Origin of the sequence: Novosphingobium sp. fls2-241-R2A-195, from assembly GCF_030209485.1 — a bacterium.
GTDB lineage: Bacteria > Pseudomonadota > Alphaproteobacteria > Sphingomonadales > Sphingomonadaceae > Novosphingobium > Novosphingobium resinovorum.
Map to the genome: position 1 here is coordinate 1 of NZ_JARVRY010000019.1, position 113,413 is coordinate 113,413.

Consider the following 113,413-nt stretch of genomic DNA (forward strand, 5'->3'; position numbering starts at 1 on the left):
CATCGGACGCAATCTACCCGTCGCCGAAACGAACATCGCATTGTTCACGGCCGACTAGCTATGGCAGACGACAAGCGCACACAAAGACCGACTCCGACCCCCACCCCTCAGCCCCGCCCGGACTATGCCCAGGACAGCACTCGGAAGGATTCGGGGAATTTTGTGTCATTTGACCGCCCAGTGCCTCCGTCGAAGCCAGGCAAGTAATCAAGAGTGATTACGCGAGACGAAATGCTCTTCTCCGCTGAACTTTCAGTGCGGTATCATCGTCGTCGAGCCTCTTTTTTAGACCTTGTTGGCTCATTGGCATCGCTTGTCACAGTGATCGGCGGTGCCGGAGCCTTTCTTACACTTTTAGGCGGCGAAAGCACAACAGTCGCCAAGATCGCCACGCTGGCCTTGACGATAGTTGGCACCATTCAGTTGGTTTTTAAGACCGATACGGCTGCAGCGGCTCATAAGCAGTGGCTTAAGCAATGGTCAAAAATGCTTCACGAAATCCGGACGACCGACAATCCCGGTCCACAACTAATCTCGGAATGGGTGAAAGAGCGATATTCAATTGAAGCGGACTGCGTAACTGAGCTTCGTGCGCTTGAAGTTGACTGCTTCAATCGTGCTATGAAAGCGCTGGACCTAGAGGGCACTGCCATACCGCTTCGATGGTGGCATCGTACGTTTATACAGGTGTGGTCATTTGAAGCTCATTTCTCGTAATGACATCTGAAACGCTCGAACGGTGTTGACTCTTCCGCTTCGGCGAAGATCGAACATTGGTTTGCCAGCCCCAAATTCGCAGCAACCCGCGCGGTTCGTCGCAACCACCCTTCCCTGCGCCCGATCCACTCCCTAGGTTGGCAGTGCGACGCCTAACAGAAGCCGCTGCCAATGCCCTCCACTACCACGACAATTTCCAGCGCGCTCACCGCGCTGGCACTCGCTTGCCTTGCTTCCGCGCCTGCCGCCGCCGCAGGCTCGGCCTACGGCCCCACCGGAAGCGAAGTTCCCATCGACCTTGATGATACGGACGTGCTTACCGCCCATGTCGGCCTGCCCGATCCGAAAGGCGGGCCGATAGACGATGCCTGCCGCGACGCAGCCCGCGCCAGCAATGGCGGCAATGACGGCACCATCGTCGTGTGCTCTCACGGGGGAGACGGCACCAGTGAGCGGGTTCCGACCTCGAAGTCCGTGGACGAAAGCACGCGCAACGGGGCGCTGCACCCGCCGGACCTCTGGAACTTGCCCGGCTGCCTTGGCCCGTGCATCACGATCCCCTTCGGCCGGGTACCAGAACCCGTCTATTACATCGACCTGAAGTCCATCCCCGAAGCGCCCAAGGGCTCGGATGCATGGAAGATCGCACAGGGCGATCTGCGGCAGCCCTGAGCCGTACCGTCTGAACGCCCTCCCCTTCCGTCATTGCGAGCATAGCGAAGCAATCCAGGGCAGTGCTGCACCGCCCTGGATTGCTTCGCTATGCTCGCAATGACGAGACCAAGCATCCCATAAACGCGAAAAGCCCGGCGCCTCTTTCGAGACGCCGGGCCAATCACTTCAGCCGTAGTTGGCCGATCGACGAATTACTTCGTGATCGAGGCAACGACGCCCGAGCCGACGGTGCGGCCGCCTTCGCGGATTGCGAAGCGCAGACCTTCGTCCATGGCGATCGGGGCGATCAGCTTGACCGACAGCGAGACGTTGTCGCCCGGCATGACCATCTCGGTGCCCTCGGGGAGGATCACTTCGCCGGTCACGTCGGTGGTGCGGAAGTAGAACTGCGGACGGTAGTTCGCGAAGAACGGGGTGTGACGGCCGCCTTCGTCCTTCGACAGAACGTAGACTTCTGCCGAGAACTCGGTGTGCGGGGTCACGGTGCCCGGCTTGGCCAGAACCTGGCCGCGCTCGACGTCTTCACGCTTCAGACCGCGAACCAGTGCACCGATGTTGTCGCCGGCTTCACCCTGGTCGAGCAGCTTGCGGAACATTTCGACGCCGGTGACGGTGGTCTTCTGGGTGTTGCGGATGCCGACGACTTCGACTTCCTCACCAACCTTGACGATGCCGGTCTCGACGCGGCCGGTCACAACCGTACCACGGCCCGAGATCGAGAACACGTCTTCGACGGGCATCAGGAAGGGCTTGTCGGTCGGGCGGGGCGGCTGCGGGATGAAGTCGTCGACAGCCTTCATCAGCTCAAGGATCGATTCCTTGCCGATGTTGTCGTCGCGGCCTTCGAGAGCGGCCAGAGCCGAACCCTTGACGACGGGGATGTTGTCGCCGTCGAAGTCGTACGACGAGAGCAGTTCGCGAACTTCGAGTTCGACCAGCTCAAGCAGTTCTTCGTCGTCGACCTGGTCGACCTTGTTCATGTACACGACCAGCTGCGGCACGCCGACCTGGCGGGCGAGCAGGATGTGCTCGCGGGTCTGCGGCATCGGGCCGTCAGCAGCGTTCACGACGAGGATCGCGCCGTCCATCTGGGCGGCACCGGTGATCATGTTCTTGACGTAGTCAGCGTGACCCGGGCAGTCGACGTGCGCGTAGTGGCGGGCGTCGGTCTCGTACTCGACGTGTGCGGTCGAGATGGTGATGCCGCGCTCGCGCTCTTCGGGAGCCTTGTCGATGTTCGCGAAGTCAACGGCGGTGCCGCCGAACGCTTCAGCCATCACCTTGGTGATCGCGGCGGTCAGCGTGGTCTTGCCGTGGTCGACGTGACCGATGGTGCCGATGTTGCAGTGCGGCTTGTTCCGCTCAAATTTAGCCTTGGCCATCTTTCAAACCTTCTTTCGTCTTGATTTCGAATCTGCGGGGTATCGGAGCGGAGCCCGCGGATGCAGGCGCCGCCCCTATAACCAATCCTGCCGTCAGGCAAGAGTATGCTTGATCCCGCCCGCCCTTAGGCGAGCTTCTCCTTGACTTCGGCCGCGACGTTCGCCGGGACTTCGTCATAGTGGGAGAAGATCATCGAGTAGTTCGCGCGGCCCTGGGTGAAGGAGCGCAGCGAGTTCACGTAGCCGAACATGTTCGCGAGCGGCGTGTTCGCCTCCACGACCTGTGCGTTACCACGGCTGTCGGTGCCCTGGATCTGGCCACGACGCGAGTTGAGGTCGCCGATGACGTCGCCCATGAACTCTTCCGGGGTCACGACCTCGACCTTCATGATCGGTTCGAGCAGCTTGATGCCGGCCTTCTGGGCGACTTCACGCATGGCACCGCGACCGGCGATTTCGAACGCCAGGGCGCTCGAGTCGACGTCGTGGTACGAACCGTCGTAGAGGACGATTTCGAAGTCGATGATCGGGAAGCCGACCAGCGAGCCCGAGGCAGCGGTTTCGCGCATGCCCTTTTCGATCGCGGGGATATATTCCTTCGGAATGTTACCACCCTTGATCTCGTCCTTGAAGGTGATACCCGCACCGCGCTCGCCCGGCGTGACCTTGACCTTCACGCGGCCGAACTGACCCGTACCGCCCGACTGCTTCTTGTGGGTGTAGTCCACATCGACAGCCTTGCCGAGGTATTCGCGGTAAGCCACCTGCGGCGCACCGACGTTGGCTTCGACCTTGAACTCGCGGCGCATGCGGTCGACGATGATGTCCAGGTGAAGTTCGCCCATGCCCTTGATGATGGTCTGGCCCGACTCGTGGTCGGTCGAGACGCGGAACGAGGGATCCTCGGCCGAGAGACGGTTGAGCGCGATGCCCATCTTCTCCTGGTCGGCCTTGGTCTTGGGCTCCACCGACAGCTCGATGACCGGCTCGGGGAATTCCATACGTTCGAGAACGATCGGCGCGCGTTCGGCGCAGAGCGTGTCGCCCGTGGTGGTTTCCTTCATGCCGGCAAGAGCAACGATGTCGCCCGCGAAGGCCTCGTCGATGTCCTTACGCTCGTTGGCGTGCATCTCGAGGATGCGGCCGACCTTTTCCTTCTTCTGCTTCACCGAGTTCAGGTACGTGCCCTTCGAGAGCGTACCCGAATAGATGCGAGCGAAGGTGAGCGAGCCCACGAACGGGTCGTTCATGACCTTGAACGCGAGAGCCGAGAACGGCGCGTCGTCGGCCGGCGGGCGGCTGTCAGGCTCGTCGCTGTCCACCTTGACGCCCTGGACGTCTTCGATGTCGAGCGGCGAAGGCAGGTAATCGACGACGGCGTCGAGCAGGGGCTGAACGCCCTTGTTCTTGAACGCCGAACCGCAGACGACCGGCACGAACGCATGGCCCAGCGTACCCTTGCGGATCAGCTTCTTGAGCGTCGCGACGTCGGGCTCGTTGCCTTCGAGATACGCTTCCATCGCCTCGTCGTCCTGCTCGACGGCGAGTTCGATGAGCTTCATGCGGTACTCGGCGGCTTCGTCAGCCAGCTCGGCCGGGATCTCTTCGTAGAAGAATTCGGCACCAAGCGACTCGTCCTTCCAGACGATCGCGCGGTTGTGCACCAAGTCAACGAGACCCTTGAGGTCGGCTTCCAGACCAATAGGAATGTAAAGCACAGCCGGAGTAGCACCAAGACGATCGATGATCGACTGGACGCAATACTTGAAATTCGCGCCGGTACGGTCCAGCTTATTGATGAAGCACATGCGGGGGACGCCGTACTTGTCGGCCTGGCGCCATACGGTTTCCGACTGCGGCTCCACGCCGGCAACGCCGTCGAAGCATGCCACCGCACCGTCGAGCACGCGCAGCGAGCGTTCGACTTCGATGGTGAAGTCGACGTGGCCCGGGGTGTCGATGATGTTGATGCGGTATTCCTGGCCCTCTGCGGTCCAGAAGCAGGTGGTGGCAGCCGAGGTGATCGTGATGCCGCGTTCCTGCTCCTGCTCCATCCAGTCCATGGTCGCAGCGCCGTCGTGGACTTCGCCGATCTTGTAGGACTTGCCGGTGTAGTAGAGGATGCGCTCGGTCGTCGTGGTCTTGCCAGCGTCGATGTGCGCCATGATACCGATGTTACGGTACATATTCAGCGGATGGCTGCGTGCCATGGGAGAATCCTTGAGCGAGGGTTTCGGGAGCGAGAGCGGCCTTCAGATAGACCCTCGCCCCCTGAAATAAAAGTGTGACGCCCGAATGACCAACTCATCCGGGCGCACACTCAGCACATTACCAGCGGTAGTGCGAGAAGGCGCGGTTCGCGTCCGCCATGCGGTGCGTGTCTTCGCGCTTCTTGACCGCGTTGCCGCGGTTGTTCGAGGCGTCCAGCAGCTCGCCCGAGAGGCGTGCCGACATGGTGGTCTCGGGACGGTTGCGCGCGGCGGTGATCAGCCAGCGGATGGCGAGAGCCTGCGCACGCTCGGGACGAACCTCGACGGGGACCTGGTAGGTCGCACCACCGACGCGGCGCGAACGCACTTCGATCTGCGGCGCGACGTTGTTGAGGGCGTCGTGGAACAGCTGGATCGGGTCCGACTTGGCGCGGGTTTCCATGGTTTCCATGGCACCGTAGACGATCGCTTCGGCGACCGACTTCTTGCCGTCGTACATGAGGTTGTTCATGAACTTGGACAGGATGAGATCCCCGAACTTGGGATCAGGCAGGATTTCCCGCTTCTCGGGACGACGACGACGTGACATTTTTTAAACTCCAAATGGTCCGGAGCGTAGCGGAGGTCTTCAGCCGTCATCCCGGACTTGATCCGGGACCGCTGGCCTCACTGGGCGCTCGGTAAGTGTTAGTACTTCAAGGCCGCTTCTAGGCTGCCAGCGGTCCCAGCCTGCGCTGGGATGACGGGTGCCCCGCCGCGAGCCTTGTGAGTGGCTTACTTCGGACGCTTGGCGCCGTACTTCGAGCGGCTCTGCTTGCGATCCTTGACGCCCTGGGTGTCGAGCACGCCGCGCAGGATGTGGTAGCGAACGCCGGGAAGATCGCGGACACGGCCGCCGCGGATGAGCACGACCGAGTGCTCCTGCAGGTTGTGGCCTTCACCCGGGATGTACGAGATGACTTCGCGGCTGTTGGTCAGACGCACCTTGGCGACCTTGCGAAGTGCCGAGTTCGGCTTCTTCGGGGTGGTCGTGTAGACGCGGGTGCAGACGCCGCGCTTCTGCGGGTTCTGCTCCATCGCAGGAACCTTGGACTTGGCCTTCTGCGGTTCGCGGCCCTTGCGGACCAGCTGGTTGATAGTGGGCATCTATACTCTTCTTTCAAATGGGAGTGCGATGGATCGACACCGAAACCATCGGTATCGACCCGTCGCACCCCGGTGGTCACCGGGCCGGGAGGGCTGCATCTGGCGATGACGGGAGAAGAGTAGACGATCACGCGATGCAGGAAGGAAACCGCGAGGCCGTCATCCCAGCGCCAAGAAAACTTGGAGGACTGGGACCGCCATCGGTTTGCCCTGCCCCCTCGTTCAAACGAGGAAGGCCGCACCCGTGAGCCGAAAAACACTCCACCCGGCCGCCGATGAGCGCTGCCGGATTACTTTGCCGCCCGCCCGAGGGATGCGCCCTCACCCGATTCGGATGAAGGAAGCGATCCGTGTTTCCCCACCCTGCCGAGGCCCGAAAGCCACGGAAAAGCTGCGAGAAACGCGCCGGAACGGCAATGTTCAGCTCTGTATATCCACCGCGAGCAAGCCCGCGAGGGATGCGCGCCTTTAGGGGATTGGGGGGATGGGGTCAAGGCACTCATGTAGAGCCACCCACTTCGATTACTCAAATCAAATAGCGGATTTGCGAAGGATTATGAGGATCAGGCACCCGTCCAGCATATAGAGAAAGAAAATTGGCCTTACTTTCTAATGCAAACCCTAATCTATCATTGTGATAAAGAGCACAAAACAAAGCCACTGACCTCGCCTGGCAATTTATTGAGCGCTCTGGATTAAATTCAATGTCAGTAAAACCATCATGATCAGTCACCGCGGAAGCGACGTCAGGATTTTTTAATAGAGCATTTATATACAACCAATCATAGAAGGCAGTCTTAGGCTCTAAATCCCAATCCACATTGAAGAATTTGAACTTCAAAAGCGGCCCACTGGAAGTCAGCCTTTCATCCCTCTTTGCATCCTTCGGAGACTTACCAAATATATCAATGTAAGGCCCTCCATCGGAAAACACCTTACTACCTTGAAATGCAGCCTCAACCGTAAGCCGTCTACCTTTTGCAGTAGTGAATTTCAGATTAAATGACGATAAAGATACACCAAGAGGCGACTCCGACTTAGATGATACCTCTAGCGGGTTTTTGACACCATATTCCCGGAGAGCAACTTCATGAAGATCACGAATACTCTTCTGCTTTTGAGATTTCGCAAAACCAGAGTGCCAAACGAAATCGACATAGCGCTCCAATACGTAACGCTTTCCATCCAAAATCGGAACAAATATGGGACGCTTTGCCATATTATATCTTAAAATAATCCAATGTGACTCGATCAGGTATTAAGATTTCACTCTTCTTTGCAAGAAGAAGTCTTTCTTTTATTTTACCATCTTTCCAGTCAGTTCTTGTATAAATGACCTCCAGATCAACCTGCTCGATCATATCCTCTGCGGGACCATACTCCGCATCCGCCTTATTGGACACATCTTTGGCTATAAGCGCCCCGGGGATGCGCAAAATCGAAGGGTCGATCCGTAAAAATTTCGATTCGCCAATACGCCCGTCTTTTTTCGCGACATACTCCATTGGATGTGACGAAAAAAAGCAAAGATGGACGAATTTATCCATCCCTTTCGCCTTATCCGCATCCAAGCTCCACTGATTACCGCCAGTAACAGGGCTTATCCCCATAGATCTAATTTCACGCATCGAGAGAATTCCATGCTCTTCGATACTTTTTAAATTTTTAACATCGGTAAAAGTGGTAAAATTTCCAGCGATGCTTTTCACAAATATTAATAAACTGCTCAACTTTGGACATGCTGCCTCCAAGTCCATCGAGACATTAAATAACTATGGTCTTTGAGAGCAGATTGGACTGAAATTTCGGAGTTCGGCAACCCCTTTCCGGGCCTCCAAAAACCATTTTCCTACACACCCCGGCCCGCGATACATAGGTCCGCCATGAGGGGCATCCACTCCAACACCCCATGGAGTTCCACGCCTTATGACGGACCGATCCTCCACGCCCCCGGCACATCCCGAGCGCCGGCGCGGCGGCAAATCCTTTGCGGCTTCGCGGCTTCGCGTGAAACCTTCTGACGATACCGCGTCCGGCGGTGACGTTCGGCGATCTCGCGCGTGCCCCTCCACCACCGACTGCGTCGGCGGTCCCCCTCCCCGAGACAAGCTCGGGGAGGAACGGGTGGGGTGCCGCTCGGTGCGGCCTTCGCGGCGCACTTCGGCCATGGCGTTCTTCGAGGACTTGCCCGAGGCGGACGACCCGCTGCTCGGCTTCGCGCCCTATCTGCACAGCCGTCCGCGCCGCAACTCGATCACGCCCGACCGGCAGCGCATGTTCATCGCCGCGCTCGCCGCCAGCGGGATCGTCACGCAGGCGGCCCGCGCGATCGGGGCGAGCCTCGAGGCGCTCTACAAGCTGCGGCTGATGAAGGGCGCCGAAGGGTTCTCGGCCGCGTGGGACAAGGCGGTCGACCGGGGCATGCTGCGGCTGCAGGACTGCGCGCTCGAACGCGCGATCCTGGGCGAGGAACGCCCGGTGGCGAGCCAGGGCAAGGTGGTCGCCACGTATACCCGCCACGACACCGCGCTCATGCTGTTCCTGCTGCGCCAGCGCATGCCGGAGCGCTACGCCGCGCCGCCTACGCAGGACGCGCGGCCGGGCTCGCCGCTCTACGAGCGGGTGCGGCGCGACATCGAGGCGCAGATGCCCACCGTGGCTGAGACGCGCGCGGTGATCGACGCCAAGCTGGAGCAGCTGCGCCGTACCATCGAGGCACGGCGCACGCGGGAAGAGGACGGCTGAGCCGCCTCAGCGGCGGCCGCGGCCCGGTCGGCGGCCGTCGCCGCGCCCGCCGCCATCATGATCGCCGCCGCCGCGCCACATCGGCATCTTCATGCCCTGCTGCGGGCGCATCTCGCCCCGGAACGGCTGGTAGTTGTGCTGGCCCTGCGGGCGCGCGCGCATGATGTGGTTGCGGTCGCCCCGGCGGTAGCGGTGGTCGCGGTCGTTGTTGCGGTAGTAGAAGTAGTCGTCGCTGCCCCAGTAGCCGTCGTGGATCGGGCCGTAGTACCCGTCGTAATAGCCGTCATAGGCATAAGGCGTGCCCCAGCCGACCGAGCTGTAGCCATAGCCGCCGCCATAGCCGTCCGTGGCGCAGGCGCTGAGCGCCACGGTGGAACCGGCAAGGGCCAGGGCGAGGATCTTCGTGTTCATGGACGAGCCTTTCGAGGAGGCGCGTCAAAAATGGACGGCGCGCCCGTTAACCCTCGTAAAACTCCCGAGTATGCAGCTCAGTTCCGGGGCCAGACGTCCAGCTTGGTCGGAGCCCCTCGCCCGCCCATGAAGTTCGCCAGATTGCGGTGGAGGTTGATGACCTTCTGCTCCTGGTGCGGGTTGGGCAAGGGTCCGCGAAAGCCGCTGGACTTCATGCCCTTCTGCACGAACTGCATGTTGGAGAAGTCCTGCGCCAGCACCGATCCCCAGTTCTCGCCGATGGGGTCGGCATAGGTCCACTCGGTCTGCGGCGCCTCGCCATCGGGGAAGCGTTCGAGGGCGTAGCTTTCGAACACGCACTTGTCCGGATCGTCCTTGTAGGGGCGCACGCGGTAGCACAGCGCGAAGGTCTCGCCGTGGAGGATGTTCTGGTTGGGGAACAGGCCCCAGGCGAGGCCGCCTTCCTTCTTGATCTCGGGCGGAACCTCGGGCCAGATCACCCCGCGCGCGGCGTCGTCGGCCTTGGCGGATTTCAGCCAGTGGGCGATGCATTCCTGCGGGGTGGCGTCCTCCGGAAGCTCGATCTGGAGGCGAGCGGCGGCGTTCACCAGCGTCTCGGTGGAGGCGGAATAGTTCACCGTCTCGTAGTTCTCGCGGATCAGCTCGTAGGTGGAAACGCGCGGATCGTCGCCCTTGCCGGCGCGGGTGGTGCCGGCGCTCTCGCTCATCTCGAACTTGGCATCGCGCGTGTCGTAGCTGGAGACCGAGTGCAGCCCGTACTGGCGGCTCAGCGCGTAGTAATCGCCATAGGCCAGCAGCTGCGTATGCGTGCCCGCGACGTGATAGGGTTCAAGGAACGCCTCGATCGCGGTCTTCCAGTTGCAGTCGTAGATCGCCCACTGGCGCCACTTGTAGTGCATCTTCTCCAGCTGGAAGTGCGAGAGGATTTCCCCCGCGCGGCCCATCCACTCCTGCAGCGGCACGGCGTCGGGGTCCATCGTGATGTAGATGTAGCCGCCCCAGGTATCGACCTGGACTTCGGACAGGCAGGTCATCTCTGCCGTCAGCTTGTTCTGCCAGTCCTGCGGATCGAGGATGTAGGTGTTCTGCCCCTCCAGATCGAAGGTCCAGCCATGGAAGCCGCAGATGAAGTTGCGCCGGTTCGAGCCCCGGACATCATGGACCTTTCCCGGCAGCATGTCCGGCACCGAGACGAGCTGGCGTCCCCGGTGCGGGCAGACGTTGTGGAAGGCTTTGAGCGAACCGTCGTCCTTGCGCAGCACGATCACGGATTCGTCGGCGACGTCGTAAGTCAGCCAGTCGCCGGGGTTCGGCAGGTCGCTCTCGCGCTCGACCATCTGCCAGACCTTGGGCCACAGCAGCGTCTTCTCCGCCGCGAGGTAGTCCTTCGAGAGAAACGCCTCGGTCGGATAAGTGGCGAGCACTTCGGCGTCCATGTCCGCTGCGGTCAGACGGCTGGGCTCGTAGGCCTCCGGTTCGGTCACGCGGTCTCTCCCATGCGCGCTATTCAACAGGATTGTCTATTAGGCCAGCTCGCCTCGCGTTTCCAGAGCCGCCCGCGCGCAACGCCCCGGCGATGGAGCGGCAACAAATCGCGCAGCTCGCTTAACCTTTCGATTTTGATCGCCCTGCCCGATCACTCTCATCGACGAAGCGCACTAACGATCCCGTCCCTCGGGGCGTACCCTCTGGCCGCCCTTGCAAGGGCCAAAGCAACAGGAGGAGAGAGGCCATGAACACCCCTGGAAACCGCATGCTCGCGCTGATGTTCGGCGCCGCGTGCTGCGCGCTCGCAGCGCCCGCGTCGGCCGCCGAACAGGCCAAGCCGAACAAGGCCGCGACCGAGGCGGAGACGGTCACCGAACAGCCCGCCCCTCCCGCCGGCACCAAGCCCGGCGGCATGTCCAACAAGGACTGGTGGCCCAGCACCCTCGACCTCGCCGCGCTGCGCCAGCACGAGGCGCAGTCCAACCCCTACGGCGCCGATTACGACTATGCGAAGGAGTTCGCCACGCTCGACCTCGACGCGGTCAAGGCGGACATCCGCAAGGTGCTGACCACCTCGCAATCGTGGTGGCCCGCCGACTACGGACACTACGGCCCGTTCTTCATCCGCATGGCCTGGCACAGCGCGGGCACTTACCGCGTCGGCGACGGGCGCGGCGGTTCGGACGGCGGCGAACAACGCTTCGAGCCGCTGAATTCGTGGCCCGACAACGTCAGTCTCGACAAGGCCCGCCGCCTCGTCTGGCCGATCAAGCAGAAGTACGGCCGCAAGCTGTCATGGGGCGACCTCATGGTGCTGACCGGCAATGTCGCGCTGGAGGACATGGGCTTCAAGACCATCGGCTTCGCGGGCGGCCGCATCGACGCATGGCAGCCGGACCTTGTGTTCTGGGGGCCGGAAACCAAGATGATGACCGACAAGCGCCGCGACGCGAAGGGCAACCTCAAGGGTCCGCTCGCCGCGACGCAGATGGGCCTCATCTACGTCAACCCGGAAGGCCCGAACGGCAACCACGATCCGATCTCCGCCGCCGCCGACATCCGCCGCGCCTTCGGCAACATGGCGATGAACGACGAGGAGACGCTGGCGCTGATCGCGGGCGGCCACACCTTCGGCAAGGCGCACGGCGCGCATGATCCGGGCAAGTGCATGGGCGCCGATCCCTCCTCCGCCGGGACCGAGAAGCAGGGCCTGGGCTGGGAGAACACGTGCGGCAAGGGTAATGCCGAAGATGCCATCACCAGCGGCCTGGAAGGGGCATGGTCGGCGAACCCGATCAAGTTCACCTCGCAGTACCTCGACAACCTGCTCGGCATGGAGTGGGTGAAGACCAAGAGCCCGGCGGGCGCGACGCAGTGGATTCCCACCGACCCGGCGGCCGCCAACATGGTCCCCGACGCGCACATCAAGGGCAAGACCCACGCGCCGATCATGTTCACCACCGACATCGCGATCAAGCAGGACCCCGAATTCCTCAAGATCGCGCAGCGCTGGCACGAGAACCCCGAGGAATTCGCGCAGGCCTTCGCCCGCGCGTGGTTCAAGCTGACCCACCGCGACCTTGGCCCGCAGGCGCGCTATCTGGGCAAGGACGTTCCGAACCAGACGTTCTCGTGGCAGGACCCGCTGCCGCAGGCGAGTTTCGCACCCCTGGGCGAGGCGGACCAGAGCGCGCTGAAAGCCAAGGTGCTCGCCTCCGGCCTGACGACGCCCGAACTGGTGCGCACGGCATGGGCTTCGGCCTCGACCTTCCGGGGCACCGACATGCGCGGCGGCGCCAATGGCGGGCGGCTGCGGCTGGACCCGCAGCGCGGCTGGTCGGTGAACGATCCGGCGGAACTGGCCAAGGTGCTGGCGAAACTGACGGCGGTGCAGGCCGACTTCGCGAAGTCCGGAAAAGCGGTGTCGATGGCCGACCTCATCGTGCTGGCGGGCAATGCCGGTGTCGAACAGGCGGCGAGCAAGGCGGGGTATCCGGTAACGGTGCCCTTCACGCCGGGCCGCGTCGATGCGGCGCAGGACCAGACCGACGTGGCCTCCTTCGCGTACCTCGAACCCAAGGCCGACGGTTTCCGCAACTTCTACACGGCCGACTACCGGCTCGACCCGGCCGCCGCGCTGGTCGACAAGGCCGACGCGCTGAACCTGACGGTGCCGGAGATGACGGTGCTGGTGGGCGGCATGCGCGCGCTGGGCGCCAATGCGGGCAAGTCGAGCGCGGGGGTCTTCACCGCGACGCCGGGCAGTCTCGACAATGCCTTCTTCGTCAATCTGCTGTCGATGGACACGGTCTGGTCGAAGAGCGCGGCGCCGGGGCTCTATGACGGCAAGGACCGCAAGACCGGCAAGCTGCGCTGGACCGCGAGCCCGGTGGATCTGGCGTTCGGGTCGAACTCCGAACTGCGCGCGGTGTCGGAGGTCTACGCCTCGGACGATGCGAAGCAGAAGTTCGTGGACGACTTCGTGGCGGCGTGGGCGAAAGTGATGAACGCCGACCGGTTCTGACCCTAAATCCTCCCTGTCGCGAAGCGATGGGGAGGTGGCAGTCGCGCCGCGACTGACGGAGGGGGAACCCGCGCGCCTTCGCCCCCTCCACCACCGCTTCGCGGCGGTCCCCCTCCCCATTGCTGCGCAACGGGGAGGATTCCGCACAAACGCCAAGGGAGGAGGCGCCCATCGGCGCCCCCTCCCCTGCATTCTCCCTCAGGGCATTCTCCCCGAGGGCAGCTTCGATCAGAGACCGATCACGCCACCGTCGTTCTTGGTGATCGCGATCAGCGCCGAACGCGGACGCACGCTGGCGGCCGGCGTGCTGCCGTCCTGCGAGTACGGCCAGTGGCTGGTCGGCGCCGAGTAGGAGCCGCCCTCGCCAGGGTGCTGGATGCCCACGAACAGGGTGCGGCCGTCCGGCGTCTGGTCGATGCCGGTGATCTCGCACTCGACCGGGCCGACGAGGAAGCGGCGCAGGTTGGCCGCGGTCGCCTTGGCGCCGACAAAGGTGTTCTGCGTGTTGCCCGCGTTGTTCACCGTGTAGGCGCCGCCGTCACCGACGTGACCGGGGATCGCGGCGAGCAGCATGCAGTTGGTGCGGTCGGTCAGCGCGCCGTCGTCGGTCTCGATCCACATCAGCGGATTGATCTGGCCCGAGGGGTTGGTCGAACGCGAGAAGTACGCGCCGTCCGGGCTCGAGAAATCGTTCGCGGTGGTGAGGCCCGAGATGTTGACGTTGGTGGGGTCAGCATCGGTGGAGTCGGCACCGAAGAGGTAGATGTCCCACTTGAACGTCGTGGCGCTGGTGGTGTCGCCGTCTTCGCGCAGACGCACGATGTGGCCGTTCGGGTTGCCGGTCTGTGCCGAGTTCGACGGACCCTTGGGGTCGTTGTACGAGCGCGGGTTGGCAGCGTTGGTGCCGGTGACCGGGCGGAACGAATTGTTCGAGTTGGTCAGCGTCAGGTAGATTTCACCGGTGACCGGGTTGCCCACGGTCCATTCCGGGCGGTCCATCGGCGTCGCGCCTACCGCGTCGGCGGCGAAGCGGGTGTTGACGCAGATGTCGGCCTGGCTGGTGAAGGTGTACTCGGGGTAGGTGCCGCTTGCCGGACGCTTCGGGAAGGTCGGGCTGTAGACCAGCGGCAGCCAGGTGCCGGTGCCGTCCGCGTTGAAGCGGGCGACGTAGAGCGTACCGGCGTCGAGGTACTTGTCACCCACCGCAAGGCGGTCGGTGGCGTCGGCATCGGCAGCGGCCCAGGTCTCGTTCGAGACGAACTTGTAGAGGTATTCGCCGCGCGAATCGTCGCCCATGTAGGCGCCCAGCTTCTGCCCGGCGGCGATACGCACGAAAGCGCCTTCGTGGCCGAAGCGGCCCAGCGCGGTGCGCTTGCGCGGGGTCGAGGTGGGGTTGTACGGGTCGATCTCGACCACCCAGCCGTACTGGTTCGGCTCGTAGCGGAAGTCGTCGGTTGCGGCGGCCCCGGTGATCGTCGCGTTCCAGCGGGTGAAGCGCGTGTCGGTGCTCGACGCGGTCGACCAGCTGTAGTTGCCCGAGCGGCTGGTGATGCCGTTGCGCCGCAGCGAGGCCAGTTCGGCCGGGGTGCGCTTGGCGTCGTCAGCCGCATCGCGGCGGAAATAGCCCGCGTAGTTCTCTTCGCAGGTGAGGTTGGTGTTCCAGCCGGTAACGCCGTTGGCGCAGTTGTTGATAGTGCCGCGACCGGCGGTGCCATCCTTCGAGTAGGCGGTGACGAGGAACGCCGAACCCGCCGCCGGGCCGTGGAACGACATCGGCGTGTTGGGGGTGATGCGGCGGTTGAAGGTGCTGTCCTGCTTGTAGGTCCACTTGCGGTTGCCGCCATCGACATACTCGACGACCGAGACGCCGTGGCACTCGATCTCCTTGAGCGCTTCGGCCAGCGGGCGCGGCGCGGCGCTGGGACCGGCCGGGTGGAGGTAGGTTTCGGTGATGTTCTCGTGGTTCTGGACCATCAGGCCGCGCGTCGAGCTGTTGCGGTCGGGCGCGCCTGCGGCCGAGAGGCCGAAGTAGTGCAGCGCGTCGTGGTGGTCGCCGATGCGCTTGTCGAAGTCGGCGTCGCTGCCGTCGTTGGCATAAGCCGAGACACCGGCGGCGATCGGGTCGCCGAGGCGGGTCATGATCGTGACCGAGTAGCCTTCCGGAACCATCGCGACGTCGCTCAGCGAGTGGGCGACGGCGGTGAAGCCGAGCACCGCGGGCGAGACGCGCACGGTGGTGGTCGCGGTCACGGCGTCGCCGATCAGCGGCTTGGCGCTGAACTGGAAGACGAGATCGGTGGCGGCCGCAACGGCAGGCGCGATGAAGGTCACGGTCGCGCCGCTGCCCATCAGCGCGACTTCGGGTCCGGTGCGCTGGTTCCAGCCCGCATCCTGGCCGTTGCCGGAGACGGTGCCGGTCAGCGTGACGACGCGGCCCGCGCTGGTGGCGACGCTGCTGCCCGCCGAGACGGAAACGGCGCCGCCGATGCTGCCGCCTTCGCCGTCGTCACCGCAAGCGGCGAGAAGGCTGGTGCCCATGAAGGCCATCGTGGTGGCACCGGCGCCGCGGAACATCGCCGAGCGGCGCGAATAGCGCTCCGCCGCCATGCTCTCCAGCGAGCGCTGCGTGGATTCATTGGTATCGACGTCACCGTCCGTATAGGCGGTGACCGGATTCATCTCGGTCATGGATATTGCCCCCTTATTGGTCGCGAGGGCGAGTGCTAGGGGCCATTCATGACGTGAAAGTGCCAGTTCGATGGCATATCGATGGCGTTATCCTGACCGTATTGCGACGATGACCCGAAACGGCCCGTCGCGACGGGGTTCAACCCTCCTTGGGATAGACGTCCCCGAGCACGCGGCGGAAATGCGCCTCGACCTGGTCGTTGCAGGCACAGGCGCGGTTCTTCAGCCCCTCGCGGTCGAGCACCTCGATGCCGCCGCGACGGGTGCGCACCATGCCGTCGCGCTTGAAACGCTGCAGCACCCGGCTGGCGTAGCTGCGGCCGATGCCCATCATCGAGGCGAGCTGCTCCTGCGTCATCGTCACGTCGTTGCGCCCGATCCGGTCGACTGCCGCCGAGAGCCACTTCGCCGCGCGCTGCTCGATCGTGTGGACGGCATTGCAGGCGATCGACTGGAACACCTGCGCCATCACGCAATCGGCATAGCGCGCGAAAAGATGCGCGATCGCGGGCGAGCGCTCCTTGGCTGCCTCGATATCGCGCGAGGCGATGCGCAGGAACACCCCGTCGTGCAGCACGTTGGCCCGCGCATAGGCCGGGAGCGAACCGTGGCTGACGATCCCGCCCAGCGCCCCTTCGCGGCCCACGAGGATGGTTTCGACCGCCGTGCCGTCCTCCATCTCGACGAAGTAGGAACACATCGCGCCCCCGGTCGGAAAATAGCAGTAATCGACGCTGTCGCCGGGCTGGTAGATGATTTCGCCCGACTTCAACCGGCACTCGCCCAGCTTCGATTCGATCAGCAAGAGGTCGTCCTGCCGCAGCGCCGTGAGCAGGTCGCTGCCGGCGATCGCGGCGGCGGAAACCGGGCTTGTCTGCGGGATCGTGCTCATTTTTGCTCCTTGGGCGGCTCGGCGTGACGCATCGGCGTGACGACCGGAAGGGCCGACGCAAAGTGTCGCGATCCTGCGCCGTCCGGAAACGACAACCCGGCCAAGGCACTACGGTTCCAAGATGCGGTCATAAGTGAACAGACCGGAGGTTTCCGACATGGTATGTGTTACTCAGGAACATTCACCGGGATCATGTGTTCCCGGTCCCAGGCGCGCTTTGTCGGCTCGCTTGCAAACGCCCCCCGGGGCCCTATTCGGATAATCATGCAAGACGCCCTCGGATCGCCCGTAATGCCCGACATGCTGACCGTGCTGCGCGAAGCGACCGGCCCCTCTCACGAGCGGCTGGACGCATCCTTCGGCGCGCTGGACCTGATGACCCGCGACGGGCTCGGGCGCTTCCTTGCCGCGCACGCCGCCGGGCTGGAGCCGATGTTCCCCGCGTTCCGGGGCTTTCTGGAGAGCGAACTCGGCCTCGAATGCCCGGACTATCCGGCCATGCTGCGCGCCGATCTCGATGCTCTCGGCGTCGATGCCGTGCCATCTATCGAGACGCCTGCCGGGCTCGATGCGGCAGGCGGCGAGGCAGGCATCGCCTATGTCGTCTCCGGCTCGCGCCTCGGCCTCGTGGTCATCCGCCAGCGCGGCTACTGGGGCGAGTCGAAGGGCTTCCGCTCCGCCTACATGAGCGACGGGCGCGGCCACGACGCGTGGAAGGCGCTCGTCCCGGTCCTGCGGACCCGCGCGTATGCGCCCGATCAGGCGGAGGCGCTGCGCACCGCCGCCCTCGCCGCGTTCGAGACGTTCGCGCGCGCGTTCGCCGCCAGTGCCGGCCTCGCGGCGCGTGTCGATGGCTGACGCGATGCACCAGGTAGACCTGTCCACCTGCGACCTCGAGCCGATCCACATCATCGGCCGCATCCAGAGCTTCGGCTGGCTGCTGTCGTTCTCCAGCGACTGGATCATCAACCACGTCTCGGTGAACTGCACCGACCTGTTCGGCCGCGAGGCGCAGGACCTCGTCGGCCTTTCCGCCACCGAGTTCCTGTCGCAGGAAGCCCTGCACGACATCCGCACGCGCCTGCAGATCCTCGGCAGCGCGGGCACCGTCGAGCGCATGTTCGAGCTGGACCTGATCGGCGACGGCCGCGTCTTCGACGTCGCCGTGCACAATTCCGGCCGCTCTTTCATATTGGAAATCGAGCCCCACGAAGGCGGCAAGCGCCGCGACTTCGTTTCCTACGTGCGCCCGATGATCGAGCGGCTCCGCCAGTCACCCTCCATCGAGCAGTTGTGCTCCAGCGCCGCGCGCCATCTGCGCGGCCTCACCGGCTTCGACCGGGTGATGGTCTACCGCTTCGAGGGCGACGGCGCGGGCGAAGTCATCGCCGAAAGCCTGAACGGCATGGTCGACAGCTTCAAGGGGCAGCACTTCCCCTCGTCCGACATTCCGGCGCAGGCGCGCAAGCTCTACACCCGCAACCTGCTGCGCATCATCAGCGACGTCGACGACCCGACGGTGCCGATCATCCCCGCGACCAATCCCAACGGCGATCCGCTCGACCTGTCGATGTCGGGCCTGCGCGCGGTGTCGCCGATCCACATCGAATACTTGCGCAACATGGGCGTGAAGGCGTCGATGTCGGTCTCGATCATGCGGCGCGGCAAGCTGTGGGGGCTGATGGCCTGCCACCACTATTCGCCGCTGACGCTGTCCTATTCGGTACGCACCGCGAGCGAGCTGTTCGGCGAATTCTTCTCCTACCTGCTGGAGCAGAAGGAGACCGATTTCTCGACCGAGAAGCGCGCGGAATCGATGCGCCTCCACGACGAGATCATGGCCCGTGTCGCCGGCGGCGGATCGCTGCTGGAGGCCTTCGACGACTTCACCGATTCGATCCGGCAGGTGATCCCCTTCGACGGCGTCGTCGGCTGGGTGGACGGCCGCTTCATCGGCCACGGCGCGGTGCCCGATCAGACGCAGTTCGCCACCCTCGCGCGGTTCCTCAACACCGCCGGAGCCAGCACGGTCTGGGCATCGGACAACATTTCCGCAGTCTACCCGCCTGCGGCGGAATGGACGGACAAGGCATCGGGTCTCCTCGCCCTGCCGGTCAGCCGGTCCCCGCGCGACTACATCGTGCTGTTCCGGGGCGAGGCGGTGCGTGAGGTGAAGTGGGCGGGCAACCCCGAAAAGGCCATCGAACTCGGCCCTAACGGCGCGCGCCTGACCCCGCGCAAGAGCTTCGAGATCTGGCGCGAGGAGCGGCGCGGCTATTCGCGTCCCTGGACCGACGAGGAAGTCTCTTCCGCCGAAGCGCTGCGCATCACCCTGCTCGAAGTCGTGCTGCGCCTATCGGATGCCGCCAACGTCGAGCGCGAGCAGGCCAGCCAGCAACAGGACATGCTGATCGCGGAACTGAACCACCGCGTTCGCAACATCCTCAACCTGATCCGCGGCCTCGTTGCCCAGAGCAAGGAAGGCGCGCGCACGATCGACGAATTCGCCGAGATCGTCGGCAGCCGGATCCACGCCCTCGCCCGCGCGCACGATCAGGTGACGCGCAAGGACTGGTCGCCCTCCTCGCTCTACGACCTGATCCGCACCGAGACCGACGCCTATGCCAGCCACTCGCTGGACCGGGTGGTGATCGACGGGCCGGACGCGCTGATCGCCCCCGCCGCCTTCACCACCCTGGCGCTGGTGATCCATGAACTGATGACCAATTCGTGCAAGTACGGCGCGCTGTCGGATTCGCACGGGCAAGTCACCGTGACGCTGAACCGCAGCGACGACGGCGCACTGGAGATCGACTGGCGCGAGGAAGGCGGTCCGCCGGTCCGGGAACCCACCCGGCGCGGCTTCGGCTCGACCATCATCGAGCGCACGATTCCGCACGAACTGGGCGGCTCGGCCTCGGTGATCTACCCCGTGCACGGGTTGCACGCGCTGTTCCTGATCCCCTCCGACCATATCTCCGGCTTCGAGACCCCCGGCGCGGTCCTGCGCGAGCCGGTGAGCGAGCCTCCGCAACCCGCCGAGTTCACCAAGGAACTGGGCTCCGGCGCGGCGCTGATCGTCGAGGACAACGTGATCATTGCCATGGAGGCGGAAGACGTGCTGCGCGGCTTCGGCTTCACCGACTGCCGCATCGCCGGCTCCGTCAACGCCGCGCTCGGCATTCTCGAAGGCTCCGACGTGAGCTTCGCGATGCTCGATGTGAACCTCGGCAAGGATACCAGCGAGGCGGTCGCCCACGAACTGGAAGCGCGGGCGATCCCCTTCATCTTCGCCAGCGGCTACGGCGAACGCTCGCTGCAGTCCGGCGCGTTCAAGAGCGTGCCGGTGGTGACCAAACCCTACGGCGAACGCGATGTGCGCTCGGCGATCGGGCGGGTGATCAAGGGGCGCTGACCGTCCCCGGTCATTGCGAGCGTAGCGAAGCAATCCAGCGCCGGTTCACGCCGCCCTGGATTGCTTCGCTACGCTCGCAATGACGAGAGGTGGTCATCCTTCTTTGTTCGTCATCCCCGCGAAGGCGGGGACCCAGCTGATGCTTGTGGAACATGAAGCGTCAGGAGATGGGTTCCCGCCTTCGCGGGAATGACGGTGGTGGGGATGGAGATGATGGTGGTGAGAAAGGATCTCACGCCCGCATCCGCTGCTCCCCATGCGTGGCATTCCAGCCGTCGACCCAGCCGCGCACGTCCTCGTAAGGCATCGGGCGGCAGATGCCGTAGCCCTGGCCGCAGGTGCAGCCCATCGCCACCAGCATCGCCTGCGTCTCCGGGTTCTCTACCCCCTCGGCCACCAGCGGAATGCCGAGGCAGTCGCACAGCACCACCAGCGAAGTCACCAGCGACTGGTCGAACCGGCTTTCGGTAAAGCGCGCGATGTAGGAGCGGTCGATCTTGATCTCGCGCACCGCGAACTCGCGCAAGTAGCCGAACGAGGTGAACCCCGCGCCGAAATCGTCGATCGAGAGCGAAACGCCGTGGTCCTGCAACTGCTCGATCACCCGCTTGGCCTGCGAGGGGTGAGCGATCAGCGCGGTCTCGGTCAGTTCGAGCACGACATGCGCGGGATCGACCCCGTGCGTGCGGATGGCCTCGACGACGTGACCGACGAAGCCCGGCCGCTCCAGCATCCGCGCCGAGACGTTGATAGAGATACCGGCGCCGTCCAGCCCCGGCTCCAGCCGCGCGTACTGGCCCAGCACGGTATCGAGCGTCAGGTAGGTGAAGTCTTCCAGCAAGTGCGACTGCTCGACCGTCTCGATCAGCGCGTCGGCCGCGACCGGGCCGTTGTCCGGGTGAGTCCAGCGCACCAGCGCCTCGAAGCCGAGAACCTGCCCCGAACGCATGTCCACCTTGGGCTGCCAATGCCAGTTGAACGCCCGCGCGCCCATGGCGTCCTCGATATCGTGGAGCATTGTGCGCTCATCGGCGCGCACCGTGCGGCGCTGTTCACCGCGCGCGATCACTGCCTTCTCGGCCCCCCGCTTGGCCTCGTACATCGCCTCGTCGGCGGCCTCCACCAGTCCCTCGGGCGAATAGCCCAGTTGCGGGCACAGCGAAATGCCCATCGAGGCGCCGACGTAGAGCAACCGCCCGTCGTGGACGATCGGCTGCTCGATCAGCTCGGTCAGCTTGGTGGCGACGGCCAGCGCGGACTCGTCGCCATCGACGTTCTGCAGCAGGACCGCGAACTCGTCCCCGCCGAGGCGGGCGATCGTGTCCACCTCGCGCAAGTGCTCGCGCATCCGGCGGCCCAGCGTGATCAGCACCGCATCGCCCGCCGCATGGCCGAGGCTGTCGTTGATCTCCTTGAAGCGGTCGAGGTCGATCATCATCACCGCGAACGGATCGCCGCTGCGCCGCGCCCGCGCGCAGGCCTGCGAGAGCCGGTCGGCGAACAGCGTGCGGTTGGGCAGGTCGGTCAGCGGATCGTGGAGCGAGCGGTGCGTCAGTTCCTCTTCCGCGCGGCGCATGTCCTGCCGGTATTTGCGCCAGGCGATCCCCTCCTCGACCGAGGCCGCGACCCGCTCGGGAGAGAGCGAGCGCTTGGACAGGAACTCGGTCATGCCCGACTTGATCGAGTCCGCCGCGATCTGCTCGTCGGTATGGCCGGTGACGGCGATGATCGGCACGTCGGGGTCGATCTCGGCGCGGATCTCGGGCAGCAGGTCGCGCCCGTCGCCGTCCTTCAGGCCGAAGTCGAGGAAGACGATGTCGAAATGCGCCTGTGGATCGCGGATCATGTCCAGCGCCTCGGCCTGTGAGGCGGCCTGCGCCACGGTGATGTTGCGGGGAACGCGGCGCAGCAGGCGCAGCAATTTCTCCCGGTCGACGTCGTCGTCATCGACGATCAGCGCGTGAATGTCCTGAGTACCGTTGTGCAGGTGGTCCATGGGAGGAAGGAATCCTTGCGTGAGAGGAGCCGCCGTCAGGGCAGCTCCTGCGTGCGGGCATACTTGCCGATGAAATCGGCGAGGCGAGCGAACTGCGGACCGACGGCGGACTTGACCATGTAGCCCGCGACGTGCCCATCGTAGGCACGGCTGCGGTCCTGATCGCGGGCCGAAGTGGAGAGTACGAAGACCACCGTGCGGCGCAGGTCCGGGTCGGCGCGCAGGGCGTCGAGGAACTGGAAACCGTCCATGCCCGGCATGTTGAGGTCCAGCAGCACGATCACCGGCGTTTCTATCTGCTTGTCCGGATGGCGGCCGGTGAGGATCGCCAGCGCTTCCCCGCCGTCCCCCGCCGTGACGGTGCGACAGGGCACCTCGTATTTGCGGAAAGAGCGCAGCACGCCTTCGCGCGCGACGTCGTCGTCATCCACCAGCAGCACGGTCACGTCGTTGTAGTTGGCAGTTTTCTTTGGTGCGGATCGGGGTGCGACCAGATCAATCATCATCTTCGTTCTCTCGCAGAAGTATGCGGGGCCAGTGGACTTCGAACCTGGCGCCGCCGAGGGGACCCCGGCCCTGGACGGTCACCATGCCCCCGTGGGCGTTGATCATGCGGCGCGTGAAGGCGAGCCCCACCCCGTCGCCGTCGGTCCCCGGCGAGGCGCGGTGGAACAGCTTGAAGATGCGGTCCTCGTTGCCCGGCGGAATGCCCTGCCCGTCGTCTTCCACCGTGAAGACGGTGAAGCGCCCCTCCTCGCGCACGGCGATGCGGATGTGGCCTTCCTTGCCGCCGTGGTGCTTGACCGCGTTGGACAGCAGGTTGCGCAGCGAAGTGGAAAGCGGCGCACGCGGGGCGACGATGTCGCCGCCCTGCACGTCGACATCGACCTCGAACCCCTCGGGGATTGCCGTAAGTTCCAGCGCTTCCTCGACCAGTTCGTGCGGATCGATGCGGTGCATGCGGGAATCGCGCACCCCGGCGCGGGCGTAAGCCAGCAGGTCGTCGATCATCCGCTCGGAGCGCTCGATGCGCTGGGCGATGCGGTCGAAGTTGTGCACCACGTCCTCGGGCAGTTCGGTGCCTTCGAGGTCTTCGCGGATCCAGCTTACCAGGTCGGCGATACCCCGCAGCGGCGAGCGCAAGTCGTGGCTGGCGACATAGGTGAACTCCTCCAGCTGCGCATTGGTCTGCTGCAGCGCGCGTTCGGAGCGCTTGCGGTGCGAAATGTCGCTGACGATCGCCATGTAGAGCGGCTGGGCGCTGCTCTCGAATTTGGTGAGCGCGATCTCGACGGGAAACTCGCGCCCGTGGCGGTGCAGCGCGGTGACGTCGCGGTCGCCGCCCATGAGGCGCGACTTGGGGGCGGCCGCGTATCCGGCGATCTGCTCGCCGTGCCTTGCGCGGTATCGCTCGGGCAGCAGCATCTCGATCGGCTGGCCGATCATCTGCTCCACCTTCCATCCGAACTGGACCGCAAGCATGGCGTTGGCCTGCGCGATCCGGCCCTTGCCGTCCACCACCACCACGCCCAGCGGCATGCTTTCGAACATCTGGGTGAAGCGGCGCTCGGCGGTGATCTCGCGCGTCATGTTGCGCAAGTAGACGACCGCGCGGTCGCCCTCCTCGCCCGCGACGGGCGCAAGGGTCATCGTCACGGTCGGGCGCGAACCGTCGGCGCCGTGCAGCACCATCTGGCGCGACCAGGTGCCGCGCGTTTCCATTGAAACCTTGAAGAAGACCTCGAACATCTGCCGCAGCGTCTCGGCATCGTCTTCGGCGAACCACATGAAGAACAGGCTGTTGCGCAGCGCCTCGGCATCGGGCTCGGCCAGCAGCGAGGCGGCAGCGGCATTGCCGAAGGCGACCACGCCCGCCGCATCGACGATCAGCGCGGCGATTGGGGCATGGACCAGCGGCGCGTGGATGTCGGTTGTCGTCATCGGCGTCGCCAGCATCGCGTGTCCTGTCCTGCGGGAGACGTGATGCCGAACGAGCTTGAAATTCGTTGCAGCCACGGCCTCCGGGTGGAGCGCCGGAAACCGCGCTGCGGCCCCCGTACCCGACGAGGGGTACACCGGGGCGGTTATCGACCTGCGAAGCCAGACCTAGGGAGCTGTCCCTAGACCCGGCCTGTCGCAACGATTGCAGTGGTTAAATTTGTGTTAGAGCGGCCGCTGTCCATGCGCTCGGGGCCGCGCGCAGCACTTTCGTCACCCCGCGAAAGCGGGGACCCATCTGATGCCAGTGCACCATGAAACGTCAGGAGATGGGTTCCCGCCTTCGCGGGAATGACGACGTTAAATAAGCAAGAACTGCCCTCAGCGCGCGACGAACTTGCCGGCCTCGCGGTCCTTGCGGGCCTTCAGCGCGTCGAACACGGTGCCGCTCATGGTGATCCAGATGCCCGGCCCGGCCGATTGGCAGCAGCCGAACGCCATGCCCAGGTTGAATGCCGCGTCGCTCTCGGCGAAACGGGCGGGCTGCATGGCGCCGCACATCACGACGGTCTTGCCCTCGATATGGGCGAGCGCGGCGGCGGTGTCGGTCATGGTGTCGGTGCCATGGGTGATGACGACATGGCTTTCCGGCGCCCCGGCGACCGTCGCGGCGATCAGCGCGCGGTCCTCGTCGGTGAGTTCGAGGCTGTCCTTGCGCAGCAGTTCGACGACGCGGAACGGATGCGCCACGCGGGCCGTGGCCAGCAGCTTGCCGATCACGCTCTCGACGATCTGGTACTCGCTCAGCGCGTCGAAGTACTGCTTGTCGATGGTGCCGCCGGTGGTGATGACGAGAATGGGTGCCTGGTTCATGCGCGTTCCTTACTGCGGGACGCGCGGGTTTCCAATTCCTTCGTGCCCCTGCCGTTCGTCATTGCGAGCGTAGCGAAGCAATCCAGGGCAGCACTGCACCGCCCTGGATTGCTTCGCTACGCTCGCAATGACGAGATGGTGGGCCGAAATGGCGAGAAGCGCTGAACTGGCCAAAGCGGCATCAGATATTCGCCCTGCGACTTCCCGCCATCTCGCATATGCACAACCGCGCCGATCCATGGCACCACTGCGACCATGAGCACCCTTGCGTCACCCTCGCTTACTGCCCGCAGCGAACTGGCCGCCGGATGGCCGACCGTCCTTGCCGCCGCGCTGGCGATCGGGGTGGGGATGATGGGCGTCGGGTTCTACGCGCTGGGCCTGTTCGTAACGCCGCTTCAGGCCGAGTTCGGCTGGACCCGCGCCGAAGTCTCGGGCGCGGCGACGTTCCAGCAACTGGGCATCTTCCTCTCCGCCCCTGTCGTGGGACGCCTCGCCGATCGCTTCGGCAACCGCACCATCGCCATCGCCAGCTATCTGGCCACGCCGCTCGCCCTGGTGGCGCTGGCCGAGACCGGGCCGTCGCTGACCGCGTGGTACGGCCTGTGGCTGCTCGTCTCTCTGGCGGGCTGCGGAACGACCCCGGCGATCTGGGCGCGCGTCGTCTCGCTGCGCTTCGATGCCGGGCGCGGCTTCGCATTGGGGCTGATGCTGACGGGCTCCGGCATGGCGGCGATCCTCGCGCCCGCATTGCTCGGCCCGGTGATCGCGGCGCAGGGCTGGCGCACCGGCCTTCATGCCATCGCCATCGTCATCGCCGTGATCGGCATCCCCGTCAGCCTCCTGACCGGGCGCGGAGAGCGCGTCGCCAACGACAAGCGCGAGCGCGGCAGCATCGAGATCACCCGCAAGACGCTGCAAATCGCCCTGATCGGCTTCCTGCTGGGCGTCATCGTCGCGGCTCTGATCGTCCATCTCGTGCCGATGCTGGTGGACCGGGGGGTGCCGCCCGCGCAGGCCGCCGGAGTGGCCGCCTTCATCGGCATCGCGGTGGTCTTCGCCCGCGCTTTCGTCGGCTGGCTGTTCGACCGCTTCCACGCCCCGCGCGTGGCCGTGCTGTTCCTGACCTCGCCGGTGATCGCCTGCGTGATCCTGTGGCTCGACGGCCCCGCAATCCCGGCCGCGCTGCTGCTCGGCCTCGCGGCCGGAGCGGAAGTGGACATGCTCGCCTATTTCACCAGTCGCTACGCCGCACTGGAGAACTACGGCGCGACCTACGGCGCCATCCTCGGCCTGTTCAGCCTCGGCGCCGCGTTCGGTCCGCCGCTGTTCGGGTGGATGGTGGACGCGACCGGCAATTCCGATCTTGCGCTTGCCTGCTCGGGCGTGGCGCTCATCGGCGTGCTGGTGTTGATCGCGACGCTTGGGGCTTACAGGACGTCGTCCCGGATTTGATCCGGGACGACGAAGTGAGAAACGCCAGCAACCCGCGCTCCTCACGGCTCATCCAGCGGGTCTTGCGCGGCAGGCTTTCGGGCACCTCGGGTGCGCCCCGATCCCCCTTGGCCGCCGCGATCACGTCCGGGTGGACGTAAGACTTCCGCGCGATCGCGGGCGTATTGCCGAGGCACTGCGCAACCTCGTCCAGCATCGCCCGCAATGACAGGCCGGGGTTCCCGACCAGCATCGCGAAGGCCATCGTACTCGCCGCCCATGTCCGGAAGTGCTTGGCGGTGAAGCCCTCGCCCATCGTCTCGGCAAGGTATTCGTTGACGTCGTGGCTGTGGACGGGAATCGCCTCGCCCTCCTCGTCGACGTACTGGAACAAGTGCTGGCCGGGCAGGTCCTGCATCTTGCGCACACAGCGCACGAGGCCGGGATCGTCGCAGGTGATCTGCTGCAGCTTGCCCGACTTGCCCTTGAAGCGCAGCATCAGCGCGCCGCGCTCTATCTTCGCGTGCCGGTTGCGCAAGGTGGTCGCGCCGAAGCTCTTGTTGGCCTTGGCGTAGCACTCGTTCCCCACCCGGATCGCGCCGGTATCGAGCAGCGCCACGACCGAGGCGATCGCCCGCTCGCGCGTCAGCTTGCGTGAAGCGATGTCCGCGTCCACCCGCGCCCGCAGCACCGGCAGCGCCTCGCCGAACAGGGCGCAGCGGTCGAACTTCATCGTCTCGCGCGACTGGCGCCAGTCGGGATGATAGCGATACTGCTTGCGCCCGCGCGCATCGTAGCCGGTCGCCAGCAGATGTACCTCGGGGTCGGCGGAGAACCAGCACCGCTCGTAGGCGGGCGGCAGGGCGATGGCGTTGAGCCGGTCGATCTCAGCGCGATCCTTTATCCGCGCTCCGTCCGCGTCGAAGTAGGCCCACTTGCTGCCGCGCACCGGCCTGCGGGTGATGCCGGGGGCGCCGTCATCGGCGAATTTCAGGCGCATATCTGTCTGGCGCGTCATCAGCATGGGGTCTGTCCGTTGCCTCTCCCTTTCGAGAACGCACGGGGGGGCAAACGGGTTGTCGGAAACCGGAACGCGATCCCGCCGTTCCTTCCTGCAAAGACAAACCACACAGGAGACACCCATGGCAGACGCACGCATCTTCCGCGATCTCAAGGCCGACCACGACAAGCACCGCAAGCTCCTCGAGCAGCTCGGCGAGACTCAGGGCGCCAGCGACGAGCGCAAGGACCTGTTCGAAGCCTTGCGCAAGGAACTCCAGGCCCACGCCGCCGCCGAGGAGGAATCGCTCTACGCGACGATGCTCGGCAACCCGGACCTGCGCGACGAGGCCCGCCACTCGGTGTCCGAGCACAAGGAAATCGACGACTTCCTCGGCGAACTGTTCGAGATCGACATGAGTTCGTCCGCGTGGCTGACCAAGTTCAAGGAAATGCGCCACCGCTACCTCCACCACATCGACGAGGAAGAGGAGGAGATGTTCCCCGAAGCGGCGGAAAAGCTCTCGGCCGAAACCGAGAAGGAACTCGCCGAAGTGTTCGAGAAGCGCAAGCCGAAGGAACTGGCGACGGCCGAAAAGGAACTGCCCGGCGATGCGCGCGAATAAAACCGGCAATAAGCCGGCTCGGGCCTCCCCTGCGGTGAGCGCGGGGGAACGCCCGACCCCGGCGGTGCGTTGCCTTCTCGATCAACCATAACGGAGAAGGACCATGGACAAGGACATCCGCGAGCATTTCTGGAAAGCGTTCCAGACCAGCCCGTTCATCATGATGAGCCTTCAGGGCGGACATGCCCACGCCGAGCCGATGACGGCACAGCTCGACAAGGACGCCCATCACGCGATCTGGTTCTTCACCAAGCGCGACAACCGCATCGGCGGCGGCGGCAAGGCGATGGGTCAGGTGATGACGCGGGGGCACGAGGTCTTCGCCTGCATCGACGGTACGCTGGTCGAGGAAACCGACACCGCCGTGCGCGACAAGCACTGGAACAACGCCGTGGAGGCGTGGTTTCCCGGCGGCAAGGCCGACGCTTCGGTCGTCATGCTGCGTTTCGAGATCGAGGATGCCGAAGTCTGGACTTCGGAAATGGGCCTCAAGGGCGCCTTCAAACTCCTGACCGGCAAGCCCATCAAGCAGGGCGAAGCCGGAGAGCACGCGCTCGGCGCGGTCTGAGACCCTCTAGGACCGATGCCTGAGCAGCGGGGGCGTGGCGGTTCAGGCTGCCACGCCCTTCGCGCTTATCCCTCCCTGTCGCGCAGCGATGGGGAGGGGGACCGCCCGCGCAGCGGGTGGTGGAGGGGCTGGGAATACAAAACCCCCTCCGTCACCGACTTCGTCGGCGCCACCTCCCCATCGCTGCGCGACAGGGAGGATAAGGGTCAGTGGGGACTCTTCCGCCGCAACAGATAGCGCCACACGCCCACGCAATTGATCGCGAACAACGCCACGTTCTGCAGCCCGATCCCCTCGGCCTTGTCGTCGAGGAACCCCCAGGCGACGAGGGCGATCGAACTGGTGACGAAAATGACGAAGCCCCAGCCGGTCCATTTGCGGCCGAGGTCGAGCGATACGATAAGCGCCGCCACGGTTCCCGCAGCGGCGCCATAGTATTGCAGGCATTGCAGGACGACTTGGCTCATCCTCTCGCCTTCTTCTCAGGCCCTGTTGTGTTTGTCATCAGGCCCGGGCTCTTGCGGCCCCTCTCCTACTCGTGAAACGTCAGGTGCGCAGTTGCAGCGGCTCCAGTTCCTGTGGCCGGGCGCTGTCGGGGCATCCGGCAAGGGCATAGGAGATCGCCGCGAGGATCGCCTGTCGTGTAAAGGGTTTCTGGACGACCCCGATCGCGGTAGGCGCCGGGGTGTCGATCTGGCCGGGATTGGCGGTGACGTAGATCACCCGCACGCCGTAACGGCCGGAGAGATCGCGTGCGATGGCCGGGCCGGTGAGCCCGTCGCGCAAATTGAGATCGACGAGCGCCACATCAGGAATATCACCCAGCATGCCCAGCGAAGCCATGTCCGGAACCGTGCCGACGACGGCATGGCCGCCATCGGCAAGGATATCTTCCAGTTGCAGCGCTACCAGGAACTCGTCCTCGACGATGAGGATTTTCCCGGAGTTGGCCACCATCGCATCCAAGGTACGTTGTCCCGGTTCAGGCAGCCACGCGCTGGGCGAGGCGAGCGGTGTCGGCATTGACGTTGGCGATCTTCACCAGTTCGCCGAAGAAGGCGTCGATCGCCTCGCCGCCAAGCACGAAGTTGTGGCGGAAGTCCGGCAACTGGCCGGATTCGATGATCTTGGAGAGCATCGCGCGGGCGCGGCAGATGCGGCTCTTAACGGTGCCGAGCGCGATACCGCAGATATCGGCGATTTCCTCGTAGGAGAGGTTGCCCGCCGCTACGAGCACGAGGGCCTCGCGATAGGTTTCGGGAATGGCGGTCAGCGCGCGCAGGACGTCCGCCAGTTCGACGGCGCTTTCCTGGCTGGCTTCGGCGCGCAGGATGCGTTCCGCGGCCAGTTCGTCGTACTCGCCATGGAAGCGGGCGCGGCGGGCCTCGGAATAGAAGTGGTTGCGCAGGATGGTGAAAGTCCATGCCTTGAAGTTGGTGCCGGCGGCATAGCGCTCACGCGCCGCCCATGCCCGCAGCATAGCTTCCTGCGCCAGATCGTCGGCGCGGTCACGGCAGCCGCACAGACCGCGCGCGAATGCACGCAGGTGCGGCGCTACCTCTGCCAGCGCACGGCGGAAATCACGGTCGCTGAGCGCGACCTTTTCGGGCTGGACCCCTTCGACGCCTGCTTCGACAACAGTCGACATTGCGTTACCCTCCTCTGAGAAAACCAGTCGGATAGCTAACGGCAGTGCGGCGAAAATAGTTCCCGGCAATGTCCTGAAATCGCCCATTTCGTTGCGGAAGCGAAAGAAATCAGCGCCAGACCGAAAAACTTTGCCGTATTTCCGCAGGATCGGCGGAACAATCATGGCCCATAAAAATTGAGGCCCCCGTCCACTTGAGTGGGCGAGGGCCTCCGGGATCGGATCACCACCGGTTTGCGGGGGGGGGGTGGGGGAGCCAGTGGTGATATTGTGGGAACGTAGCGCCCCTTCGTTGGTTCCCGGAAAAGCGTCTCACCGCAAAAAATTTTCCGGTTGCCCTATACGCCCGGCGGAGTCAGACAAACGACACCGGCCTTCCGGCGCAAAGGGCGCCCATCGACGTGCAATCGGGAAGCCAACTTCCCCCATAGGCCTTGAGGAACTTGAATGTCCGTCTCTGATCAGATTGCGATCCAGCTGCCTTACCTGCGCCGCTACGCGCGCGCCCTAACCGGCTCGCAGCATTCGGGCGACGCCTATGTCCGCGCGACGCTGGAAGCGGCCCTCGCCGACCGCTCGCTGCGCGATGCCATCGCCCGCAGCCGCGCCGCGCTGTATGAGGCCTTCACGCGCATCTGGTCGACCGGCCATGTCGAGGAACCCGCGGGCGACATCGGCGGCGGGCACGAGCAGGCCGCGCAGGAGCGCCTCGCCGCCGTCGCGCCGACGCACCGCCAGGCCCTGCTGCTGACCTCGGTGGAGGAATTCACGCGCGAGGAAACCGCGACGATCCTCGGCCTCGAGGTCGAGGAAGTCGATGCGCTGGTTTCCCAGGCGATTGCAGAGATCGAAGGGGAAAGCGCAACCCGCGTCCTCATCATCGAGGACGAGCCGCTGATCTCGATGCAGCTGGAAGGCCTGGTGACGGACCTTGGCCATACCGTCGTCGGCACTGCCGCCACGCACAAGCAGGCGATCGAAATCTTCGAGAAGCACCCCGCCGGCCTCGTCCTTGCCGACATCCAGCTGGCCGACGGCAGCTCGGGCATCGATGCGGTGGAAGACCTGCTCAAGTTCGGCGAAGTGCCGGTGATCTTCATCACCGCCTACCCGGAACGCCTGCTCACCGGCGAGCGGCCGGAGCCGACCTACCTCGTGACCAAGCCGTTCCAGGAAACCACCGTGCGCGCAACGATCAGCCAGGCGCTGTTCTTCAACTCGACCCGCCCGCAGGCCTGAAGCGCCATCCGTCTGCATAGAAAACTGTCTGTCATCCCCGCGAAGGCGGGGACCCAACTGATGACCGATCCACACGAGAGACCGTCAGATGGGTTCCCGCATTAGCGCTTCGCGCTGCCCTTCGGGTCGCGGGAATGACGACCTGGGTGTTTGCCGGATCAGAGCGGCGGCTGGGGGACGTGGCCGCTGGGCTCCCGCCTTGGCTGGAAGAGAAAATCCTCGATCGGCGGCGTAAAGCCCAGCCGCCGTACGACGGCCTCGGGGATCAGCGTGTCGAATCGCATGCCGATGCAGCGGCCGACCTGCCACACCACCTGCCCTTGCACGGTGCCCTGCCCCTGCAGTTCCAGCGTTGCCGACCGCTCGCGCATGTCGCGCTCGCACGCCATCTCGAACATGCAGCCGCCGACCGAGAGGTCGTAGAGAAAGACCTGCTCCCGCGCTTCGTCGACCAGGCAGGTAACGTCCCGCTCGACGATATGACGGCTCCAGTTACGCGCTTCCATCGCAATTGCCCCCGATGATGTGGCAAGGGCATTACTGCGACACGGCTTAAATAATCGATAATAGCCCCTGCTTCGTCTTGTGGAGCGCCTTACCTCTGCTGGTTGCGCAACACGAATTCGCGCGAAGCGCGCACCGGCACCTTGAGGCGGCATTCAACGCCGCCCGGCTCGAACCGCAAGTCCACTTCCGACTTGAGTTCGTGCGCGACGATCTTCTCGATCAGATCGCGCCCGAAGCCCCGCTTGGTCGGCTCGGTCACCGGCGGCCCACCCTCCTCGCGCCAATGGATTTCCGCGAGGTCGGGCGCGGCCAGCGTCCATTGCACGTGGATGCGCCCCTCGATCGTGCTGAGCGCCCCGTACTTGGCGGCATTGGTCGCCAGTTCGTGGATGGCGAGGCCCAGCGACATGGCATCGTTGGGCGCCAGCTTGATCCCCGGCCCGGCCATGACAACGTGGCTCTCGTTACCCTCCATGTAGGGCGCCAGTTCCGAGCGCACGATGTCGCCCAGCGCCGCGTGCCCCCAGTCCGACTGCGAGAGCAGGTCATGGGTCGCCGAAAGCGCCCGGATGCGCGCGGTCAGGCTTTCGGTGAAATCGTCGATGCCCTTCGAGCGCCGCCGCGTCAGCGCCGCGATCGAGAGCACGTTGGCCAGCGTGTTCTTGACGCGGTGGTTCAGCTCGCGAGTCAGTGAGTTGCGGATCGACGCCTGGTTGGTCAGCCACTCCAGCACCACGCGGTCTTCCGCCGCGCGCTTGGTGATCAGCCGTCCGATCGCCATGACCATCAGCGAGGCCAGTGCCCCGAAGAACAGCGTCAGGCGCGAAAGCGGCGAGAGCGCATTGGCCTGCCGGTCACTGACCTCGACGATCCAGGCCTGCCCGGCAACGTCGATGCGCCGCTCGATGGTGGGGCCGGTCAGCCCGTCGGCGCCGCGCTGTTCCGCCAGCAATGTCTCCGGCGCGACGTGGTCGTCGTAGATGGCGATGTCGATGCTGTCGTTGCGGTACAGTTCGCTGGCCGAGCCGAGAAAGGTCTGCGCCTTGAACGGGCTATAGACGAACCCTTTGACCCAGCGCCGCCCGCCCCGGTCGATCGTGACCGGCATATAGATGAGAAACGCCGCGTCGGCCTGCTGATCTCGCGCCGGATAGCGGAAGCCGTCCTGCGCAAGATGGACCACGCCCGTCGCCGCCGGTCCGCGCCGGGCCATGGCCCGCTCCATCGCCTGTCGCCGCACGGGCTCGGAATACATGTCGAACGCGATCGCTCGCTTGTTTCCCGGCGATTGCGGCTCGAGATAATAGACCGGGACCACATACTTCTGCCCTGGCTCCGGGCGCGGATCGACACTGAAGTCGAGCCGCCCACCGCTCTGCACCGCTACTTCAAAGTCTGCCAGCTTGCTTACCGGGATGAGCGGCGCCCAGCCCATGCCGAGCGAACCATAGAGCGTGCCGTCGCCCTGCAGGTCGCGTGCGAATTCCGCAAACTGCTGGGGCGACACGACGTCCTGCGTCGCGAACAGTGCGCTGCCCGCCCGCAGGAGCGCGATATTCTCGGTCACGCGGCGCTGGAGGGCGGAGGAAATCTCGGTGAGCTGGCGATCGAGTTCGATGGCGCGCGTCTGCTTGTCCGCGCGCTCGATCGCCATGACGGAGACCGCCGTGGTCATGCTGGCGATGAGGAACAGCAGGAACGGCCAGCCGCGCGGATACCTGTGGAACCACGCCTGCTTCTGAACCCTGTCGAGCAGAGCCTGGTCAATCACCCGGCAACGTCCTGCACCATAAACTCCGTCGCGTTGCGTTCACTTATGACCGCAAGCATCATGCTATGCCAACACTTTACGCCGAGGGGAACCATGCTCGGCATCGATTGTTCCATCTGCAAACGACGTCCGCTCGGCTTGCAGACCGGACGATGCCCGAGACAGCGCCCCGCCTTCCGCCAGCCTTGCGCGCGAAGACATTGGGCCGCGCGCCGGGCTTGACCGCTCCCCGGTCTCGCCGCAAGTGTGCTTTCGGTGAAAGGGAGTTCGTGTTGAATCAGCCCAATGGACGTGGTGACTCCGGCCCTGTGCCCGGCTTGCCGCCCGAAGTCCGTCGAGACGGAGAACCCGGCTGGGCCGGGGGGTTGAGGAAGCTCTACAACTCCGTGGTGGAAGAGCCGCTGCCGGACAGCTTCAAGGATCTCCTTAAGAAGCTGGACGACGACGGCGATGCCTGACCGGATAGCGCCCAGCGCCGCGGACGAAGGCTTCCGCAAGGAACTGCTCTCCGTCCTCCCTCATCTCCGCGCATTTGCCCGAGGCCTGTCGGGACGGCCGGACTTTGCCGACGATCTCGTACAGGAAGCCGCGATCAAGGCGTGGACCGCGCGCGAGCGCTATCAGGCCGGCACCAACATGCGCGCCTGGACTTTCGCGATCCTGCGCAACCACTATCTGTCCGAGCTGCGCCGCTCCCGCCGCCAGACCGACCTCGACGAAGGCGTGGTCGAGAAGATGCTGGTGATGGAAGCGGATCAGGAAGGCCCGCTCCACCTCGACGACATGGAGGCCGCGCTGCAGAAGCTGGCCCCCGAAAGGCGCGAGGCGGTGCTGCTCGTCGGCGCCTCCGGCTTCAGCTACGAGGAAGCGGCCGAGATCGCCGGTTGCCCGATCGGCACGATGAAGAGCCGTGTCGCCCGTGCCCGCGCCGATCTTGCCCGGATGCTCGACGGCGATCAGCCGCAGCAGGTCGAGGTCAAGGCGCGCAAGACGGGCTGACCGGCTGCCGCAACGGCGGCAGTACGACCAGGCATGCCAAAGCCGCCAGATGAAACGCGAGCGCCGCTGCCGTCAGCGGCACGGTGCCGCTCTCGATCCATGGCGAGACGATGCTCGTTCCCAGCGCTGCGGCGGTCAGGATGCACAGGATCACCAGAGCGCTGGCGCGGGCATCGTCGCCGCGGCTCGCCAGGATCGCGCGGAAGAACCCCGCCGGACCGCGCAGGCCAAGGCCGGTGTTGACCGGGATGAACAGCGCCGTGATCACCAGCGCCGAAGTCCCGCCCGAAAGCGCATAGGCGAACTGTCCCGCCGCTCCGAGTGCGGAGAGGCCGGTGCCGAAGGCAATGACGCGCTCGGCGCCCAGCCTGTCGCCCCAGTGCGTGGCGGTGTTGGCGGCGATGATGAAGGTGACGACGCCGCTCATCTGCATCGTGATGAAGTCCGCCAGCGTCCCGCCGTGCACGCGCACGAAGACGGTGGGCATCCCGAACACGAAGACCAGCAATCCGCCCAGCACGCTCGCCTGGCTGAGCGCGTAGCGCAGGAACGTCGGGTCGCGCAGCAACACCACGAAGCTGCCCTGCCCGCGCCGTCCCACTTGCGGCAAGCCGCCGGTGAGCATGACCAGCACCGCCGCCGCGAAGGCTCCGGCCGCCATGACCTCGAAATTCAGCGACCAGCCGCCGAGCGCGAGCAGCCCCGCCCCCGCCACGGGGGCAAGGGCCGGCCCCAGCGCCTCGATGCTGCCGAGCAGACCGATCGCCCGGACCGCGCGGGTCTCGTCGAACATGGCCTTGACGATGCCCGGCGCAAAGACGGCGGGACCGGCCGCGACCATGCCCTGCAGCGCGCGAAGCCCGATGAGCGCCTCGATATTCGGGGCCATCGCACAGGCCAGAGAGACGGCGGCGGTCGCCAGCAGCGAGCCCACGATCAGCCGCGATGTCGCCACCCGGTCTCCCAGCGCGCCGTAGCCGAGCAGGCCGATACAGGTGCCTCCGACGTAAGCGGCCAGCACCAGTTGTGCCTGCGACGGGTCGCCGCCCAGCGCCTCGGGCAGCAGCGGCACGGCGGGCAGGACCAGATCGACGCCCATCATGCCGATGATGGTGCCGCACAGGACCAGTGCCAGCGTCAACCACGCGCGATTCATCGAAGCCGTCCCCCTTGTCGGAAGACGGGTTTGTTGCAGCGGGTCACGATCAACGCAATCGTCATTGCGAGCGTAGCGAAGCAATCCAGAGCAGTCCTACGCCGCCCTGGATTGCTTCGCTACGCTCGCAATGACGAGATGGTGCGAGGAAGACCGCATGAAACGGCTCCACAAAAAACAAAACCCCCGCATCCCTTGCCGGATGCGGGGGCCTTGAAAAGCCTGTCTGGCCTTCGGCTTACGCCGGGTAGGTCCAGGCGGTGCCGCGGTCGAAGTTGTCCGAAGCGAACTTCCAGTTGAGGATGTTCTCGAGGACCGCCTTCACGTAGGCCGGACGCTTGTTCATCTGGTCGATGTAGTAGGCGTGCTCCCAGACATCGACGGTCAGGAGCGGCACGACGTCCTTGACGAGCGCGCTGTCGGCGTCGTGGGTCGAGATCACCTTGAGCTTGCCGCCTTCGACGACGAGCCAGGCCCAGCCGTTCGAGAAGTGGTTCACCGCCTCGTTCGAGAGCGCTTCGAGCAGCGCGTCGATCGAACCGAAGTCGGCGGTGATGGCAGCGGCCAGGCTCTCGCTCGGCGCGGTCTTCTCACCCGACAGCGAGTGCCAGTAGAAGCCGTGGTTCCAGGTCTGGGCCGAGTTGTTGAACAGCGGACCGGAAGCCGACTTGGCGATCTCTTCGACCGACTTGCCTTCGTTCTCGGTGCCGGCGATCGCGGCGTTCAGCTTGTCCACGTAAGTCTTGTGGTGGGCGCCGTGGTGGATTTCCAGCGTCTTGCTCGAGATGTGCGGTTCGAGCGCGTCCTGCGCATAGGGCAGCGGCATGAGGGCGATGGTCATGGTCATGTCCTTTTTCAGGTTATTGAAGCTGGCCTGCACTTCGGCGGGAAACCGAAAAAGCGCAGAAAAGATCGCGGCCTATGTCTGACGTGCAGCGCAACAATTCAAGCGCGCAATCGCGGCATTTTGAATTTCTCATGCGAAAAAGGATGGCGGGGTTGCCGCCATCCTCTCCCGTGGTCGCCGTCGTCCTGCAAGGGGAGCAAACGCCGGCGAGCCAACCCATACCGGCCGTGTGATCCGGCCGTCAGGTTTGTCAGTTCTGCTTGTCGGCAGCGTCCTTCATCGCATCGGACTTGGCGTCGCCTGCCTTCTTGACCGCGTCGGCCTTGTTTTCCAGCGCATCTTCGGCGGCTCCGGTGGTCGCATCGGCCTGCGCGTCGATCGCGTCGGCGGCGGCGTCGGACTGGGCCTCAACGGCGTCGGCCGCCTTCTCGGTCGCTTCCTGCTGCGGGCTGTTGCAGGCGGCAAGGCCCAGCGAAGCGGCAGCGACGGCAATCATGGCAAGACGCGAAGTGGCAGTGGCTTTCATGGCGAGGAATCCTTTTCCCTGTTTATGGTATCGGGCGCGTTGAAGATGCCGAGGGGAGGACGCGCCACCTCCCGCCGCAAGGCCCGCCGAAGCGGGCCTCACTTCGAGGTCGTCGGAGCCGTGCGGTTCTTAGCGAACCGAGCCGCGACGGAAGAGGTTGACGATCGCCAGCAGGACGACCGCGCCCAGGAACGAGGCGAACAGCGACATGATGTCGAAGGCACCGCTGGTGATCGGCGCACCGCCGATGAGCGGCGTGATGATGAAGCCGGCGATCACCGCGCCGACGACGCCGACGACGATGTTCAGGAAAATGCCCTGCTGCGCATCGGTGCGCATCAGGATGGAAGCGAGCCAGCCGATGATGCCACCGACGAGGAGGATAAGAAGGAGGGTCATGGTTTCCGTCTCCGAATTGAGTTTGCTGACCCTAATAACGGGCAGTAGCGCGCAAGGTTCCGCAACAATACGAACGCCTCGTCGCAACGTGAACTTTGCCGCAACCAACCGCGCGCCCGCCGGGTTCTGGCCAGCAAGGAGGCGCGAGACGTGTATACTTCGGCCCGGAACCGCGCGGCGTCCGCCCTCGCCTCGCTGCTGATCGTGGCGGGCGGGCTGGCGGCGATGATCGCGGGACTTGCCGCGCAGATGACACCGCAGCAACGGCGCGAGACGCTCGCCGCGATCATTCCCCTGCGCGAGGAGCCGGAGAAACCCCGGCCGAAGGAAATCCCGGCCAAGGCGGATTCCACCGCCGCGAAGGGCCGTCCCTCACCTCCCAACTTGCGCAACAAGGCGACGCAGGTGGTCGCCCCGCCGCCGAAGCTGCCCCCGCTGATCGTGCCGCCGCCGATTGTCACCGCGCCGAAGGCCGGTATCGGTTCGGCCGCGCAAAGCGGCGCCTCGGATCGCCTTGGCCCCGGACAAGGTGCGGGCGGTATCGGCGATGGTGATGGAGGCGGCGGCAACGGCGATGGCGCGGGCGAAGGCGATGACGATGCCCTCACCCGCCCACGCCAGATCCGCGGACGCCTGCACTTCTCTGACCTGCCCCCGGACCTGCGCGAGGCCAAGACCGGCGGCGAACTCAAGCTGCAGTACCGCATCGGCGTGGACGGGCGGGTCAGCGACTGCCGCATCCTCACTTCCAGCGGCCGCCCCGACCTTGACGCGACGACATGTCGGCTGATCACCGAACGGTTCCGTTTCAAGCCCTCGCGCAACCGGGCGGGAGAGCCGGTGGCTGCAATCATGGTCGAGACCCACGGGTGGTATTTTCCGCCGGAGGACACACCCTGACGCGCCAAACATTCGCGCGCGCCGTGCATTGTATCAGTAATCCACCGTGTCGGAGCCGCCGCAAGGACGCCACGGGTTGACGCACCCACGCCAATGGAGCCAAGACAACCCTTCGAAGTCCTCGCGAGAATTGCACCGATGCTTTCGCAAAAAACACGCTATGCGATCCGGGCCATGCAGCACCTCGCGGACAAGTACGGCCAGGGTCCGATCCCGCTGACCGACATCGCCGAGACCCAGAACATCCCGGCCAAGTTTCTCACCGTCATCCTGTCCGAACTGTCGCGCTACGGCATCGTCGCCTCGCAGCGCGGCAAGGACGGCGGTTACTGGCTGGGCGTGCCCCCGATCGACATCACCTATGGCGATCTCATCCGCGTGATGCGCGGCTCGCTGGCTCTGGTGCCCTGCGCCAGCCGCTTCGCGCACGAGACCTGCAAGAACTGCGTCGAGGAAAAGGACTGCCGCACCCGCGCGCTGATGCTGCAGGTCCGCGACGCCACTGCGGGCCTCCTCGACGGGATGCGGCTGTCGGACAAGATCGACCCCGTGCCCGCCGCCGAAGGGCTGGAAGCGGTCGAGGACGTCTGAGCTTTAGCGGCTGAAAGCAAACCTTCTCCCGCGACCCCATTGTCAACTTTTACGATAGAGAATACCAAGCCCGCATCCGCCCCGCTGCGAGAGGAGATGCGCATGCGAATTGCCAAGCCCGCCGATGCGACCGCAACCGAACACCCGCTGCTCAACGAAGGCGTCCAGCACGTGATCGAGGCGCTGCAACGCCTGCGCTTCGGCGTGATCCAGTTGACCGTCCACGACGGCAAGCTGATGCAGGTCGACGTCACCGAGCGCCGCCGCTTCAACCACTGATCGACCCGACCTGGCGAAGCCGAGCACACCGGACGACCGGGCGGCTTCTGCCTGGAGATTGATCCGCGTGGTTCCCATCCGCGCGGCATTCGCCTAGCCAGTAGATGGGCCAGTAGATGGGGCCAACAGGCCGCGACCAGATCCAACCTGCACCCCAGGAGGAGTAAGAATGCTCGATTCGCTGCCGACACTGGCCGAAATCGCTCCCTTCATCGCCATCGGTTTCGCCGCGCAGATCGTCGACGGCGCGCTTGGCATGGCCTTCGGAGTGATCACCCAGACGCTGCTGGTCAGCGTGGTCGGTGTTCCTCCGGCAGCGGCCTCGGCCAGCGTCCACCTGGTCGAGCTGTTCACCACCGGCACCTCGGGCATCAGCCATATCCTGCACCGCAACGTGAACTGGGGCCTGTTCCTGCGGCTGGTGCCGACCGGCATCATCGGCGGCGTCGCCGGTGCCTACCTGCTGTCGAGCATCGACGCCTCGGTGGCCAAGCCCTACGTCATGATCTACCTCACCGGCATCGGCATCTACCTGATGTTCCGCGCCATCCGCATGCGCAAGCCGAGCTTCGCGGACCCCAAGTACACCGCCCCTCTGGCGCTGGCGGGCGGCTTCCTCGACGCGGCGGGCGGCGGCGGCTGGGGGCCGGTTGTCACCTCCAACCTGCTGGTGCAGGGCGGCGAGCCGGCCAAGACGATCGGCACCGTCAACACCGCCGAATTCCTGCTGACCACCTCGATCTCGATCGCGTTCATCTCCACCATCGGGCTTTCGGCCTTCACGGTGGCGACGGTCGGCCTGATCATCGGCGGCGTCGTGGCGGCACCCTTCGGCGCCCTCTTCGCCAAGCGCATCAAGCCGCGCACGCTGCTCGCGGCCGTCTCGGTGGTGCTGATCGCCACCAGCGTGTTCAGCATCTGGAAGTCGTGGCCGATCTTCTGAGGACGCCTGACGCCCTATACATTCGTCATTGCGAGCGCAGCGAAGCAATCCAGGGCAGTCTTAGGCCGCCCTGGATTGCTTCGCTGCGCTCGCAATGACGACCAAGGCCTCACGTCAAAACGTGAACGTCACCACGACCGGGTCCGAATAGCCCCCCGTCTTCGCGTACTGCCCCGCCGGAATCCGCCCATAGGCCGTCTTGGCCGCGTTGAAATTCAGCAGGTTGTTGATCAGCATCGACTGTGAGGAGCCGCCATTGCTGTTATTCCCCCAAACCGTCGCATAGCCTGCGTCCTGATAGATGTTGTAGTTCAGCCGCGCGGCCCCGTTCGCCATCTGCCGCGCCGCCGCGTTGCCCGACGTGCCCGCACTCAGCGCAAGATCGACCGTCGCGTTCATCGGCACGCTGACCGAGATGCAGTTGGCGGTGACCGTCGCCGTCGCCGTGGTCGGCGAGGAAGCGGCCGGGTTGTACGTCCCGAAGCTGAGATTGGTGGTCGAGACCGAGCAGATGCACACGAGGCACCCCGCCGCGTCCGCCGCCGCAATGGGCATGAGCCCGCACGCCAGCCCCCCCAGCGCCGCGATGGACCGAGTGGCAAGCCGCATCGTCACGTCCTTTCGTTCCCGCGCACGCAAGTGACCGGCGTTGCCGCAAGCCGCGCGTCCTCGCCCAGCGCCGGGATCGGCGCCAGGCACGTCCCGCCCGCACCCGAGACGCTGAGCGTGCCCGCACCGCCGCGATAACCTTCGAGCCAGACTTCCCCGTCGTAGCCTACGACGCCGACCCCGCCTGCCCAAGCGATGCTCGATCCGGTCTGGAGCGGAATTCCCTGCGTATCGAGCACCCGCAGCCGCACGCCCTGCCCGCCCACGGTGCCGAAGCGCACCCGCACCGCCTGCCGCCAGCCCGGCGCGACGACCTGCTGCGCGGTGTCGAGGTCGTCCGCGATCGGCACTTCGGCGGCGTCGATGCCGATGTGGTTCTCGGCATAAGGCTGGAGGCCGGTGACGATCACGCCGCGCCCGCGTCCTGCCTTGGTCGGCCTCGGGCGGTTCTCGACGGTGACGGTCACCGGGGCGTCGCTGGCCACGTCGACCAGCGCGAAGCCGTCGTCAATGTGCTGGCTGGCGACGAGCGTTCCGTCCACCCTGAGCAGGCCGCCGCGCACGTTGAGCTGCACGCCCTGCTGCCCACGCCGCTGCGCCGCGTCGAGGCGGATGTCGCCTGCGCCGCTGCGATAGCCGAGCCCGCCCTCCAGCCATGCCGCGCCGCTATCGCGCCCGGCCAGCGCCCGCGCGCCGAAGCCGCTGCGGTCGGGCAGGTTCTGCGTGAAAGTCGCGGCCGCACGGCCCGGCTCGGCGATCACCGAGACATTGCGGCGCGGCCCCAGCGGAATGGTCAGCGAGCCGAACAGCCCCGCGTCGCGCCGCCCCGCGCGATAGGCGGTGTACTGCACGCCCGCCGAGAGATAGCCGCCGCGCAGGTTCGCCGTGTAGTAGGCCGAGGCGAGATCGTAGCGGGTTTGTCCTTCCCCGCCGATACCCTGCGTCAGCCGCGCATAGCTGGCGTTGAGGCTGCCGATCCGTCCGAGCGAAAGCCCTCCCGCAACCGCCAACTCGCTGCGCCCGCCGCCGTTGAAGCGGCCCTCGCTCACCTGCCGGAACTGCGCGTCGGCGCGCTCGTAGCTGGCGGTGAAGGTATAGACCGGCGTGACGCGCTGCATTTGCGCGCGCACCAGCGCCCCGGTCCCCGCCGTTCCCTGCGACACCGCCCCCGCGAGCGAGACCTCGCCCACCGCGCCCAGCACCATCGCCGCGCCAAGGCCCGCCATGCGCGTGCGGCCGCTGACCTCCACGCGCCCTTCGAGGGTCAGCGCATTGGTGATCCCGCGCCGCAGTCCAGCCGCCGCGAACAGAGGGCCATAGACGAAGCTGTCGAAGCCGAAGCGCCTCCGCAGCGCGCCCGCCTCGATCGCGAATTCGGACAGGCCGGGGCGCAGCAGGCTCGGGCTCGCATAGAAGCTGCGCGTCACCTGCCGGGTATTGCCCGCAAGGTCACGCACGCTCATCGTCACTTGCCCCGCCCCGGTGAGGCGCGGCTGGAGGGTGAGGTCGAAGGCGCCCGGCCCGACGTCCATCGACTGGCGCGACGATTGCGCCATAAGTTCAACGGTCGAAGCCGTCAGCGCGCTCCCGGAGATCACCGGAAGCGGGAAGTTGATGCTCTGCGGATCGAGCGAGAAATCGGTGCCGAGGAACACCCCGCCATAGCGTACCGGACGGCTCCACGGCGCGCCGGTGCCGACGGTGTCGCCCAGCACCAGCCGCATCCGCTGCTGAGGAAAGTCCCGGCGCAGCGCGGTATCCAGCCGCACGACGCCTCCCCGGTCGCTGTCGACGAGAAAGCTGGAGTCGGCGACGCCCCAAGGTCCGGAAACGCCCGCATCGACGAAACCGCCAAGCCGCGCGTGACCGTTCCAGTCGGACAGCGTCAGGTCGTAATCGAGGAACTGCGCCGGGATCGTCTGCGCCAGCGGCATGACATGGCGGCCGGGATCGAACGTGTAGCGCGGAAACAGGCTGACGTCGGCATCGACCAGCAGTGTCGCCCCGTCCGCGTCGAGCCGCGCGACAAGACCCTTCACGCGGTCCAGCGCGACGTAGCTTTCGCCGCCCAGCGTCTCGGACGCGGTCATGGAATGGGCGGCGAGGCCCCAGCTCTCGATGTCGCTGCGCCGCGCGAGGAGGTGGCCGTCATGCACGATGAGCAGGCCAGGCTCGGTAAGGGCCCGCCCGTTGAGGACGACACCGACCGGCATGGGCGCCGCCTCGACCGCAGACTGCGCGCGGGCAGTCCCGGCAGCGATCGCAGGCGACAGGGCAAGCGCAGCCGAAAGGGCTGCCGCAAGGCGGCGGGAGATGCGCTTCACCGGAGGCGACCATCAGCTCACGGCGCAGGGAGGGCGACAGTATACTCGCCCTCCTCGGCACGCACGTGGATGGAGAACAGACCGCGCGGCAGGCGCTCGGCCGGGATCAGCTGCGCACCTCCGGCAAGGAGGTAGAACGGCTTGTCCAGCGTGACCGCCTCGCCAGCACCTTGCAGGGTGAGCGCCACGATCCGGGCGTGCCCGCTGCCCGTATTGGCAAGGCGCAGCCCCAGCGGCGAGATGGAGGCGGTGAACTGTGGCGCCACGCCCTCGGCGCCCCGGAACACCGGGACCGAGAGGCGCAGTAGCGTCTGCACGACGCCCGGCTGGGCCTGGGTTGGATCGGGAAGTTCGTCGACGATCAGGCGCCACTGCCTTTCCGCCTGCGCCCCTGCATCGGCGGGCAGGCTGCAGCGCACCAGCCGCGTGCCGTGCGGCGCAATCGTCGCGATCGGCGGATTGACGACGAAGTCGGTATCGGGATCGAGAATGTCGGCACCGCCCTCGTCGCGGCTCCATGCGAAGCCGCGCACCTGCACGGTCACCGCGCGGTCGGAATCGTTGCCCAGCGTCAGCGAGCAGAAGCGGCGGCCCGAAGGTACATCGACGCGCACCGGCATCACGCTGAGCGAACCCGCCCGCGCCGGGGCGGCAAAGCCGCCCCACATGGCAACGAACAGGGCCGCCAGCAGTACCGGAGCGCGCCGAAAGGTCATCAGTAGGTCACCGTGACGGTCACCGAGTCGGTGTAGGCGCCCGCCGTGGTGTTCTGGCTGCCGGGGATGCGGCCGTAGACGGTGTAGGCGGTGGCGGAAGTCCCGGCAGTGCCCGCGACGGTGTCGGTATTGACGGTGTTGCCCCAGTTCGTGGTGCGGCCGGAATCGGAATAGAGCGCGTAGTTGAGGGTATGCCCGGAGGAATTGAGCTTGCGCACGGTGGTCGTGCCGCCGGTCGTCGTGCCCGCATTGAGGCCGACGTTGTAGGGAGTGCCCTGCGTGCAGGTGACGTTGACGGTGGTGGTCGCATCGACGTTCGAGGACGACGTCGGGTTGTAGTTGCCGAAAGCCAGCGGGCTGGCGGCGACGACGCAGGCCGACTGCACGTTGGCCGTCACCGTGATGGTGTCGGTCACGGTCGCGGCGGACGCGGCCTGGGGCGCGAGGACGATACCTGCGGCAAGGGCGACCCCTGCGGCAAGCGGGCGGAGGCGGCGAGCGCCGCGGGCATGGTGAACGTTGCTCATGGCAATCGTTTACCAAGACAGGGTTGCCCAGCCTTCCAACGCCCTCCCCGGTGATTCACCTAGGAGGGCGGCAAAGCGGCCTTCAGCCTCGGGCGATTCCGGCCACCACACCGCTCTGCGCCCAGCCCTCGATCTGCGCATCGGACAGGCCCAGTTCGGCAAGGATTTGCGCGGTATCCTGCCCCATCGTCGGCGCACGGCGCGGCGCGGGCGGCAGCGGACTACCCCCGAACGACACCGGCCCCGAGACCACGGTGACCGGGGTACCGTCCTCCACCACCACATCGAAAAGCGAATCATTCGCCGCCCCCTGCGGATCGGTGACGAGTTCGCGCAAGTTCTGCACGACCTCCCACGGCGCATCCCAATCCGCGAACACGCCGCGCCATTCGTCGAGGGTCCGCGCGGCGAAGGCCTCGTCCAGCGCTTCCAGCAGCGCCTCCCCATGCTCCACCCGGCTCTCGACCGAAGCGAAGCGGGCGTCCTGCAGCAGTATCTCGCGATCGAGGCGGCGGCACAGTTCGGGCCAGTAGCGCTCGGGATCGAGGAACATGAGTTGCAGGTAGCGCCCATCGGCCGTCTGGTAGGCGCTGGTCAGGGCATGGCGGCCGGGGTTCGCCAGCTTCGCCAGTTGCTCGTCCGAGAGGGCCGCCCCCATCGTCACGTCGGCCGAGAGGATCCACATCGCCGAGGACAGCAGCGAGACTTCCACGCTCGTCGCCTCCCCGGTGCGCTCGCGATGGAACAGGGCGCTGGCGATCCCGAAGGCGACGTTCATCGCGCCCGCGTGATCGCCCAGCGCCGGGCGCGGTCGCGTCGGCCGCTGCCCCGGCACCGAAAGCATGTGCCCGAAACCACCCCGTGCCCAGAAGCACGAGGCATCGTAGCCCGCACGGTCCGCCTGCTCGCCCCGGAAGCCGAGCCCGTTGCCGTGAGCGTAGATGATACGCGGGTTGCGCGCGCGCAGCACGTCGAGCGTCAGCCCCAGCCGCCGCAGCGCCGCCGGGCGGATCGAGGTGAGGAACACGTCGGCGGTCTCGACCAGCCGCAGCAGCAATTCGCGCCCTTCCGCGGTCTTGAGGTCGATTGCCACCGAGCGTTTGTTCCGGTTGTTCAGCTCCATCGCGAGGTTGGCCGAAGCGGTCTGGCGCCCGTCGGTGATCTTTAGGCGGCGGTACGGGTCGCCCTCGGTCATCTCGACCTTGATCACGTCCGCGCCAAGGTCCGCCATCACCGCGCCTGCGGCCGGTACGAAGACGAACTGCGCCAGCTCCAGCACCCGCACACCCTTGAATACCTGCGTCGCGAACATCCTCTTCTCCCTTTCATCTGCGAGGCTGAGGATAGCTGCGAGATATATTTGAAGCAATCGCTTGGTCAATTCCCTCAGGCTCGTCATTGCGAGCGCAGCGAAGCAATCCAGGGCTGCGTAAACCGCGCTGGATTGCTTCGCTGCGCTCGCAATGACGACTGCACCGACAACCAACGCTCGGGCGATTTCCGATTGCCCCGGCGTGAAATCGCCCATGCCCATCGGCCCTGCACTTTTGCCCCGGCCGGTCAGGTGGCAAGCTGGCGGGCATAACGAAAATCGCCCCGGAGAGACCTGACCTTGCGCTATCTATCGGAAATCGGTGCCGCATGGCGCCCGCTGCTGGCGGCGACGCTGGGCATGGGTACGGGCATGTCGATCATCGGCACCGTCACCAGCGCGATCGCGCCCTCGCTCGTCGCCGATGCCGGGTGGTCCAAGGCGCAGTTCGCGATGACCGGCATGCTGGGGATGCTGACGGCGCTGTCGATGCCCTTCATCGGCCGCCTCGCCGACCTCTTCGGCGTCAAGCTGACCGCGCTGATCGGGATCGTCGCCATGCCGCTGACGATGCTGGGCTTCAGCCTCATCGGCGGCTCGTTCGAGGCCTATCTCGCGATCTTCATCTTCCAGAGCATCATTTGCGTAACGACGACCGCGACGGTCTACACCCGCCTCGTGGTGCAGCATGTCGAGCACGCGCGCGGCCTCGGCCTTGCGATCGTCGCCTGCGGCCCGGCCCTGTTCGCCGCGATCGGCGGGCCGGTCATCAACGAGTTCGTCGAGGCGCACGGCTGGTCGGCGACGTACCGGATGCTGGCGCTGTTCACGGTGCTCACCGGCATCGTCGTGTTCCTGCTCATCCCCAGCGGGCGAGCGCATGCGGCCCTCGTCACCGCGCCCAAGCGCCGCGCGCGCGACGACTATCCCGAGATCTTCGGCGAGCGGGCGTTCTGGATTCTGTTCGGCGCGATGTACTTGTGCAACCTGCCACTGACGCTGATTCTCGTGCAGCTCAAGATGCTGGTGCTCGATCAGGGGATCAGCGGCGAAGGCGCCTCGATCATGTTCACCGCGCTGGCGGTGGGGATGCTGCTTGGCCGCTTCGTGACCGGGGTGGCGCTCGACCGCTTCGCGCCGCAGGTGGTGTCGTTCGTGATGCTGGCGCTGCCGGGGCTCGGGCTGTTCGTGCTGGCGAGCAACTGGGACGCGCCGGCAGTGGTGACCGCGGCGATCTTCAGCCTCGGCTTCGCGGTGGGGGCGGAAGGGGATATCCTCGCCTTCCTCGTCGCGCGGCACTTCCGGACGCGAATCTATTCCAGTGTGCTCGGGCTGCTGACGGGGGTGTGCTCGCTGGCGGCCGCTTCGGGAGCAGCGCTGCTGAGCTGGACGCTGGCGCGGACCGGCAGTTTCGACACGTTCCTGGTGACGGTGGGCACGTCGGTATTCGCAGGCGCCCTGCTGCTGCTCATGCTGCGCAAGGAGCCGCAGGTGGAGGAAGCGTTGGGGGAACCGGTGCCGGCCTAGCGGCCGCATCCCGCTTCGTCATTGCGAGCGTAGCGAAGCAATCCAGGGCGGTTTGCTCGGCCCTGGATTGCTTCGCTACGCTCGCAATGACGAAGCTGGGTATCAGCAGCGCACGTGGACCTTGGTTTCCGCATTCGGGCCGCGCAGGGTCTCGAACATCGCAGGCAACTGCTCCAAGGCGATGGTGTCGGTGACGATCGCCTTGGGATCGGCATGGACATGGCCGCGTCCCAGAAGGTTGGCGATGAAAAGAAACTCCCGCATGGAATAGCCGACGGCGAAGTGCATCGACACGCACTTGTAGCTCGCGATCGCCGGGATCACCGGATCGGGCGCGGTGCAGAACCCCAGGCTGACGATCCGCCCGAACGGCGCCGCGTGCTGGACCGCGCGGCCAAGCATCCCCGGCGCGCCCACGCCTTCCAGCACCACCTGCGGTGCACCGCCCAGCGCCTCGGCGACTTCGTCCGCCTCGTTGTCCCCGAAGGCGACGAAGGCGTCCGCCCCCATCTGCAGGCACAAGTCCCGCCGCCGCGACGAGCGCGACATCGCGGTCACCCGCCCCGCTCCCAGCCGCCGCGCCCACCAGATCGCATAGAGCGCCACCGTCCCGCCGCCGAGCACCAGCACTCGCTCGCCCGGCCGGATTCGCGCCATCTGCGTGCCGTAGAGGCTGATCGCCAAGGGTTCGATCAGCGCCCCGTCGGCCATGGAGAGCGTGTTCGGCAGCGGAGTGGCGACGCTAGCCGGTATCCGCGCGTATTGCGCGAAGCCGACCGAGGCCCGCGCGAGGCTCTCCCGGCACAGCACGTTGTTGCCGTGCGCGCGGCAAGTCTCGCACTGCCCGCAGGCGACCGAGGGCAGCACCGCCAGCGGATCGCCGACCTTCCAGCCCTCGACCTCGCGGCCGACCTCGAGCACGGTTCCGGCGAACTCGTGCCCGAACTGGACACCGGCGCCGAAGTCCCACGCGCCGCCCCTGGTCATGGCGAGGTCGGTGCCGCAGATGCCGCAGCGGTCCACGCGGATCAGCAGGTCGCCAGGGCCGGGCTCGGGGTCGGCGATAGTCTCGATCACGATCGGCCGGCCGCTGCCGGGATAGATCGCCGCCTTCATGCCCGCGTCTCCAGCAGGTCGTAGCGCTCTATGTAAGCGCGAAACGGCTCGCGCGCCTCATCGGCGGTCATACCGTAGTCGGTGACGGAATAGCGGTGGACGCCGTGGCTGAGTTCGGGCTTCTCCTCGATCCGGTGCTGCAAGGCGGCGCGGGTTTCCTCGGGAATGTCCATGCCGATGAAGCGATAGATCGCCTCCACCGTCTCCATCGGGCGGGCGTGGAAATCGGTGTGGACGACGTCGAGCACCTGACCCGGATACCGCGCGCGCACTGCCTCGCACTTCTCCACCGCATTGGCCCACTTGGCGACTTCGCGGCGCAGCAGGTTTTCCGCGCGCTGCTGCTTGCGATCGGGCTCCATCAGCCCGTTCATGTTCATCAGCAGCGAGACGAGGCTCGGCACCGCCTTGCCCGGGTCGCGGTGAGTCTGGATCACGCGGGCGCCGGGGAACACCGCCAGCAGCAAGTCGAGATGCGCGATATGGCCGGGGTTCTTGAGCAGCCAGCGCTTGCCCGCATCATTCATGCCGATCAGCCGGACACACCGCGCGAAGTGGGAATAGGCCGCAGCCTCGCTCTGGCACTGCCACCACGCATCGTAAGTCGCCGCCGACCACCCGCACGACCACAAGTTCGAGACGAACGACTGCCGCAGCAGCATGCAGCATTCGTGGACCTCCTCGGCAGCGCGGAAATGCGCGGCCCTGGCATCGGGGAGCGCCGTATACTGCGCATCCAGCCCGGCGAGGGTCTTGCGATACTGCGGATACTCCGCCCAGCGCGCCATCGGCGGGCGCGGCATCGGGCTGTCGAGCAGCCACGTCTGCAGACCCTGAAAGCGCGGATCGACCGCGAGCAGCCGGTGCAGCGCCGTCGTCCCTGTGCGCGGCACCCCGGTGATGACCACCGGCGACAGCACCGGTGCCGCATCGAAGCCGGGATTCGCCTTCATCGCCGCCACGGCCTGCGCCCGCCCGCGCAGCACGCCGACGACCATGCCCCATGCCGCGCGCCTGCCCTGTTCGGAAAAGCGCGGGTCGTAGTCCATCGACTGCAACAGCACGGTGAGGCCCGGCAGGTAGTCGGCCGGACCGAAATCGTCACTACCGGTCTCGGCAATGACGGTATCGTGCAACTGGCCGAGCGCATGGCGGAAGGTTTCGGGCGGATCGTAGCCGAGGTCCATCGCTCAGCCTCTCACCAGCGCCGCCGCCGCTGGCACGCGGCGACGCGGCGGCGGATCTCCTCGGAGCGCTCGGCCGGGGTGACCACGGGAGTGTCCTCGGGCAAATGGGAGCGCAGATCGGCCAGTTTGACGCGGGTGATCGTGGGCACCGGCTCGCTGTCGCAATCGTACCAGCGACCGTAGATGCCGCCTTCGTTGTAGCCTGCGGGGTCGAGCCAGTTGGGCACCCCCGGATCGGTCAGCGCGATGACGGCGCGGAACTTCCCGTCGCTCGACAGCCGCGCCATCGCGCCGTTGGTGCTGCTGAGGCGGTACACATATTCCAGCGCGTTGAAGTACGGGTCGTTGAGCTGCACGTTCCAGTAGGGCGCGCGGGCGGGAATCTCGGTCTCGATGATCAGCGCCTCGTCGTCTTCCAGTTGGAAGCAGGCGGGCCAGTAGGTCTGCTTCACCAGCGCGCCGGGATAGCGCACCGGCTCGAACACGTTGAAGCCGACACGCTCCTTCACCCCGTTCTGCATGGGGTAGTAGAGGTCGGTCTTGCGGCGCGGCAGCTTCGCCATCTCGCCGATGCGGCCCAGGATTTCCTCGGGCGCGAGCCGCGGTTTGGGCGGCACCGGGTCGAGGCATTCGATCGACAGCACCGGGTCCACCTCGCGCTCCCAGTCGTACATGCGAAAGCGGGTGAACATGCCGCGCGCGGAGCGGTCGATCGGCGCCCAGTGGCCCGCGTACCCGGCGGGTCGCTCGGCGCTGAATATGATCGAGAAGTCCTCGCCCAGAGCGATGCCGAGGTCGTTGGTGTCGCACTCGTTGTGACCATTGGGGCGCGGCATGGCGTCCACCGTGCCCGACAGCGCGGCCTGCGTGGTGAACGACAGGATGCGGCATGTCCCCCGGTTGCCGGAAACGCGGTAGGTCAGGTCGCCCCGGATCGGGGACTGCGTGTAGATGTCGTCCGGGTTGGGCTGGAGCGTGTAGACCGGGTTCCACAGCGGCGCCCAGTCCGGGTGTTCGGCATCGGCGTGGAAGTACATGAAATAGGAATAGGACAGGCTCGCCATGGTCTGACGGTAGACGTCGGCACGGTAGGCCGGATCGTCAGGCCGCCAGGTATCCGCAAGGTTCGCGACCGCGCCTTCGAGGTCGGCGAGATAGGGCAGGATGGCAGGTTCGATGTGCATGGCAGGCTCTCCCTGCTGATTTGATAGTACGCACTATCTATATTGACGAGATGCGGCCCATCGCCCGGGCGAATTCAGCTACCCTTACTTCGTCATTGCGAGCGTAGCGAAGCAATCCAGAGGCGCGTAAACCGCCCTGGATTGCTTCGCTACGCTCGCAATGACGAGAGGTGACGGGACGAGAGGTTACGGGACGAAACGCGGCGGCCGGATCAGCCTGCCGCCTTTTCCTCCGCCGCCGCGAACCGGCGCGCGAGCACGGCGCAAACCATCAGCTGGATTTGGTGGAAGAACATCAGCGGCAGGATGATCGCACCCACCTGCGCCGCCGGGAACAGCACGCCCGCCAGCGGCACGCCGGTCGCGAGGCTCTTCTTCGAGCCGCAGAACAGCAGCACGATCCGATCCTCGCGCGAGAAGCCCATGGCCTTTCCAACGAAGCTCGACACCACCATCACCACCGCCAGCACGCCCAGCGAAATCGCCGCGATCAGCGCCAGTTCGCCCAACGTCACCTTGTGCCACAGCCCTTCGAGCACCGCCGCGCCGAACGCGGTGTAGACCACCAGCAGGATCGAGCTGCGGTCGACGTAGCCCAGCACCTTCTTGTTGCGGGTCACGAAACCGCCGATCCACGGGCGCAGGAAATGCCCCGCCAGGAACGGCAACAGCAACTGCACCGAGATGTCGATGATCGGGTCCGTCGAGAACCCCTGGCTCCGGCCGGTAATGAACAGCGCCGTCAGCAGCGGCGTGATGAAGATGCCCGCAAGGTTCGAGAACGAGGCGCTGACCACCGCCGCTGCGACATTGCCCCCGGCGATCGCGGTGAAGGCAATCGAGGACTGCACGGTGGAGGGCAACAGTGTCAGGAACAGCACGCCCGTCGCCAGCGAGGGCTCGATACCGGGGATCGCCCGCACGCCAAGGCCGATGATCGGGAACAGCAAGAAGGTCGTCGCACCGACGGTCAGGTGCAGCTTCCACGCCTTGGCGCCGTCGAGAATCGCCTCGCGCGAGAGCTTGGCGCCATGGAGGAAGAATAGCAGCGCGATGCCCGCATCCGCCACGCCGCCCGCGACCCGCGCCCACACGCCCTGCGCCGGCAGCACCGTCGCCAGCGCCACCGTGCCCAGCAGCATCAGCAGGAATGGGTCGATGTTCAGGCGGACGAGCAGGCGGTTCATGCGGGGCGTTACCTCTTCAGAGCCACTTGTGCTCACGATACCATTGCGCCGTGGCCTTCAGCCCTTCGCGCGTCTCGATGCGGGGACGCCAGAGCTTGCCCGGCGGCGCGGCCTCGGGCGAGACCACCCAGTCCGGATGGCTGATGTAGGCGGCGCGGTCGAGCGTCATTTTTGCACGGGGGCCGCGCAAAAAATTGTCGATGCGCGCAGCGCGGTGCAGCATCGCCGGAGACAGGCCGATCACGCGCGGCCGCTTGCCCAGCGCCCAGCCGATCGCGAGGCCGAGTTCGAAATGCTCCCACCCCTGCGGTTTGCCGTCATCCGGCTCGAAGACCTTGCCGGTCACCGACAGCCCGCCCGGCTCCAGCGCGACGAGCAGCCGCGCCAGGTCGTCGACATGGATCATCGAGGCGCGACCCTGCTTCGGCATCGGGATGAAGCCCCAGCGCGCCACGCGGAACAGCTCGAACATCTCCTTGTCCCGCGGGCCGTAGATCGCGGGCGGGCGCACGATGGTCCAGTCGAGCGGGCTGGCCATGACGATCTTCTCGGCCCGCGCCTTGGAAGCGCCGTAGGCCGAGAGTTCCGGCTCGCGCGCGGAGAGCGAGGAGACATGGACGAAGCGCCGCACGCCCTCGCCCACGGTCGCTTCGATGAGGTTGAGGGTGCCGGTGACGTTGCCCGCCTCGAACCCGGCCGCATCGGGCGCGTTGACGACGCCCGCGACGTGGATCACCGCCTCGGCCCCGCGCACCAGTTCGACCAGCGAGGCGGGATTGCCCAGCTCGCCGCCGATCCAGTCGACATGCTCGCGCTCGGGCTGGCCGCGGCGGGTGAGTGCGCGCACGGCGAAGCCAGCCTCGATGGCCGCTTCCAGAACGGCCTGTCCGACGAAGCCGGTGGCGCCGGTGAGCGCGATGACCGGGCGGTCGATGAGATTGCGGCGGCGGTTCATTTCAGCACCATCTGGTCGCGGTGGACCACAGCGGAGCGCGGCGAATAGCCGAGCACCTGTTCCTGCTCGCTCGAATGCAGGCCGACGATGGCGGCGCATTCGGCGGCGTCGTATTCGGAAAGGCCATGGGCGAGCACTTTGCCCGCGCCGTCGACGATGGCGACGGGATCGCCGCGCGAGAACACGCCCTCGACCGCCGTGATGCCCTTGGCGAGCAGGCTGGACCCGCGCCCGAGTGCCGCTGCGGCACCGTCATCCACCACGATCTCACCCTTGAGACGCAGGCGGCCGCCCAGCCACGCCTTGCGCGCGGCGGCCTTGCGTCGGGGCACGAACAGGGTGCCGATGCCCTCGCGATCCTTGGCGCCCACGATGCGCGCCACCGGGCGTTCGTGCTGGCCGTTACCGATGACAAGGCAGATGCCCGCCAGCTCCGCGATCTCGGCCGCCTGCAGCTTGGAGACCATGCCGCCCGAGCCCATGCCGGAATTCGATTCGGTGCTGGCCATCGCCCGCACCTCGGCGGTGACACCCTCGACCACCGGGATCATCTTCGCACCGGGCTGCTTGGGGTGGCGATCGTAGAGGCCGTCGATGTCGGAAAGCAGCACCACCGCACTCGCCTGCGCGGCCTGCGCCACGCGCGCGGCGAGGCGGTCGTTGTCGCCGAAGCGGATTTCCTGGGTCGCCACCGAATCGTTCTCGTTGATGACCGGCACCGCGCCCGCATCGAGCAGGCGGCTCAGCGTGGCCGTGACGTTGAGGTAACGGCGGCGGTCCTCCAGATCCTCCAGTGTCAGCAGCATCTGCGCGGCGGTGATGCCGTGCGCGCCCAGAAGCTCGGCCCAGAGGCCCGAAAGCGCGATCTGGCCGACGGCGGCACTGGCCTGCGCGTCGGCGAGGCTGCCGCGTCCCCCCTTCTCCAGCCCCAGCGTCGCCGCGCCCAGCGCGATCGCGCCCGAGGAGACGACGATCACGTCCTGCCCCCGCCCGCGCGCCTCGGCGATCTCGGCCACCAGCTGCGTGATCCATGCGCGTCGGACGCCCTCCGGCCCGACGAGCAGCGCCGAACCCACCTTGATGACAAGGCGCGGCGCAAGGGAGGAATCGGCGAGGTCTGAGAGTCGGGCAATAGGCATGGGCGTGCCAGCCTCTAGGGGAAAGGTGCAGTTGAGGAAAGCGCAAGGTTGGGCGGGTGGACCGTGCCGTGACTTCGACGCGCCTGAAACATCGTCATTGCGAGCGAAGCGAAGCAACCCAGGGCGATTTAGTGCTGCCCTGGGTTGCTTCGCTTCGCTCGCAATGACGAAAAAAGGGTTACGTCAGATCGGCGACCAAGGCGTGTCGTCGGCCTCTTCGCGCTCGCCGGTGGGACGTTCGGTCACGGTGGCGGCCGGGAGGTAGTCGATCACCGCGTCGAGCAGGCGCGGCATGCCCTTGCCGGTCGCGCCGGAAATCGGGAACACTTCGTCCGCGCCGGCCTTGAGCAGTTCCTTGGCGTATTCCTCCGCCAGTGCGTCATCGACCAGGTCGACCTTGTTCAGCGCGACGAGGCGGGGCTTGTCGGCCAGCAATTCGCTGTAGGCTTCCAGTTCCTCTTCGACGACCTGCATCGCCTCCACCGGATCGGTGTTGGAGATGTCGATGAGGTGGACCAGCACGCGGCAGCGTTCGATGTGGCCGAGGAAGCGATCGCCGATCCCCGCACCGTCCGCCGCACCTGCGATCAGGCCGGGAATGTCGGCCAGCACGAACTCGCGGTGCTTGTGCATTACGACGCCGAGCTGCGGACGCAGGGTTGTGAAGGCGTAGTCGCCGACCTTCGCCTTGGCGTTCGACAGCGCGTTGATGAAGGTGGACTTGCCCGCGTTGGGCATGCCGACAAGGCCGACGTCGGCCAGCAGCTTGAGGCGCAGCCACACCCACTGCTCGATCGGCGGCATACCGGGCTGGTGCTGGCGCGGAGCACGGTTGGTGCTGGTCTTGTAGCTGGCGTTGCCGCGCCCGCCCATGCCGCCTTCGATGAAAGTGACGCGCTGGCCCGGCTCGGTGAGGTCGAGCAGCACGGTGTCGCGCCCTTCGTCGTCGGCGATGACCTGGGTGCCGATCGGCACCTTGATGACCAGGTCCTTGCCCGCCGCGCCGTTGCGGTTCTGGCCCATGCCGTGGCCGCCGCGCGGGGCCTTGAAGTGCTGGGTATAGCGGAAGTCGATCAGCGTGTTGAGGCCGGGCACGGCTTCGAAGATGATGTCGCCGCCCTTGCCGCCGTTGCCGCCGTTGGGGCCGCCGTACTCGACGTACTTCTCACGCCGGAAGCTGACCGCGCCGGGGCCACCGCCGCCTGCACGCACGTAAATCTTGGCCTGGTCGAGAAAATGCATCGGTCCTATCGCTTCCAGCGCTGATGAAGCGCCCCTTCGCGACCGGTCCCGGTCGCCGGAGGTTTTCCCTCCGCTGAACGCCGCTGGCCGCAGATAAACAAAAAACCCGGCCGTGTCTCGGGCCGGGTGATGCCCGGTTCGTCCGGACACGCCTGAATTGTGCGATACTGGTGGAGCCGAGGGGGATCGAACCCCTGACCTCGTCATTGCGAACGACGCGCTCTCCCAGCTGAGCTACGGCCCCGTTCCAGTATCAAGTCCGATTGCGTCACCGCGCTCGGGAGCGTCCCCTTAGCGAAGACGCCTCCCGCGCGGAAGAGAAAAAATGGGCGGGCGCGAAGATTCTCGCGCCCACTGCCGACGTCACTGTGCCTGCGGCACGCTCGCCTGAGGCTGGACGACGGGCTGGGCCATGACCTGCTCCGCATTCGGGCGCACGGTGATGAGGCCGTTCGATCCGTAGCGCGATTGCCATGCGGCCAGATCGGCGCGGTACTGGTCATAAGCATCGAAGAACGCCTTGAACGGCGCCTCGAGCTTGGCGAGGCCGGTGTAGGACCAGTTGTCGAACTGGCTCGGCTCCACCGTGTTCAATTCGGCGCTCACTTCCATCGCTGCCTGGCAGAAGCTGGAGTCCACCGGCGGCAGCGAGAAGAAGTTGTAGACCTGCGTCTGGTAGGTCTCGCGCGCGACGATCGCGGCGCGACCGGAATGCTGCGTGCGGAAGCTCGCGTCGATTTCCTTGCTCGCACGGTCGAGCGACTTGTCGTAGACCTTCAGGAAACGCTTGTAGCCCTCAAGGATCGGGGTGAACTGAACCTCGACGCAGTTGAGCGCAGCCACGTTATAGGCCGAGCGGAAGTTCCAGATCGTCTGCGACGTGGAAATCCCATAATTCACGGTCTGGCGCGTGCCATCCTCTGCCTTGGCCGGAACCCTCATTTCGAGCGGCGCGCCCATCGGCGGCGTCGGCATCGGCGGGATCACCACGACCGGCGGCGGGGGTGGCGGGGGCGGAGGCGGCTTCGCACAGCCTGCCAGCGCGGCAAGCGTGACGGCCACCGCCGAGCCCGCCAGCAAGGAAAGGCGACGACGCCCCTGCCCGTTGTCGATCATCTCAAGCCCTCGGTACACGCATCGTTCTCCATCGCGGCAAACGGTCTAACCCCGCTGAGTCATAAAGCAAATGCCCGGTGCGATAAAACGCACCGGGCATCATGCTTAGGTGAAACTGCACTGTGGATTAATCGCTTCGGAGGAAAATTATCTCCATTCCGGTTGCGATTAACCGCCGCCCTTAGTCCCGCTGGCCGAGGAAGCTCAGCAGGAACTGGAACATGTTGATGAAGTCCAGGTACAAGCTCAGCGCGCCGAGGATCACGGCCTTGCCGACGAAATCCGTGCCGCGCAGGTGGTAGTACTGGTTCTTGAGCATCTGCGTGTCATAGGCGGTCAACCCAGCGAAGATCAGCACGCCGAGGATCGAGATCGCCAGCTGCAGCACGCTCGAACCCACGAAGATGTTCACCAGCGAGGCGATCAGGATGCCGACCACGCCCATGATCAGGAAGGTGCCGAAGCCCGACAGGTCCTTCTTCGTGGTGTAACCGTAGAGGCTGAGGCCCGCGAAAGCCGCCGCCGTCGCGAAGAACGTGGTCGCGATCGAGGTCGCCGTGTAGATCACGAAGATCGTCGAGAGCGATACGCCCATCACGGCCGCGAACGCCCAGTAGAGCACCTTCAGCGTGCCTTCGCTGAAGCGCTGCGCGCCGCCGCTGATCGCGAAGACGAAGCCGAGCGGGGCCAGCATGACCAGCCACTTGATCGGCGACTGCATCATAGCGATCGCGTAAGGCGCGAAGAGCATCGCGACGATGCCCGAAAGCAGCACGCCCGAGGCCATATAGTTGTAGATCGACAGCATATGCCGACGCAGACCCGCATCGTAAGCGGTCCGGCCGGCGGTGCGACCGAGATCGCTGCCGTCACGGCTCGGAGACGCACCGAAGCCCTGACGGGGCTGGGGGTCGTTCCAATTCGCCATTTCAAACTCCCTTTAGCGGAGAAGCCAGCCAAATGCGGTCCCGCTCAGGAGGGAATATCGCGCTCGAACGCGAAAGTTTCAAGAAGAACCGGCCCGCGCCATTTGTGACAAAGTGTAAAACGGACCTATTTCTTCTTGGCTCCGGCTTCAAACCACGACGATCAGCCGCGCCGGGCCTCGGCCGCCATCTCGGCATTGCGATCGCGCGAGGCGGTCATCGCTTCGAGCACAACGCCGGCCAGCGCGCCGCCCTCGTCCAGCACGTTCATTCCCGCGCGGGTCGAGCCGCCCGGGCTGGCAACCTTGTCCGCCAGTTCGCCCGGCGAGAACTCGGAAGCGCCGGCGAGCTGCGCCGCCCCTTCGACCATCGCGAGCGCCAGCCGCTGCGCCTGGCCCGCATCCAGACCGAGCGCCACCGCGCCCGCGGCGAGGGAATCGATGAAGCGATAGACGAACGCCGGGCCGCAGCCGGCCAGCGCGGTGACCGCGTCGAACAGATGCTCGCCCGCCAGCCACTCGGGCGTGCCAAGCGGCTCCATCAGCGCAGTCACGGCCGCGCGGCCAGTCTCGTCGAGGCCGCGCGCGTCGAGTGCGACCGGCGACTTGCCGATGGCGGCCGCCAGGTTCGGCATGATCCGCACCAGCGCGCCGGCCTGCGGGAAGCGCGCCGCAAGGCTGTCGAATTCGACACCCGCGAGGATCGAGAACAGCACGGTCTCACGGCCGACGAGCGCCCCCACCGCCGTTGCGACAGCGTCGAGGCCTTGCGGCTTGACGCCCAGCATCACAGCATCGAAGCGGCCTTCCGCAGGCAGTTCGGACAGCAGCGCGACACCTTCAGGCACGCTCTCGCGGTGCGGATCGACGACGGTGAAGCGCGAGGCCGGAATGCCGCCCGCCAGCCAGCCCGTCAGCATGGCGCCCGCCATGTTGCCGCAGCCCACGAGCAGGATGTTCTGAAACCGGTCCATGCGCATATTCCCTCGAAACTGGATCGGGTCGCGACTTAGGCGAGCCGATCACAGGCCACAAGGGCCATGCGTGCCATGCGCAGCGGGACCAACGGGCGGCATAGCCAACCACGCTGCGAAACGCAGTGACGAGGGGTCAGGCTTCCCCGGCCGCGTCCACCAGGGCCGCCGCGAGTGCTTCGGACGGGGTCTTGTCGCCCCACAGGATGAACTGGAACACCGGGTAGAAGCGGTCGCATTCCTCGATCGCGGCCTCGACCACCATCTGTGCCTGCCCCGGTCCGAGCAGCCCGTCCGGCCCGAGCATCAGCCCATGGCGATAGAGCACGACGCCGCCGTTCGACCACATGTCAAAGTGCCCCAGCCAGACCTGCTCGTTGATGAGCGCCAGCGCCTCGAACACGGCGGAACGCTTGGCATCGGCCACGCGGATGTCGGGAAGGCACAGGAGTTGCAGCACCCGGTCCTCCGGACGCCAGATGGCCTGCAACTGGTACGTCGCCCAGGCGCCCTTGATCTCGGCCGAGATCTCGTCCTCACCGGCATATTCGAAGGGCCAGTCGCGCGCTTCGAAAAGCGAGGCGAGCATTTCCACGGGGGCAGCCTCGTCGTCCCGGTCGATATCGTCCTGAACGGTCCTCATAATCTGCGACATCAGCCCTCCGAGAATACGGGTGCATGGATGCTGCCTGCAGGTAGGGAAGCACAATCCACGCGCCGATATCGCCTGCGCATAACTGCACAAGCCTGTTCACAGCGTGTGGATAAATATGAATGCACGTTAACACAAGGCTCCGACAAAGCCCCATAACCCGCAGAATTACTTGGCCGAAAGCGGATCCACGACCTGTCCCGCCGGGCTGGTCCAGGGCAATGCATCTGAGAAGCCCTGCTTCTTCGCGTCGGCAAGGAACGCACTTGCCGCCTTCTGTGTCGCGAAAGGACCGATCAGGACGCGATTGGTCCGGCCCATCTCGCTGACGTAAGGGCTACGCCCCTTGAGCAACGCCGCATTTTCACGCGTATAGCGCCGCCAGTCGAAAGCGATGGCGCTCTTGTCCCGCCCGACCCCGATCTGAACCCAGATGCGGCTGGGATGCGTTGGCTTCTTCGCCTTTTCCGCCGCCTCGGCCTTCGCCTTGGCCTCGGCATCCGCCTTGGCCTTGGCCTTCGCCTCGGCGGCCCTGGCAGCGGCAGTCTTCGCCTTCGAGGCCTTGGCGTCCTTGACCTCCGTAGCCGGAGCATCCGTTTCGACGGGCTTGCCCTCTTCGACCTTGGGCAACTGGACGCGGGGTGGCGGCGGAGCAGCCGGAGTAATCAGCCGGATGTCGACCGCACCCGACGCCGGCAGGACGTCAACGGTCGGCTTGCCGATATCGGCGAAAATCTCGGAAAGCGAGAGCTGCCCTGGTCCCGGCACCGGGGGCGGGCTTGCGGGAGTGGAGACCAGCGGCGCTGCCGGAGGAGTCCTGGCTGCGAGCGTGCTGGTCGGCGGCGGAGCGGCAGGTGCCTGAGACGCAGGCAGCCGACCGAGATCGAAGCCCGGCGTCGCCGGCCTCTCGGCCGACGCCGAGGAAGTCGACGCCTGCCCGGTGCGGATCGTCGGTGCGACAGCCGGCGTTCGCGCAGGCTGCGGTGCCAGTGCCAGTGCCGGTGCCGGCGTTGCCACCGCGAGCTTCGGAGGCTCGGAACTGCGTCCGACCGGCGGCAATTCGCCGTTATCACGCTCGATCGCGGGTTTGGGCTCGGGCGGAGCGACGCGATCGGGATCGACCGATGCGAGGCTCGTCGATTTCGCGGACGCTGCCACCTGCCGCCCTGCCTGCGTCGTATCCGTCCGCGTCGTGCGGGTGCGCGAGGGCTGGGCGGCCTTCGCCAGCCTGATGCCGCCCGCTCCTCCGAGCGGCTCGCCCTTGGGAATCAGCCCTGCCCCGGCGGCCGAACCGCGCGGCGGAGCGTAAGCGGCGATACGCGCATCGTCGCGCCCAATCTCGGAGGCGCGCGGAAAGCGACCGAGATTCGCGGCGGCCGCCTGCTGCGCCTTGGTCAGACGTGGCATGTAGCGCAAGTATGGCGCTATGCTCTGCGCCAGCTGGCCGGGCAGAATCGTGTTGGTGATCTCCACCGCCTTGTCCGGCTCGCCGGCAATCGCGAGGGTAAACGCACGGGTGCGCCAACCCGGCTTGTCCTGTTTGTTGAGGAGCGGCAGCAACGTCGCATAAGCGGCATCGACGTCGCCGCCGATCGCCTGGCTGACCGCGAGGCGGCTGCGCAGTTCATCCGCCTTGTCGCCCGATGCGCTTGTCATTGCCGCGGCATAGTATCGCTGCGCTAAGGCATTATCTCCAACAAGGTCGTAGGCAAGCCCTCGGTCGGCCGCAATCAGCGCGGGCGTGGCGCCCGCCTTCTCAGCGGCATCGAAACATGGGATCGCGCTCACCGGGTCGCCATTGTGAACGAAGGCGCTGCCAAGCCCCGCCTGTACGCGCGGATTGCCAGCGCTGACCTCGTCGGCTCGGCGATAGAAACCGATGGCAGCGGCATTGTCCTGCAGCGCCCGCGCCGCATCACCGGCGTCGATCAACGCCGCGACATCGCGAGAATCGCGGCCGAGACGTGCCAGCGCGGTGCCGAGCTTCTTGTTGTTCTCGCCGGGAACGGCCTGAACCACCGGATGCGAAGCGGCAGGAGCGCCTTGCGCCAATGCCGGCGCGCTCGCGAGAGCGCCGACCAGCGCCACACCGCCGAGCAACCGCGAAACCAAGTGATCCACCCGCAAGTCCTCTGTACCCCGAACCCTCAGGCAGCCCTCCCCACGACGACTGCCGACGCTTTACGAACCGGAAAGTCGAACGGCGGCCGGGATGCCGAACGACTCCATGCGCGCAGGGATGCGCGCCCTTGGCGCCATGGCCCGGCGCAGATGAACCTAAAGCGAACATGCCCGCCCTGCGACGGACTTCCTTCGACGACGCGGCCCGAAGGAGCAAGAGGCGGAGCAATGCCCCGCCTCTCACGACTTACTGGTTGTTCTGGCGGCCCAGGAAGCGTGGGATGCTGATCGACCCCGCATCACCATCGTCCTCACCGGCAGTCGGCTCGGCGCCGGGACGCGGGCGCGACAGGCTGGTCATGCGCTCGAACAAAGTGCTGCCGCCGCCGACCGGCTTGGCACGCGGCGCGGCGGGTGCGGGAGCGGCCTGGCCGCCATCGAGCAGCAATTCGTCCTGCGTGCGGCGGGGCACCGGAGCAGGCTCGACCGGAGCTTCGAAGCTGAGATCAAGCGGCTCCTTCTGGATGCCACGCAGACCAGCGAAGCCAGAGGTCGCGGCAGGTGCGGCCTGCGCTTCATCCTCGGCACCGAGTTCAAGCTCCGCCGAAGGCTCGAAAGCCTGCGTCGGCGCCACGAAGGGCGCGGGCTCCGGAGCCGGCTGCTGCGCGACCGGAGCAGGCGCCGGCGCCGGCGCCGGAGCGGCGGGTGCCTGATAGCTTGGAGCCGGCGGCGGCGAGTGCAGCGCCGGACGGGCGATCCCGCGCGAGGCACCGAGATTAAGCGGACGCGAGGCGATCTCGGCCATTTCCGTGGTCTGTTCGATACCGGTGGCGACGACCGAGACGCGGATCTTGCCCTGCAGGTCCGGGTTGAACGCCGAACCCCAGATGATGTTCGCATCGGGATCGACCAGTTCGCGAATGTGGTTCGCGGCCTCATCGACTTCGAGCAGCTTCATGTCGTCGCCGCCGATGATCGAGATGATGACGCCCTTCGCGCCCTGCATCGACACGCCGTCGAGCAGCGGGTTGGCGATGGCGCGTTCGGCGGCTTCGAGCGCGCGGTTGGGGCCTTCGCCCTCGCCAGTGCCCATCATCGCCTTGCCCATCTCCCCCATGACCGAGCGGACGTCCGCGAAGTCGAGGTTGATGAGGCCGGGCATGATCATCAGGTCGGTGATCGAGCGCACGCCCTGCTGGAGCACTTCGTCGGCCAGCGTGAACGCTTCCTTGAAGGTCGTTTCCGCCTTCGCCACCAGGAACAGGTTCTGGTTGGGGATGACGATCAGCGTATCGACGTGCTTCTGCAGCTCCTCGATGCCCGAATCGGCGGCGCGCATGCGGCGCGTGCCTTCGAACATGAACGGCTTGGAGACGACGCCCACGGTCAGGACGCCCTTCTCGCGCGCGGCCTGTGCGATGATCGGGGCCGCACCCGTGCCGGTGCCGCCGCCCATGCCGGCCGCGATGAAGACCATGTGGACGCCGTCGAGCAGGCGCTCCAGCTCCTCACGGGTTTCCTCAGCCGCCGCCCGGCCCACTTCGGGGCGGGCACCGGCGCCGAGGCCCTGGGTGATCTCGGGGCCGAGCTGGATGCGGGTTTCCGCGATCGAGTTGTTCAGCGCCTGCGCGTCGGTGTTGGCGACGACGAAGTCCACGCCCTCGATCTGGGCGCCGATCATGTTGGCGATCGCGTTTCCGCCCGCACCGCCGACGCCGATGACTAGAATGCGAGGACGAAGCTCCTCGATAGCCGGCGGTCCGATGTTAATGCTCATTTCGCTCTCCTGCAGGCACGTCGCGCGAAGAAAATTCCTTGACCACTCTGATTGCACGCTTCGATTCGTCTAGGCAAAGGACCATAAACCTTTGTCCACAGCCAAAGCCGCCAATTCCGCCATTTCCTCCGCGTTTGTCGTCCGGTTTGCACGGCTGGTCTTTAAGGCCTTCGAAACGGTCAAAAGTATTCGCGCAAAGCCTGATAGACACGGCCCACCATGCCCAGCTTGCCGAGCCGCACCGTGCTCTGGTGACTGCGCCCCAGCGAGCGGATGTCCTGCGGGTCCGCCGCCGCGTAGAGCACCAGCCCCGCCAAGGTCGAGAAACCCGGCTTCACATGTGCCTCGGCCAGCCCCGAGAGGTGCGCGACCCTGCCGATGCGGACCGGCTTGCCGATCGCGGCCTGCGCATAGTCGGCCAGCCCCACCAGTTCCGCGCCGCCGCCGGTGAAGACCACCTGCTTGCCGCGCTGGCCGGTGAAGCGCATCGTCTTGAGCGCCTTGTTCACCTCCTCCATCAGCATGCCGAGCTGGCCGGTGATGACGCCGATCAGTTCGGCGCGCGGGATACGGTTCTTGTCGTCGGCATGGCGGGCGATCGGGCCGGTGCCTTCCTCGCCCGGCGCGTTGACCGGGATCATCTCGCGGTGATCGTGCGGGCTGGCGATGGCCGAGCCGTTGACGCACTTCAGCCGCTCGGCCTGGAAACGGCGGATGCCGAAGGCCGAGGCGATGGCGTCGGTTATGTCAGCCGAGCCCATCGGGATCGACATCATGTCCTTGAGCATGCCCTGCTCGTAGATCGCGACGTTCGTGACCTCACCGCCGAACTCGACGAGGGCGACGCCAAGATCGCGCTCCTCGGGCGAAAGGCATGCCTGCCCTGCCGCGATGGGCGAGCCGACGACGGCCTCCACCTCTAAGTGCGCGGATTGCACCGCTTCGGTCAGGTTGCGGATCGGGGCGCCGTCCGCCAGCATGATGTGAATGTCGACGCCGAGGCGCTCGGCATGGAGGCCCTTGGGGTCGATCACCCCGTGCGCGCCGTCTAGCCTGTACTGCGCGGGCTGCGCATGCAGCACCATGCGCCCGTCCGGTTGGATCACGTCCTTGGCGGAGATGAGCAGTTGGTCGATATCCTCCTGCTCGATGCGGCGGCCGCCGATTTCGGCGTCGAACTGGTCGATACGGCTGGCGAGCCCTGCCCCCGAGCAGCCGATCCAGACCTTCTGGACGGCAGTGTCGGCCATCTTCTCGGCCCGGTCGATGGCGTCGCGCACGGCATACGTCGCGGCGGCCATGTCGGTGACGAAGCCGCGCTTGATGCCTTGGCTGGCGCGGTGGCCCGAGCCGAGCACGACCATGTCGCCGACCTCGTTGATCCCCGCAACGATCGCGGAAATCCGGAAGGAGCCGATATTGACCGCGCCGAACACGCGGGTGATGCGCTGGTTGGCCATTACTGTTCTTCCCCCGCCGTCGTTTCGGTGGCGCCGGTATGCGGAACCGAGCCCGCCTTCAAGGCCAGTTCCTGCCCGTCCTGCTCCGGCACGCGCATGTAGATGCGGTCCTTCGCGCGCATGTCGAAGGCCGTCACCTTGCCGCCGAGCAGGCGGTTGGTGCCGTCGAGCCGCGCGAACGTGACCAGCGCCCCGGCGGACTCGCGATCTCCCTCGGGCAGCGCGAGCACTTGCCCCGACTGGAACGTCAGGTTCCAGCGGCGGTTACCGATCCACTCGGCCTCGGCGACGCGCGGCTTCATCGCGGGCGCGGCTTCCAGCAAGTGCCCGAGCGCGATCACCTGCTGCCCCGCGCCGGGGCCGGAGACGATCAGCTTGCCGCCCGCATCCTTGCGACTGATGGCTTCGAGTTCATGGCCCGTCTCGTCGATCAGCACGAAGCGGTCGGCCTTGCGCAGCACCGCATGCGGCTCGCGCTCGACGATATCGATCACGAGCGTATCGGGCAGCTGGCGCGAGACGCGCGCGTCCTTGACCCACGACAGCGTCAGCAGATCCTGCCGCAGCGCCTCGATGTCGACCAGCGGCATGGCGCGATCACGCTCGGCCAGTGCCTTCTCGTAGACCTTGAGTTCGTTGATGTTCTTGACGCCGCGCACTTCGACGCGCTTCACCTCGAAGCCGGTCTGCCCCGCGACCAGCGCCATCTGGTGCCCGGCAAGCCCCGGCAGTCCGGCAAAGCTGGCGACCACGCAGACGAGCGCCGCCGCGCCGCCGAGGATGGCGACGAGGAAGATCTTGTGGAGCTGCCCTTCGGAAAACGGCAGCCAGGCCATGACGGAATCGAGCGCCGATCCGGTCCGCGCCTTGGCGACGCGCACCTTGCGCTGCGCGCCTGCCTGCGCGGCGGCCTTGCGGGCGGTGGTGCCCTTGCGCCGGATGGTCTGGCTCATTTGGCCTTTTCTTTGTCGGCAAGCGCCTCGGCGATGATCGCCTCGACGAGTTCGGGATAGTCCATGCCGCAGGCGCGCGCCTGCTCGGGCACGAGGCTGAGCGGCGTCATGCCGGGCTGGGTGTTCACTTCGAGCAGGAACAGCCCCTCGATCCCCTGTGTATCGTCCCAGCGGAAGTCGGAACGGCTGGTGCCCTTGCAACCCAGCAACTGGTGCGAGCGCAGCGCGATATCCTTGCAGGCCTGCGTGATATCGTCAGGGATGTCGGCGGGGCAGACGTGCTCAGTCATGCCGTCGGTGTACTTGGAATCGAAATCATAGAAGCCCGACTTGGGCTTGAGTTCGGTCACCAGCAGCGCGCGGTCGCCGATTACGGCGGTCGTCAGTTCGCGGCCACGGATGTAGGGCTCGGCCAGAAGTTCTTCGAACTCCTGCCACGGCCCGGTCACATCCTTCGCGATGGGGTTGCCGTAGTTACCCTCGGCCGTGACGATGGCGACGCCGACCGAGGACCCCTCGTTCACGGGCTTGAGCACATAAGGACGCGGCAGTGGATCAGCCACGTGAATGTCGGCGGACTTGACCACGCGGCCACCCGGCATCGGCACGCCGTGCGGGACCAGCGCCTGTTTGGTCAGTTCCTTGTCGATCGCGATCACCGAAGTCGCGAGGCCCGAATGCGTGTACGTCAGGCCCATCAGGTCCATCATGCCCTGCACTGTGCCGTCCTCGCCCGGCGCGCCGTGGAGGGCGTTGAACACGACGTCGGGCTTCGCCTCGGCCAGACGCAGCGCGACGTCGCGGTCCATGTCGATGCGGGTGACGGTGTGGCCCTTGGATTCCAGAGCCTTGGCCACGCCCTCGCCGCTCATCAGCGAGACCGGGCGTTCGCTCGACCAACCGCCCATCAGGACTGCGACATGGAGGGGATTCAGGCTCATGAATTCAGACTCGTTCGATAAAGCGGGGTTTGCAGGTCGCGGACGGCTTCGGAGCAGCCCTTGTCCCAGGGGAAGAGGCCGTCGTCCACGCCCGGCCAGACGATCTGCATCGCGCGGGACATTTCCTCGCCCTCATGCTCGGCGTACCACATCGCCGAGTTGAAGTAGTGCGGGATCAGGCATTCCGGCTCGACTTCGCGCAGCACGCAGCGGTGGCCCTTGAGGAGACCATCGACGACCTTCCAGTCCTCCATCTCGAAGCCCTCGCGGCACATGTCGAGCAAGCCGTTGATGACGGCGGCGGAGAGTTCGGTCGAGAAGCCGAAGACGATCACCTCGGGCTGGCTGACACTGGTGCGAAAGCCGACCGAATAGGCGAACTGTTCCTCGCCTTCTTCCTCATCGTCCTCGTCCGGCTCCTCGGGCGGGGTGACGACGGTGATGTGGCAGCCGAATTCCTCGATGTTGTCGAGAATCTGCTGCTCGTGGCGGGACAGGCGATCGTCTCTCATGGGCGGGTTCCTACCCGCTGGATTTCCCATTCGAGATCGACGCCGGACTTGTCCTTTACCCGGCGGCGCACTTCGTCGCCGAGGTTCTCGATGTCCTCGCTGGTGGCCTCGCCGGTGTTGAGCAGGAAGTTGGTGTGCTTCTCGCTCACTTGCGCGCCGCCCATGGTCAGGCCGCGACAGCCAGCCTCGTCCACCAGCTTCCACGCGGCGTGGCCCTCGGGGTTCTTGAAGGTGGAGCCGCCAGTCTTGGAACGCAGCGGCTGGCTGGCCTCGCGCGCGGCGGAGATGCGGTCCATCTCGGCCTGGATCGCGGTGGGTTCGCCGGTACGGCCCTTGAAGCGCGCGGAGACGACCACCGCGCCTTCGGGCAGCTGCGAATGGCGGTAGGTATAGCCGAGATCGGCATTGCCCAGCGTCACCAGTTCGCCCGAGCGCAGCACCACGTCGCAGTCGATCAGGATGTCCTTGACCTCGCCGCCATAGGCGCCGCCGTTCATCCGCACGAAACCGCCCACGGTGCCGGGGATCGAGCGCAGGAATTCCACGCCCGCAATCCCTGCATCGCGCGCGGTCGAGGACACGAGGATGCCCGAGGCACCGCCGCCGCAGTCGAGCGTGACGTCATCCACCTTGGTGACCTTGGCGAAGGCCTTGCCCAGCCGGATCACCACGCCCGGAACGCCGCCGTCGCGCACGATCATGTTGGAACCGAGGCCCAGCGCCATCAGCGGCACCGCCGGGTCCAGAGCGCGCAGGAAATCCTGCAGGTCGGCCAGATCCTTTGGCTCGAACAGCCACTGCGCATGGCCGCCCGCCTTGAACCAGACGAGCGGGGCCAGCGGCGCATTGGCCGTCAGCTTGCCCCGAACCGCCGTCTGATCGAACGTGAGTGTCACCCCGCCCTCCGCACGCGAATGCTGTCGGCAAGGCCGGCGGCCCACTTGGTGATGTCACCCGCGCCGAGGCATACGATCATGTCGCCCGGCTGGATCGAGCCCGCCAGCACCTCCGCCAGCGCGTCCGCGCCCGCGATGACCTGCGCCGAGCGATGCCCGCGCGCCTTCATCCCTGCGACCATCTCCGCGCTGTCCACGCCCTCGATCGGCTGCTCGCCCGCCGCGTAGACGGGCGCGGCATAGACCACGTCGGCGTCGTTGAAGGCGCCCTGGAAATCTTCCATGTGGTCGCGCAGGCGGGTGAAGCGGTGCGGCTGCACCACTGCGATGACGCGGTTTTGGACGCCCTCGCGCGCGGCGGCGAGCACGGCGCGGATCTCGACCGGGTGGTGGCCGTAGTCGTCGATCACGGTGACCGAGCCCCCGTCGAGTTCCACTTCGCCGACCTTGGTGAAACGCCGTTTCACGCCGCCGAACTTGGAGAAGCCGGTCTGGATGCAGGTGTCCGAGCAACCCATCTCCACCGCCACGCCCACGGCGGCGAGCGCGTTCTGGACGTTGTGGCGGCCCGGCATCGGCAGCTCGATGCCCTCGATTCGGCGGAAAGCCCCGTCGCGCTGGCGCAGCGCCACGTCGAAGCGGTTGCCGCCGGGGATCGGCGTCACGTTCTCGCCGCGAATGTCGGCCTGGGCGGAGAAGCCATAAGTCACCACGCGGCGGTCGCGCACCTTGGGGATGATCGCCTGCACTTCGGGGTGATCGATGCACAGCATCGCCGCGCCGTAGAACGGCACGTTCTCGATGAACTCGACGAAGGATTCCTTGATCCTCTCGAACGAGCCGTAGTGATCGAGGTGCTCGGGATCGATGTTGGTGACGATCGCGATCGTGCCGTCGAGGCGCAGGAACGAACCGTCGCTCTCGTCGGCCTCGACCACCATCCAGTCCGACGCGCCGAGGCGGGCGTTCGATCCGTAGGAGTTGATGATACCACCGTTGATGACCGTCGGGTCCACGCCGCCCGCATCGAGCAGCGCCGCGACCATCGAGGTCGTGGTGGTCTTGCCGTGCGTACCCGCCACCGCGACGGTGTTCTTGAGGCGCATCAGTTCGGCCAGCATTTCCGCACGGCGCACCACCGGGATGCGGTGTTCGAGGGCATAGACGACCTCGGGATTCTCGCGCTTCACCGCCGTGGAGGTGACCACCACCGCCGCGCCCTCGACGTTCTCGGCGGCGTGGCCGATCATCACCTTGATCCCGCGCGCGCGCAGGCCCTCGACGACATAGCCCTCGGCAATGTCGCTGCCCTGCACTGAGTAGCCGAGGTTGTGCATGACCTCGGCAATGCCCGACATGCCGATGCCGCCGATCCCGACGAAATGGATGGTCCCGATTTCGGTGCCGACGCCCTTCACTTCCCAAGACCCTTCACTTAAAAGTCTCCATTGCCAGTGCCTCACCGCCTTGCGGGGCGCTGGCCTTTTCCATTCGAATGACGTCCATGATCGGCGCCGCGCCGAAGCTCTCGACGAGGTCGGCCAGATCACGCGCGGCGTTCGGATAGCCGCAGTTCCACGAGGCATGCGCGGCATTGGCCAGCGTCTCGGGATGCTGGGCGATCGCCTGGATCTGCAGGCACAAGTCCTTGGCCATCTTCTGATGGACCTCGGCCTGTTCGCTGAGCAGCGCATTGCGCTTGTCGCCCTTGTAGGCGTCGGGGTTCTCGGTGGTGACGGCGGGCTGGCGGATCACCCGCGCGCCGCCGCCCGCGACCATCTCGCGCGCGTTGACGCTCTGATGGTCGTCCATCGCGTAAGGCAGCGGGATCAGGATCGCCGGACGGCCCACGGCGGTCAGTTCCGCGATCGTCGAGGCGCCCGAGCGGCCGATGAACAAGTGCGCACCGGCAAGGCGCTCGGCCATGTTCTCGAAATAGGTCGCCAGTTCGGCGGGGATGCCGTGCGCGGCGTAGCGTTCGCGCACCCGCTCGATGTCCTCGGCGCGCGCCTGCTGGATCACCTGAAGGCGCGAACGGAGCGCCGGGGGCAGCATCGCCAGACCTTCGGGCACCACGTCCGAAAGCACCCGTGCGCCCTGGCTGCCGCCGGTGACGAGGATGCGAAACAGGCTGTCCTCGGTGAATTCGGGGTACGGCTGCTCGCGCAGGCGCAGCACGTCCTCGCGCACCGGGTTGCCGACAACGGTGACCTTGCCCGCCAGCGCCGGGTCCAGCTTCTCGGTCTTCTCGGCCGAGGTGGCGATGGCGTCCACCTTCTTGGCGAACCAACGGTTCACGCGGCCGAGCACCGAGTTCTGCTCATGCAGCACGATCGGCAGCTTCGCGGCGCGCGCGGCCAGCATCGTCGGCATCGCCGGATAGCCGCCGAAGCCGACCACGGCGGTCGGCTCGAAGCTCTCGAACAGGCGCAGCGCCATGCGGCGACCGGCCAGCACGCCCTTCGCGCCCTTGAGCCAGCCGAGCGGGTTCTTCCCCGCGATGCGGCCTTGGGGCAGGACGTGGGTGGTCAGATACTCGGGCTTGCCGGGAATCGCGGCGCCGCGCTCGTCGGTCACCAGCGCGACGTGGTGGCCGCGCGCGTGCAGTTCGGCGGCGAGCGCGAAGGCGGGGATCAGGTGTCCGCCAGTGCCGCCGGCCGCAAGCACGTAATGGCGCGAAACCGAACTCATGACATATCTCCGATGGCGCGCAGGCTGAACTTCTCGCGCTGAATGAACGGGTTGCGCCGCGTCACCGCCAGCAGCAGGCCCATGGAGAGGCACATCGCCACGGTGGACGAACCACCATAGCTGATAAGCGGCAGGGTCATGCCCTTGGACGGGAACAGCTGCAGATTGACGAGGATGTTGATGAACGCCTGCCCGCCGAACTGCGCGGCGAAGCCCGATGCGGCGAGCACCGTGAACAGGTCCTCCTCGTCCACCAACCGCAGGATCACCCGCGTCAGGATCGCCAGGTAGAGGATCACGATGACCATGCAGGCGAGCAACCCGAACTCCTCGCCGATGACGGAGAAGATGTAGTCGGTATGCGCCTCGGGCAGCGCCATCTTGCGCGTGCCCATCCAGAAGCCGAGCCCGGTCCACCCGCCGTTGAGCAGGGTGCGCTGGGCAAGGTCCACCTGGTCGAAGGCCGAGCCGCCGAACAGGAAGTTGTCGATGCGGTTGCGGCCGTTGTCATACGTGAAATACATCAGGACAAGACCCGCGATGCCTGCGCCCGCGAACATCCCGATGCGCTTCACGTCGATGCCCGACAGCAGGATCATCACCAGAAACGCGCCGGAAAACAGCATCGTCGAGCCGAAGTCCGGCTGGAGCATCAGCAGCGCACCAAGCAGACCCATCACCGCGAAGCAGATGCCGACGACCGGAATCTGCGGATCACGCGCGCGCCACGAGACGATCCATGCCAGCAGGATCGGCCAGCCGCACTTGAGGAATTCCGATGGCTGGAGCGAGATGCCGAAACGCAGCCAGCGCTTGGCGCCGTTCACCTCGGACCCGACGATCGGCACCAGCACCAGCGCGAACAGCATCGCCGCGCCGAGCAGGATGCCGAAGCGGCGCGCGCTCTCCTTGGTCAGGCTGGAGGCCCAGAACATCGCCGCAAGGCCCAGCAACTGCCAGCGCATGTGCAGGTAGAAGAAGTGCAGCGAACGCAGCTTCTCTACCGAGGTCGAGAGACGCTTGGCGCTCGCGGGCGACCCCGCCGCCACGGCGACCGCGCCGATCGCCATCAGGATCAGCACGAGGACCAGCGTGGGCCGGTCGATCTCCTGCCACCAGATCGCGATCTGGCTGCGGCGATTGCGGTTGTAGCGCTGCGCGTTCGGGCCTTGCGCAAGGGTAGCCATCAATCCTGCCCTTCCAAGAGCGCCTCGACGATCTGGCGGAAAACGTCACCCCGCGCTTCGTAGTCGCGAAACTGGTCGAAGCTGGCGCAGGCCGGTGACAGCATGACGACGTCGCCGGGCTTGGCCGCGACCATCGCCTGACGGATCGCCTCGGCCATCATCTCGCTGCGGTGGACCTGCGTGTAGGGCGAGAGGATTTCCGCAAACAGCGGCCCCGCGTCACCGATGGTATAGGCGGCGGCGATATTGCCGAAGAACGGCGCGCATTCGTCGAGGTTGTCGCCCTTGGGAAGGCCGCCGAGAATCCAGTGGATGCGCGGCTCCGGATCGGGCGGGAATGCCGCGATCGCGGGCGCGGTGGAGGCCGGGTTGGTCGCCTTGGAATCGTTGATGTAGGTGACGCCGTTCGCCACCGCGACGCGCTCCATGCGGTGCGGGAGGCCGCTGAAGGTGCGCAGACCCTTGCGCCACTGCGCCTTCTTCACCCCCAGCGCCTCGACGATGGCGACCGCCACGGCGGCGTTCTGGAGGTTGTGCGGCCCCTGCAGCGAGGGCCATTCCTTCTGGATCTCGACGAGGTCCGCGCCGTCCGCGAAGCGCACCAGACCGGGCGCGCGGCCCGCGGCCTCGATATGGGCGATCGACCGCGTCTCCTTGTCGCCCACGCCGAACACGGCCTGTCGCTCGCGCCCCTGCATGGAGAAGAGGCGCCCCTTGGAGGCGGCGTAAGCCTCGAACCCGTCGTAGCGGTCGAGGTGGTCGGGGGTGATGTTGAGCAGCGCTGCGACATCGCAGTCGAGGCTGCGGGTGATGTCGATCTGGTAGCTCGACAGTTCGAGCACGTAGACGCCGCCCTCGGGCAAGGGTTCAGGGCCGAGCACCGGCACGCCGATATTGCCGCCCGCGCGCGCCGGAACGCCCGCGACTTCGAGCAAGTGGCAGACGAGCGAGGTGGTGGTGGACTTGCCGTTGGTGCCGGTTATGCCGACCACGCGGTGCGCGGGCAGGCTGGCGCGGGCCAGCGCGAAAAGTTCGATGTCGCCGATCACCGGCACGCCCGCCCGCTCGGCGGCTTCGGCGATGGGGTGGCGGTTCAGCGGAATGCCGGGCGAGACGACGACGCCGTCATAGCCGGTGATGTCGGCGCTGACCGGGTCGGCGAGTTCCACCTTGCCGCAGTCGGTCCACTCGCACAGCTGCTGGCGCGCTTCGTCGCGGCTGTCCCATGCCATGACGTGCGCCCCGCTCTCGACCAGCGTGGCGACGGCGGTGAGGCCCGAACGCGCGAGGCCGAGGACCGCGTAGCGCTTGCCGGCGAAGATGGAGGAGACGATCACCCGACCGCTCTCCTCAACGCAGTTTCAGAGTGGCGAGGCCCAGCACCGCAAGGACGATCGAGATGATCCAGAAGCGGATCACGACGGTCGATTCCTTCCAGCCTTTCTGCTCGAAGTGGTGGTGGATCGGCGCCATGCGGAACACGCGGCGGCCGGTGCGCTTGAACCAGAAGACCTGGATGATGACCGAGGCCGCTTCCAGCACGAACAGCCCGCCGACGACTGCCAGTACGATCTCGTGATGCGCCGCGACCGCTATGCAGCCCAGCGCGCCGCCGAGGGCGAGGCTGCCGGTGTCGCCCATGAACACGGCCGCAGGCGGCGCGTTGAACCACAGGAAGGCAAGGCCCGCCCCCATGATCCCGGCGCAGAAGATCGCCAGTTCACCCGCGCGCGGAACGTGCGGAATGCCGAGGTAGGTGGCGTAATCGACGCGGCCCGCGAGGTAGCAGATGATCGCGAAAGTGCCCGCCGCGATGATGACCGGCATCGTCGCGAGGCCGTCGAGGCCGTCAGTCAGGTTCACCGCGTTGCCCGCACCCACGATTACCACGGCGGCGAAGACGTAGTAGAACGGGCCGAGCGGAATGTAGCGGCCCGACAGGAACGGCACGTAAAGGTTCGTATTCAGCTGGCTGACGATGATGTAGGACGCGATGCCCGCCACCACGAATTCCAGCAGGAGCCTGATCTTGCTCGACAATCCGGCGTGGTGGCGCTTGGTCACCTTGTCGTAGTCGTCAAGGAAGCCGATCGCGCCGAAACCCACCGTCACCGCCACGCAGGCCCAGACAAACGGATTCTTGACGTCCATGAACAGGACCATCGAGCCGATTAGCGCGGTCAGGATCATCAACCCGCCCATCGTCGGCGTGCCACGCTTGGCGAGGTGGCTCTGCGGGCCGTCCTCGCGGATCGGCTGGCCCTTGCCCTGACGGACTCGCAGCATGTTGATGAACTTCGGCCCGATCAGCAGGCCGAGGCACAGCGCCGTCATGAAGGCCGCGCCCGAGCGGAACGTCTGGTAGCGGAAGAGGTTGGACAGTCCCTCGTAGTGGAACCAATCTGCGATGAGATACAGCATCTTGCGGGCTTTCGCCCCTACCCTTCCGTCTTTCCTAGCACCGTCACGAGTGCTGCCAGACCCACCGAATTCGAGCCCTTCACAAGGATAGCGTCATCCCGTTCGAGGCCGAAAGCGCGCAAGGTTTCGACAGCTTCCCGCACACTTGCGCAATGGGCGAATGCCACCGGTTTGCCAAGGCCGGAAGCCCCGGATTTCCCCAGTTCCCCCCCAAGTACCTGCGCCAAAGCACTCATCTCATCGCCGACCAGAATCGCGTAGTCGACACCCGCCTCGCGGATCGGTTCGGCGAGGCCGGCGTGGTAGTCGGGACCGTGGCTGCCCAGTTCCTTCATCGCGCCGAGAACGGCGATCCGGCGATGGGCGGGCGTGCGGCCCAGCTGCGCCAGCGTGGCACGCATGGAAGCCGGGTTGGCGTTGTAGCTTTCGTCGATCAGCAGGGCCTTGCCGCCCTCAACATCGATCTCCATCCGCGCACCGCGACCGGCCAGCCCGCCCATCTCGGCAAGCGCCACCCCAGCGGCACCCAGATCGCCCTTAACGGCACGTACCGCAGCCATAACCGCCAGCGAGTTGATCGCCTGATGCTCTCCGGGCGCGGCGACGGTGTAGCACACGCGCCGGTCGCCCATGTCGATGGTGACGAGCGAGCCGCCGCCGATCGCGGGCACCGCATCGAGCAGCCGCACGTCCGCATCCGCCGCCTTGCCGAACGACACGACCTTCGCCCCCAAGGCCAGCGCCGCATCGCGCAGGCGCAGGAAGTGCGGGCTGTCGGCGGGGATGACGGCGGTTCCGCCCTCTTCCAGTCCCTCGAAGATTTCCGCCTTGGCGTCGGCGATGGCCTCTTCGGAACCGAGCATCTCGATGTGCGCGGGGGCGATCGTGGTGATGAGCGCGACGTTCGGGCGAACCTGCCGGGTCAGCGCGGCGATCTCGCCCGCGTGGTTCATGCCCATCTCGAAGATGCCATAGCGCGCGCGGCTGGGCATGCGGGCAAGGCTGAGCGGGACGCCGACGTGGTTGTTGTAGCTCTTGACCGAACGGTGCGCGTCACCCCGGCTGGAGCGGTCGAGCGCGGCGAAGATCATCTCCTTCACGCCCGTCTTGCCGACCGAGCCGGTGACGCCGATAATCGGGCCACGCGCGCGCAGGCGAGCCGCCGCGCCGAGGCGTTCGAGCGCCTCCATCGTGTCTTCGACAAGGATATGCGGGCCATCGACCGGGCGGTCCACCACCACGGCCGCCGCGCCCTTGGCGAAGGCAGCCTCGACGAAGCGGTGGCCGTCCATCGCCTCGCCCTTCAGCGCGAAGAACAGGTCGCCGGGCTGGACGTCGCGGCTGTCGATCTCGACGCCGGAGACGGTGAAGTCCGTGCTCGCCTCCCCCTTCACCGCGCGCGCGATGGCGTCTGCGTCCCACAGGACCAGCGGATTGTCCTCCAGCGGCGCGGCGGGCCAGTCGAGGATCCGGGTGATGGCGTTCATGTCCTACCTTCCCAGTGAACCGGCCATTTCCCTGGCCACGGTGACGTCGTCGAATGGCAGGACGCGGACAGTGTCCCCGCTGCCGATGATCTGCCCCTGTTCGTGCCCCTTGCCGGCGATGAGGACGACGTCCCCCGCACCGGCCTCGGCGACGGCGAGACGAATCGCCTCGCGCCTATCGCCCACTTCCCGCGCACCCGCTTCCATTCCGGCGAGGATCATCGCCCGGATGGTCGCCGGGTCTTCCCCGCGCGGATTGTCGTCGGTGACGATGGCGAGGTCTGCCCCCGCGCTCGCCACTTTGCCCATTTCCGGGCGCTTGCCCTGATCCCGATCGCCACCCGCGCCGAACACGGCGATGAGCCTGCCCGTCACATGCGGCCGAAGCGCCGCGATCGCGGCCTCCAAAGCGTCGGGCGTATGCGCGTAATCGACGTAAATCGGCGCGCCGTTCGTGTTGAGGCCCGCCCGCTCGATCCGCCCACGCACGGTGACGAGGCGCTTCATAGCGTCGAACGTGGCATCAGCATCGCCGCCGCTGGCGATCACCAGCCCCGCTGCCACCAGCGAGTTGGCGGCCTGATAAGCGCCGATCAGCGGCAAGTCGATCTTGCGCGCCCTGCCCTCAAATTCGATCTCCAGCGTCTGGCCGAGGCTCGTGGGCGTGCGCTTGACGAGGCGGATCGCCTCACCCTTCTCGCCCACGGTGAATAGCGTGAGGCCGCGCGCCTTCGCATGCTCGATCGCCTTGTCTGACCACACGTCGTCGGCCCAGACGACCGCCGTGCCGCCGTCAACCACGACTTCGTCGAACAGACGCATCTTCGCGGCGAAGTACTCGTCCATCGTCGCGTGATAATCGAGGTGATCGCGACTGAGGTTGGTGAAGGCGCCCGCCATCACTCGCGGCCCCTCGATGCGGAACTGCGACAACCCGTGGCTCGACGCTTCGTAAGCGACATGCGTGACGCCCTCGCGCGCCAGACCAGAGAGGTTGGCGAGGAATGTCGCGATGTCAGGCGTGGTCAGGCCGGTGGAGACGGTTTCGTCCCCTGTCGTCACGCCCAGCGTGCCGATCGAGGCGGCGCGTTCGCCCGCCATGCGCCAGAGCTGGCGCGTGAGTTCCACGGTGGAGGTCTTGCCGTTGGTGCCGGTCACCGCCACCAGCGTATCGGGCACCGGCGCGAAGAACGGCGCTGCCAACTGCGCGAACAGACGGCGCGGCTCCTCGTCCGCGAAGTGGATCGCGCCTTCGACCACCGCATCGGGATGCGCGACGATCGCCAGCGCGCCCGCTTTCACGGCGGCGGCGATGAAGTCCTCACCGTTGAACTTCGTGCCGCGAAATGCGCCGAACACGGTGCCCGGCGCGACCTTGCGGCTGTCGATCGCGAAGCCGGTGACGTTTGCATCACCGTCAATCGCAGGCAGTCCGGCAGCAGCACAAAGGGCCGAAAGCTTCATTCTCCGTCGCTCCCCTGCGGCACCAGAGGCCGCAGATCGGTGGTGTCGATATCGCGGGTCTCGTCGGGCATCACGCCCAGCAGCGGCCCGATGCGCGGGACCACGCGCTGGATCACCGGAGCGGCGTTCCAGGCGGCGGTGCGCTGGTACGAGGTGGCGGCGGTGCCCTGCGGCTCGTCCATCATGGCGATGACGACGTAGCGCGGCTTGTCCATCGGGAAGGCGGCGGCGAACGTCGCGATCAGCGAGTGGTGGCGATAGCCGCCCACGCCCGGCTTCTCGGCCGAACCGGTCTTGCCGCCGACGCGGAAGCCGGGGGCGTCCGCCTTGCGGCCGGTGCCGTACTGCACGATCATGCGCAGCAACTGGCGAATGCGCGCACTGGTGGCGGCGGTGAACACGCGCCGGCCCGTGGGCACGTCCGCCGGGGCCAGCTTCTTGAGCGTGGCGGGACGCCAGATGCCGCCGTTGACCAGCGCCGCATAGGCCGAGGCCAGATGCAGCGGCGTCACCGCGATGCCGTGACCATAAGCGACGGTCATCGTGCGCAGGCGCGGCCATTCGCCGCTGGCCCAGATCGGGAAGCCCTTCGCGGGCAGTTCCACGTAAGGCCGCTGGTTCATGCCCAGCGCTTCCATCGTCTTCTTGAGCCGCACGCCGCCCAGTTCGTCGGCGATGCGCGCGGTCACCGTGTTGGACGAATGGATCAGCGTCTCCGGCACGTTGAGCGAGGCGCCGTAGTTGTGCAGGTCATGGATGGTGAAGCGGCCGACATGGAGCGGCGTCGCGGGCCATTGCTTGCTAAGGTCGGTCACCACGCCCGCGTCGAGCGCGGCGGCGACGGTGATCGGCTTGAAGGTGGAGCCCAACTCGTAGACCTGGTTGGTCACGCGGTTGAAACCGTGCGGCACGTCGCCGTTACGCGCTTCCTCGGCGGAGATGACCATGTCGGTCGGCTTCACGTGGTTCGGATCGAACGAGGGCAGCGAGGCCAGCGCGAGAATCTCGCCGCTGTCCACGTCGAGCACCACGCCCGCCGCGCCCTTGGCGGCGCTGAGTTGCATCGCGCGCGCCAGTTCGTCCTCAAGCGCGCTCTGCACGCGGAAGTCGATCGACAGCGTCGCGTGGCCGGTGCGGCCTTCGGGGCTGATGAGCTGGTCGTTGAAGGCCTCCTCCATGCCGACCTTGCCCTTGCCGTAGCTGTCGACATAGCCGAGCACGTGCGCCGCCATCGACCCCTGCGGGTAGAAGCGGGTCGCCTCCAAGGGGAATTCCAGCGCCGGTTCGCCCAGCGCGTGAACCTTGTTCGCGTCCTCGGGCAGCAGCGACTTGCGGAGGTACGCAGGCTTTCCGGCCCGCAGCTTGGCGAGGATTTCGTCGCGGTCGAGGTCGGGGAAGATGCGCAGCAGGCCTGCGGTCACCTCTTCCGGCGAGTGGATCAGCGCCGAGCCCTCGGTCATCGCCTTGGGGTTGTACCAGAGCGAATAGACGCGGAAATCGCGGGCCAGCGGCACGCCGTTGCGGTCGACGATGTCGCCGCGCGCGGGGATCAGCATGTCGGCCAGATCGCCCTGACGCGGGCCGACGCCGGTGAAGCCGAGATAGACGATGCGGAAGATCGCCAGCACCGTCACCAGCATGAAGACGGCCAGGATCCACAGCATGCGCGCCTTCGCCGTGAGCAGCGAGCGCTGGCGCACGTTCACCAGGCGGCGGCGGCCGACCGAGACGGTGGTGGGGATCGTCCCGAGGGGAAACGCCGGGGCGTTCACTGCTGGGCAGCCTCCGCCACTTCGATGCGGGCCAGACGCTTGCCGAGCGCGGCGGCGTCACGCGCGATCGCCTCGCGCTCCGGGTCGCGGGTTTCCGCTTTGGGCTTGTCGGTGATCGCAGCCGCCGTCGCCCCCGCGACCGGCGAAACCATAGCGAGGAGCGAGCCGCCCTCACCCTTCGAACCATCGCCCGAAGCGCCACCCTGCACTTCGGCATTGGCGTAGCGGATGGGCGCAGGCGCGCCCGGGCCCGCGGGCACGCCAAGCGCGGCCAACTGGCGCTCGCCCTCGATGTACTGGCCGGCGGTGGGTGCCTTGTAGCCGAATTCCAGATCGTTGAGGTCGCGCAGCGCCTGCTGGTTGGAGCGGGTCTGGAACTCGGTCTGGAGGAAGTCGATGTCGCGCTTGACCCAGACGATCTTCTTGTCGGTATCGTGGACCTGGCTCTTCACCGCGTTCACGCGCAGCGTCAGGCCCACGGTGCCCGCAAAGCAGACAACGAGGACCGAGACCCAGCCGATCGATCGGATCCGATCACTGGTAAGGTTCATGCGACTTTCCTTCGGCCGGGGGTGCCATAAGGCTCGGGTGAGCTTGGATTCCTGGGGGGGGTACTTGTACGGACCGCGCTGCGCAGGGTTGCCGAGCGCGAGCGCGGGTTCACTTCCAGCTCATGCTCGCCGGGGCGCACGCCCTTCGACACCTTCTCGAAAGGCGCGGGCGCGGTGGCCGTCTGCGGCAGATGGCGCGAGGTGGACTGACCCGCGCTGCTGGCATCGCGCAGGAATCGCTTCACCTTGCGGTCCTCGAGGCTGTGGAACGTCACCACCGCCAGCCGCCCGCCGCCCTGCAGCAGCGTCTCGGAAGCCTCTAGCGCCGCGTCCAGTTCGTCCAGTTCGCCGTTCACATGGATGCGGATCGCCTGGAAGGTGCGGATCGCCGGGTCCTTGGGCGCATTGCTGCCCTTGTAGGCGGGATTGTAGCCCAGCGCCTTGCGCACCACGCGGGCGAGGTCGCCGGTCGTCTCCAGCGGCCGCGCGGCCACGATCGCACGGGCCAGACGGCGCGACTGGCGTTCCTCGCCGTAGAGATAGAGCACGTCGGCGATCTGCGCCTCGTCCGCTTCGTTGACGAAGTCGGCGGCGGACATGCCGTCCTGGCTCATGCGCATGTCGAGCGGGCCGTCGGAACCGAACGCGAACCCGCGCCCCGCCTGATCGAGCTGCATCGAGGACACGCCGATGTCCATCACCACGCCGTCAACCTTGTCGACCCCCACATCTCCAAGGCCTTCGACCATTTCGGAGAAGCGGCGGGCGTGCAACACGAGGCGCGGCGGATTGCTGGCGAGTTCGGGCCATTTCCCCGGATTGTTTTGCACAGCGGCGATCGCATCGGGATCGCGATCGAAGGCATGCACCGTCGCGCCCTCGTCGAGCAGGCGGCGAGTATAGCCACCGGCACCCAGCGTCGCATCGACGATGAGGTCGCCGCCCCGGGGGTTCAGGGCGGCGACCACCTCCTCAAGGAGCACGGGAATATGGGGTTGACCGGGGGCACTCACGACTTCTTGGCCTTTGCGATTTCGGCTTCCTGCAGCGAGCGGCAGGTGGCGATGGCGGCCTCGAACGCAGGGTCTTCGGCGTGCTTGTAGAGTTCGTCGGGGTTCCAGATCAGGATGCCGGTGCGGCCGATGCCCTGAAAGAACAGCTGCTCCCCCACGGCGGCGAGACCGGCGAGCGCCTCGGGCATGGTGAAGCGGCCGCTGCCGTCGAAGGGCACCTGCTGGAAGTTGTAGAGCTGCATCGCGCGGCTATCGCGATTGAAGGGCTTGCCGGCGGTATCTGCACGCACCTGCTCGGCATCGAGCTGGGTTTCGAAATCCTCGACGCGGGAGAGGCCGAAACCGACGAGGCACTTCCAGTCGGCGTGCTTGGCAAGGCACAGAACGTCCTTGCCGCTCGAATCCCGTACGGGAGAGCGAAGCTCCTTGGGCAGCACGAAGCGGTTCTTGTCGCGCAGAAGCGAGAAGCCCGGTCCGCTGTAGATGTATGGCTGCCCCGCCATGACTGTCCGAAATCGCCCCTAAGTTGCCGTCCCGGAACATGAAGACCCCCTCGCCCGGCGACGCATGCGCGCCGGTTTCCGTGACCCAAGGCGGGCACGGCAGGAATCAGCCTTTCCGATTGACAGTGGTTCTATATCGGGAATGTCGGGGATTAAAGGGAAATATGGGGATGAACGGGCACTTTTGCGCCGAAATGTGGGACTTGCGGCGAACCGTGGCGGAACGTTTCATGAATCCGGGGCGCCGACTATCGCACAATATCGTTGAGAATCAGAAAGATTCCGTCTTTCCCGCGCTGATCCCGCACCATCCCCGGTTTCAGGGAGTTCGTCCCCAATATTCCCGGCGGGTTGCTACTTGGCGAGACGATGCAGAAAATCGGCCAGAAGCGCCTGCCTGGCGGCCAAATCTGCCGATTCATCAGGATTTTCGAGCACGGCCGCATCTGCCAGCGCAAGAATGCGCCCCTTCCCCGAGACGCAGTCGGCGCGCAATCCCCGCGCCTCGATTCGGCACTCGGCAACCGCATCCCCGGCTTTCCCCGAGCCGCCCCCGGATTTCCCCAAAGGTTTGAACCGGCCTGCAAGATTGACGGGAATGCCGCCTTCCAGCCGCTCTCCGGCCTCCTGCGTGTCGTCGAACTGCAGTTGTAGTCCCCAGCGCGCAAGGATCGGAGAGAGCATGGCGATGTCCTGCGGCCGCCGGGGATCACCGGGGCCGAACCGGGAATGCACGGTGAGCATCGGGTCCACGAACAGCAGCACTCGCCCGCCCCCACGCACCCAGGCATCGAGCGCGACGTTCTCCTGCGCCGTCAGTGGACGCGGCTGGGCAAGCACCAGCACGCCATTCTCGGGCAGCGGCAGCCCGCCTTGCGCATTGGCCAGCGTATCGAGCGGAATCACGCGACCTTGCGCACGCAGGACCTCCAGCGCCCAGTGCGGCGCGCTGTCGTCGGCAAGAAGCCCCTTGATGTCCTTACTCTCGTTCCACGCAATCGGCAGGCTGGAGTAGAGGCCGATGACCTCTTCGCCTTGCGGCCGGGGCACAGCACCCTGCCCGCATGCGGCAAGCAGAAGCCCCGCAATCAAAGGGCTCGCACGCCAGCCCTTCATCCCAACACCCCTTCGTCATTGCGAGCGCAGCGAAGCAATCCAGCGCGGCTTGCGATACCCTGGATTGCTTCGCTGCGCTCGCAATGACTGAAGATGGTCAGGGCGACGTCTGCGCCGAGGGTGAGCCGGTCATGTCCATACCCGGCGTCGGGGACGTCGAGGCGCCCGGATTCTGGGTGGGCGTCGGCGTAGGGCTGGGATCGGCCGCCGGGACCACGCCGATGTCCGCGAGCGGATCGCTGGCAGTCTTCGTCGGCTTGGCATCGACCGCGACCACATCCTGGATCGGGTCCACCGTATCGGTGAGCCGAATCCTGTCGCGAATCACGTTGGCAAGGCCGACGATCAGCAGCATCGCGCACAAACCGAACAGCCCGATCTGCAACCGATAGACGGCCTGCGACCTCAGTTCACGGGTAGTGGGCGGCGTGAAGTGCTGCGCCGTCTGCAAGGGCTCAAGAATTGAATGCGACTCGATCATATAGGCGGACGTTTTCCTGCCGTGTGTGACAGGTTTACATCACCTCGCCAGCCAAGGGAAGACCGGCAAGCTTTTGGATTCCAGCCACTCGGCATTGTAGAGCGACGAGAGGTAGCGGAAACCCGTATCGCACAGGATCGTCGCGACGCGCGGGTCCTCGCGGCCTTCTTCCACCAGCTTGCGGCCGAGCGCCACCGCGCCCGCCACGTTGATGCCGGACGACAGCCCCAAGCACAGCCCTTCCTCGCTCAGCAGGCGGCGGACCCATTCGAGGCCCTCCTCGTCCGAGATGCGGAACTGGGTGTCGATCGGCGCGCCTTCGAGGTTGGCGGTGATGCGGCCCTGGCCGATGCCCTCGGCGACGGAGTTGCCCTCGGCCTTGAGTTCGCCGTTGGCGTAGTAGTTGTAGAGCGCCGCGCCGTGCGGGTCGGTCAGGGCGACGATGATGTTCTCGTCGAAGGCCTTCAGGCCCATGCCGGTGCCGGCGATGGTGCCGCCGGTGCCCGCCGCGCAGGTAAAGCCGTCGATCCGGCCGCCCATCTGTTCCCAGATTTCCGGTGCGGTCGATTCGATGTGGGCCTTGCGGTTGGCGATGTTGTCGAACTGGTTGGCCCAGATCGCGCCTTCGGTCTCCTCGGCCAGACGGCGCGAGGTGTGGACGAAGTGACCGGGGTTCGAAAACGGCGCGGCGGGAACCAGCACCAGTTCGGCGCCGAGCGCACGCAGGGTATCCATCTTCTCGCGCGACTGCGTCTCGGGCATGACGATGACGGTCTTGTAGCCCAGCGCGTTGGCGACCAGCGCAAGGCCGATGCCGGTGTTGCCCGCCGTCCCCTCGACGATCGTGCCGCCCGGCTCGAGCAGGCCCTTCTCCTCGGCGTCGCGCACGATCCACAGCGCCGCGCGGTCCTTCACCGAGGCGCCGGGGTTGGCGAATTCGCACTTGCCCCAGATCTCACAGCCGGCGGCCTCGCTCGGCCCCTCCAGGAGCACCAGCGGAGTATTGCCGATCAGGTCGAGCGTGGAAGCACGGGGTTGCGGGGCAGTGGCCAAAGTCGCGGTCATGGCGCGACAGTTAGGAAGCCAAGGCGCGAGGTGCAAATGATTTGCACCTCGCTGGCCCACAAAATCAGTCTTCGGGAGCGATCGTGACGCGCAGACCTTCAAGGTCTGCGGTAACCGGCACCTGGCACGACAGGCGCGAGGTCTCGTTGCGGTGGTCAGAGCTGTCGAGCAAGTCGTTCTCGTCTTCGCTCATCGCGGGCAGCTTGTCGGCGAAGGCGGGGTCGATGAAGACATGGCAGGTCGCGCACGAGCAGCAGCCGCCGCACAGCGCCAGCAGTTCGTCGAAGCCGTCGTCGCGGATCACTTCCATCAGGGTGCGACCCTCGGCAGCGTCTACGGACTTCTCTTCACCAGCATGATTGACGACGATGATCTGCGGCATGGCTCTCGATTCCCCTTGTGATACACCCTGTATCGTAATTGTCTTTGTATGCGGACTTGCCGCAGGCTGCTAAAGGCTGCAACCCCGTTTTGCAAGGTGGCGAAAATCATGGGTTTGACGGCAGACGAACTACGCTTTGGCCTCGACGCCATCGCCGGGAAGGAACCCGCGATCGCGCGCGCGATCGCAATGGCGGGCTACCCCGAACCGCGCATCCGCGCGACCGGCTATGCGACGCTGCTGCGCACGATCGTCGGCCAGCAGGTAAGCGTCGCCGCGGCCGCCTCGGTATGGAACCGGCTCGAGGCCCTGCTGGGCGAGACGATGGCACCCGAAGCGCTGCTGGCGGCCGAGTTCGACGCCCTGCGCGGCTGCGGCCTGTCGCGCCAGAAGCAGGGCTATGCGCGCTCGCTGTGCGAACTGGTGGTGGCGGGTAGCCTCGACTTCGACAGTCTTCCCGCCAACGACGAGGAAGCGATCGCGCATCTCGTGCAGATCAAGGGGATCGGCCGGTGGTCGGCGGAAATCTACCTGCTCTTCGCGGAAGGCCGCCCCGACATCTGGCCGGCGGGCGATCTGGCGGTGCAGGTGGGCTTGGGGAAACTGCTGGACCTGCCGGAGCGGCCGAGCGAAAAACAGACACGGGAACTCGCCGAAGCCTGGCGCCCGCATCGCGGGGCGGCGGCGATCTTCACCTGGCACTGCTACAACAATCCGGCGCTTTAGAGCAGATGCCGCCCAGAATCGTCATTGCGAGCGCAGCGAAGCAATCCAGAGCGGTTCTGCGCTGCCCTGGATTGCTTCGCTGCGCTCGCAATGACGAAAAGTGGGGTCAATCCGTCGTCATTGCAGGCTCTTGAGCCGTGAAGAAAGGGGCGGGCGCGATGCCCACCCCTCAACTTTATCAGATGCCGTCGACGGCCTTGCTGACCATGATGTTCACGGCCACGCGGCGGTTCTGCGCCTTGCCTTCCTCGGTCGAATTGTCGGCGACCGGATCGGCCATCGACATGCCGGTCGGCGTCAGCATGCGATAGGGCTTCCAGTGGCAGGCCTGCTGCAGATAATTGACCACTGCACTGGCGCGCTTCTCGCTGAGCACCTGGTTCACTTCCTCAGGACCGGTCGAATCGGTGTAGCCGACGACGAGCAGGAGGGCATTGTCCATGCCTTCCGCCTGGGTCGCAGCCTGACACAGGTTCGCCTTCGCTTCCGGCGACAGCTTGGACACCCCGGTGTCGAAGTTCACGTTGGTCGTGCCCTTGATGTTGTACTTGTCGATGTCACCCATGCGGGCCTTCAGACCTTCGGTGGCCGCCTCGTTCGAGGCGAAGCGCTGGTCGGTGCCGTTGTGGATCATCTTGGCGGTCTTGAAGTCCTTGCCCTTCAGATCGATCTTGCTGGCGAGCAGACCGCCGCCGCCCTGCAGCGTCTCGACCTCGACCGGAATGCCGTTGAGCAGCGAAGTCGCGGCGATGCGGCTGCCGCCCAGACCCAGGAAGCCGCTGCTGGCCTTGATCTTGGTGGCATCATTGATGGTCACGACCGTCTTGGTGCCGTCGTCCGAGGTGACCTGCATGCGGTCACCGCTACGTGCGGAAATGATGCCCTTTACTTCCGGCCCCTTGACCATTTCGGGGCTGGTATCGGTAACCTGTACCGCGAGATCGGAATCTTGCGCCGAAACGCTGACCGACGCGGCGCCGCCCAGCAGGGCAGCCATCAGGAGGAACCGGGGGCTCTTTGAAATGACACTCATTGCGTTACTCCTTCAAACACGACCAATCGGGCCTGCGGGGTCGCAGCTTTTCTCGTCCGGCCACCTAGCGCTTGAAAGCGCCCCGGGTTGCCGGAACCCGTCCATTCAGCTTCGTAAGATGTGCGGCGGAGCGACACCTGATCACCATGGATGTTCTGCGTGTTCAGGTTCACCTTGCGGGCAGATGAACGCGCGCCGCAACAGCAGCGCGAGGCCGGTAATGGGAGAGCAACGTGCGACGAACCGTTGCAGACTGTGTCCCGGCAAGCATCCGATCATGCCCCGGGACTATCGATCACTATATCTGGCCAGCATTGCTTCGCCGGTTCGCAGGTCGATTCAACGAGTAGCGAGCCCCACGAGCATTATATTTTTTTCTTCATGATGCAACCTTTTGGATTTTCACGAATAGTGCAGCGTCGCGAGACACGCCCCGTAAAATCGACAGCACTGCTGACCACCCGCCCGATACGAGAGGCGGACGGCACCCGCGACTTCAGGCAATACTGTCGATGAAACGCGCCATCGCCACGTCCCTTTCGCTGAGGCCATCGGCATCATGCGTGGTCAGCGTGACACGCACGGTGGAATAGACGTTGAACCACTCCGGGTGGTGGTCGGCCTTGTCGGCATAAATCGCCACGCGGGTCATGAAGCCGAACGCCTCGTTGAAATCGCCGAATTTAAGCTCGGCTTCGATGGCGAGCCCGTCGGCCCGCAAGTTCCAGCGCGGCAATTCGGCGAGCGCAGCGTCGCGCTGGGCGTCGGTGAGGCGAACAATAGCCATTTCGGTCTCCTTGGCAGCCCGCAGCGTTTCCCCTAAGGCTCCCGTCCATGCAAGGGGCAGTGGTCAGCGCAACCGATCTCGCGTGCCGTCGGGGCGACAGGTTGCTGTTTGCCGGGCTTTCGCTCGCGCTTGGCAAAAGCGAGGCCATGCAGGTCGCCGGCCACAACGGTATCGGCAAGTCGAGCCTGCTGCGTATTCTCGCCGGGCTTGCGCCCGCGTTCGAAGGCACCGTCGCGGTGGACGGCGCCGTCGGCCTGCTCGACGAGCGCCCCGCCCTCGATCCGGCACTGCCGCTGGGCCGTGCGCTGGCATTCTGGCAGCGGCTCGACGGAGCGGGCGGGGAGGACCATCTCAGGCGGCTCGGCCTCACCACGCTGCTCGACGTGCCGGTGCGCTACCTCTCCACCGGGCAGAAGAAACGCGCGGCTTTTGCCCGTCTGCTTGGCCAGGGGGCGAAAGTCTGGCTGCTGGACGAGCCACTCAACGGCCTCGACGGGCACGCCGTCGAACTCGCCGAGGCCATCACCGCCGAGCACTGCGCGAGCGGCGGCGTGGCGGTGATTGCCTCGCACCAGCCGTTCCGCCTGCCGGGCCTGCGCACGCTCCACGTCTCGGAGTTCGCCGCGTGAGTCGGGGCATGGCGCTGCTGCGCCGCGACCTTGCGCGGCTGCTGCTAGGCGGGCGCGGTGGCGGGGCGCTGCTGCCGGTGCTGTTCTTCCTCTCGGTTTCGATGCTCTACCCCTTCGCGGTCGGGCCGGATGCACCGCTGCTGGCGAAGACCGGCGGCGGGGTGATCTGGGTCGCCGCGCTGCTCGCCGCGATCCTGCCGCTCGACCGCCTGGTCGAGCCCGATATCGAACAGGGCCTGTTCGACCAGTGGGCCTTGCGCGGCATCTCCGAGGAACTGGTGATCGCGGTGCGCGTGCTCGCCCACTGGCTGAGCTTCGGTCCGCCGCTGATGCTCGCCGCCCTTCCCGCCGCCGCCCTGCTGGGGCTGGACGGCCATAGCTTGCGCATCGTCGAGATCGGCCTGCTGGCAGGAACTCCCGGCCTTGCGGCGCTCGGCGTGACGGTGGCGGCACTGACGTCCGGCCTGCGCGGAGGCGCGGCGCTTTCGGGCCTTCTGGTCATCCCGATGGCCATCCCGGTGCTGATCTTCGGCGCGGGAAGCCTCGGCACCGGCGGCGAGAGCGGCCTTGCCCTCACTGCCGCCGCCAGCCTCGTACTGATCGCCATCGCGCCGTTCGCAGGCGGAGCTGCGGTCAGAGCCTCGCGCGGCTGACGTCGTCCCGGATCAAGTCCGGGACGACGAGGCGAAATCGCCGCAGCGTTTGGCGCTCTCTCCGACCCCGCGCATAGTGCCTCCGCGAGCCGAGTACATCGGCCCACCGAGGGGAGAGCGCCATGGAAACCGCCACAGAGTTGATGGCCGCCGCGCAAGGCCAGACCGGGCTTGCCGATTTCGGCGATGACGGTTTTCGCGAGGGCCTCGAACGGCTGGTCCTGGCGCTGAACACCGAGGCGCGGCTTACCTCGACCGGGGAACATGCGCTGCGCGACCGCATGCTGCTGCACTTGCGCCAGCGCCTGATGATCGAGGATTGGTACGCCCGCCACCCCGAGATCGAGTACGAGGACATTCGCAGCCCCCTGTTCGGGGTCAGCCTGCCGCGCACGGGTTCCTCGGCGCTGTCCTACCTGCTATCCAGCGATCCGGGGGTGCGTTACCTGCGGGTCTGGGAGAGTTCGCAGCCCTGCCCGCCGCCTTCGACGGTCGATGGACCGGACCCGCGCCGGGGCGCCTCGGCCAGCGCCGCAGACGAGACGCTCAAGGGCGGCAGCCGCACGCCTTCCGGAATCGACGGGGCCATGGAGTGCCAGGACCTCATGGCGCTCGATTTCCGCAGCCAGATCTTCCAGGCCTTCGCCCAGGTGCCCAGTTACTCGCAGTGGCTGCTGGAGACGGCACACAGCGGCACCTACGCGTACCATAAGCGTACCCTGAGGCTCCTGCAGTGGGGTGAGCCCGCGCGGCCATGGCGCCTCAAGGCGCCGACGCACATGCTCTATCTGGATGCGCTCGACGCTGCCTATCCCGACGCGCGTTTCGTGATGACGCACCGTGATCCGACCGACGTGATGCTCTCGGTCGCAACCGTCTATGCCGAGATCATCGGCAAGTTCACCGACCATGTCGACCATGCCTACATCGGCGAACTCAACGTCCAGTGCTGGTCGGAGGCGATGACCCGCGCGATCGCCTTTCGCGAGGCCGGCAACGACCATCGCTTCTTCGACATCCACTTCCGCGCCATGCAGGCCGACCCGATCGGCGAAGTGCGCCGCCTTTACGACTGGCTGGGCGAGACGATCTCGCCCGCCTTCGCGCAGGCCATGGCCACATGGTGGGAGAGCAACACCGCCGCCGAGCGCATGGCCAAGCCCGATCCCGCCCGCTTCGGCCTCGACCCGCAGGCCGTGCGCGCGCGCTTCGCCGATTACCTGAACCACATGGACCAGTGGGCCGCTTGACAAGAGGAACCCGAATGCCCGAACCGATCACCGGCAAGTACGACTTCGACGCCGACGCGCGCATGGCGCAGACCGTCGCCAATGGCCCACGCTACGCCCCGCTGCGGCTGGAGGAGGTCACCCCCGAGGGCATGGAGCAGGTGCAGGTCATCCGCGCCGCGTTCTCCATCCCCGACAGCCGCCCCTTCCCCGACGTCAGCCTCATCACCTTGCGCCATCCGGGCATGTTCAAGGGCCAGATGGTGCTCGGCATCGAACTGGCGAAGGGCGCGATTCCCGGGCGCGATCGTGAACTGGCAGTCCTGCGCCTTGCCTGGCTCGCCCGCGCGCCCTTCGAATGGAGCGAGCACGTCGATATCGGCAAGGCCTTCGGGGTCACGGCCGAGGAAATCGAGCGCGTGCTGGAAGGCTCCGCCGCGCCCGGCTGGACCGAGCACGAATCGGCGGTCCTGCGCGGCGTGGAGGAACTGGTCGCCGACCACTGCCTGAGCGATTCGACATGGGCGACGCTGGCGAAAAGCTGGGACGAGAAGCAGATGCTGGAGTTCCCGCTGCTCGTCGGCTCGTACCTGATGACGGCGCTGCAGCAGAATTCGCTCAAGATCCAGCCGAAGGGCGGTTTCGACTACCGCTGATTCGGCGGTGGGCGACGCTGTGGCCGATTCTGTTGAAACCCCTGTGGATAAGCAGCGGACAATCGGAGCATAATCGAACCGTCATCCCGGCGAAGGCTGGGACCGCTGGCGGTGAACAGCCCACTTGGCGTGGGAATCCTTCTCACGACAGTTCGCGCCTAAAGACCGATAGCGGTCCCAGCCTTCGCTGGGATGACGGCAATTGGGCGATAATCCGGCCGACATTTGGCCGATGTTGGCGAAATTGGCGGCCTTTCGCCGTCTCCGTGACCCTGAAGAAAAGACGGCCGGGGCGGGCAAGGCAAGGAGCCGCCCCGGCCAAGGTCACAGGATGGGAGAAACGCCCCATGACAAGCGTTTCTCCGGGCTTGGTGCAGGCTTGACGAGAGGAGCAAGCCGCGCAACACTAGCTAATGATAATCATTCGCATGTGCAAGCCCTAAAAGGAGACCCGCCATGTACAAGTACGTCGACCGCCCGCTCAGCAGCCTCGACGAAGGCTGCCGGTTCCTCGTCTGGTCCATGCGGGCGTGGGTCACCGCGATCGGCCACAAGCGGTGCCCGGCGCAGCTTCTCGCCCCGGCTTTCGCGCGCTGGCGCATGATCGGGGGCTTGCAGCCCTTTCACCGCGCCATGGTGCTGCTCAACCGCGACGCGCTCGATACGCTGGCGTTCTGCCCGATGGGCTGCAGCCATGTGTCGGAGCACGAGGCGGTGATTCTCGAACTGATCACCTCGCTGCGCGACCGCGGCCCCACCGCGACTCGCGAGACGCTGGACCTCGTGGTGACCGAGGAGAGCGTGGGCGACATGCTCGAAACGCTGTCGAAGATCGGCGCGGCGCTCGCCATCGCGGGGATCTTTCCCGGCGAGCCCGTCGCCAATCCCGGCCGCAGCCACTGAAATCAGCCACTGACCCTTTCGCGCAAGAGTGGAGTCGGGCCGTGCTAGATAGGCGCTGACGCGGTCCGGCTTCACTCTTGCGCGAAGTCCCCCTTCCGCCGTCATTGCGAGCGTAGCGAAGCAATCCAGAGCCGAGCAAACCGCCCTGGATTGCTTCGCTACGCTCGCAATGACGAAACGGGGTGACTCAATCCAGCGGCGCGACATCCACCGAAGCGTACATCGCCTGCGTCCCCGCGCCCCGGAACCGGCCGTCGAGCGGCGCCACGTCCGAATAGTCGCGTCCCATGCCGAGGAAGATGTGGTCGGTGTCCGCCAGCTTGTCGTTGGTGGGATCGAAGCCGACCCAGCCCAGTTCCTCGCCGCACCACAAGTTGACCCAGGCGTGCATGGCGTCGGCGCCGACCAGCCGCTCCTGCCCCGGCGGCGGCAGCGTGCGCAAGTAGCCGCTGACGTAGGCTGCCGGGATGCCGTGCGCGCGCGCGGCGATGATCATGATGTGGCTGAAGTCCTGGCAGACGCCGTGCCGCCGGTTGAACGCCTCGATCGGCGGCGTGTCGGTCTCGGTCGCGTCCGCATCGAATGTGAATTCCCCGTGGATCGCCGACATAAGCGCCCGCCCGGCCTCCATCACCGGCATCGCCTCATTGAGCAGCGACCCCGCCCACCGCGCGATTTCGTGCTGCGGCTGCGCGATCGGCGAGGCGAAGATGTACGACGCGGGCGCAAGATCGGAGAGGTCGGGCTTCTTCATCGCCCGCTCGCGCAGTTCGGCAAGACCCGGCCCGGCGGCATCCTCAACGAAGAACGGCAGCGGCTCGACTTCCACCGTGAAGCGGCTCTCGATCTGGACCTGCGAAGTCACCTCGCGCAGCGCGAAGCGCGCCTCGTTGACGTGGTAGCCGCCCTGCCCCTCCACCACTTGCGAAGGTGAGGGATCGAGCGTCAGCTTGTAGTCGCTCACCACTTGCCCGTTCCAGGGGGCGGGCTTCAGACGCACGTTGAACTGCGCCATGCTGACCGCCTGCGCGTACTTGAGCGTGGTGATATGGCTGACCGAATAGCGCATCAGAGCAGCGGGGTCCTGCGTTCGGCGTCCTCGTTGTCCAGCTGCAGGAAGTAGCGCAGCGAGATCGCATCCGACAGCGCCAGCAACTGCGCTTCCATCGCCGCCAGCCGCTCGGGCGTCATGTCGGTCGCCAGCAGCGCCTGCAGTTCGCCCAGCAGCGCGCGGGCGGCGCGCAAGGGGGGCTCGGGGATATTGTCGTCGCGCGAGGACGGCAGCGCGGAAAGGTGCGCGACGACTTGCGCCACCTGGAACACCAGCGCGCGCGGGTTGTCGGGGTCGAGCAGCACGAGATCGCGCACCGGATTGAGCGATGGCCCGGTGAGGTAACGACTGCGATAGATGATCTGGCTGTCGCACAAGTCGAGCAGGAGGCCGAGCGAAGTGACGTCGCCCGCCTTCGTCAATTGCCGCGCGGTGCGACAGATCGCCTGCGCGCGCTCCAGCCGCTGTCCGATCTCGAGGAAGCGCCACGCGGCCGAGCGCACCATGTTCTCCGAGATCAGCCCCGCGAGGGCGCTGAAATGCTCGGTCAGCCAGCGTGCGCTCGACAGCATCGACTGCGGGCGCTCGACGTTGATCGAGGGCATCGGGCGGCTGACGATGCGCCAGAAATCGCGGGCGAACCGCTCGCGCAGGGCCATGCCGACCTGCTGGCGGCGACGCATGAGCGTGGCGACGCCGCCGGCCAGCCGCGTCTCGGTAAGTGCGCGGGCGCAGATCTTCGCGATCGGGAGCTTCGCCGTCGCCGCCTCGATCGCTCCGCCTTCGACCAGGAGCGCGGCGAGGCGCGGCAGCGCGGCGCCTTCGGCATCGACGTTGCCGTCGCTGTCCGCCGGGTTGGCGAGGATCGCGCGCACCACCCGCACCATCGCCTCGGCGCGCTCGTTGTAGCGGCCGAACCAGAACAGGTTGTCCGCCGCCTGGCTGGCGAGGATGCCGCCCCCGCGCGAGATCGGCGGCTCTCCGGCCACCCGGCTGCCGAGGTGGGCGGCGGCGGGCTTGTCGTCCACCACCCACAAGTCCGCCGACAAGTCGCCGTCGCCCATCAGCGAGGTCGGCAGCGCGGTGCTGGAAGACAGGCGCGCGAAGCCGCCGGGCATGACCGTCCAGCCGCCGTCGGCCGTGCGCGCCACGAAGGCGCGGACGGTGAAGGGGCGCGGCACGATCTGCCCGTCGATGATCGCGGGCGTGGTGGAAAGGTGGACGATCTCCTGCCCGCAATAGTCCATGGGGCGGCGCCACAGCGCGTCGATCAGCGCGACGCGGGACTTGCCGTCGAGCCCGGCCCCGGCGATCGGATTGCGGTTCGCCAGCGCCTCCACCGGCTGCCCGAATGCGGGAACCAGCGCCAGTTCCTCAAGCCGCGCGGCAACGGTGGAGCTTTCCACCGCCTGCCCGCACCACCATGTCGCGACGTTGGGCAGGATCGGCGCCTCGCCCAGCAGGGTGCGGCACAGGCGCGGCATGAAGGCCGCGAAGGCTGCGGATTCGAGTACTTCGACGCCCGGCCAGTTGACCATCTCGACGCCGCCGCCCGCCCACGCCCCGAACAGGTTGGGCACGCCCAGCTGCGATTTCGCGTCGAACGACAGCGGATCGAGCGCGGTGGTATCGATCCAGCGCCACACCGCGTCCACGCGCTTGGGCCCGGCAATGGTCCCGACGTAGAGCTTTTCGTCGAGCACGGTGAGGTCGCGCCCCTCGACCAGCGGCAGGCCGAGGTAGCGGGCGAGGTGCGCCTGCTCGGCATAAGTCTGGTTGAAACGACCGGGCGTCATCAGCGCGATGCGCGGATTCTCCCGGCGACAGGCGGCGGCCATGCCCTCCACCATGCCCGAGAAGAACTCCGACAGGCGCCGCGCATGCGCATCGGCCAGCAGGTTGCCGATCGCGCGCGACATGGCGAGGCGGTTCTCCAGCGCATAGCCGATCCCGCCGGCCACGCGCACCCGGTCCTGCAGCACCCGCCACTGCCCGCGCGGCCCGCGTGCAAGGTCGGCGGCGTAGACGTGGATGAAGCGGCCCTCATGAGGCGTGCGCCCGATCATGCGCCGCGCGAAGAACGGGCTGCCGGCGACGACGGCGGCGGGAAGATGGCCGTCCGCCACCAGCTTCTGCTCGCCGTAGATGTCGGTGGCGATCGCTTCCATCAGCTCGGCGCGCTGGATCAGCCCGCGTTCGACCTGGCTCCACTCCTGCGCACCGACGATCAGCGGCATCGCGTTGAGCGGCCAGGAACGCTCGTCCTCGTCCCCGGTCAGGCGGAAAGCGAGGCCGAGATCGGCGGCATGGCGCGCGGTGGCATCCTGCAGCGCCGAAGGGTCGCCATCGGTCGCCGCGGCGAGCCCGGCCGCCACCTTGCGCCACACGTCGGCGACCGGACGGCTGGCATCGCCGAACAGGTCCCCGCGCGAGGCTTCGGCGGCATAGCCGTCAAGCCAGCTCGCGGTCGGGGCGAGATCGGGGCCGGAAGCAGGACGGGTCACCATGGCGAACCTCGTCGTCCCGGACTTGATCCGGGACCGCTGGCCGTGACCAGCCCGCTTGGCATCGGGGCGCCTTGCCGATGACACCTGCCTGAAGACAGCCAGCGGTCCCGGATCAAGTCCGGGACGACGAATGATCTATGCGCGCTGCACCCCTCGAACATGCCCCTACATTAGCCGCGAGGGCCGCCTGAGGTCGAGAGTGTAGGGAAATTCACTCGGCAGCTCCTCCGCAGGCACCGGCAGCGGCCCCGGAGAGTGACCGTGATCCTGGAACCGCGCCTTGCGCCGGGCCTCGGCCTCGTAGTCGTTGACCGGCACCGTGTCGTAGCTGCGCCCGCCCGGATGCGCGACCTGATAGACGCAGCCACCCAGCGAGCGGCCGTTCCACAAGTCGTAGATGTCGAAGGTCAGCGGCGCATGCGGCGGCAGCATCGGATGCATGCTCTCCGATGGCCACCACGCCTTGTAGCGCACGCCGCCCACGCCTTCGCCGTGCGCCACCTTGGTCAGCGGCACGCGGCGGCCGTTGCAGGTGATGACGTGACGGCCTTCGACAAGCCCCGTCGCCTTGACCTGCAGCCGCTCGGTGGAACTGTCCACGTAGCGCACGGTGCCGCCGATCGCGCCGGTTTCGCCCAGCACGTTCCAAGGTTCGAGCGCGTGGCTGATCTGAAGGTTGACGCCGCCGCCCTCGACCTCGCCGTGGACCGGGAAGCGGAACATGCGCTGCGCCTCGAACCACGATGGGTCGAAGTCGTACCCGGCGCGGCGCAGGTCATCCAGCACGTCGAGGAAATCGGCCCATACGTAATGGCCGAGCATGAAGCGGTCATGCAGCTGCGTGCCCCAGCGCACCAGCGGGCCTTCCACCGGCTCGCGCCAGAACCACGCCGTCAGCGCGCGCAGAAGCAGCTGCTGGGCGCAGGACATGCGGCCCTCGGGCGGCATCTCGAAGCCCCGGAACTCGACGAGGCCGAGGCGGCCGGTCGGGCCATCGGGCGAGAACAGCTTGTCGATGCAGATCTCGGTGCGGTGTGTGTTGCCGGTCACGTCCACCAGAAGGTTGCGGAACAGGCGGTCCACCACCCACGGCGCGGGCTGCTGCATGTGCGGACCGGGCACCTGCGAGAGCGCGATTTCCAGCTCGTAGAGCGCGTCATGCCGCGCCTCGTCGATGCGCGGCGCCTGGCTCGTCGGGCCGATGAACAGGCCGGAGAACAGGTAGCTGAGCGAGGGATGCCGCTGCCAGTAAGTGACGAAGCTCTTGAGCAGGTCCGGGCGGCGGATGAACGGGCTGTCGAGCAAGGTCGGCCCGCCCAGCACGATGTGATTGCCGCCGCCGGTGCCGATCGAGCGGCCGTCGACCATGAACTTGTCGGCGGTCAACCCGATCTCGCGCGCGCAGTCGTAGAGCGTCTCGGTGATCTCCACCGTCTCGCGCCAGGAGGCGGAAGGATGGATGTTGACCTCGATGACGCCGGGATCGGGCGTGACCTTGAGCACCATCAGGCGCGGGTCCGGCGGCGGCGCATAGCCCTCGATCCGGATCGGCAGCTTCTGCACCTCGGCCACCGCCTCGATCGCGGCGACGAGTTCGAGGTAATCCTCCAGCGCCTCAACCGGGGGAATGAACACGGCCAGGTAATCGCCGCGAGGCTCGACCGTCACGGCCGTACGCACGGCGCCCTCGATGATGTCCTGATCGACCGCCGGACCGGTAAAGCTGTGCGGCTCGGGCACCGCCTGGGAACGCTGCGCCGTGCCGACCTCGCGCCCCTGATTGCCGCGCTCGATCGCCTGGAGACGGAAATCGGCGAGGGGTTGGCGCGGCTCTGCCGTATCGCGCGGGTGGATGTAGGGAAAGTCGGCCGGCGCCACATAGGGCAGCGAGCCCAGCGGCAGGCGATAACCCAGCGCGGAATCGCCCGGAACCGCCGTCAGCACGCCCTTGCGCACGCGCCAGTATTCGCTCTTCCAGCGCGGCGCGGACTTGTCCTTCGCGTTCCAGCGCTGCACCGGCAGGACGACGCCGACCGGCTGCTCCACCCCGCGCCGATACGTACGGCGGAAGCGGCGGGCCAGTTCCTCGTCCTCGATCGCGGGGTCGAGCGGCGTGGTGTTCACCGGCAGTTCGTCCTCGCGCAGCATCCAGACGCCGCGATCCTCGAACACCGGCTGGACGTAGCCGCGCTCCAGCCCCAGCCCCTGCGCCGCGCCGGCCAGCAGGTTGGCGGCGGCTAGCACGTCGATGGTGGGCACCGGATCGGGATCGCCGCCCTTCTCCAGCGGCTTCTCCCCCGCGATCAGGCTGTCGTCATGCCAGATCGGCACGCCGTCCTTGCGCCAGTAGATCGAGTAGCCCCAGCGCGGCAGTGTCTCTCCGGGATACCACTTGCCCTGCCCGTGGTGGAGCAGCGATCCCGGCGCGAACTTCGCGCGCAGCAGGCGGATCAGGCGGTCGGCGTAAGCGGCCTTGGTCGGGCCGACGGCGGCGCTGTTCCACTCCGGCGCCTCGAAGTCGGTGGCGGCGATGAAGGTCGGCTCGCCGCCCATCGTCAGGTTTACGCCCCAGGCGGTGAGGTCCGCGTCCACCTTGTCGCCCAGCGCCAGCAGGCCGTCCCAGCGCTCGTCGGTGAAAGGCTTGGTGATGCGCACCGCTTCGGCGATGCGGCTGACGTTCATCTTGAAGTCGAAATCGACTTCGGCGGGCTCGGCCATGCCCTCGATCGGCGTGGCCGAGCGGTAATGCGGCGCGGCGCAAAGCGGAATGTGCCCCTCGCCCGCGAACATGCCGGACGTGGCGTCGAGCGCGATCCAGCCCGCGCCGGGCACATAGGCCTCGGCCCAGGCGTGGAGGTCGGTGACGTCCTCCAGCACGCCGACCGGCCCTTCCTTGGGCAGCACGTCGGCGACCAGCTGGATCGAATAGCCCGACACGAACCGCGCGGCGAAGCCGAGGCGGCGCAGCAGCTGCACCAGCAGCCACGCCGAATCGCGGCACGATCCGATGCCGGCCTTCAGCGTCTCCTCGGGCGTCATCACGCCCTGCTCCATGCGGATCACGTAGTCGATGCGCTGCTGCAGGCGGCTGTTGATGTCGACGAGGAAATCGACCGTGCGGCCTTCGTAGTCGGCATGCTGGGCCACCAGCGCCTCGAACAGCGGGCCTTGCTCCTCGACCTCGAAATAGGCGGAAAGGTCCGCTTTCATGCCTTCCGAATAAGCGAAGGGATATTCCTCCGCCTCCGGCTCCACGAAGAAGTCGAACGGGTTGATGACGGCAAGTTCCGCCAGCAAATCGACCTCGATGGAGAAATGATCGACCGGATCGGGAAACACCACGCGCGCCAGCCAGTTGCCGTGCGGGTCCTGCTGCCAGTTCAGGAAATGCTCGGGCGGGCTGATCTTCAGCGAGTAGTTGGGCACCTCCGTCCGACTGTGCGGCGCCGGGCGAAGCCGGATGACCTGGGGGCCGAGACGGATGCGCCGCGAATAGCGGTAGCGGGTGAGATGGTGCAGGGCTGCCTTGATCATCGAAACGGAGTGTGCGCGATTCAATGCTGCGCTGCAACGATTGTTCAACAGTGGGCGTAAAACCTTCCCCCAACCGTCGCACTTGTGTCATTCTTGCGTGCGAAAGGGCTTCTCGTGAATACCATGGACATGCTGACCGCCAACGAACCCGCGCAGGACGTGGAGGAAACCGAAGACCTCGCCACCCTGCCTTCGCGCTACTTCAACCGCGAACTGAGCTGGCTCGCCTTCAACGAGCGCGTGCTGGCCGAGGCCTGCAACCCGAACTATCCGCTGCTGGAGCGGCTGCGCTTCCTGTCGATCTCGGGCAACAACATCGACGAGTTCCTGATGGTGCGCGTCGCCGGCTTCCACGCGCAAGTGCGCCGCCAGATCGAGGAAATCTCGATGGACGGCCTCACCCCGTCGCAGGCGATCGCCGTCACGCATGAAAAGGTGATGGAGCTGGAGCGAATCCAGCAGGAAACCTGGTCCACGCTCAAGACCCAGCTCGGCGAAGCAGGCATCACCGTCGTCGGCGAGGATGACAAGCTCGACCGCGAGCGCGAGAAGTGGCTGCGCGAATACTTCATCGAACAGGTCATGCCGGTGATCACCCCGCAGGCGATCGACCCGGCGCACCCCTTCCCCTTCGTCGCCAACCAGGGCATCGGCGTACTGTTCTCGCTGACGCGCGAGGCGGACGAGGCGTCGGTGATGGAGATGGTGCTGATCCCCTCGCCGCTGCCGCGCTTCGTGCGCATTCCGGGCGCCGAGGCATCCTGGATCTCGATCGAGGACCTGATCTGCCGCAACACCGAGGAACTGTTCCCCGGCTTCCGCTTCAACGGCCACGGCGTGTTCCGCATCCTGCGCGACAGCGACCTCGAGGTCGAGGAGGACGCCGAAGACCTCGTGCGCTACTTCCGCACCGCGATCCAGCGCCGCCGCCGCGGCCTCGTCATCGTGCTGCAGCTGCAGGGCAAGTTCGACCCGGCCGCCGAGGAAATCCTGCGCACGCAGCTGGGCCTCGACAAGGCCCTCATCATGAAGACCGACGGGATCATCGGCTTCTCGGGCCTGTCGGCGATCTGCGACGAGGACCGGCCCGAGCTGAAGTTCGAGCCCTACACCCCGCGCTACCCCGAGCGCATCCTGGAACATGACGGCGACATCTTCGCGGCGATCCGCGAGAAGGACATCGTCGTCCAGCATCCTTACGAGAGCTTCGAGGTCGTCATCGACTTCCTGCGCCAGGCCGCGCTCGACCCGGACGTGGTGGCGATCAAGCAGACGCTCTACCGCGCGGGCAAGCAGTCGGCGATCATCTCGGCGCTGATCCAGGCGGCCGAGCAGGGCAAGTCGGTGACCGCCGTGGTCGAACTGAAAGCCCGCTTCGACGAGGAACAGAACCTCCTCTGGGCCAGCCAGCTCGAACGCGCGGGCGTCCAGGTGATCTACGGCTTCGTCGACTGGAAGACCCACGCCAAGGTCTCGGCGGTGGTGCGGCGCGAGAACGGTTCGTACCGGACCTACTGCCACTTCGGCACCGGCAACTACCACCCGATCACCGCGCGCGTGTATACCGACCTGTCGTACTTCACCGCCGAACCGGCGGCGGGACGCGACGTGGTGCGCCTGTTCAACTTCATCACCGGCTACGTCGAGCCCAAGAGCCTCGAAATGCTCTCGATCTCGCCGATCTCGCTGCGCTCGACCCTCAACGACTGCATCGACGCCGAGATCGCCAATGCCGAAGCCGGCAAGCCCGCGGCGATCTGGGCCAAGCTGAACTCGCTGACCGACCCCGACCTGATCGACCGCCTCTATGCCGCCAGCCGGGCGGGCGTGGACATCGACCTCGTCGTGCGCGGCATCTGCTGCCTGCGTCCGGGCGTGCCGGGCCTGTCGGAGAACATCGCGGTCAAGTCGGTGATCGGCCGGTTCCTCGAACACGCGCGCATCTGGGCTTTCGCCAACGGCGCCTACCTGCCGAACCGCCGCGCCAAGCTGTTCATCACCTCGGCCGACGGCATGAGCCGCAACCTCGACCGCCGCGTCGAAGTGCTGCTGCCGATCCGCAACAAGACGGTGCACGACCAGGTGCTCGACCAGGTCATGCTGGCGAACCTGCTGGACTCCGAACAGTCGTGGGATCTGGCACCCGACGGTTCCTACGACCGCGTCGGCGAAGTGGAGAACCCCTTCAATCTCCACCGCTATTTCATGACCAACCCGTCGCTTTCCGGGCGCGGCGCGGCACTCGACAGTGGACGAAAGGTGCCGAAGCTGTCGCTGAGGCGCGGCAACATCTGACACGATGCCCAGCCCCTTCGTCATTGCGAGCACGGCGAAGTCGCGCTCGCAATGACGAACGACAGGTTCACATTCCCGCGCAAAGATGACGAGAGAGGGGACAAATGTGGCCCCTCACACTTCACCTTGCGTCAGCGCCGCTCTAAAGAGCGCCTCGCAACCTTCGGCCCTTGTGGTAAGTATTGACCAGAATGATCGGCATCAGCCAGTCCAGCGCCCGGCGCGCCATCATCGACATCGGATCGAACACGGTACGCCTCGTCGTCTACAACGGGCCGCCGCGTTCGCCGGTCGTCGTGCTCAACGAGAAGGTCAACGCCCGGCTCGGCAAGGACCTCGGCCGCACCGGCGCGATCGGCGAGAAGTCGATGCGCACGGCCCTCGCCGCGCTGGCGCGATTCGCCACGCTGCTGCGGCTGCAGGGGGTGGACGACGTCGAATGCGTCGCTACCGCCGCCGCGCGCGATGCCTCCAACGGACCTGCATTCCTTGAGGCCGTGCGCGGCTTCGGTCTCTCCCCTCGCCTGCTTTCGGGCGAGGAGGAAGCCCGCGCCAGCGCCACCGGCGTCATCGCCGCCTTCCCCGGCGCGCGCGGCATCGCGGCCGACCTCGGCGGCGGCAGCCTCGAACTGGTGGAGATCGACGCGGCGGTGCCCGGGGGCATCGCTCCGGGCGGGATCACCCTTCCCTTCGGCACCCTGCGCCTGCCGGACCTGCGCGCGCTGGGCCAGCAGAAGTTCGCCGCCGCCGTGCGCGACGGCCTTTCCGCGCGGGGCTGGGGCGTCAATGGTCACCACGGCGGCCGCGGGATACCGCTCTACATCGTCGGCGGGTCGTGGCGCGCGCTGGCGCTGCAGGCGATGCGCGTGCTCGACTGGCCGGTGGACGATCCGCATGGCTTCGAACTCGCCCCGTCCGAGGCGATGCATCTCGCCCGGCAGTTCGCCAAGGGCAAGCTCGAGAACCCCGATCCGCGCATCTCCGCCTCGCGCCTTGCCACACTGCCCGACGCCGCCGCGCTGATGGCGCAGATGGTCGGGCAGCTGCATCCCTCACGCCTGATCTTCTCGTCCTGGGGCCTGCGCGAAGGTCTGCTGCACATGCAGCTTCCCGAGAGCATCCGTCAGGAAAGCCCGATGCTGGCCAGCGTCGCCGATTTCGCGCAGACCGCCCGCGTCAGCGCCGACGACGCCGTGCGCATCGCCGAATGGACCGCCCCCGCCTGCACGCAGGCCCGGGCCGACGCCGACTTGCGCAAGGCCGCCAGCCTGCTCGCCCTTGCAGCGATGCGCACCGAGCCGAACATGCGTACCGAGGAAGCGCTTACCTGGGCCCTGCGCAAGCGCTGGATCGGCCTCGACATGCGCGGGCGCGGCATGATGGCGATGACCGTCTTTGCGAACTCCGGCGAGACCGAGGTGCCGCCGCAGTTCACCAAGCTGGCCAGCGACGAGGACTTGCGCCGCGCGATCGGCTGGGGCCTCGCGGTGCGCCTGTGCCGACGCCTGACCGGCGGCGTTGCGGGCGGCCTTGCCGCGACCTCGCTGGCGGTGGAGCAGGGCACGCTGGTGCTGACCGTGCAGGACGCCGTGCGGCCGCTCTACGGCGCGGGCAACGGCAAGGACCTGAAAGCGCTGGCCGACTGGCTGGGGCTGGGATGCCGGGTGCAGGATGCGCAAGGGGCTGTGATCGAGGGATAACCCCACCCGAGCGCCTTCTCCCCCCACTTTCGTCATTGCGAGCATAGCGAAGAAATCCAGGGCGGCGTTCAACTGCACTGGATTGCTTCGCTACGCTCGCAATGACGAGCGCTTGCCGCTTACACCAGCGTCTTGCTCTCCGCGATCGCCGAGATACCACGCTTGCCGCCGCTGCGGTCGAGCTGCACCACGATGTCGATCACCGAGGACGCATATTCCAGCGTCTCCGCGCGGGTCAGGCCGATACCGGTCTGCATCGACATCAGCGCGATCTGCTCCAGCGCACCGCGCGGAGTGTTCGCGTGGACGGTCGAGAACGAACCCGGGTGGCCCGTGTTGATGGCGCGCAGGAAGCTGACCGTCTCGGTGCCCCGCAGTTCGCCCAGCACGATGCGGTCGGGACGCAGGCGCAGCGCCGCTTGCAGGAGGTCGTTGGCCGAGACCTTGGCCTCGCCCAGTTCGCCCTTCACCGCGATGAGGCCGACGCCGTTCGCGCCCGGCAGGCGCAGTTCGGCGGTATCCTCCACCAGCACCACGCGCTCATGCTCCGGGATTTCGGACAGCATCGCATTGAGGAACGTCGTCTTGCCGGTCGAAGTGCCGCCCGAGATCAGGATCGTGCGTCGCCGCCGGATCGCGTCGCGCAGGAACGCGATCGGCTCCAGCATGGCGTCGGGCGCGGGTTCCTCGATATGCGGCGGGATCGGGCCGCGATCGTAGGCGTCGAGCGGCAGTTCCAGCAATCGATGCCGACGGATCGCCAGCGCCCAGTTCGCGCGCGTGGCGGGCGGCCCGACCAGCTGGATACGCGCGCCGGAGTGCCCGCCATAAGCCGGAAGCGTCGCCGAGAGCAGCGGATGCTCGCGGTTGATGCCCTGGTGGCTGATCCGCGCGACCTGCTCGGCGAGACGCTGCAGCAGGCGGTTGTCCATCTGCGGCAGCGGGATGCACTGCATGCCGGACAGCGCCGCGTCTTCCACCCAGATCTCGCCGGGGCGGTTGACGAGGATTTCGGTTACCGTCTCCTTGTCGAGCCACGGGCGCAGCGGCGCGAGGTAGGCGTCGAGATAGACGCTGCGCGGCTCCGCATGGATGGGCGTGTCAGCCATGGGCGCCACAGTCACGGACGCATGCGCAGCAGCAGGCTGCAAGGTGAGGACTTCGGCCATGATCGCTCACTGAACCGCGCTGAAGTCCAGGTCCTTGGCGGTGAACACGCGGATCGGCTCGCCCTGGCGCACGCGGATGGTCGGGCCGATGCTCGACCCGCTCTGCACCGCCGCCGAGGCCGCCGAAGTGCCGCCGCCGATGACGACGTTGGAACCGCTCGACGCCAGCGTCGTCAGCCCGCCAACTACCGAGAGCAGCATGGCCGAGCCGAAGCGTTCGAAGAAGTGCGTGTTGACCTTGCCCGGCAGGCCGGTCTCGCCGCCGAACGCGATCGCGGGCGAGCCGAGGTTCACCGAGACGCCGTCCGGACGGATCAGGCGGCTCCAGATCACGTAGGCGCGCTTCTGGCCCGCCGTCAGCCCGCTTTTGTACTGGCCGATCAGGCGCGAGGAGCGCGGGACGAGCACGCGCTTGCCGTCGAAGCTGCGCACGTCGGTCGAGACGATGGCGCGCACATAGCCGGGGACGTCGGTGTCGATCGCGGTTTCCAGCACGGCGGGGATCAGCGTGCCCTGCGTGACCGTGGTGGCCGGATCGAACGAGCGTGCGGCCGAAGCGGTCGAGCCGGGGCCGCCGATGCGCGCAGCGAAGTCGTCGTTGGCGGTCCCGCCGCCTGCCTTGGCGACTTCTCCGGCGACACCCGCGACGGGCACGGCAGCGCCGGTGCCCGCGTCGAACACGACGGTCGGGCTGGCGAAGCGGTTGGCCTGGGGCGCGATCTCGGTCCCCGGCGCGGCGGCCAGCACCGGTGCGGGCGCAGGGGCCGGGAGCGGCGCGGGCATCGGGGCCGGAACGGCAGGCGCCACGGCCGCAGGGACGGCGACGGGCGCTGCGGGCTGCGGCGCGGGTGCGGCGGGCTTGAGGTCGGCCGTGCCGTTGCGGGCCGAGTCCATCGACCACAGCGTCAGGCCGCCGAGCGCCGCCACGATCAGCACACCGGCGGCAAGGCCGAGGCCGTCGGCCTTCTTGCGCTGGGTGACTTGCGGCAGGACGTTGCGCGTCGCCAGATCGATGACCTGCGCACCTTCGCCCTCACGCGGGTCGGTAGCCGCATCGCCGGAAAAGCGCTCACGAAAGGCCGAGTTGGACGAGGAATTCGGCGCCATGGATCAGTTTCCCTGTGACGTGGGTGCAGTGGCGGGGGCAGTGGGAGCGACAGTCGGCGCAGCTTGCGGTGCAGGCGAATTCGCCGCGACAGTCGGCGCTGTTGCTGGAGCGACCGACGCAGGTTGGAGCTTGGCCGGGCGCGAGGAGAGCGGCAGCGTGTTCACCAGTTCCGCCTTGGTCTTGCCCGAACGCAGGATCAGCGTGTTCGGCACGTCGTCGATCACGATCGTCGCGCCCCGCACCGCATAGTTCACCGGGCCTTCGTCACCCTTCTCGTTGGTCACGAGGATCGCGGGAACCGAAGTCTGCTCCGGCCACAGCAGGTAGGTCGACTGGCCGTCGTCATAGATGCGCGAGGGCAGCAGCTTTTCCGACCCGACGCGCTTCCACGCGAAGTTCAGCGCAGCCGGATCGGCGGGCACGGCTGAAGGATCGCCCAGCGCCAGCGCGGCCTCGGATGCATCCAGCCCTGCGGCGGCAGGCGCGGCCTGCGGCTTGGGCTCATCCTTGTAGGTGAAGCGCAGCATGTAGAGCGGCCTCGCCTTGGTCGAGGCAACGAGGTCGAAGAAATAGGTGTGGCGGTTGGTCACCACCGTCATGTTGGTGCGCGCGGTGGCTTCGAGCGGCTTCACGAAGAGCAGGTCGGCGCGCTTGTTCGGCGTGATCTGCCAGGCCTGCGAATCGCCGACCGCGACGTTCTCGATCGCCTCGCCCTCGCCGAAGGCGATGGTCGCCTGCACGCCGGCTTTGCCGTCGATGCGCACGACTTCGCTCTCGCTGTAGGCGTGGGCGAGCAGGCGGTCGTCCGCCCGGGCGGGAGCGGCCAGCGCGAGCGCCATCAGGCTGCCCGCAAGGACGGTCTTGCGCAGCGTTGCGCGGGTCATCGTGTCTTCTCCTTCGGCAACTTGCCGGTGTCGTTCGAGGCACTGCGGAACCGGCTGCCGATCCCCTTGGCGCGCGTGGCCGAATCGCCCTGACGCAGAGGTTCGATTCCCCCGCCCACGACTTGGGTTACCACGGTTCGCCGGTCGCTTGAACGTGCTGCAGTTTCGCCGCCCAGCGACGGAGCACCCGCCGCCGCTGCGGCAGCGGCAGATACGGTCGAGGTGCGGCTCTGATAGGCGGAAACCGAAGGGGCTGGCGGTGTGACCGAAGCCGGAGCGGCGGCGTGGCCCTGCGGCGCGTCGCGATCACGCTCGGAAGCGCCGAGGCCGAAGACCTGCCAGCCGCTCACCATCGTCGCGGCGACCTTCACCACCATGACCATCAGCGCGACGTGGACCGAGGCGACGAGGAAGAACGCCATCGCACCGCGCCCGTCGATCTCGCCCGCATTGGCGCTTTCGACCAGGCCCGAGATGATCGGCACCAGCAGCTCCAGCGTGATCCCGCCGCCGAGCACGACGAAGAGCGGCGTGATCGCGGTGAGCACGACGCCGCGGAGCCAGCCCGCGGTGAGGCCGCGCGTGCCGCCGAACAGCGCCATGACCACGAAGATCGGCCCGAGCGCGAGCAGCACCGCCAGCGCGATACGCGCCGTGAGCAGCACGCCCACGGTGCCGAGCAGCAGCAGCAGCGCGCCCATCCACATGACGCTTTCGGGCGTGAACAGCCCGCCCGCGCCCTTGGCGGCGATGGCCGCGCCTGCGGCTCCGCCAGCAGCTTCGCCGCCCTCCTTGGCCGCCTGCGCGCCTTGCGAGGTCGCTTCGGAAATCTGGTTGATCGCCGAGAAGACGATGTCGATGCGGTCGCCGAACAGCTGCGTCGCCGAGCCCTTGGCGCCCATCAGCATGCCGGCGATCCAGTCCGGCCCGCCGATCGCGAGGTTCCAGACGACGCCCTGGTAGGCGACCCAGCTCGTCGCGAAGGTCAGCACCACGCCGAGCCGCAGCATGCGTGGGCTCAGTGCCGAGATGCCGAGGCTGGAACGCCCGGTCAGCAGCGAGAACGCGAAGAACGCGATGTAGAGCGTCAGGACGATGGTGAGCACCGGGGCCATCGCGCCCCCTGCCCCGAACAGCCGCCCGAAGGCGCCCGCCGCCATCTCGTTCGCCACGCAATCGACCGCGCGCAGCGCCGGGGCGACCCCGGCGGAGGCGTATTCGGTAAGCTGTTCGCAGGCGTTCGCCATGAGGCTTACTCCGCCGCCGCCGTCCAGGGCGCGTCTTCGTCCAGTTCCCCCGGCCACTGCATGCCGGTGAGCACCGGATACCAGCTTTCCGGCGCATCGCCGTAGCGTTCGCGCAGGGTGTCGAGCTTGCGCACGGTGCTCTCGCGGCCCGACAGGACGGTGAGCACCTCGGGCATGCCCGAGAGGTCCAGGCGCACCACCACCGAGGAGTCCGACTGGCGGATCAGGAAGCAGCGCGAATGCGCGGGCAGCGTGCGGATGACGTCGAGTTCGTGCTGCGACAGGCCGAAGCCCTCGCAATAATCCTCGGCCCGCGCACGCGAATTGGGCATGAACACCATCGTCGCGGTCTGCTCGACAAGGGCGGTGGCGATCTTCGAATCCAGCGCGTCGCGCGCCGACTGGGTCGCGAAGCCGACCAGCGCGTTGCGCTTGCGCAGCGTCTTGAGCCAGTCGCGGATACGCGCGGCGAAGACCTCGTCGTCGAGCGCCTTCCAACCCTCGTCGATCAGGATCATCGTCGGCTCGCCGTCGAGGCGCTCGTCGATGCGGTGGAACAGGTACATCATGACCGGCGTGCGCAGGCGCGGGCTTTCCAGCAGCGCGGTCATGTCGAAGCCGAGCACGCGCTGGCTCAGGTCCAGACGGTCGTGCTGGTTGTCGAACAGCCAGCCATGCTCGCCGCCCTGCAGCCAGGCGTCGAGGCGTGAGGCGAGGTCGCCCGGTTCCGGACGGCGCGCGCCCGCCAGCAGCTCGCGGAAGTGCGAGAGGCGGCGCAGCGACGGATCGTTGTGATAGGCCGCGTCGACCGCACTGGCGATCGTCGAGAGTTCTTCCGGTCCCTTGGCTGCGAGCAGAACGCCGAGCCAGTCGCGCAGGAAGGCGCGGTTGTGAGCGGTGTCGGGCAGCGCGAGCGGGTTGAAGCCGGTCGGATGACCCGCCGCGACGCGGCTGTAGGTGCCGCCGATACCGCGCAGGAACACTTCGGCGCCGCGGTCCTTGTCGAACAGGATGGTGCGAGGGCCGAACTTCTGCGCCTGCGCGGCGAGGAAGTTCATGACGACCGTTTTACCCGAACCCGACGGACCGATGACGGTGAAGTTACCGAGGTCGCCCTGGTGGAAGTTGAAGAAGAACGGCGTCGAGCTGGTGGTGGACAGCAGCGTGACCGCGTCGCCCCAGTGATTGCCGCTCGCCTGCCCCATCGCGAAACCGTGCAAGGAGCCGAAACAGGCCATGTTGGCGCTGGAGATCAACGCGCGGCGCACGATGAAGCTCTCGTTGCCGGGAAGCTGGCCCCAGAACGCGGGTTCGAGGTTCACTTCCTCGCGCACCGCGACGGCACCCGCATCGGCCAGCGAGGCGGCGCACATCGCGGTAACCTCGTCCAGCGCATCGAGCGAATCGGCGCGGACCAGAACCGAGAGGTGATGATCGCCGAAACCGACCGAGCCGGTGCCCAGCGCATCGCGCGCGGCGGACATTTCGCGGCGCTCGGCCACGGCTTCCTCATCGGCGCTGCGCAGGCGGCGGATCGAGAGGTCGATGCGTTCGCGCGCGATCTGGCGGTCGGCCGGAGCGTATGTTTCGGTCAGCACCATTTCGCAAGGCAGGCGCAGCAGTGCGTCGGTGAGGCCCGGCGCAGTCGAATCGGGATAGTCCTTCAGGGAAACGATCGAGCCGAAGGTACCGCCGGTCGCCCCGCGCAGTTCCAGCGCGTCCATGCCGAAGCTGACGCGGCGGTAAGGCAGCATGTGGCCGATGTCGGTCTCGTCCGAGGGACGACGCACCGGGCGCATCTCGCCGTTGTAGAGCGCCGAGAGCAGTTCGAGCACTTCCGAGCAGCGGCCCGCAGGCGCATCGTAGTCGCCCAGCAGGCGCGCTCCGTAGGCCCCGAGCGAGGCGACCATCGCCGAAGCTGCGGCCTTGAGCGCGCGAACGTCGCCAGGATCGACCTCGGCGTTGTCGGCGCTCTTGTTCTTCATGAAGCGGCTGAGCTTGTCCGCCCAGCCCGCCTTGCCGCGCGCCGGACGGCGCACCAGGGTAATGAACTGGTCGTTGACGAACAGCGCGCCCGAACCCGTGCGCGCCCGCCAGCGCGCGTCGATATGCGCGGCGAGCGGATCGTCGAACTGCGCCGCCATCTCGATCTCGACGCGGCGGCGGATGACGTGGTGATAGAGCACGAAGCGCGCATCGAGCGAGGAGCGCAGCAGCACCTCGCGCGTGGCGACATGGGCGTTGAGTTCGTCGCTGTCGGCAGTCTCGAACGCGAGGCCGGGCACCATGAGCGAGAGCATGACCGAGCCGTCGCGCAGGCGTACGACGTTATCGTCCACGAGCCCGGCGTAAGGCAGGCGGTCGCCGGCGAGCACTTCCTTGGCTCCCCAGCCCTTCAACGGCGATTTGAAGCTCTTGGCCATAAAAACTGTCGTCCCCCGCGCGCGCAGTCGCTTACGGCGCGTAGCTGTTGCAGCCCCAGCGCTGCCAGTTGGCGACGCGCGGGCACTTGCTGACCTTGGCGATCCACAGATCGAACACCCGCGGCTCGCGCAGGCACGCGAGATAGCCGATGCCGTGGATCACCAGCATGACCGGCAGCGTCCAGAAGCTCTTGGTGATGAGGAATATCTCGGTCACCACGGCGAAATTGATAATGAAAAAGCTGTAAGTCACGCCCGCGAACATCTGCGGGCGGGTCAGCGCGCGGTGAACCGGATAGCGGGCCAAAGTCATAGGATCGGGCTCATGCGCTCAGCCCACCGCCGCCGACTGGATGCCGGTCACGATCGCACCCGCGCCGAACAGGATGAACACGCCGATGATCACGGTCGCGCCGAAGCGCCAGTTCATCCGGCCTGTCAGCATCATGAAACCGACGGCCGCCACCGCCATGACGGCAACCGCAGTCGCCACGTTGCCGAGCAGCGTACCCTGCAGCCAGCCGAGTGCCGCGACGATGGGACCGGAACCGGCAGGATCGGCCGCAACCGCCTGAGCATGGGCCAGCGAAGGCGAAAGCTGGGCCGCGACCACGGCTGAAACTGCGTAGAAGCAGCGCGCGAAACGGCTGCGAAGATGTGCGTATCGAATCACCATACCCTCCGTATGAGCGCGCAGTGCGCTAGCAGGATGACAGGTGTGTGACGACAGTGCTGCCAAGCCGTCGCAAATCTCGTCGCAGATGATGAACGGATGACGGTTTTATTTCAGGGCAGCCACGCGGCGACTGGCTTTATACATATGGGGACGCCGTCGTGGCTGCTGCGACCTCGAAGGACCCGGCTTGTGCACCGGGGATCGTCGAGCCAATGATCGGGAGAGGGCGAGGAAAAGGGGCGCCCCTTTCGGAACGCCCCCTCATCCCCGCCAGAAACCGGATGTCAGCGTGAGGCGATGCGGTTCGCCGCCAGCAGGCCGCTGAGCGCACGCCGCGCCGCGAAGCGCGAATCGACCCAGGTTCCGTCAGCCAGTTCGAGATCGTAGCGCACCGGCGTCGATACCGCCGCGCGGAAGGCGGACAGCGCCTTGCCGCTCATTCCGGTGCGGGCATAGGCGGCCCCGAGGTTGATGAGCGTGGCCGGATCGTCCGACCTGGCGCCGCCGTCGGCCTCGAGCTTGGTGATCGCCTGCTGCGTGCGGCCCGAGGCGAGTTCCGCATAGGCGACGTCATGGGCCTGCGATGCCGGCCGCTCGACGACGAGCGAAAACGCAGACTGACCCATCAGAACGGCGGCGGCGAGTGCGGTAAGGGACATTGCGATTTCTCCCGTGGACTATGTCGACCCCGTCATCGTCTGCCGGAAATCGCCACCCATCAACAAAATGACGCTAGTGTCATAAAACTGCAATCAACCTGTGATCGCCAAAATCACCACCGACTCGATGGGCAGCTAACCTGCGGCTAATTCGCAACGTCACATCACCGTCGTGTAAGTGCATATTAATGTCATTGTAATGCCAACAAAGCGTCACCCGCGCGGCCTAGAGGCCTCGATCAGCGAGGGGCGGAATCGTGATCGCCCCCGTTCGATCTGTTCGACCTGAACACGCCTGAACACACGGGGGATTCATCGTGAAGAAAATTTCCGGTCTGCTGCTCATGGGCTGCAGCGCTCTCGCTCTCGCCGGCTGCGGCGCCGACGACATCTCCTCGCCGGGCGCCGGCTCGATCGATGTCGACATCACCAATCCGACGCCGACCCCCACTCCGACCCCCGGCACCGGCCTGGTCGAGGCGGCGACGGACTGCCCGGCGATCGGCGCCACCGGCGGCCTGACCAACAGCGGCACCGTCAGCGGTCCGGAAGGCACCTGGCGCGTCTGCACCCTGCCCTCGCTGATCGACGCCAGCACCACGCTGCCCAAGGTTGACGGCGTGCTCTACCGCATGAACGGCCGCGTCGACGTCGGCTGCGACGGCGGCCTGACCGCCCCGACCACGGGTGCCCCGTTCTCCACCACGACGCTGAGCTGCGGCGGCCGCTCGCTGACCTCCGACACCAACGTCACGCTCACCATCGAGCCGGGCGTGATCGTCTACGGCCAGAACGGCGCCGACCCGGCATGGCTCGCGGTCAACCGCGGCAACAAGATCAACGCCGAGGGCACCCTTGCGCAGCCGATCATCTTCACCACGTACGAGAACGTGCGCGGCACTGCGACCGAAGCCACCGACGGCCGCTGGGGCGGCATCGTGCTGATGGGCCGCGGCATCATCACCGACTGCACCGCGGGCGGTTCCACCACTGCCGGAACCTGCGAGCGCGACACCGAAGGTTCGGCCAACCCGGCTGTCTTTGGCGGCAAGGACAACACCTACAACGCGGGCATCATGAAGTATGTCCAGATCCGCTTCTCGGGCTACGTCCTGGGTTCGAACACCGAACTGCAGGCGCTGACGACCGAAGGCACCGGCACCGGCACTACGCTGGAATACATCCAGAGCGTGAACAGCTCGGACGACGGCGCTGAATTCTTCGGCGGCGCGGTCAACATGAAGCACTACATCGCCGTCAACGCCGACGACGACAGCCTCGACATCGACACCGGCCTGCAGGGCAACTTCCAGTACGTCATCATCGCGCAGCGCGCGGCCGACGGCGACTCGCTGATGGAAGTCGACAGCAACAACAACGAAGACCAGACGCCGCGCCAGCGCACCGTCGTGGCCAACTTCACCGCCATCCAGACCGGCGTGAACAACAACTCGAACAACGCGGCGATCTTCGCACGCGGCAACGCCGACCTCACCCTGGTCAACGGTGTGGTCTACGCGCCGCAGGACGAGTGCATCCGCGTCAACGGCACCGGCACCACCGCCACCCGTGCGACGCTGACCGCGCAGTCGGTCGTCATGACCTGCGCCAGCTCGGGCACGTTCCTCGGCACCGGCAGCTACGCCAACGCCGACGTCCAGGCCGCCTTCAACGCCGGTTCGAACAACAACGCCGCCTTTACCTCGACGCTGGCGAGCACGTTCGTGAACGGCGCCAACGAAGCCGGTGTGGTGGCCTATGCCAACATCAAGTCGCTCTCGAGCTACTTCGACGCCGTAACCTACATCGGCGCCGTCAAGGACGCTGCCGACATCTGGTATCGCGGCTGGACCTGCGACACCGCGACCGCGAACTTCGGTTCGAACAGCGCCTGCACGGCCCTGCCGGTCACCTGAGGCAACCGCCCTTAGTCGAACGAAAGGGGGGGCGGTCCGCGAAGGCCGTCCCCTCATTTGCATCCAATTTCTCTGTTCTAGGGGGACACCAAATGACCAAGCCGCGGCTCGTAGCGGCGCTGCTGCTTTCCAGCGCGATGACCATGCCGACGATGGCATGGGCGCAGGACAGCACCACGACCGACAACACCTCGACCGGCAGCACAGCGCCCGCCGACCAGGATCCGGAAGAGGGCGACGCCCCCGACGTCTCGATCCCGGGCGGCGAGATTCTCGTCACCGGCCAGCGCTCGCGCAATGTGCAGCGCTATGCCCCGCAGGTCGTCTCGGTCCTCTCGAACGAGGAAATCGCGCGCACCGGCGAAGGCGACATCGCCGGCGCCCTCGGCCGCGTGACCGGCCTTTCGGTGGTCGGCAACGGCTACGTCTATGTGCGCGGCCTCGGCGATCGCTATTCGCTGGCCCTGCTCAACGGCTCGCCGCTGCCCAGCCCCGAGCCGCTCAAGCGCGTCGTCCCGCTGGACCTGTTCCCCACCAGCATCATCGCCTCCTCGCTCGTCCAGAAGAGCTACTCGGCGAACTTCCCCGGCGAATTCGGCGGCGGCGTCATCAACCTGACCACCCGCGCCGTGCCCGACAAGCCGTTCCTGACGATCGGCGGCGGCGCCTCGTGGGATACCGAGACGACCAACAAGCTCGGCTACACCTACTACGGCAGCAAGACCGACTGGACGGGCTACGACAACGGCAACCGCAACAAGTCCGTCGAGATGAAGGACTATCTCGGCAGCGGAACCCTGCTCGACGGCACAAGCGACCAGGCGCGCGCCATCGGCAGCACGCTGTTCAACGGCCGCAACGCCGTGGTCCAGAGGGACGATCACCTCCCGGTCAACTTCTCGGGCAGCCTTTCGGCGGGTACTTACGCCGATATCGGGGAGGTCCGCCTCGGCGTGATCGGAGCGGCCAGCTACTCGAACAAGCTGCAGACCAAGGACATCACCACCCAGCGCATCGCCGGTCTCGACTACGACACGCGCGAGCAGGACTTCCAGCAAGTCGTCACCGAGAACCGCATCGTCGCCAACGCCATGCTCGGCGTCGGCCTCGAGTGGGGCGACAACAAGATCCGCTGGACCAACGTGTACATCCACGACACGGTCAAGCGCGCCTCGCTTTCGCTGGGCTACCAGAACGCCACGCCGACGATCGACTACCTGTACCAGGATACCGGCTGGTACGAGCGTCAGCTGATGGACACCCAGCTGGTGGGCGAGTTCAAGCTGGGCAGCGACACCGAGCTGGACGTGCGCGGCGGCTACGCCAACTCCAAGCGCAAGGCGCCTTACGAGATCTCGCTGCAATACGTCCGCCTCAACAGCGGCACCAACGGCGACCAGTTCATCAACCGCCTCGACGGCGGCAACCAGGGTGACGCGACGGTCGACTTCTCGAACCTCGACGAAGACGTCTGGTCGGCGGGTGCCGACTTGTCGCACACCTTCGGTGCGGGCTGGCAAGGCACGGTGGGCTATGCCTACCAGCTCAACGATCGCCGTACCTCGCGCCGCTCGTTCCAGATCCGTGCGC

Annotated in this window: 102 protein-coding genes and 1 tRNA gene (1 of these 103 cut by a window edge); 27 read left to right on the forward strand and 76 right to left on the reverse strand. The window is 66.5% G+C overall.

Annotated elements, in window-relative coordinates; translation table 11 throughout:
- Positions 1–231: 231 nt before the first annotated feature.
- Entirely contained in the window at positions 232–717 is a 486-nt protein-coding gene (locus QRN25_RS14505; protein WP_285020053.1) for a hypothetical protein, read from the forward strand.
- 171 nt (positions 718–888) lie between these two features.
- Positions 889–1,389 carry a hypothetical protein gene (locus QRN25_RS14510; RefSeq protein WP_285020055.1) on the forward strand — a complete coding sequence of 167 codons (501 nt, stop codon included), beginning with the start codon at positions 889–891 and terminating at the stop codon, positions 1,387–1,389.
- Between the two features lie 194 nt (positions 1,390–1,583).
- Here the strand turns inward: QRN25_RS14510 and tuf are convergent, their stop codons facing one another.
- From tuf to QRN25_RS14540, 6 genes are all read right to left on the reverse strand, one after another.
- Complete coding sequence (gene tuf / locus QRN25_RS14515) at positions 1,584–2,774, reverse strand: elongation factor Tu (RefSeq protein ID WP_008828240.1); 1,191 nt, start codon at positions 2,772–2,774, stop codon at positions 1,584–1,586.
- 125 nt (positions 2,775–2,899) lie between these two features.
- Positions 2,900–4,984, reverse strand: coding sequence for an elongation factor G (gene fusA / locus QRN25_RS14520; protein ID WP_008828241.1), 2,085 nt, complete (start codon positions 4,982–4,984; stop codon positions 2,900–2,902).
- A gap of 118 nt (positions 4,985–5,102) precedes the next feature.
- Positions 5,103–5,573, reverse strand: coding sequence for a 30S ribosomal protein S7 (rpsG, locus tag QRN25_RS14525; RefSeq protein WP_008828242.1), 471 nt, complete (start codon positions 5,571–5,573; stop codon positions 5,103–5,105).
- Between the two features lie 185 nt (positions 5,574–5,758).
- Positions 5,759–6,130 carry a 30S ribosomal protein S12 gene (rpsL, locus tag QRN25_RS14530; protein ID WP_007011879.1) on the reverse strand — a complete coding sequence of 124 codons (372 nt, stop codon included), beginning with the start codon at positions 6,128–6,130 and terminating at the stop codon, positions 5,759–5,761.
- 526 nt (positions 6,131–6,656) lie between these two features.
- Entirely contained in the window at positions 6,657–7,349 is a 693-nt protein-coding gene (locus QRN25_RS14535) for a DarT1-associated NADAR antitoxin family protein (protein WP_285020057.1), read from the reverse strand.
- A 1-nt stretch (position 7,350) separates the two neighbouring features.
- Entirely contained in the window at positions 7,351–7,839 is a 489-nt protein-coding gene (locus QRN25_RS14540) for a DarT ssDNA thymidine ADP-ribosyltransferase family protein (protein WP_285020058.1), read from the reverse strand.
- 430 nt (positions 7,840–8,269) lie between these two features.
- Between QRN25_RS14540 and QRN25_RS14545 the strand changes: the two genes are divergently transcribed.
- Positions 8,270–8,875 (forward strand): hypothetical protein, encoded by a 606-nt coding sequence (locus tag QRN25_RS14545; protein ID WP_051586954.1) that lies wholly within the window; start codon positions 8,270–8,272, stop codon positions 8,873–8,875.
- A 6-nt stretch (positions 8,876–8,881) separates the two neighbouring features.
- Here QRN25_RS14545 and QRN25_RS14550 read toward each other — a convergent pair whose 3' ends face one another.
- The gene (locus QRN25_RS14550; protein ID WP_285020059.1) at positions 8,882–9,286 is read right to left on the reverse strand and encodes a hypothetical protein; all 405 of its coding nucleotides are present in this window, start codon (positions 9,284–9,286) and stop codon (positions 8,882–8,884) included.
- Positions 9,287–9,363: 77 nt separating this feature from the next.
- Entirely contained in the window at positions 9,364–10,743 is a 1,380-nt protein-coding gene (locus QRN25_RS14555) for an aromatic ring-hydroxylating oxygenase subunit alpha (RefSeq protein WP_502910470.1), read from the reverse strand.
- Between the two features lie 296 nt (positions 10,744–11,039).
- Between QRN25_RS14555 and katG the strand changes: the two genes are divergently transcribed.
- Positions 11,040–13,319 carry a catalase/peroxidase HPI gene (gene katG, locus QRN25_RS14560; RefSeq protein ID WP_285020061.1) on the forward strand — a complete coding sequence of 760 codons (2,280 nt, stop codon included), beginning with the start codon at positions 11,040–11,042 and terminating at the stop codon, positions 13,317–13,319.
- Between the two features lie 228 nt (positions 13,320–13,547).
- On the opposite strand, the gene QRN25_RS14565 is transcribed toward katG, so the two are convergent.
- Both QRN25_RS14565 and QRN25_RS14570 read right to left on the reverse strand, forming a co-directional pair.
- Positions 13,548–16,007, reverse strand: coding sequence for a PhoX family protein (locus QRN25_RS14565; protein WP_285020062.1), 2,460 nt, complete (start codon positions 16,005–16,007; stop codon positions 13,548–13,550).
- A gap of 139 nt (positions 16,008–16,146) precedes the next feature.
- Positions 16,147–16,899 (reverse strand): Crp/Fnr family transcriptional regulator, encoded by a 753-nt coding sequence (locus QRN25_RS14570; RefSeq protein ID WP_285020063.1) that lies wholly within the window; start codon positions 16,897–16,899, stop codon positions 16,147–16,149.
- 264 nt (positions 16,900–17,163) lie between these two features.
- Between QRN25_RS14570 and QRN25_RS14575 the strand changes: the two genes are divergently transcribed.
- On the forward strand, positions 17,164–17,757 hold the full coding sequence (locus tag QRN25_RS14575; RefSeq protein WP_285020064.1) for a biliverdin-producing heme oxygenase: 594 nt from the start codon (positions 17,164–17,166) through the stop codon (positions 17,755–17,757).
- Positions 17,750–20,314, forward strand: coding sequence for an HWE histidine kinase domain-containing protein (locus QRN25_RS14580; protein ID WP_285020065.1), 2,565 nt, complete (start codon positions 17,750–17,752; stop codon positions 20,312–20,314). Before QRN25_RS14575 ends, QRN25_RS14580 begins: the two co-directional genes overlap by 8 nt.
- Positions 20,315–20,546: 232 nt before the next feature.
- Here the strand turns inward: QRN25_RS14580 and QRN25_RS14585 are convergent, their stop codons facing one another.
- The 4 genes from QRN25_RS14585 to QRN25_RS14600 form a co-directional block, all read right to left on the reverse strand.
- On the reverse strand, positions 20,547–22,310 hold the full coding sequence (locus QRN25_RS14585) for a putative bifunctional diguanylate cyclase/phosphodiesterase (RefSeq protein ID WP_285020066.1): 1,764 nt from the start codon (positions 22,308–22,310) through the stop codon (positions 20,547–20,549).
- Between the two features lie 35 nt (positions 22,311–22,345).
- Entirely contained in the window at positions 22,346–22,816 is a 471-nt protein-coding gene (locus tag QRN25_RS14590; RefSeq protein WP_008831436.1) for a response regulator, read from the reverse strand.
- The gene (locus tag QRN25_RS14595) at positions 22,806–24,251 is read right to left on the reverse strand and encodes a sensor histidine kinase (protein WP_285020067.1); all 1,446 of its coding nucleotides are present in this window, start codon (positions 24,249–24,251) and stop codon (positions 22,806–22,808) included. Before QRN25_RS14595 ends, QRN25_RS14590 begins: the two co-directional genes overlap by 11 nt.
- Before the next feature lie 378 nt (positions 24,252–24,629).
- Entirely contained in the window at positions 24,630–25,121 is a 492-nt protein-coding gene (locus QRN25_RS14600) for an asparaginase domain-containing protein (RefSeq protein WP_285020068.1), read from the reverse strand.
- 255 nt (positions 25,122–25,376) lie between these two features.
- Between QRN25_RS14600 and QRN25_RS14605 the strand changes: the two genes are divergently transcribed.
- Positions 25,377–26,576, forward strand: a complete 1,200-nt coding sequence (locus tag QRN25_RS14605; protein WP_285020069.1) for an MFS transporter — start codon at positions 25,377–25,379, stop codon at positions 26,574–26,576.
- Here the strand turns inward: QRN25_RS14605 and QRN25_RS14610 are convergent.
- Positions 26,515–27,579, reverse strand: a complete 1,065-nt coding sequence (locus tag QRN25_RS14610; RefSeq protein WP_285020070.1) for a DNA topoisomerase IB — start codon at positions 27,577–27,579, stop codon at positions 26,515–26,517. The two genes, QRN25_RS14605 and QRN25_RS14610, sit on opposite strands and share 62 nt — an antisense overlap.
- 118 nt (positions 27,580–27,697) lie before the next feature.
- Here QRN25_RS14610 and QRN25_RS14615 point away from each other — a divergent pair, with 118 nt between their 5' ends.
- Together QRN25_RS14615 and QRN25_RS14620 are read left to right on the forward strand one after the other, a co-directional pair.
- The gene (locus QRN25_RS14615) at positions 27,698–28,180 is read left to right on the forward strand and encodes a hemerythrin domain-containing protein (RefSeq protein WP_008833645.1); all 483 of its coding nucleotides are present in this window, start codon (positions 27,698–27,700) and stop codon (positions 28,178–28,180) included.
- A gap of 103 nt (positions 28,181–28,283) precedes the next feature.
- Positions 28,284–28,748, forward strand: a complete 465-nt coding sequence (locus QRN25_RS14620) for a pyridoxamine 5'-phosphate oxidase family protein (protein WP_285020072.1) — start codon at positions 28,284–28,286, stop codon at positions 28,746–28,748.
- A gap of 206 nt (positions 28,749–28,954) precedes the next feature.
- On the opposite strand, the gene QRN25_RS14625 is transcribed toward QRN25_RS14620, so the two are convergent.
- From QRN25_RS14625 to QRN25_RS14635, 3 genes are all read right to left on the reverse strand, one after another.
- Positions 28,955–29,215 carry a hypothetical protein gene (locus QRN25_RS14625; RefSeq protein WP_285020073.1) on the reverse strand — a complete coding sequence of 87 codons (261 nt, stop codon included), beginning with the start codon at positions 29,213–29,215 and terminating at the stop codon, positions 28,955–28,957.
- A gap of 79 nt (positions 29,216–29,294) precedes the next feature.
- A complete protein-coding gene (locus QRN25_RS14630; RefSeq protein WP_285020160.1) occupies positions 29,295–29,705 on the reverse strand; it encodes a response regulator in 411 nt (136 codons plus the stop codon).
- A 25-nt stretch (positions 29,706–29,730) separates the two neighbouring features.
- On the reverse strand, positions 29,731–30,396 hold the full coding sequence (locus QRN25_RS14635) for a sigma-70 family RNA polymerase sigma factor (RefSeq protein ID WP_008832963.1): 666 nt from the start codon (positions 30,394–30,396) through the stop codon (positions 29,731–29,733).
- Positions 30,397–30,843: 447 nt separating this feature from the next.
- On the opposite strand from QRN25_RS14635, the gene QRN25_RS14640 reads away from it, so the two are divergent.
- Positions 30,844–31,635, forward strand: a complete 792-nt coding sequence (locus tag QRN25_RS14640) for a response regulator (RefSeq protein WP_008832962.1) — start codon at positions 30,844–30,846, stop codon at positions 31,633–31,635.
- Positions 31,636–31,793: 158 nt separating this feature from the next.
- Here the strand turns inward: QRN25_RS14640 and QRN25_RS14645 are convergent, their stop codons facing one another.
- Together QRN25_RS14645 and QRN25_RS14650 are read right to left on the reverse strand one after the other, a co-directional pair.
- On the reverse strand, positions 31,794–32,141 hold the full coding sequence (locus QRN25_RS14645; RefSeq protein ID WP_285020074.1) for a PilZ domain-containing protein: 348 nt from the start codon (positions 32,139–32,141) through the stop codon (positions 31,794–31,796).
- Positions 32,142–32,230: 89 nt separating this feature from the next.
- Complete coding sequence (locus QRN25_RS14650) at positions 32,231–33,913, reverse strand: CHASE domain-containing protein (protein ID WP_271184606.1); 1,683 nt, start codon at positions 33,911–33,913, stop codon at positions 32,231–32,233.
- Positions 33,914–34,065: 152 nt separating this feature from the next.
- Here QRN25_RS14650 and QRN25_RS14655 point away from each other — a divergent pair, with 152 nt between their 5' ends.
- Together QRN25_RS14655 and QRN25_RS14660 are read left to right on the forward strand one after the other, a co-directional pair.
- Positions 34,066–34,371, forward strand: coding sequence for a NepR family anti-sigma factor (locus tag QRN25_RS14655; RefSeq protein WP_285020075.1), 306 nt, complete (start codon positions 34,066–34,068; stop codon positions 34,369–34,371).
- Positions 34,364–34,912 carry a sigma-70 family RNA polymerase sigma factor gene (locus QRN25_RS14660; protein WP_008830169.1) on the forward strand — a complete coding sequence of 183 codons (549 nt, stop codon included), beginning with the start codon at positions 34,364–34,366 and terminating at the stop codon, positions 34,910–34,912. The genes QRN25_RS14655 and QRN25_RS14660 overlap by 8 nt, the downstream gene beginning before the upstream one ends.
- On the opposite strand, the gene QRN25_RS14665 is transcribed toward QRN25_RS14660, so the two are convergent.
- The 4 genes from QRN25_RS14665 to QRN25_RS14680 form a co-directional block, all read right to left on the reverse strand.
- On the reverse strand, positions 34,890–36,068 hold the full coding sequence (locus QRN25_RS14665) for an MFS transporter (RefSeq protein WP_285020077.1): 1,179 nt from the start codon (positions 36,066–36,068) through the stop codon (positions 34,890–34,892). The genes QRN25_RS14660 and QRN25_RS14665 overlap by 23 nt on opposite strands.
- A 238-nt stretch (positions 36,069–36,306) precedes the next feature.
- Positions 36,307–36,909 (reverse strand): superoxide dismutase, encoded by a 603-nt coding sequence (locus QRN25_RS14670; RefSeq protein ID WP_008830171.1) that lies wholly within the window; start codon positions 36,907–36,909, stop codon positions 36,307–36,309.
- 256 nt (positions 36,910–37,165) lie between these two features.
- Entirely contained in the window at positions 37,166–37,441 is a 276-nt protein-coding gene (locus QRN25_RS14675; RefSeq protein WP_008830172.1) for a hypothetical protein, read from the reverse strand.
- Positions 37,442–37,570: 129 nt separating this feature from the next.
- Positions 37,571–37,840: a GlsB/YeaQ/YmgE family stress response membrane protein gene (locus tag QRN25_RS14680; protein ID WP_008830173.1), complete on the reverse strand. Its 270-nt coding sequence runs from the start codon at positions 37,838–37,840 to the stop codon at positions 37,571–37,573.
- 150 nt (positions 37,841–37,990) lie between these two features.
- On the opposite strand from QRN25_RS14680, the gene QRN25_RS14685 reads away from it, so the two are divergent.
- The 4 genes from QRN25_RS14685 (at position 37,991) to QRN25_RS14700 (ending at position 40,553) form a co-directional block, all read left to right on the forward strand.
- Entirely contained in the window at positions 37,991–38,740 is a 750-nt protein-coding gene (locus tag QRN25_RS14685; protein ID WP_285020079.1) for an energy transducer TonB, read from the forward strand.
- A gap of 138 nt (positions 38,741–38,878) precedes the next feature.
- Complete coding sequence (locus tag QRN25_RS14690; protein WP_008830175.1) at positions 38,879–39,331, forward strand: RrF2 family transcriptional regulator; 453 nt, start codon at positions 38,879–38,881, stop codon at positions 39,329–39,331.
- Between the two features lie 102 nt (positions 39,332–39,433).
- Entirely contained in the window at positions 39,434–39,610 is a 177-nt protein-coding gene (locus QRN25_RS14695) for a YezD family protein (protein ID WP_008830176.1), read from the forward strand.
- Between the two features lie 169 nt (positions 39,611–39,779).
- Positions 39,780–40,553 carry a sulfite exporter TauE/SafE family protein gene (locus QRN25_RS14700; protein WP_008830177.1) on the forward strand — a complete coding sequence of 258 codons (774 nt, stop codon included), beginning with the start codon at positions 39,780–39,782 and terminating at the stop codon, positions 40,551–40,553.
- Between the two features lie 114 nt (positions 40,554–40,667).
- Here QRN25_RS14700 and QRN25_RS14705 read toward each other — a convergent pair whose 3' ends face one another.
- The 5 genes from QRN25_RS14705 to QRN25_RS14725 all read right to left on the reverse strand — a co-directional run bounded on the left by QRN25_RS14705 (position 40,668) and on the right by QRN25_RS14725 (position 46,041).
- Positions 40,668–41,162, reverse strand: coding sequence for a Csu type fimbrial protein (locus tag QRN25_RS14705; RefSeq protein ID WP_285020080.1), 495 nt, complete (start codon positions 41,160–41,162; stop codon positions 40,668–40,670).
- A gap of 2 nt (positions 41,163–41,164) precedes the next feature.
- Positions 41,165–43,486, reverse strand: coding sequence for a fimbria/pilus outer membrane usher protein (locus QRN25_RS14710; RefSeq protein ID WP_285020081.1), 2,322 nt, complete (start codon positions 43,484–43,486; stop codon positions 41,165–41,167).
- Between the two features lie 17 nt (positions 43,487–43,503).
- Positions 43,504–44,202, reverse strand: a complete 699-nt coding sequence (locus QRN25_RS14715; protein ID WP_285020082.1) for a fimbrial biogenesis chaperone — start codon at positions 44,200–44,202, stop codon at positions 43,504–43,506.
- A complete protein-coding gene (locus tag QRN25_RS14720) occupies positions 44,202–44,729 on the reverse strand; it encodes a Csu type fimbrial protein (protein WP_285020083.1) in 528 nt (175 codons plus the stop codon). Before QRN25_RS14720 ends, QRN25_RS14715 begins: the two co-directional genes overlap by 1 nt.
- Positions 44,730–44,811: 82 nt before the next feature.
- Positions 44,812–46,041 carry a CaiB/BaiF CoA transferase family protein gene (locus QRN25_RS14725; RefSeq protein ID WP_285020084.1) on the reverse strand — a complete coding sequence of 410 codons (1,230 nt, stop codon included), beginning with the start codon at positions 46,039–46,041 and terminating at the stop codon, positions 44,812–44,814.
- Positions 46,042–46,341: 300 nt separating this feature from the next.
- Here QRN25_RS14725 and QRN25_RS14730 point away from each other — a divergent pair, with 300 nt between their 5' ends.
- Positions 46,342–47,568: an MFS transporter gene (locus QRN25_RS14730; protein ID WP_285020085.1), complete on the forward strand. Its 1,227-nt coding sequence runs from the start codon at positions 46,342–46,344 to the stop codon at positions 47,566–47,568.
- A gap of 102 nt (positions 47,569–47,670) precedes the next feature.
- Here the strand turns inward: QRN25_RS14730 and QRN25_RS14735 are convergent, their stop codons facing one another.
- From QRN25_RS14735 to QRN25_RS14900, 34 genes are all read right to left on the reverse strand, one after another.
- Complete coding sequence (locus tag QRN25_RS14735; protein WP_285020086.1) at positions 47,671–48,684, reverse strand: alcohol dehydrogenase catalytic domain-containing protein; 1,014 nt, start codon at positions 48,682–48,684, stop codon at positions 47,671–47,673.
- On the reverse strand, positions 48,681–49,871 hold the full coding sequence (locus tag QRN25_RS14740) for a sulfotransferase family protein (RefSeq protein WP_285020087.1): 1,191 nt from the start codon (positions 49,869–49,871) through the stop codon (positions 48,681–48,683). Before QRN25_RS14740 ends, QRN25_RS14735 begins: the two co-directional genes overlap by 4 nt.
- 11 nt (positions 49,872–49,882) lie before the next feature.
- A complete protein-coding gene (locus tag QRN25_RS14745; protein ID WP_285020088.1) occupies positions 49,883–51,055 on the reverse strand; it encodes a hypothetical protein in 1,173 nt (390 codons plus the stop codon).
- Between the two features lie 212 nt (positions 51,056–51,267).
- The gene (locus QRN25_RS14750) at positions 51,268–52,242 is read right to left on the reverse strand and encodes a bile acid:sodium symporter family protein (protein ID WP_285020089.1); all 975 of its coding nucleotides are present in this window, start codon (positions 52,240–52,242) and stop codon (positions 51,268–51,270) included.
- 16 nt (positions 52,243–52,258) lie between these two features.
- Entirely contained in the window at positions 52,259–53,197 is a 939-nt protein-coding gene (locus tag QRN25_RS14755; protein ID WP_285020090.1) for an NAD-dependent epimerase/dehydratase family protein, read from the reverse strand.
- Positions 53,194–54,336, reverse strand: coding sequence for a glutamate 5-kinase (gene proB / locus QRN25_RS14760; RefSeq protein ID WP_271184594.1), 1,143 nt, complete (start codon positions 54,334–54,336; stop codon positions 53,194–53,196). The genes QRN25_RS14755 and proB overlap by 4 nt, the downstream gene beginning before the upstream one ends.
- A 183-nt stretch (positions 54,337–54,519) precedes the next feature.
- Positions 54,520–55,578, reverse strand: a complete 1,059-nt coding sequence (gene obgE / locus QRN25_RS14765; RefSeq protein WP_008830189.1) for a GTPase ObgE — start codon at positions 55,576–55,578, stop codon at positions 54,520–54,522.
- Positions 55,579–55,746: 168 nt separating this feature from the next.
- Positions 55,747–55,822 (reverse strand) — tRNA-Ala (locus QRN25_RS14770).
- A gap of 119 nt (positions 55,823–55,941) precedes the next feature.
- Entirely contained in the window at positions 55,942–56,712 is a 771-nt protein-coding gene (locus tag QRN25_RS14775) for a hypothetical protein (RefSeq protein WP_156799823.1), read from the reverse strand.
- Positions 56,713–56,875: 163 nt separating this feature from the next.
- Positions 56,876–57,622 carry a Bax inhibitor-1/YccA family protein gene (locus QRN25_RS14780; protein WP_008830191.1) on the reverse strand — a complete coding sequence of 249 codons (747 nt, stop codon included), beginning with the start codon at positions 57,620–57,622 and terminating at the stop codon, positions 56,876–56,878.
- Positions 57,623–57,783: 161 nt separating this feature from the next.
- Positions 57,784–58,593 carry a pyrroline-5-carboxylate reductase gene (proC, locus tag QRN25_RS14785; protein ID WP_285020091.1) on the reverse strand — a complete coding sequence of 270 codons (810 nt, stop codon included), beginning with the start codon at positions 58,591–58,593 and terminating at the stop codon, positions 57,784–57,786.
- Between the two features lie 136 nt (positions 58,594–58,729).
- Entirely contained in the window at positions 58,730–59,248 is a 519-nt protein-coding gene (locus tag QRN25_RS14790) for a type III secretion system chaperone family protein (protein ID WP_285020092.1), read from the reverse strand.
- Positions 59,249–59,413: 165 nt separating this feature from the next.
- Positions 59,414–61,366: an SPOR domain-containing protein gene (locus tag QRN25_RS14795; protein WP_285020094.1), complete on the reverse strand. Its 1,953-nt coding sequence runs from the start codon at positions 61,364–61,366 to the stop codon at positions 59,414–59,416.
- Positions 61,367–61,613: 247 nt separating this feature from the next.
- Positions 61,614–63,143 carry a cell division protein FtsZ gene (gene ftsZ / locus QRN25_RS14800; RefSeq protein WP_285020095.1) on the reverse strand — a complete coding sequence of 510 codons (1,530 nt, stop codon included), beginning with the start codon at positions 63,141–63,143 and terminating at the stop codon, positions 61,614–61,616.
- 179 nt (positions 63,144–63,322) lie between these two features.
- Positions 63,323–64,603: a cell division protein FtsA gene (gene ftsA / locus QRN25_RS14805; RefSeq protein ID WP_008830196.1), complete on the reverse strand. Its 1,281-nt coding sequence runs from the start codon at positions 64,601–64,603 to the stop codon at positions 63,323–63,325.
- A complete protein-coding gene (locus QRN25_RS14810) occupies positions 64,603–65,556 on the reverse strand; it encodes a cell division protein FtsQ/DivIB (protein WP_008830197.1) in 954 nt (317 codons plus the stop codon). Before QRN25_RS14810 ends, ftsA begins: the two co-directional genes overlap by 1 nt.
- The gene (locus tag QRN25_RS14815; protein WP_285020096.1) at positions 65,553–66,497 is read right to left on the reverse strand and encodes a D-alanine--D-alanine ligase; all 945 of its coding nucleotides are present in this window, start codon (positions 66,495–66,497) and stop codon (positions 65,553–65,555) included. The genes QRN25_RS14810 and QRN25_RS14815 overlap by 4 nt, the downstream gene beginning before the upstream one ends.
- On the reverse strand, positions 66,494–67,009 hold the full coding sequence (locus tag QRN25_RS14820; protein WP_285020097.1) for a DUF4262 domain-containing protein: 516 nt from the start codon (positions 67,007–67,009) through the stop codon (positions 66,494–66,496). Before QRN25_RS14820 ends, QRN25_RS14815 begins: the two co-directional genes overlap by 4 nt.
- Complete coding sequence (murB, locus tag QRN25_RS14825) at positions 67,006–67,905, reverse strand: UDP-N-acetylmuramate dehydrogenase (RefSeq protein ID WP_285020098.1); 900 nt, start codon at positions 67,903–67,905, stop codon at positions 67,006–67,008. The genes QRN25_RS14820 and murB overlap by 4 nt, the downstream gene beginning before the upstream one ends.
- The gene (murC, locus tag QRN25_RS14830) at positions 67,902–69,323 is read right to left on the reverse strand and encodes a UDP-N-acetylmuramate--L-alanine ligase (RefSeq protein ID WP_285020099.1); all 1,422 of its coding nucleotides are present in this window, start codon (positions 69,321–69,323) and stop codon (positions 67,902–67,904) included. Before murC ends, murB begins: the two co-directional genes overlap by 4 nt.
- Before the next feature lie 13 nt (positions 69,324–69,336).
- Positions 69,337–70,596, reverse strand: a complete 1,260-nt coding sequence (murG, locus tag QRN25_RS14835; protein WP_285020100.1) for an undecaprenyldiphospho-muramoylpentapeptide beta-N-acetylglucosaminyltransferase — start codon at positions 70,594–70,596, stop codon at positions 69,337–69,339.
- Positions 70,593–71,783, reverse strand: a complete 1,191-nt coding sequence (locus tag QRN25_RS14840; protein WP_008830203.1) for an FtsW/RodA/SpoVE family cell cycle protein — start codon at positions 71,781–71,783, stop codon at positions 70,593–70,595. Before QRN25_RS14840 ends, murG begins: the two co-directional genes overlap by 4 nt.
- The gene (gene murD, locus QRN25_RS14845; protein ID WP_285020101.1) at positions 71,783–73,120 is read right to left on the reverse strand and encodes a UDP-N-acetylmuramoyl-L-alanine--D-glutamate ligase; all 1,338 of its coding nucleotides are present in this window, start codon (positions 73,118–73,120) and stop codon (positions 71,783–71,785) included. Before murD ends, QRN25_RS14840 begins: the two co-directional genes overlap by 1 nt.
- 13 nt (positions 73,121–73,133) lie before the next feature.
- Entirely contained in the window at positions 73,134–74,204 is a 1,071-nt protein-coding gene (gene mraY / locus QRN25_RS14850) for a phospho-N-acetylmuramoyl-pentapeptide-transferase (RefSeq protein WP_285020102.1), read from the reverse strand.
- A gap of 17 nt (positions 74,205–74,221) precedes the next feature.
- On the reverse strand, positions 74,222–75,691 hold the full coding sequence (locus QRN25_RS14855) for a UDP-N-acetylmuramoyl-tripeptide--D-alanyl-D-alanine ligase (protein ID WP_285020103.1): 1,470 nt from the start codon (positions 75,689–75,691) through the stop codon (positions 74,222–74,224).
- Between the two features lie 3 nt (positions 75,692–75,694).
- Complete coding sequence (locus QRN25_RS14860; protein ID WP_285020104.1) at positions 75,695–77,155, reverse strand: UDP-N-acetylmuramoyl-L-alanyl-D-glutamate--2,6-diaminopimelate ligase; 1,461 nt, start codon at positions 77,153–77,155, stop codon at positions 75,695–75,697.
- The gene (locus QRN25_RS14865) at positions 77,152–78,927 is read right to left on the reverse strand and encodes a peptidoglycan D,D-transpeptidase FtsI family protein (RefSeq protein WP_285020105.1); all 1,776 of its coding nucleotides are present in this window, start codon (positions 78,925–78,927) and stop codon (positions 77,152–77,154) included. The genes QRN25_RS14860 and QRN25_RS14865 overlap by 4 nt, the downstream gene beginning before the upstream one ends.
- Positions 78,924–79,478, reverse strand: coding sequence for a hypothetical protein (locus QRN25_RS14870; protein WP_285020106.1), 555 nt, complete (start codon positions 79,476–79,478; stop codon positions 78,924–78,926). Before QRN25_RS14870 ends, QRN25_RS14865 begins: the two co-directional genes overlap by 4 nt.
- On the reverse strand, positions 79,475–80,491 hold the full coding sequence (gene rsmH / locus QRN25_RS14875) for a 16S rRNA (cytosine(1402)-N(4))-methyltransferase RsmH (RefSeq protein WP_285020107.1): 1,017 nt from the start codon (positions 80,489–80,491) through the stop codon (positions 79,475–79,477). Before rsmH ends, QRN25_RS14870 begins: the two co-directional genes overlap by 4 nt.
- The gene (locus QRN25_RS14880) at positions 80,488–80,994 is read right to left on the reverse strand and encodes a division/cell wall cluster transcriptional repressor MraZ (RefSeq protein ID WP_008831098.1); all 507 of its coding nucleotides are present in this window, start codon (positions 80,992–80,994) and stop codon (positions 80,488–80,490) included. The genes rsmH and QRN25_RS14880 overlap by 4 nt, the downstream gene beginning before the upstream one ends.
- 354 nt (positions 80,995–81,348) lie before the next feature.
- Positions 81,349–82,110, reverse strand: coding sequence for a Gldg family protein (locus tag QRN25_RS14885; RefSeq protein ID WP_285020108.1), 762 nt, complete (start codon positions 82,108–82,110; stop codon positions 81,349–81,351).
- Between the two features lie 97 nt (positions 82,111–82,207).
- Complete coding sequence (locus tag QRN25_RS14890; RefSeq protein ID WP_271184578.1) at positions 82,208–82,591, reverse strand: hypothetical protein; 384 nt, start codon at positions 82,589–82,591, stop codon at positions 82,208–82,210.
- 39 nt (positions 82,592–82,630) lie between these two features.
- Positions 82,631–83,656 carry a cysteine synthase A gene (locus QRN25_RS14895; RefSeq protein WP_271184577.1) on the reverse strand — a complete coding sequence of 342 codons (1,026 nt, stop codon included), beginning with the start codon at positions 83,654–83,656 and terminating at the stop codon, positions 82,631–82,633.
- Between the two features lie 64 nt (positions 83,657–83,720).
- The gene (locus QRN25_RS14900; protein ID WP_008831094.1) at positions 83,721–84,038 is read right to left on the reverse strand and encodes a 2Fe-2S iron-sulfur cluster-binding protein; all 318 of its coding nucleotides are present in this window, start codon (positions 84,036–84,038) and stop codon (positions 83,721–83,723) included.
- A 108-nt stretch (positions 84,039–84,146) separates the two neighbouring features.
- Here QRN25_RS14900 and QRN25_RS14905 point away from each other — a divergent pair, with 108 nt between their 5' ends.
- Positions 84,147–84,764 (forward strand): DNA-3-methyladenine glycosylase family protein, encoded by a 618-nt coding sequence (locus QRN25_RS14905; RefSeq protein WP_285020110.1) that lies wholly within the window; start codon positions 84,147–84,149, stop codon positions 84,762–84,764.
- Between the two features lie 178 nt (positions 84,765–84,942).
- Here QRN25_RS14905 and QRN25_RS14910 read toward each other — a convergent pair whose 3' ends face one another.
- A complete protein-coding gene (locus QRN25_RS14910) occupies positions 84,943–85,797 on the reverse strand; it encodes an OmpA family protein (protein WP_008831092.1) in 855 nt (284 codons plus the stop codon).
- Between the two features lie 496 nt (positions 85,798–86,293).
- Positions 86,294–86,584: a 4a-hydroxytetrahydrobiopterin dehydratase gene (locus tag QRN25_RS14915; RefSeq protein ID WP_008831091.1), complete on the reverse strand. Its 291-nt coding sequence runs from the start codon at positions 86,582–86,584 to the stop codon at positions 86,294–86,296.
- A 47-nt stretch (positions 86,585–86,631) separates the two neighbouring features.
- On the opposite strand from QRN25_RS14915, the gene ccmA reads away from it, so the two are divergent.
- The 5 genes from ccmA to QRN25_RS14940 all read left to right on the forward strand — a co-directional run bounded on the left by ccmA (position 86,632) and on the right by QRN25_RS14940 (position 90,654).
- Positions 86,632–87,213: a heme ABC exporter ATP-binding protein CcmA gene (ccmA, locus tag QRN25_RS14920; protein ID WP_285020111.1), complete on the forward strand. Its 582-nt coding sequence runs from the start codon at positions 86,632–86,634 to the stop codon at positions 87,211–87,213.
- Between the two features lie 8 nt (positions 87,214–87,221).
- The gene (locus QRN25_RS14925) at positions 87,222–87,866 is read left to right on the forward strand and encodes a heme exporter protein CcmB (RefSeq protein ID WP_008831089.1); all 645 of its coding nucleotides are present in this window, start codon (positions 87,222–87,224) and stop codon (positions 87,864–87,866) included.
- A gap of 122 nt (positions 87,867–87,988) precedes the next feature.
- Positions 87,989–89,116: a sulfotransferase family protein gene (locus tag QRN25_RS14930; RefSeq protein ID WP_285020112.1), complete on the forward strand. Its 1,128-nt coding sequence runs from the start codon at positions 87,989–87,991 to the stop codon at positions 89,114–89,116.
- Between the two features lie 14 nt (positions 89,117–89,130).
- Positions 89,131–89,751 carry a carboxymuconolactone decarboxylase family protein gene (locus QRN25_RS14935; RefSeq protein WP_271184573.1) on the forward strand — a complete coding sequence of 207 codons (621 nt, stop codon included), beginning with the start codon at positions 89,131–89,133 and terminating at the stop codon, positions 89,749–89,751.
- A 456-nt stretch (positions 89,752–90,207) separates the two neighbouring features.
- Positions 90,208–90,654, forward strand: coding sequence for a hypothetical protein (locus tag QRN25_RS14940; RefSeq protein ID WP_008831086.1), 447 nt, complete (start codon positions 90,208–90,210; stop codon positions 90,652–90,654).
- A gap of 187 nt (positions 90,655–90,841) precedes the next feature.
- Here the strand turns inward: QRN25_RS14940 and QRN25_RS14945 are convergent, their stop codons facing one another.
- The 3 genes from QRN25_RS14945 to QRN25_RS14955 form a co-directional block, all read right to left on the reverse strand.
- Entirely contained in the window at positions 90,842–91,723 is an 882-nt protein-coding gene (locus QRN25_RS14945; RefSeq protein ID WP_285020113.1) for a transglutaminase family protein, read from the reverse strand.
- Positions 91,723–94,212 carry a circularly permuted type 2 ATP-grasp protein gene (locus tag QRN25_RS14950; RefSeq protein ID WP_036526283.1) on the reverse strand — a complete coding sequence of 830 codons (2,490 nt, stop codon included), beginning with the start codon at positions 94,210–94,212 and terminating at the stop codon, positions 91,723–91,725. Before QRN25_RS14950 ends, QRN25_RS14945 begins: the two co-directional genes overlap by 1 nt.
- A 165-nt stretch (positions 94,213–94,377) precedes the next feature.
- Complete coding sequence (locus tag QRN25_RS14955) at positions 94,378–97,746, reverse strand: transglutaminase family protein (protein ID WP_285020114.1); 3,369 nt, start codon at positions 97,744–97,746, stop codon at positions 94,378–94,380.
- A 123-nt stretch (positions 97,747–97,869) separates the two neighbouring features.
- Here QRN25_RS14955 and QRN25_RS14960 point away from each other — a divergent pair, with 123 nt between their 5' ends.
- Both QRN25_RS14960 and QRN25_RS14965 read left to right on the forward strand, forming a co-directional pair.
- Positions 97,870–100,041 (forward strand): RNA degradosome polyphosphate kinase, encoded by a 2,172-nt coding sequence (locus QRN25_RS14960; protein ID WP_502910471.1) that lies wholly within the window; start codon positions 97,870–97,872, stop codon positions 100,039–100,041.
- A 191-nt stretch (positions 100,042–100,232) separates the two neighbouring features.
- Positions 100,233–101,741 (forward strand): Ppx/GppA phosphatase family protein, encoded by a 1,509-nt coding sequence (locus QRN25_RS14965; protein ID WP_285020116.1) that lies wholly within the window; start codon positions 100,233–100,235, stop codon positions 101,739–101,741.
- A gap of 119 nt (positions 101,742–101,860) precedes the next feature.
- Here QRN25_RS14965 and virB11 read toward each other — a convergent pair whose 3' ends face one another.
- The 8 genes from virB11 to QRN25_RS15005 all read right to left on the reverse strand — a co-directional run bounded on the left by virB11 (position 101,861) and on the right by QRN25_RS15005 (position 109,907).
- On the reverse strand, positions 101,861–102,910 hold the full coding sequence (gene virB11, locus QRN25_RS14970; RefSeq protein ID WP_285020117.1) for a P-type DNA transfer ATPase VirB11: 1,050 nt from the start codon (positions 102,908–102,910) through the stop codon (positions 101,861–101,863).
- 6 nt (positions 102,911–102,916) lie between these two features.
- Positions 102,917–104,017, reverse strand: coding sequence for a TrbI/VirB10 family protein (locus tag QRN25_RS14975; RefSeq protein WP_008831079.1), 1,101 nt, complete (start codon positions 104,015–104,017; stop codon positions 102,917–102,919).
- A gap of 3 nt (positions 104,018–104,020) precedes the next feature.
- Positions 104,021–104,902 (reverse strand): TrbG/VirB9 family P-type conjugative transfer protein, encoded by an 882-nt coding sequence (locus QRN25_RS14980; RefSeq protein ID WP_285020118.1) that lies wholly within the window; start codon positions 104,900–104,902, stop codon positions 104,021–104,023.
- Positions 104,899–106,149 carry a TrbL/VirB6 family protein gene (locus QRN25_RS14985; protein ID WP_285020119.1) on the reverse strand — a complete coding sequence of 417 codons (1,251 nt, stop codon included), beginning with the start codon at positions 106,147–106,149 and terminating at the stop codon, positions 104,899–104,901. The genes QRN25_RS14980 and QRN25_RS14985 overlap by 4 nt, the downstream gene beginning before the upstream one ends.
- A gap of 5 nt (positions 106,150–106,154) precedes the next feature.
- Positions 106,155–108,572 (reverse strand): VirB4 family type IV secretion/conjugal transfer ATPase, encoded by a 2,418-nt coding sequence (locus QRN25_RS14990; RefSeq protein ID WP_285020120.1) that lies wholly within the window; start codon positions 108,570–108,572, stop codon positions 106,155–106,157.
- A gap of 31 nt (positions 108,573–108,603) precedes the next feature.
- Entirely contained in the window at positions 108,604–108,885 is a 282-nt protein-coding gene (locus tag QRN25_RS14995) for a VirB3 family type IV secretion system protein (RefSeq protein ID WP_008831075.1), read from the reverse strand.
- 18 nt (positions 108,886–108,903) lie between these two features.
- Entirely contained in the window at positions 108,904–109,248 is a 345-nt protein-coding gene (locus QRN25_RS15000) for a TrbC/VirB2 family type IV secretion system protein (protein WP_008831074.1), read from the reverse strand.
- Positions 109,249–109,532: 284 nt separating this feature from the next.
- Positions 109,533–109,907, reverse strand: coding sequence for a hypothetical protein (locus QRN25_RS15005; protein ID WP_285020121.1), 375 nt, complete (start codon positions 109,905–109,907; stop codon positions 109,533–109,535).
- 317 nt (positions 109,908–110,224) lie between these two features.
- Here QRN25_RS15005 and QRN25_RS15010 point away from each other — a divergent pair, with 317 nt between their 5' ends.
- Both QRN25_RS15010 and QRN25_RS15015 read left to right on the forward strand, forming a co-directional pair.
- Positions 110,225–111,823, forward strand: a complete 1,599-nt coding sequence (locus QRN25_RS15010; RefSeq protein WP_285020122.1) for a beta-helix domain-containing protein — start codon at positions 110,225–110,227, stop codon at positions 111,821–111,823.
- A gap of 92 nt (positions 111,824–111,915) precedes the next feature.
- On the forward strand, positions 111,916–113,413 hold the 5' portion of the coding sequence (locus QRN25_RS15015; RefSeq protein WP_285020123.1) for a TonB-dependent receptor domain-containing protein. Its footprint extends 1,178 nt past the window's final position; 1,498 of the gene's 2,676 nt are visible here — the first part of the coding sequence; its start codon is at positions 111,916–111,918; its stop codon lies beyond the right edge, outside the window.

What these genes read in the sequence shown, in the direction of transcription:
- QRN25_RS14570 (WP_285020063.1), bottom strand. Translation starts at nt 16,899, where the DNA reads ATGAGCACGATCCCGCAGACAAGCCCGGTTTCCGCCGCCGCGATCGCC.
- QRN25_RS14740 (WP_285020087.1), bottom strand. Translation starts at nt 49,871, where the DNA reads ATGGACCTCGGCTACGATCCGCCCGAAACCTTCCGCCATGCGCTCGGC.
- QRN25_RS14915 (WP_008831091.1), bottom strand. Translation starts at nt 86,584, where the DNA reads ATGGCTATTGTTCGCCTCACCGACGCCCAGCGCGACGCTGCGCTCGCC.
- QRN25_RS14880 (WP_008831098.1), bottom strand. Translation starts at nt 80,994, where the DNA reads ATGGCGGGGCAGCCATACATCTACAGCGGACCGGGCTTCTCGCTTCTG.
- QRN25_RS14755 (WP_285020090.1), bottom strand. Translation starts at nt 53,197, where the DNA reads ATGAACCGCCGCCGCAATCTCATCGACCGCCCGGTCATCGCGCTCACC.
- QRN25_RS14965 (WP_285020116.1), top strand. Translation starts at nt 100,233, where the DNA reads ATGATCGGCATCAGCCAGTCCAGCGCCCGGCGCGCCATCATCGACATC.
- QRN25_RS14975 (WP_008831079.1), bottom strand. Translation starts at nt 104,017, where the DNA reads ATGGCGCCGAATTCCTCGTCCAACTCGGCCTTTCGTGAGCGCTTTTCC.
- proB (WP_271184594.1), bottom strand. Translation starts at nt 54,336, where the DNA reads ATGCCTATTGCCCGACTCTCAGACCTCGCCGATTCCTCCCTTGCGCCG.
- QRN25_RS14505 (WP_285020053.1), top strand. Translation starts at nt 232, where the DNA reads ATGCTCTTCTCCGCTGAACTTTCAGTGCGGTATCATCGTCGTCGAGCC.
- QRN25_RS14690 (WP_008830175.1), top strand. Translation starts at nt 38,879, where the DNA reads ATGCTTTCGCAAAAAACACGCTATGCGATCCGGGCCATGCAGCACCTC.
- QRN25_RS14575 (WP_285020064.1), top strand. Translation starts at nt 17,164, where the DNA reads ATGCAAGACGCCCTCGGATCGCCCGTAATGCCCGACATGCTGACCGTG.
- QRN25_RS14980 (WP_285020118.1), bottom strand. Translation starts at nt 104,902, where the DNA reads ATGACCCGCGCAACGCTGCGCAAGACCGTCCTTGCGGGCAGCCTGATG.
- virB11 (WP_285020117.1), bottom strand. Translation starts at nt 102,910, where the DNA reads ATGGCCGAAGTCCTCACCTTGCAGCCTGCTGCTGCGCATGCGTCCGTG.
- QRN25_RS14600 (WP_285020068.1), bottom strand. Translation starts at nt 25,121, where the DNA reads ATGAACCAGGCACCCATTCTCGTCATCACCACCGGCGGCACCATCGAC.
- QRN25_RS14580 (WP_285020065.1), top strand. Translation starts at nt 17,750, where the DNA reads ATGGCTGACGCGATGCACCAGGTAGACCTGTCCACCTGCGACCTCGAG.
- QRN25_RS14635 (WP_008832963.1), bottom strand. Translation starts at nt 30,396, where the DNA reads ATGTCGACTGTTGTCGAAGCAGGCGTCGAAGGGGTCCAGCCCGAAAAG.
- mraY (WP_285020102.1), bottom strand. Translation starts at nt 74,204, where the DNA reads ATGCTGTATCTCATCGCAGATTGGTTCCACTACGAGGGACTGTCCAAC.
- QRN25_RS14665 (WP_285020077.1), bottom strand. Translation starts at nt 36,068, where the DNA reads ATGAATCGCGCGTGGTTGACGCTGGCACTGGTCCTGTGCGGCACCATC.
- QRN25_RS14585 (WP_285020066.1), bottom strand. Translation starts at nt 22,310, where the DNA reads ATGGACCACCTGCACAACGGTACTCAGGACATTCACGCGCTGATCGTC.
- QRN25_RS14700 (WP_008830177.1), top strand. Translation starts at nt 39,780, where the DNA reads ATGCTCGATTCGCTGCCGACACTGGCCGAAATCGCTCCCTTCATCGCC.
- QRN25_RS14590 (WP_008831436.1), bottom strand. Translation starts at nt 22,816, where the DNA reads ATGATGATTGATCTGGTCGCACCCCGATCCGCACCAAAGAAAACTGCC.
- QRN25_RS14655 (WP_285020075.1), top strand. Translation starts at nt 34,066, where the DNA reads ATGCCCGAGACAGCGCCCCGCCTTCCGCCAGCCTTGCGCGCGAAGACA.
- QRN25_RS14510 (WP_285020055.1), top strand. Translation starts at nt 889, where the DNA reads ATGCCCTCCACTACCACGACAATTTCCAGCGCGCTCACCGCGCTGGCA.
- QRN25_RS14855 (WP_285020103.1), bottom strand. Translation starts at nt 75,691, where the DNA reads ATGAACGCCATCACCCGGATCCTCGACTGGCCCGCCGCGCCGCTGGAG.
- katG (WP_285020061.1), top strand. Translation starts at nt 11,040, where the DNA reads ATGAACACCCCTGGAAACCGCATGCTCGCGCTGATGTTCGGCGCCGCG.
- murG (WP_285020100.1), bottom strand. Translation starts at nt 70,596, where the DNA reads ATGAGTTCGGTTTCGCGCCATTACGTGCTTGCGGCCGGCGGCACTGGC.
- QRN25_RS14645 (WP_285020074.1), bottom strand. Translation starts at nt 32,141, where the DNA reads ATGGAAGCGCGTAACTGGAGCCGTCATATCGTCGAGCGGGACGTTACC.
- QRN25_RS14870 (WP_285020106.1), bottom strand. Translation starts at nt 79,478, where the DNA reads ATGAACCTTACCAGTGATCGGATCCGATCGATCGGCTGGGTCTCGGTC.
- QRN25_RS14705 (WP_285020080.1), bottom strand. Translation starts at nt 41,162, where the DNA reads ATGCGGCTTGCCACTCGGTCCATCGCGGCGCTGGGGGGGCTGGCGTGC.
- fusA (WP_008828241.1), bottom strand. Translation starts at nt 4,984, where the DNA reads ATGGCACGCAGCCATCCGCTGAATATGTACCGTAACATCGGTATCATG.
- QRN25_RS14610 (WP_285020070.1), bottom strand. Translation starts at nt 27,579, where the DNA reads ATGCTGATGACGCGCCAGACAGATATGCGCCTGAAATTCGCCGATGAC.
- QRN25_RS14900 (WP_008831094.1), bottom strand. Translation starts at nt 84,038, where the DNA reads ATGCCGCAGATCATCGTCGTCAATCATGCTGGTGAAGAGAAGTCCGTA.
- QRN25_RS14995 (WP_008831075.1), bottom strand. Translation starts at nt 108,885, where the DNA reads ATGACTTTGGCCCGCTATCCGGTTCACCGCGCGCTGACCCGCCCGCAG.
- QRN25_RS14780 (WP_008830191.1), bottom strand. Translation starts at nt 57,622, where the DNA reads ATGGCGAATTGGAACGACCCCCAGCCCCGTCAGGGCTTCGGTGCGTCT.
- QRN25_RS14725 (WP_285020084.1), bottom strand. Translation starts at nt 46,041, where the DNA reads ATGTTCGCGACGCAGGTATTCAAGGGTGTGCGGGTGCTGGAGCTGGCG.
- ftsZ (WP_285020095.1), bottom strand. Translation starts at nt 63,143, where the DNA reads ATGAGCATTAACATCGGACCGCCGGCTATCGAGGAGCTTCGTCCTCGC.
- QRN25_RS14860 (WP_285020104.1), bottom strand. Translation starts at nt 77,155, where the DNA reads ATGAAGCTTTCGGCCCTTTGTGCTGCTGCCGGACTGCCTGCGATTGAC.
- QRN25_RS14630 (WP_285020160.1), bottom strand. Translation starts at nt 29,705, where the DNA reads ATGGTGGCCAACTCCGGGAAAATCCTCATCGTCGAGGACGAGTTCCTG.
- rpsG (WP_008828242.1), bottom strand. Translation starts at nt 5,573, where the DNA reads ATGTCACGTCGTCGTCGTCCCGAGAAGCGGGAAATCCTGCCTGATCCC.
- QRN25_RS14670 (WP_008830171.1), bottom strand. Translation starts at nt 36,909, where the DNA reads ATGACCATCGCCCTCATGCCGCTGCCCTATGCGCAGGACGCGCTCGAA.
- QRN25_RS14790 (WP_285020092.1), bottom strand. Translation starts at nt 59,248, where the DNA reads ATGTCGCAGATTATGAGGACCGTTCAGGACGATATCGACCGGGACGAC.
- QRN25_RS14550 (WP_285020059.1), bottom strand. Translation starts at nt 9,286, where the DNA reads ATGAACACGAAGATCCTCGCCCTGGCCCTTGCCGGTTCCACCGTGGCG.
- ftsA (WP_008830196.1), bottom strand. Translation starts at nt 64,603, where the DNA reads ATGGCCAACCAGCGCATCACCCGCGTGTTCGGCGCGGTCAATATCGGC.
- QRN25_RS14905 (WP_285020110.1), top strand. Translation starts at nt 84,147, where the DNA reads ATGGGTTTGACGGCAGACGAACTACGCTTTGGCCTCGACGCCATCGCC.
- QRN25_RS14640 (WP_008832962.1), top strand. Translation starts at nt 30,844, where the DNA reads ATGTCCGTCTCTGATCAGATTGCGATCCAGCTGCCTTACCTGCGCCGC.
- QRN25_RS14695 (WP_008830176.1), top strand. Translation starts at nt 39,434, where the DNA reads ATGCGAATTGCCAAGCCCGCCGATGCGACCGCAACCGAACACCCGCTG.
- QRN25_RS14595 (WP_285020067.1), bottom strand. Translation starts at nt 24,251, where the DNA reads ATGACGACAACCGACATCCACGCGCCGCTGGTCCATGCCCCAATCGCC.
- QRN25_RS14890 (WP_271184578.1), bottom strand. Translation starts at nt 82,591, where the DNA reads ATGATCGAGTCGCATTCAATTCTTGAGCCCTTGCAGACGGCGCAGCAC.
- ccmA (WP_285020111.1), top strand. Translation starts at nt 86,632, where the DNA reads ATGCAAGGGGCAGTGGTCAGCGCAACCGATCTCGCGTGCCGTCGGGGC.
- QRN25_RS14940 (WP_008831086.1), top strand. Translation starts at nt 90,208, where the DNA reads ATGTACAAGTACGTCGACCGCCCGCTCAGCAGCCTCGACGAAGGCTGC.
- QRN25_RS14945 (WP_285020113.1), bottom strand. Translation starts at nt 91,723, where the DNA reads ATGCGCTATTCGGTCAGCCATATCACCACGCTCAAGTACGCGCAGGCG.
- QRN25_RS14660 (WP_008830169.1), top strand. Translation starts at nt 34,364, where the DNA reads ATGCCTGACCGGATAGCGCCCAGCGCCGCGGACGAAGGCTTCCGCAAG.
- rpsL (WP_007011879.1), bottom strand. Translation starts at nt 6,130, where the DNA reads ATGCCCACTATCAACCAGCTGGTCCGCAAGGGCCGCGAACCGCAGAAG.
- obgE (WP_008830189.1), bottom strand. Translation starts at nt 55,578, where the DNA reads ATGCATTTTCTCGACCAGGCCAAGATTTACGTGCGTGCAGGCGGCGGT.
- QRN25_RS14675 (WP_008830172.1), bottom strand. Translation starts at nt 37,441, where the DNA reads ATGAAAGCCACTGCCACTTCGCGTCTTGCCATGATTGCCGTCGCTGCC.
- QRN25_RS14935 (WP_271184573.1), top strand. Translation starts at nt 89,131, where the DNA reads ATGCCCGAACCGATCACCGGCAAGTACGACTTCGACGCCGACGCGCGC.
- QRN25_RS14990 (WP_285020120.1), bottom strand. Translation starts at nt 108,572, where the DNA reads ATGGCCAAGAGCTTCAAATCGCCGTTGAAGGGCTGGGGAGCCAAGGAA.
- QRN25_RS14815 (WP_285020096.1), bottom strand. Translation starts at nt 66,497, where the DNA reads ATGAGCCTGAATCCCCTCCATGTCGCAGTCCTGATGGGCGGTTGGTCG.
- QRN25_RS14820 (WP_285020097.1), bottom strand. Translation starts at nt 67,009, where the DNA reads ATGAGAGACGATCGCCTGTCCCGCCACGAGCAGCAGATTCTCGACAAC.
- QRN25_RS14810 (WP_008830197.1), bottom strand. Translation starts at nt 65,556, where the DNA reads ATGAGCCAGACCATCCGGCGCAAGGGCACCACCGCCCGCAAGGCCGCC.
- QRN25_RS14535 (WP_285020057.1), bottom strand. Translation starts at nt 7,349, where the DNA reads ATGGCAAAGCGTCCCATATTTGTTCCGATTTTGGATGGAAAGCGTTAC.
- QRN25_RS14885 (WP_285020108.1), bottom strand. Translation starts at nt 82,110, where the DNA reads ATGAAGGGCTGGCGTGCGAGCCCTTTGATTGCGGGGCTTCTGCTTGCC.
- QRN25_RS14565 (WP_285020062.1), bottom strand. Translation starts at nt 16,007, where the DNA reads ATGACCGAGATGAATCCGGTCACCGCCTATACGGACGGTGACGTCGAT.
- proC (WP_285020091.1), bottom strand. Translation starts at nt 58,593, where the DNA reads ATGGACCGGTTTCAGAACATCCTGCTCGTGGGCTGCGGCAACATGGCG.
- QRN25_RS14950 (WP_036526283.1), bottom strand. Translation starts at nt 94,212, where the DNA reads ATGGTGACCCGTCCTGCTTCCGGCCCCGATCTCGCCCCGACCGCGAGC.
- QRN25_RS14745 (WP_285020088.1), bottom strand. Translation starts at nt 51,055, where the DNA reads ATGCACATCGAACCTGCCATCCTGCCCTATCTCGCCGACCTCGAAGGC.
- QRN25_RS14620 (WP_285020072.1), top strand. Translation starts at nt 28,284, where the DNA reads ATGGACAAGGACATCCGCGAGCATTTCTGGAAAGCGTTCCAGACCAGC.
- QRN25_RS14985 (WP_285020119.1), bottom strand. Translation starts at nt 106,149, where the DNA reads ATGGCGAACGCCTGCGAACAGCTTACCGAATACGCCTCCGCCGGGGTC.
- QRN25_RS14615 (WP_008833645.1), top strand. Translation starts at nt 27,698, where the DNA reads ATGGCAGACGCACGCATCTTCCGCGATCTCAAGGCCGACCACGACAAG.
- QRN25_RS14605 (WP_285020069.1), top strand. Translation starts at nt 25,377, where the DNA reads ATGAGCACCCTTGCGTCACCCTCGCTTACTGCCCGCAGCGAACTGGCC.
- QRN25_RS14735 (WP_285020086.1), bottom strand. Translation starts at nt 48,684, where the DNA reads ATGAAGGCGGCGATCTATCCCGGCAGCGGCCGGCCGATCGTGATCGAG.
- QRN25_RS14910 (WP_008831092.1), bottom strand. Translation starts at nt 85,797, where the DNA reads ATGAGTGTCATTTCAAAGAGCCCCCGGTTCCTCCTGATGGCTGCCCTG.
- QRN25_RS15000 (WP_008831074.1), bottom strand. Translation starts at nt 109,248, where the DNA reads ATGGTGATTCGATACGCACATCTTCGCAGCCGTTTCGCGCGCTGCTTC.
- QRN25_RS15005 (WP_285020121.1), bottom strand. Translation starts at nt 109,907, where the DNA reads ATGTCCCTTACCGCACTCGCCGCCGCCGTTCTGATGGGTCAGTCTGCG.
- QRN25_RS14930 (WP_285020112.1), top strand. Translation starts at nt 87,989, where the DNA reads ATGGAAACCGCCACAGAGTTGATGGCCGCCGCGCAAGGCCAGACCGGG.
- QRN25_RS14715 (WP_285020082.1), bottom strand. Translation starts at nt 44,202, where the DNA reads ATGACCTTTCGGCGCGCTCCGGTACTGCTGGCGGCCCTGTTCGTTGCC.
- QRN25_RS14750 (WP_285020089.1), bottom strand. Translation starts at nt 52,242, where the DNA reads ATGAACCGCCTGCTCGTCCGCCTGAACATCGACCCATTCCTGCTGATG.
- QRN25_RS14625 (WP_285020073.1), bottom strand. Translation starts at nt 29,215, where the DNA reads ATGAGCCAAGTCGTCCTGCAATGCCTGCAATACTATGGCGCCGCTGCG.
- tuf (WP_008828240.1), bottom strand. Translation starts at nt 2,774, where the DNA reads ATGGCCAAGGCTAAATTTGAGCGGAACAAGCCGCACTGCAACATCGGC.
- QRN25_RS14555 (WP_502910470.1), bottom strand. Translation starts at nt 10,743, where the DNA reads ATGGACGCCGAAGTGCTCGCCACTTATCCGACCGAGGCGTTTCTCTCG.
- QRN25_RS14925 (WP_008831089.1), top strand. Translation starts at nt 87,222, where the DNA reads ATGGCGCTGCTGCGCCGCGACCTTGCGCGGCTGCTGCTAGGCGGGCGC.
- QRN25_RS14680 (WP_008830173.1), bottom strand. Translation starts at nt 37,840, where the DNA reads ATGACCCTCCTTCTTATCCTCCTCGTCGGTGGCATCATCGGCTGGCTC.
- QRN25_RS14955 (WP_285020114.1), bottom strand. Translation starts at nt 97,746, where the DNA reads ATGATCAAGGCAGCCCTGCACCATCTCACCCGCTACCGCTATTCGCGG.
- QRN25_RS14960 (WP_502910471.1), top strand. Translation starts at nt 97,870, where the DNA reads ATGGACATGCTGACCGCCAACGAACCCGCGCAGGACGTGGAGGAAACC.
- QRN25_RS14895 (WP_271184577.1), bottom strand. Translation starts at nt 83,656, where the DNA reads ATGACCGCGACTTTGGCCACTGCCCCGCAACCCCGTGCTTCCACGCTC.
- QRN25_RS14720 (WP_285020083.1), bottom strand. Translation starts at nt 44,729, where the DNA reads ATGAGCAACGTTCACCATGCCCGCGGCGCTCGCCGCCTCCGCCCGCTT.
- QRN25_RS14840 (WP_008830203.1), bottom strand. Translation starts at nt 71,783, where the DNA reads ATGGCTACCCTTGCGCAAGGCCCGAACGCGCAGCGCTACAACCGCAAT.